Genomic DNA, 85,169 nt, shown 5'->3' with positions numbered 1-85,169 from the left:
TCGACGGCCGCTTCCCAGGAGCGGGCCAGCTCCTCCACGAGCGCGGCCAGGTGATGCTGGGAGATGCCGGTGAGCCAGGGGCGGGCCAGGACCGCACGACTGGCCTTGATCGCCACGGCGGGATCATGCCACAGCCGCTCATCCCTTGCCTCATCCGCTATCACGCACCAACTCGCTAGATTCGTCATAGGTGGCCTTGTTACACTTTGGCTCATGCGGATCGTGCTCGTCGACGATGAACCGGCGCTGTTGCGTTCTGTGGCCCGATCCCTGCGCTTCGAGGGATACACGGTGACCACCGTCGACGACGGGCCGGCGGCGCTTGACGCGATCGCCGCCTCGCGCCCCGACGCGGTCGTTCTGGATCTGATGCTCCCCACGCTGGGAGGGATCGAGGTCTGCCGTCGAATGCGTGCCGCGGGCGAGACGGTGCCGGTGCTCATGCTTACGGCCCGCGACGCCGTCACCGACCGCGTTGCGGGGCTCGACGCGGGCGCGGACGACTATCTGGCCAAGCCCTTCGCGTACGAGGAGTTGCTGGCGCGCCTGCGCGCACTGCTGCGTCGTACGACGTCCACGTCGTCCGAGGGGCTGTTGTCCGCTGGGCCGCTCGTGGTGGATCCGACCGGCTGGCGCGCCACCGCGAGCGGGGAGGACCTCACGCTGACCCGCCAGGAGTTCCTCCTCCTGGAGGTCCTGGCGCGACACCCGGGCCAGGTGCTCACGCGAAGCGCGCTCTACGACCACGTGTGGGACGGCGACCTCGACGAGTCGTCGAATTCGCTCGAAGTCTACGTCGGATACCTGCGCCGCAAGCTCGCCGCGGCGGATGCGGACGGGCTGATCCATACGGTGCGCGGCGTCGGATACACGCTTCGCGCCGAGAAGAACGTCACCCGATGAGCATGCGGACTCGGCTGACCGTGCTGGTCTCCGCCGCCGTGGCGCTCGCCGTGATCGCCGCGTCCCTCATCGCCTGGGCGATGATCCGCAGCTGGATGGTGGGCGAGATGGACGACTCGCTACTGGCGAGGGTGCCGGACGCGGGACGCATCGAGCGAGTGGCGGGACAGCTGCCGGAGAGCGCACCCGCCGCCAACCGTCTGTTCCACGTCAACGGCCTGATCCAGCGGGACCAGGTGGCGGTGCAGTTCGTGGGACCGGGCGGCGCCGTGGAGCATCAACTCGCGCCCCCCGCGTTCTCCGATGAGCTGAGCGCGCTCCCGGCAGGCGGAGTCTCCCTGCCGGTGCCACCCGCGGGCGAGCCCCGCCTCGACACCGTGACGATCGCGGGCGAGAACTACCGCGTGCTCTCGACGCGCGTCGGGGAGTCCGCGACCATCATGCGCCTCTTCCAGCCACTGTCGTCGCTCGAGCAGACTCTCACCGCCATCGGCTGGACGCTCGCCGCGACGGCGGCCGCGGGAGTCGCTCTCGCCGCGGGGGTCGGCTGGGTGGTGGCGGCAGCGGCCGTCCGCCCCGTCCACCGCCTCGTCGACGCCGCCGAAGGCGTCACCGCCACGGGCGATCTGAGTCGGCGTGTCCGGCTGCGGCGCCGAAAGCGCGCACGGCAGGGGAAGGACGAGCTGGACCGCCTGGGCGAGTCATTCAATTCGATGCTCCGCGCCCTGGAGTCCAGCCGCGCCCAGCAGCGCGAGCTGCTCGAGAACGCCAGCCACGAACTGCGCACGCCGCTGACCGTCCTGCGCAACGACTTCGGTCTGCTGGCTCGTCTGGAACGCGCCGATACCGGCATGGAAGACGAGCGACGACAGCTGATCGAGGACCTCGACACGCAGGTCGCCGCGCTCGCCGACGAGGTCGACATGATCGTCACCCTGGCCCGCGGCGACGCCGTGGAGGAACCGCGCCGGCTCACCTCACTCCTCGAGATCGTCGAACAGGCCGCAGGTCGCGTCCGACGCCTCGATCCCGCCGTCGCAGTGATCGTGGACGCGCAGCCGGCGACCGCTGTCGTCTATCCTGTGGCGCTCGAGCGCGCCGTCGCCAATCTCGCCCGCAACGCCGTGCAGGCGTGCGCGGGCGGGGGAACCGTCACCATCACGCTACGCACCACCGCGTCCGCCCACCGCATCGAGGTGCTCGATGACGGCCCGGGCGTCGATCCCGACGAGATCCCGCGGCTTTTCCAGCGCTTCTTCCGCGGGGCGCACGGGCGCACGAAACCCGGATCCGGTCTGGGGCTCGCGATCGTCGATCAGGTGGCCGCCCTGCACGGCGGGGAGGCGAGAGCCATGAACCGGCCAGGCGGCGGTGCCTGCTTCGTTCTCGAATGGCCGAGCGCTACGCATGCCGCCAGGGCGGCGGCGAGCGCCCGGGGCGCCTAGGTGCCCCCTTACTCGCCCCTTACCCGCCTAACCCGCCCCTTAGGTTCCTACTAAAACGGCATTATCTGCGCCGATCATCCTTGACGGGTCCACCCTCAGCGCGGCACACGCCGCCACATCGGAAGGGAACCCTTCACGGATGTACATCCTTCAGAACGCCGCACGGAACGTGTGGCGCAACCGGGGCAGGAACATGCTCCTCGGTGCGATGATGCTGGTGGTCATCGCCACCACGGTGATCGCCATGATGATCACCTCCACCTCGTCCGGGATCATCGAGGACTACAAGGGCCGCTTCGGCTCCGAGGTCACGTTCACACCCGACATCGAGATGCTCCGCGAGGATGCCTCGGCCGATGCGAGCAGCGGACCCATGCGGCTCGAGATGCCGACGATCGATGCCGAGCAGTACCTGGCCTTCGGTGATTCCGAGTACCTGAAGGCCGCCGACTACACGGCGTCGACGGGCATCGTCCCCACGGACCTGACCGTCGTCGACGAGGAGCTCGGCGGCGGAGGCGGCGGGATGCCCATGGGCGGCGGTCCCGGCCAGCAGGAGCAGGAGTCGGACGACGCGGTGTCGTACATGGCCCAGTTGAGGGGCGGGTCCTTCGAGGAGTTCGACGACGGATCCCGCGTTCTCGCGGACGGCGAGATGCCGGACGAGCTGAACGAGGTCATCGTCAGCTCCGAGCTCGCGGAACTCAACGATCTCGAGACCGGCGACACGTTCACCGCGACGGGCGCGCTGACGGATCCGGACGGCGGCGACCCGAAGGAGACCAGCTACGACGACCTGACGGTCGTGGGCGTCTACGATGACCTGACCGAGGAGTACGGCCAGACGCCCGTGCAGAACGCGTACGACAACACGCGCAACCAGGTCCTCACGAACGTCGACACCGTCCTGGAGAACTACGACTCCGCGTACGGAGGCGTCCAGGTCAGCGCGACCTATTACCTGACGTCGCCTGACGTGCTCGAGGAGTTCGAGGAGGAGGTGCGCGCCGAAGGGCTCCCGGAGGTCTTCGAGGTCACCACGGACGAGTCGGCGTACGAGACGATCGTGGCGCCCGTCGAGGGCCTGAAGTCCATCTCGACGACCTTCATGATCGTCGTCCTCGCACTGGGCGGCGTCATCATCGCCCTCCTGAGCTCGACGGCGATCCGCGAGCGCAAATACGAGATCGGCGTGCTGCGCGCCATGGGCATGAAGAAATCCCTCGTCTCCCTGGGCCTGTGGGTCGAGTCGCTGATCCTGACCGCGACCTGCCTCGTCGCCGGTCTCGCGCTCGGCGCCCTCGTCGCCCAGCCGGTCACGGACACGCTGCTCGCCGGACAGGTGGCGGCCGCGGAGACCGCGACGGAGGCCCCGGGGACGATGGGCGGCGGCATGGGCATGGGCGGCGGGGGCGGCGGCATGCCCATGGGCGGGGGCGGGGGCGGAGGCGCGGGCGCCTTCGGTCCCGCCGGCGGCGCCACCGACGCGGAGCCCCTCACCGAGCTCGCGGTCGGCCTGCCGCCCGCCGGAATCGGTCAGATCGCGCTCGTCGCCTTCCTGCTGGCGACTCTCGCCGGGGCCGTCGCGATCGCACGCATCACCAAGTACGAGCCCATGAAGATCCTGGCCGAGAGGAACTGACCATGACCACGACGGCACCCACCGAGACCGCGATGCTCGCACTGCGCGACGTCACCTACCGCTACCCCGGCACCCATCGCGACGTCCTGCGCGGTATCTCGGCGTCGTTCGCCTCGGGCGCCGTGCACACGATCGTCGGGAAGTCCGGGTCGGGCAAGTCCACGCTGCTGAGCCTCATCGCGGGACTCGACACCGCTGGGTCCGGAGAGGTCTCGTTCAACGGGACCTCGCTCGCCGCGACCGATCGGGACCGCTACCGCGCGAGGGACATCGGCGTCGTGTTCCAGGGGTTCAACCTCGTGACCAACGCGTCGGCGGTGCAGAACATCGTCCTGTCGATGAACATCTCGGGCAGTCCCGTGAAGGACAAGACGGAGCACGCGTACGCGCTGCTCGAGCGACTCGGCATCAGCCGCGAGGACGCCGCGCGGCCCGTCCTGAAACTCTCCGGCGGCCAGCAGCAGCGAGTCGGCATCGCAAGGGCGCTCTCCCACGATCCGGCCGTCATCATCGCCGACGAACCCACCGGCGCTCTCGACGAGAAGACGGAGGAGGAGATCCTGGGGATCTTCACGCACCTGGCACACGCGGAGAACCGCTGCGTGATCATCGTGACGCACTCGAAGCGCGTCACCCAGATCGCCGACGTCGTACTCGGTATCAAGAGCGGGAAGATCGGCGTCGTCAGGAGCGATCGATGACCCGCGCGGGCCGGGAGTCCCGGCTGCCGCGCATCGTGCTTTTCGTCCTCGGCGGGATCATGATCGGGCTCGGCTTGCTGTCCGTCGGCTACGGTGCCTGGGCTTGGGCGGAAAGTCGGGCGTACCTCGGCGACGTCACCGCGAGCGGTCAGACGATCGAGGCGTTCGACGCCGCGAACTTCGTGATGTCCAGCGCGGGACTGTTCCTCCTCATCGGCCTCCTCCTCATGGCGAACGGCGGTCTCTTCCTCGTCGCCGGACGCCTGCTCTCGCGGCCCGCGATCCCGCATTCGACGATGCCCGCCGAGCCGGCCCCCGCCCGGCCGGTGTCGCAGGAAAACGACCTGGACGACCTCCTCGACGACATCGAGACCTGATCGGCCGCATATCCGCTGTGCGTGTGGATGTCGGCTGGTCTGTGATCAGCTGGCAGGGTTGATGTCGACCGCTGCACTGGCCCGGACGTGACTCCCGAATCCGGTGACCCTGCCTTGGCAGAGGTGGGTGTCTTGGAATCGTCCTGTCCGTCCGGGCCCACCCCGCGCACCGCCGGTTCACCGAGTGGACCCGGGCCCGGCTCTGGGCCAAGCTGCACCGTCTGCTCCTGGACGAACTCGGTGCCCGCGACGAGGTGAACTGGCCGCAGTGCGCGCTCGACTCGGTCACCATGCGCGCCCTCACAGGGGGACCTGACGGGTCCCCATCCTGTCGACCGGAGCAAGAAGGGCGCGAAGACCCATGTGATCACCGGCCGGGCCGGTCTACGCCTGTCCGTGGCGATTTCCGGGGCCAACACCCACGACAGCCAGGCCCTCACGCCCTTGGTGCGCGGAATCCCTCCGATCCCGTCCCGCCGTCGCCGAGGCGGCGCAGGCCCGCCGACCTGCACGGCGACAAGGGATTACGACTACGACCACCTGCGCCGATGGCTCCGTGCACGCGGGATCATCCACCGCTTGGCCCGTAAGGGTGTGGAGTCCTCGCAGCGGTTGGTCCGGCACCGGTGACAGGTCGAGCGCACCATGGTCTGGCTGGCTGGATCTCGCCGCCTGCACCGCCGCTACGAGCGCAAGGCCGACCACTTCCAGGCCTTCGCCGGCATCGCCTGCACATTGATTTCCTACCGCAGACCGGCCAAATGAAATGAGCCCTAACGAGCTGGTGTTGCGTACGCGCCAGCGACGTCGGCGCCTGCCACCGCAGGGAACGCGTCTTCGTTACTGCCCACCCCGTGCGCCAGCGATGGTCACCGGGGTTCGTCCGACCCTCGGCGGCGTACGCGACAGAAGCGGCAAGTGCGAGTTGGCGATGTGCTCTGCCACCCGCCCCACACTCCCGCGTACGCGGGCACCCGTACTGCGCACACCAGCACCCGCAGGCGCAGCGGCAACCCGCTGCTGCCCACCCCCTTGGCCAGCGACGCCACCAAGGGAAGTCCGCGTCAGCGGGATTCACACGGGCGCCCCACACTGCCCTCCGCGGCCATCGGTACCCACACCGGCGGCCACACCACGAACCCGCGAACGCGGCAGCACCGTTCGCGTACGCATGGGGCGAGTACGAACCCGCCATCCAACGGTGGGAGGAGGTGCTCGGCAGAGCGGCACCACCGCCCACCGAAACCGGAACCCGGGGACAGCCCCGGCTGAGTGCCGCACTGGTCGAGTGGATGATGGGCCTGCCCGTGGGGTGGGTGACCGGTTCCGAGCTTGGGTTGCCGCGCAGCGCCCAGCTCCAGGCGCTCGGTAATGGCGTGGTGCCACAGCAAGCGTGTGCTGCCGTACGGCACCTGGGTGTCGGAGTCAGGGTTCGCGACGAAGGAGTCCGCTCTGGCCTGGGGACGTGGCCAGGAGACCGACATCCGCCGCAACACCTGGATCGATCCCTCCCAGGCCGAGGTCCGTTTCGGTGAATTCGCTGAGGAAGTCTTCGACGCCGCTCGGCTGGCGGGCAACACCCGGGCCAAGTACCGGTCCTACCTGGACCGCCACATCCTGCCCCAATGGGAGGGCTGGCCGCTGGGTGCGGTCTTCAACGACTACCTGGAGATCGAGAGGTGGGTGAAGGACCTGCACGAGGAGCTGACCGAGCCGTCCGTGGCGTCCGTGTTCGCCTACTTCTCCCGGCTGCTGGAGGTCGCGGTCAAGGCCCGCAAGATCCCCGCCAACCCTGCCAAGGGCGTGAGGGTGACCACCGGTGAGTACGAGGCCGAACGGCAGGTGGCCACCCCGGCCCAGTTCCTGAGGGCGGCGATGCGGCTGCACGAGTCCTTCGGCCACGCCGGGTTCGTGCTGGCGCTGATGAACGGCTACACCGGCGCTCGCTGGTCGGAACTGGTCGCCCTGAGGCCGCACGACTACGACGAGATCAACCGCGCCGTCCCGGTGCGCACACCGCTGCGTGAGGTGGCCGGGCATCTGGAGACGGCCAAGAGCCCCAAGACCCCGGCGGGCAAGCGGTGGATCCAGCTCCCGCCGTTCCTGGATGCCTTCTACACGGATCTGATCGAGGCCTGTGAGGAGGACTATCTCTTCAGTGGGCCCCAAGGTGGGCTGCTGCGCCGGGGGAACTTCCGGGCGCGGTTCTGGCGTCCGGCCTGGGACGGCGATCCCCGTAGCGGTGAGGCCCGGTGGCGGCGTCCGCTGTTGCCGCACTTCACGTTCAACGAGGGACGTCACACCCACCGCACGTGGCTGGCCGAGGACGAGATCCCCGAGGTGGCCCGTGCGGCTCGGTTGGGCCACACGGTGCCGGGGATGGCCCGGGTCTATGAGCACGTCACGCCGGAGATGAAGCGGCGTGTACTCGGCGTGCTCGAAGACCGGTGGCGGGGGAGTGTGACGGCTCTCACGGACCGGGAACGCGAGCGGCTCTTCACCGTGGTGCCGACCCTCGAAGAGCACTACCGTGGAAACAGCGAAAGCGGGCTCCCGGAGGAACCCGCTTCGAGGACGATCTCCCAGATATCTCCCAGTCTGGGCTGACCAGTCTTCACCTACATGTCAGATAAACCCTCTGGCCTGGGGTGATGCTGGTGGGCGATATAGGACTCGAACCTATGACCTCTACCGTGTCGAGGTAGCGCTCTAACCAACTGAGCTAATCGCCCTCATCGAGGGATGAGGTAAAGCATGCTGCGAGGCGGAGACGGGAATCGAACCCGTGTGCAGGGATTTGCAGTCCCTTGCCTCAACCACTCGGCCACTCCGCCGGAACGACATGGGGATCCGTCGAGTGACACCCATGCGGGCCTCTCCGAGCGGACGACGGGATTCGAACCCGCGACCCCCACCTTGGCAAGGTGATGCTCTACCAGCTGAGCTACGTCCGCGTGTGCGCCGGGGGAACCCCGGAGCCGGAACCACCCTGCCATCCGAGGACGGCTGGGTCGAACCGTTGCGAGCGGACGACGGGATTCGAACCCGCGACCCCCACCTTGGCAAGGTGATGCTCTACCAGCTGAGCTACGTCCGCGCGGCGATTTGGCTGTCCTCGGGGGCTTGCCCCGTCGGCGCCGTTCGCTGCGTTAAGAACTCTAGCGGATCCTCCGGCCAAGCGCGAAATCGAATCCATGGGGTACGGCTCCGCCCCGCCGTGGCAGGCCCTGCGGACGACCCGCCGGGGCGGCGGGAGTCACCTCTCCACTTGGGCGGGCGTGGAGGGCATGTCGGGTCGGGGAGGTGCTGAGAGGTACTGGCCGACCCGCTCGATCACCTTGTTCATCTCGTAGGCGATCAGGCCCACGTCGCTGTCCACGTCCGACATCAGCGCCATGCAGGCGCCCTCGCCGGCCGCGGCCACGAAGAGGAAGGCGTGGTCCATCTCGATGATGCTCTGGCGGATGTCGCCCGCCGAGAACTGCTTGCTCGCCCCGCCCGCGAGGCTGTGCAGCCCCGAGGCGATCGCGGACAGGTGCTCGGCGGCGGGGCGGTCCAGTTCGCTGGAGGTGGCCATGAGGAGGCCGTCAGTGGACAGGACGATGGCGTGCTGCGTGCCGGAGGCCCGGGTGAGGAGATCGTCCAGCAGCCAACTGAGCTCTCCGCGGGCGGTACTCGGTGAGGTCATGTCTCTCTTCGCTCTGTCCGTCGGTGGTGCGTGGGTGGGACACGCGCACTGCGGGCCGCCGCTGGCCGTCCTTGGGGGAAGGACCCGGCCAGCTGCCACCGGTCCCGCATAAGCGTTGCCCAGATGATAGTCATTCGTAACTTATCTGTCTGGTCGCCACGACGTGTTCCGGGTGGTGCGGCCGCGTGGCCGAAGCTCGTGACCAGTCGTGATGGCACGGCGCCTCGAACGTGCACATTGGGCCGGCGGCCGGTGCTGGTCACAGGACTTGCCAATCCGCGGGTATGGCGAGTAGTGGGCGAGCGGGCTCGGGAGGCGGGTGAAGTGGGAGGATCGTGAGGTCACCGGCCCGACCTGGGGCGCTTGAGAACTTGGGGGTTGGAAATGAGGGTGTGGATCGCGGGTGCCGGGTACGGCCGCGGCGCAGTCGTCGACGAGGGTGAGGCGCGCGTCCCCGTGGCCGACCACGGGATCACGGTGGGGGACGGGGTCTTCGAGACGGTGCGGGCCCAGGACGGCCGCCCGTTCGCCCTCACCCGCCACCTGAGGAGGCTGGCACGCTCCGCCGAGGGCCTGGGCATGGCCGAGCCCGACCTGGAGACGATCGCCGACGGAGTCGCGCGAGCCGTGGCCGCCAACCCCGAACTGCCCGACGCCAGGGTGCGCATCACCGTCACCGACGGCACGGGGCCGTTGGGATCGGACCGCTCCCCGGGTGATCAGACCGCCATCGTGGCCCTGGGGCCCTTCCCCGGGATCGCCCCGCACACCGATGTGGCGCTGGCCCCCTGGCCGCGCAACGAGTTCGGTGCCCTGGCCGGGCTCAAGACCACCTCCTACGCCGAGAACGTGCGGGCCCTGGCCCATGCCAAGCGGCGCGGCGCCAGCGAGGCGGTGTTCGGCAACGTGAGCGGCAACCTGTGCGAGGGCACGGGCAGCAACATCTTCGTGGTGCTGGACGGCAGGCTGGTCACCCCGCCGCTGTCGGCCGGACCGCTGGCGGGTATCACCCGTGAGCTCGTCCTGGAATGGTTCGGCGGCGAGGAGGAGGACGTCCCCATGGAACGCCTCCCCGAGATCACCGAGGCCTTCCTGACCTCCACCGGGCGCGATGTGCAGTCGATCCTGCGCATCGACGACCGTGAGGTTTCCAAGGAACCCGGCCCGGTCACGGCCAAGGCCATGGCGGTGTTCGCGGAGCGCTCCGCCGCCGACCTCGACCCCTGACCCGTACCGGGCACGGCTGAGGGGGCGGCGCTCGGTGCGCCGCCCCCTCAGCCGTGCTGCTCCGCCAGGCCCCGGAGGGGGTCGCGGGCTCAGGAGTGGAGGTGCTGCTGGATCTCCTCGTCGAGGTCCACGAACTGGCCTTCCTGACCTGCGGGCACGATCTCGTAGGTCCTGTGCAGGAACTCGGCCAGCGGGGCGACCTGGGTGTCGAACTCGGCCTGTCCGAAGGGGGAGGAGAGCGCGATGCTCACCCCGCGGTCGCCGTGGTCGTCCTTGGAGGGCCACACGCGGACGTCGCCCTCGCCGACCGGGCGCACGATGCCGACGGTGAGGAGTTCGCGAGCGAAGATCCACTCGACGGGGTTGTCCTCGCCGGTGTGGAAGGCGACCCGAATCGCGTAGGGGTCGTCAGAGCTGTAGTCGAGCTGAGCGACCAGCGGGACCGCTGTGCGTTCGGGAACCACGAGCCGCAGGCCCAGCTCGGCGGTGGCAGTGGTGTCGCTACTGTTCATGTTCGCCAAACCTTTTCTCGTCCGCCCTTGCTGTTGCGGCGCGGGTCGGTTGCCGCCTCACTGGCTCCAACGCGGCTTCCCGCGGAACATGACGTGAGTACGGAGGCTTTCTTGGTGGGAATGGGACCGGAGGTCTCGCCGCCCCCTCAGGGGTTCGGCGCGCCGCCGCGCGGCTCCACGATCCTTCGTCACTGTAATGACCAGGAGAAACCAAAGATTTCCCCATGTCGGGTGTCCCACGTCACGCGAAGGTAATGACGGGGCGCTGCTTGTCGGGTCTGTGGAGGTTGGAACTCCCTATCACTAGGGGGATCGCGGGCGGCGGCGGACACTCCCGCGAGCCCGCTGAAAGATAAGTGTGATCTCTGTCACGCCGCAGTGGATCCGCTGGGCGGGCCTGTGTGCGCCGACCACTCCCGAACATGCGCTAGAGTCTTTCTTGTCCGAACGACAGGGCGGACAGGGCAACAAGCTCAGGGCGATTAGCTCAGTTGGCTAGAGCGCGTCGTTCACACCGACGAGGTCACTGGTTCGAGTCCAGTATCGCCCACACCAAGGAAGGGTCGGATCCGTTTTACCCGGATCCGGCCCTTCTCTTTGTCCGCAGTCCGCAGTCCGCAGTCCGCAGTCCGCAGTCCGCGGACCGCGGGCGGGGCGGGCCCGTGTCCGTCCCGCCCGGAAACCGTCGCCCTGTCCGCCGCCTGCCTATTCGGCGGGTGGCGTGTCGGGCAGTGAGCGCTGCCGTCGTGCCGTCCTGCGCTTCCGGACACGCTGGAAGAAGTCGTTCTTGAGCCGCATCCCGTACTGCTCCGCACGGCGGAACCACATCTGGGCGGGCCGCACCAGTCGCTGGGCCCACCGGAACTCGGTGCTGGTGATGACCAGGCCGAGAATGACGGCGGCCACACCTGGGCCGGGGGCGACCATCATGACGAGCCCTGCCAGGATCACGATGGTGCCGATGGTCCCCACGAGGATGCGCCAGGGAAGGTGCAGAGCCGGGTGGGTGTGCATACGTCTGCGGAACAGGCGAAGCCTCGCTCGCAGTCGCCGCCACATGCGTACGCGGGCGTGACGACGGGGGGATGTCTCCGGGGCCGGCGGGCCGTTCGGTGGGCTCGGTGACATGCGCTCACAGTATTCGGTCGAAGCGAGTGGATGCATTCGGGTCGACTGGGACCGGTGGTCGGATGTCTGCTGATTGTTACCGATCCCGATGCCGGGATCAATGGTCTTTGGTAAGCCTGTGGACGACCCCGGAAAAGGTGCCGTTCTATGACAGAACGGGCCCTTACCTGAGCCTGTTCCCCATCCGTCGCCCTTCACGCGGGTGCGCCCGGAGGATCCGAATCCCGAGCCGAATCCTGTGCTCCCCGAGGCCGTGGTGTGGGTCCTGCGCCGTCGGGGCGCCGGGAGACCTGTGGACAACCGGGGCGGACTCATTCCGGAGCCGATAGCATCGAAGGCAGACGCCCGACCGCCCGTCCGGGGCGGCCGCCGTGCGTTCGACAGCAATCCACGTATTCCTAGGAGTCACCGTGTCCGCCGCGCCTGAGCTGCACATCACCCTCGCCGGAACCCCGCGTGTGGTGGCGGCCACCACGACGGCGGGGCAGGCACTGGAGGCCGACGGCAGGACCGTCATCGCGGCGCTGGTCAACGGTGAGCCGCGCGACCTCGCCCGTGAGCTGCACGACGGGGACGCCGTCGAGCCCGTCACCATCGACTCCGAGGAGGGCCGGGCGATCCTGCGCCACTCCACCGCGCACGTCCTCGCCCAGGCCGTCCAAGAGCTTTTCCCCGAGGCCAAACTGGGCATCGGCCCGCCCGTCGAGAACGGTTTCTACTACGACTTCGACGTCGCCGAGCCCTTCACCCCCGCCGATCTGAAGAGCATCGAGAAGAAGATGCAGCAGATCATCAAGCAGGGGCAGCGCTTCGACCGCCGCGTGGTCTCCGACGAGGACGCCCGCGCCGAGCTGGCCACCGAGCCCTACAAGCTGGAACTGATCGGCCTCAAGGGCGCTACCACCGAGGCCGCCGAGGGTGCGGGCGTGGAGGTCGGCTCCGGTGAGCTCACCGTCTACGACAACGTTCACCCGCGCACCGGCGAGCTGTGCTGGAAGGACCTGTGCCGCGGGCCGCACCTGCCCACCACCCGCGTCGTCCCGGCGTTCAAGCTCATGCGCACCGCCGCGGCCTACTGGAGGGGCAAGGAGACCAACCCGCAGCTACAGCGGATCTACGGCACCGCCTGGGAGAGCAAGGAGGCCCTCAAGGCCCACCTGACCTTCCTGGAGGAGGCCGAGAAGCGTGACCACCGCAAGCTCGGCGCCGAGCTCGACCTGTTCTCCATCCCGGACGAGATCGGCTCCGGCCTGGCGGTCTTCCACCCCAAGGGCGGCACCATCCGCCGGGTGATGGAGGACTACTCGCGCAGGCGGCACGAGGAGGGCGGGTACGAGTTCGTCTACACCCCGCACGCGACCAAGAGCACCCTGTTCGAGAAGTCCCAGCACCTGAGCTGGTACGCGGACGGCATGTACCCCCCCATGCAGCTCGACGGCGGCCAGGACTACTACCTCAAGCCGATGAACTGCCCGATGCACAACCTGATCTTCGACGCGCGCGGGCGCTCCTACCGTGAGCTGCCGCTGCGCCTGTTCGAGTTCGGCACCGTGTACCGGTACGAGAAGTCGGGCGTGGTGCACGGCCTGACCCGTGCCCGCGGCTTCACCCAGGACGACGCGCACATCTACTGCACCAAGGAGCAGATGGCCGAGGAGCTCGACTCGCTGCTGACCTTCGTGCTCGACCTGCTGCGCGACTACGGTCTGGACGACTTCTACCTGGAACTGTCCACCAAGGACCCGGAGAAGTACGTCGGCGGGGACGAGGTCTGGGAGGAGGCCACCGATACCCTGCGCCAAGCCGCCGAGAAACAGGGGCTGGAACTGGTCCTGGACCCGGGCGGCGCCGCGTTCTACGGTCCCAAGATCTCGGTGCAGGCCAAGGACGCCATCGGCCGCACCTGGCAGATGTCCACCATCCAGCTGGACTTCAACCTGCCCGAACTGTTCGACCTGCGGTACACCGCCGCCGACGGTTCGCGTCAGCGTCCGGTGATGATCCACCGAGCCCTGTTCGGTTCCATCGAGCGGTTCTTCGCCGTCCTGCTGGAGCACTACGCGGGCGCGTTCCCGGCCTGGCTGGCGCCCGTCCAGGCGATGGGCATCCCGATCGCCGACGAGCACGTGCCCTACCTCCAGGAGGTCGCCGCCAAGCTGCGCGCCGAGGGCGTCCGCGTCGAGGTGGACGCCAGCGACGACCGCATGCAGAAGAAGATCCGCAACGCCCAGAAGCAGAAGGTGCCCTTCATGCTGCTGGCCGGTGACGAGGACATCAGCAAGAACGCGGTGTCCTTCCGCTACCGGGACGGCTCGCAGAACAACGGTGTGCCGGTGGGCGACGCGGTGGCCGAGATCGTGGCCGCCGTCCGCGAGCGCCGCTAGGGCAGGAGTGCCTGCCCCTTCGGGGCTTCGCTTCGCTCAGGGGCTGAGTAGGCGTTCACCGGGCGGGCTCCGGGCACCCGGCCTCCCGCCATGGGGCGGGCCACAACGCGAAGGGAGCGCCCACCCGGGGGATCGGGTGGGCGCTCCGCCGTTCGGGCCGTATCAGTTCTTGTCGTCCTGTGCCGAGGGCTCGTCGTCGTCGCGGAACAGGTCCGCGCGGGAGATGCGCGCGGTCGCGTTGGGGTCCGAGGCGGTTTCCTCCTCGTCGTCGCGGAACAGGTCCGCACGCGAGATGCGGTGCGTCGAGTTGGGGTCACTCATGAGGGTGCTACTCCTTGTTGCTACGGGGCAAGCGGATCCTATCCACCCTTCGAGGGGAAACCGCACGTCCGGATGGTGCACGGCGCCGCTCAGCGGCCCGGGGCGCGCCGTTTCCAGACCTCGGCGGGGATCCGCTCCACGAAGTCGATCAGGTAGTCGGCGGCGGTCAGGGCACGGTCGGGGTCCAGCCGCATGGCCGCCCAGGTGAGGACGTAGTCCCCGCTGAAGCGCACGGGCAGGGACCGCGACCGCGGATCGGCCAGCAGCCATTCGGTGACCACACCGTCGAGCACGGCCTCGGCGAACGCGGGGTCGTTGCCGGACGTGTGGAAGGCGCTGTCGAAGGTGTCGTCGGAGGCGTCCCGGTCCCGCCTGCGCAGGATCTCCAGTTCCGCGTTGGGCTCGGGGGTGCGCACGGCCACGACCCGGTGGGCGTGCCGACCCCTGCCCGGGCCTCTGCCCGCCGTGTGCGTCTGCTCGAAGGCGATCACCGGGTACTGGCGGCGGCGTCCGGTGAGCACGTGCTGGGCGCGCGGGTGCGGGCCGGCGGTGGACCGGGGCAGGGTGGCCTCCCCCAGCGGACGCGGAACGTGGTCGGTGTAGGTCCATCCCCGGGCATGTGCCCAGCCGCGCAGTTCGGCCGCGCGCTCCTGGTGGAAGTGCGCGGCGACCACGACCGCGCCAGCCGACACGACCACGGTGACCAGCGCGATCACAGACAGGGCGCCTTCCATCCGGTGTCTCCTCCGGGCGGGGGATGTGGTTGACCGTGGGACCGCCAGGAGCCCACCGCGGGGTGGTCGGGTTCGGGAGATCGGGGACCCGTGGCGGTACGGGTCCATTCTGTGTCGGTTAAGGGGACTTGTCACCCCTCAGGGAGCCTTCTCCCCGTCTCCTGGGAAACACATATCCCCACACCATTGACGGCCCACCCGGACCGTGTATTCCGGGATCGACCGGATGAAAGCCCGCCCCGTCCCCAGAGCCGGAACGCCCTCTCCGGAAACGGTCACGCATGCGGAAGGAGAAGGGCACGCACAGTAGCCGATGCGGAGGCGGGGTGATCCCGTGTCCGGAACCGGCCACGCGGTGTCCGCCCGGGTGCAGCTCTCGTCGCCGGTTGAGTAGTCCTCGCCGTCGTCCCCCGTGCTGTGGCCGGAGGGTTCCCCGACCAGGCCTTCGCACGGTTGATCTTGTACTTGCGGCCGAGTCCGGCGCCGAGAGCGTCCCCAAGTACAAGATCAACGAGAGGAGGAGCCCACCCGTCACACCGGTAGCGGTTCCGACCGGCGCACTACGCTGGGAGGTCCAGTTCGCGGGCGATGAGCATCTTCTGCACCTCGCTGGTGCCCTCCCCGATCTCCAGGATCTTGGCGTCGCGGTAGAACCGGCCCACCGGGTAGTCGTTCATGAACCCGTAGCCGCCGAACACCTGTGTGGCGTCGCGCGAGTTGTCCATGGCGGCGTTCGACGCCACCAGCTTGGCGATCGCCGCCTCCTTCTTGAACGGCTCGCCCGCCAGCATCCGCGAGGCCGCGTCGTAGTACGCCAGGCGCGCGGTGTACACGCGCGACTCCATCTCGGCGATCTTGAACTGGATCGCCTGGTAGCTGCCGATGGAGTTGCCGAACGCGTGCCGCTCGTGGGCGTAGCGCACGCTCTCGTCCACGCATCCCTGCGCCAGCCCGACCGACAGCGCCGCGATCGCGATGCGGCCCTCGTCCAGGATCCGCAGGAACTGCGCGTACCCGCGCCCGCGCTCGCCGACCAGGTTGGCCTCGGGGACCCGGCAGTCCTCGAACACCAGCTCATTGGTGTCGGAGGCGTTCCAGCCCACCTTCGAGTACTTCTGGCCCACCGAGAAGCCCGGCGTGCCCGCGGGTACCAGGATCGAGGAGATCTCCGGGCGGCCGTCCTCGCGGCGGCCCGTCACGGCGGTGACGGTCACCAGCGTGGTGATGTCCGTGCCCGAGTTGGTGATGAACGACTTCGTCCCGTTGATCACCCATTCGCCGCCCTCCAGACGGGCCGTGGTCTTCGTGGCGCTCGCGTCGGAGCCGCCGTCCGGCTCGGTCAGCCCGAACGCGCCCAGCGCCTCGCCAGAGCACAGCCGGGGCAGGTGGGTCCGCTTCTGCTCCTCGGTACCGAAGCGGAAGATCGGCATCGCGCCCAGCGACACCCCAGCCTCCAGGGTGATGGCCACCGACGAGTCCACCCGGGCGAGCTCCTCCAGCGCCAGGCACAGCGCGAAGTAGTCACCGCCCATGCCCCCGTGTTCCTCGGGGAACGGCAGCCCGAACAGGCCCATCCGGCCCATCTTGGCGATGACCTCGTACGGGAAGGCCTCCCGTTCGTAGTAGTCGCCGATGACCGGGGCGACCTCGCTGCGCGCGAACTCCTCCACGGCGGCCCGTAGGTCGGCGTGCTCGGTCGAGAGTTGGTGACGGTTCATCGCTGGATCTCCTCGCTGGTGGCGGGGGCGGACGCGCCCTGGGTGTCGGCGGGTTCGTCCCGGACGGGTTCGACGGTGACCAGGACGGCGTCCATGGGTACGGACGCGCCGGGACGCACCGCCACGGTCGCGACGGTCCCGTCGACGGGTGAGGTGATGGAGTGCTCCATCTTCATGGCCTCGACGACGGTGAGCGGGGTTCCCGCCCTCACCCGCTGCCCCACCTCGACCGGGACTTCGAGCACCGTCCCGGGCATGGGGCTGCGGACCGTGCCGTCGGCGGCGGCCTCGTCGTCGCGCAGGGCGGCCGCGACGGGCTCCTCGTGCAGGGCCCACGCGGCACCGTCCGTGCCCAGCCACCGGTGCGCGGTGGCCGGGTCGTGGGCGCGCCTGTAGGTGCGGGTGCGGCCCGCGTAGGTGACGGTCAACCAGGCTCTGTCGGGGGAGCGGCGGACCCGGGCAGCGACGGGTTCCCCTCGTCGCCGCCCTCCACCGCCCTCGACCGACGCCTCCGGCGCGGCTTCCTCCACCCGCACCCAGTAGGTACCCCGTCCCACACGCCGTACGTGGACGACGGCGGAGTCGCGTCGGGACGCCCGCAGCCGCCACGGCGTCCACGCCCGTTCGCCCATCCGCCACCCGTCGGGGACGGCGAACCGGTCCGCGGTGGCGGGCCCCTCCAGGTCCAGCTGGTGGTCCAGGGCCGCAGCCGCGTACACGTCCTCGGGAAGGGTCTCGGGGGTGGGCTCGGGCGGGTCGGACTCGATCAGGTCGGTGCTCAGGTCACCGGCCACCACGCGCGGGTGGCGCAGCAGTCGGCGCAGGAACGCGGTGTTGGTGACGCAGCCGAGCAGCAGGTAGCCGGCCAGGGCGTGGTCCATCCGGTGCAGCGCCTTGGCACGGTCGGGGCCCCAGGTGATCACCTTGGCGAGCATCGGGTCGAACGCGGAGGTGATCTCGACGCCCACGTCGGTCCCCGAGTCCACCCGGACCTCTTGGCCGGAGGGCTCGACGAGGGACAGGACCGGTCCGCCCGTGGGCAGGAAGCCCCGGTCGGCGTCCTCGGCGTAGATCCGTGACTCCACGGCGTGCCCGTGCCAGGACACGTCCTCCTGGGCGAAGGGCAGGGACTCGCCCGCCGCCACCAGCACCTGGAGCTCGACCAGGTCGACGCCGCGCTCGCCGCGCACGGTCACGACCTTCTCGGTGACCGGGTGCTCCACCTGGAGGCGGGTGTTCATCTCCAGGAACGAGAAGGACAGCTCACCGTCGGAGTCCGCCTCGGCGATGAACTCCACCGTGCCCGCGCCCACGTACCCGCAGGAGCGGGCGGCGGCCACGGCGGCCTCGCCCATGGTGGCGCGCTGGGCGTGGGTGAGTAGCGGGGAGGGCGCCTCCTCCACCACCTTCTGGTGGCGGCGCTGGAGGCTGCACTCGCGTTCGCCCAGGTGGACGACGTTGCCGTGGCCGTCGGCCAGAACCTGTACCTCGATGTGGCGGGGCCTCTGCACGAGCCGCTCCACCAGCAGGGTGGAGTCGCCGAAGGCGGCCAGGGCCTCCCTGCGGGCGGCCACGGCGCCGGCGACGAGCTCGTCGGGGGAGTGCACTGCCCGCATGCCCTTGCCGCCGCCGCCGGAGGAGGGTTTGATGAGCAGTGGATAGCCGACCTCGGTGGCGGCGTCGAGCAGTGCGTCCTCGCCCAGGGGTTGGCCGGGCTTCTCGGTGAACCCGCCCAGGACGGGCACGCCCGCGGCGGCCACCGTGTCCTTGGCGCGGATCTTGTCGCCCATCGCCTCGATGGCCGAGGAGGGAGGGCCGATGAAGGTCAGCCCGGCGTCGGCGCAGGCCCGTGCGAAGTCGGCGTTCTCGGACAGGAAGCCGTAGCCGGGGTGCACCATGGTGGCGCCGCCGTCAAGGGCGGCGGCCACGATCGCGGCGGCGTCCAGGTAGCCCTCCACCCGCAGGGCGCGGTCGGCGGCCAGGGTATGCGGGGAGTCGGTGTCGGCGTCGGTGTGCACAGCCACCGAGCCGATCCCCATGTGGTTCAGGGTGCGGATGATCCGTAGAGCGATCTCGCCCCGGTTGGCGACGAGCACCGTCGCGGAGGCCAGTGGTCGTGACGTGGTGGTCAAGGGTTCCTCACATCCGGAAGACGCCGTAGCCCACCGGATCCAACGGTGCGTGGCGGGCGGCGGACAGGGCCATGGCGAGTACGTCGCGGGTGTCGGCGGGGTCGATCACGCCGTCGTCCCACAGGCGCGCGGTGGAGTAGTACGGGCTGCCCTGCTCCTCGTACTGGTCGCGGATGGGGGTCTTGAAGGCCTCCTCGTCCTCGGCGGACCACTCCTCGCCGCGTGCGGCGAGTTGGTCGCGGCGGACGGTGGAGAGTACCGAGGCGGCCTGCTCACCGCCCATCACCGAGATGCGGGCGCCCGGCCACATCCACAGGAAGCGGGGCGAGTAGGCCCGGCCGCACATGCTGTAGTTGCCCGCGCCGAAGGAGCCGCCGATGACCATGGTGAACTTGGGGACGCGGGCGCACGCCACCGCGGTGACCATCTTCGCGCCGTGCTTGGCGATGCCGCCCGCCTCGTACTCGCGCCCCACCATGAACCCGGAGATGTTCTGTAGGAACACCAGCGGCACGCCGCGCCGGTCGCACAGCTCGATGAAGTGGGCGCCCTTGAGCGCGGACTCGGCGAACAGGATGCCGTTGTTGGCGACGATGCCGACCGGGTGGCCGTGGATGTGCGCGAACCCGGTGACCAGCGTGGTGCCGTACTCGGCCTTGAACTCGGTGAACTCGCTGCCGTCCACGACGCGGCCGATGACCTCGCGTACGTCGTAGGGGGTGCGGGTGTCGGCTGGGACCACCCCGTACAGCTCTTCGGGGTCCAGCTCCGGAGGGCGGGGCTCGCGTACCTCCCAGGCGGGTGGCTCGGGCGGCCCCAGGGTGTCGGCGATGCGTCGGACGGTGGTCAGTGCGTGGGCGTCGTCGTCGGCCAGGTGGTCGGTGACCCCCGACACGCGCGAGTGCAGGTCGCCGCCGCCCAGGTCCTCGGCGGTGACGACCTCGCCGGTGGCGGCCTTCACCAGGGGCGGTCCGCCCAGGAAGACCGTGCCTTGCTCGCGGACGATGACCGCCTCGTCGCTCATCGCCGGGACGTAGGCGCCGCCCGCGGTGCACGATCCCAGCACCGCCGCGATCTGCGGGATGCCCAACTTGGACATGGTGGCCTGGTTGTAGAAGATCCGGCCGAAGTGCTCCCGGTCGGGGAACACGTCGTCCTGCATGGGTAGGAACGCGCCGCCGGAGTCGGCGAGGTAGACGCACGGCAGCCGGTTGTGCAGCGCCACCTCCTGGGCGCGCAGGTGCTTCTTGACGGTCATGGGGTAGTAGCTGCCGCCCTTGACCGTGGCGTCGTTGGCGACCACGACCATGGGGCGGCCCATGACATGGCCCACGCCCGCGATCATCCCGGCCCCGGGGGCGTCCTGGCCGTTTCGGCCGTAGAGCCCGTAGGCGGCCAGGGGGGAGATCTCCAGGAAGGGGGAGCCCGGGTCGAGGAGGAGGTCGACACGGTCGCGCGGCAGGAGTTTGCCGCGTTCGACGTGCCGTGCCCGGGTCTTCTCCGGGCCGCCCAGGGCCGCGGTGGCGATCCGCTCGCGCAGCTCCAGGGCGAGGGCGCGGTTCGCCGCGTCGTTGGCGGCGAACGCGGGCCCGGCGGTGTCCACCGCGGTGCCGAGCACAGGTGCCCTGCTCATGTCGTCCTCTCGTGGAGGGATGTTAATGCTTACTAACATCTGCGATGTTAGTAACTACTAACATGGGTGTCCAGGGCCCGGCTCGTCACCGGGGCGAACGAGGAGGGGTGGATGGCTGTCAGACCCACGGGGCGGCGCAGGACGGCGATCCTCGGCGCGGCGGCGGAGCTCTTCGCTGAGCGCGGCTACCGGGGGGTGTCCATCGACGACCTCGGGCGCGCCGTCGGCACCACCGGTCCCGCCCTGTACCGGCACTTCTCCGGCAAACAGGAACTGCTCGGCGAGGTGCTGGTGGACATCAGCGACCGGCTGGCGGGGCGGGGGCGGGAACTGGCCGCGCGGGCGGCGGGCGCCGAGGAGGCCCTGGACGCGCTGCTGCGCGGGCACATCGCCTTCGCGCTGGACGAGCCAGCCCTGATCACCGTGCACGACCGGGAGCTGGGCAACCTCACCGAAACCGACCGGCGCCGGGTGCGCCGTCTTCAGCGCGGCTACGTCGAGCAGTGGGTGGGTGTGCTCGCCGAACTGCGTCCGGGCGCCTCGCCCGCCGTTCTGCGGGCCGCCGTGCACGCCGCGTTCGGACTGCTCAACTCCACGCCGCACAGCCGGGGGGAACTGTCGCGCCAGCAGATGGCGCAGCTGCTGCTGGACATGGGACGGGCCGCCCTGACCGCGCCCGCCACGTTGCCGCGCTGAGCGGTGCGCGGTGTGCGGTGCGCGGCTCACCTTCGGACCCACCCCGCACACCGGCTCGCGTGCCTCCTACGGCAGGGTGTCGCTGGCTCCCTCCGCGGGGGTCACGGTGTCCACGGGGGCCTCCTGGACGGGACCGGTTTCCGACCCGTTGAGGCCGTGCCCCAGCAGGTCGCTGAGGACATGGCCGAGGATCCCCTCGTCGGTGGTGGTCTCGGCGAGGGCGGCGCCCGCGCCGAACGCGGTCAGCCCTCCGGCCAGCATGGTCACGGCAGCGATCCTGGTGAACGCGCGCATACGTGTTCACGACTCCCTTCGTGTCGCACTCCAGTACTTACTGTGATAATCCTGTTACAGAGAGGTACTTCATGTCCACGAACCTCCGCATACGGGAGTTTCGGAGCGGCCGTGGGCCGGATTCGCACAGGGACTCGTCAAGAGCGGGCAAAGTCCTCCAAACGTCGTGCATGGGAGCCAGCGGACAGCCCCGCGCTCCGTACATTGGCCGCGGCGGAGTGGGTAGTGCTGCGTCCAACGGCTACAGACGCACTGAAGGCGTCCCGCCCCACGACACGGAGAAGGAGCGCTGTACATATGTCTCGGCCTCGGATCGTGGTGGTCGGCGCGGGTTTTGGCGGTCTACACACCCTGCGCCACCTCGAACGCCGTATCCCGGCGAGTGCGGCGGACATCGCCCTCGTCGCGCCGCACGACTACATGCTCTACAGTCCACTGCTGCCCCAGGTGGCTTCGGGGCTGCTCACACCGCAGTCGGTGGCCATGTCCGTGCACCGGCTCACCAAGCAGACCAGGCTCATCCCCGGGCACGCCATCGGCGTGGACACACAGGACCGGGTGATCGTCGTACGGCGGCCCACCGGTGAACTCGCCCCGGTGCGCTACGACCGCCTGGTCATGGCTCCTGGCGGGGTCACCCGGGCCTTCGACATCCCGGGCCTGTCCGAGCACGCCTACGGCGCCAAGACCCTGGCCGAGGCGGTGCTCCTGCGCGACCACGTGCTCGCCCAGCTGGAGCTGGCCAACGACAGCCGTGACCCGGCCGAGCGCGAGGAGCGCTGCCGCTTCGTCGTCGTCGGCGGCAGCTACACCGGCGTGGAGACCGCGGCATCGCTCATGCGCCTGTGCGAGGAGGCGGCCAAGCGCTATCCGGATCTGCGCTCGGTGATCCGCTGGCACCTGGTCGACATCGCGCCCAAGGTGCTGCCCGAGCTCGGCGACCGCCTCGGTGGCAAGGCGCTCGACATGCTGCGCTCCATGGGCATCGAGGTCAAGCTGAAGGTCTCCGTGCGAGAGGTGACCGCAGACAAGGTGGTCCTCACCGACGGCCGCGCCCTGCCCAGCCGCACCCTCATCTGGACGGCGGGCGTCTCGCCCAGCCCGCTGATGGAGACCCTGGACAAGCCCACCCAGAAGGGCCGGCTGGAGGTGGACGCCGACCTGCGGGTGCCCGGACTCGACGACGTGTTCGCGATCGGCGACGCCGCGGCGGTGCCCAACCTCTCGCACGAGGAGAACGCCTACTGCCCGCCGACGGCCCAGTACGCCACACGCCAGGCGTCCACCGTCGCCGAGAACGTGGTCTCGTCCGTCCTGGGGCGCCCGTTGAAGGAATTCCGGCACAGGGACATGGGTCTGGTGGTGGACCTGAGCGGAAACGACGCGCTGGCGCGCGTCATGCAGATGGAACTGAGCGGGCTGCCCGCACTGGGTGTCACCCGCGGCTACCACATGCTGGCGGTGCCCTCCGGGACCGCGCGGGCGCGCATCCTGGCCAACTGGGGCATCCGGGCGTTCACCGGCGGCGACATCTCGCGCCTGGGGTTCGCCGACGGCGAGCGGCCGTCGTCGTTCGTGGCCAACGAGGCGGTCGACTACCTGGACGCGCAGACCACGCGCAGAGAGGGCTCGCGCCTGATGGACAACCTGCGCGAGCGTTACGGCGAGGACTGAGGGGCGTACCGGGCCAGTGGCGTGGGCGCCTCGCCGTGCACCGGTCGACCAGCCGCGGCGGTGGCTGGTCGACCGGTGCACGGCTGTGGAGGGCTCAGGAACGGACCATGCGGGCGATCGCGTCGGAGGCCTCGCGCACCTTCTCGTCCGCGTCGTCGCCGCCGTTGGCGACCGCGTTGGACACGCAGTGCTTGAGGTGCTCGTCGAGCATGGACAGCGCGAAGGACTGCAATGCCTTGTTCGCCGCCGAGGTCTGGGTCAGGATGTCGATGCAGTACTGGTCGGACTCGACCATCCGTTGCAGGCCGCGGATCTGTCCCTCGATACGGCGTAGCCGGTTGATGTGACTCTGCTTGTCGTTACTGTAACCGTGGGTCGCAGCCATGCTCCCGCTTCCGTGTCGTTCCTGCTCAGATGCCATTACCATACCCCCTTGCGGTATTCAACGACGGGGGGTGGGAGCGCATTCCGCCGGTGCGTGCCCTTCGGGTGCGCGTTTCACCGCCAATGTGGCGTCAACAGGAGTTTCCCAGACGAACGGGGGGCGGACACCGGTGCCGGGGCGTCGGTCGAGTCCGTACCCGGCCCCGGGCGTCCGTCACCTGTGGCAAACGACGGGTTTGAACTGGGTAAATCGCAGGGGCGGGGTCCTTGCCCAACCCCCGGGTCGAGCCCACCATGGCGGTATGAGTGACAGAGCCGAGAACGACATCATGGCCACCATCCGGGGTTTGATCGACGAGGAGCACGGCCTCCGCGCCACCCCCGAAGGGCTGGACCCGGACGAGCGTGCCCGCATGAAGAAGGTCGAGCAGGCGCTCGACCAGTGCTGGGACCTGCTCCGGCAGCGGCGGGCCCGCAGCGAGTTCGATCAGAACCCCGACGAGGCCGAGGTCCGGCCGGTCTCCGAAGTCGAGAACTACCGACAGTAGGCACCGAAAGGCGAAACCTCACGTGCTCCGCGAGCGTCAACACGTGTACACAGGCGCCGGGGCGGGAACCGCACGGCCCCGCCCCCACGGAGCACCGAAGGAAGTGCATGTTCGCCACACTCACCGGCCTGGGCCTGGCCTCCGCGGCGGGGCTCAACGCCTACATCCCCCTCCTGGCGGTCGGGCTGATCGCTCGTTTCACCGACCTGCTCCCGCTCGGCGAATCCTGGCAGTGGATCGAGCACCCCGTTACCCTCGTGACCCTCGCCGTTCTGTTGGCCGTGGAGTTCGCAGCGGACAAGACGCCCGCCCTCGACAGCGCCAACGACCTCCTGCAAACCGCCGTGCGCCCCACATCGGGCGGCATCGCCTTCGGTTCGGGCGCCTCCGCCGTGGAGATCACCGAGCTCACCGAGATCACCGGTGCGGCCTCCGGTGCGGCTGCGGGGGACGGGGGCTCCTGGGGCCCGGTCGCCGCCGGCGTGGTCATCGCCCTGGTGTTCCACCTGTGCAAAGCCACGGCCCGGCCGGTGGTCAACACCATGACCATCGGTTGCGCCGCCCCCGTCGTCTCCCTCCTGGAGGACGCGGTCAGCTTCGTCACCTCGCTGCTGGCCATCCTGCTGCCCGTCCTCGTCCTCGTGGTCTTCCCGCTCATGGTGTTGGCCGGTGCGTGGGCGGTCCGACGCAGGCGCCGTCTGGGCCGTGGACGGCGCGAACCCGGAGCGGAGCGGGCCAGGGGGGCGTGAACCCCGGCTGAAGTGGTGTAAAACGCATATCCGTACTCGGACGAGTGCCCGTAAAGTGCAGCCAATGGCTGAGAAGACTTTTGACCGAAACGACATCACCCACATCGTCTGGGACTGGAACGGCACCCTCCTGGACGACAACCACGCCAACCTCGCGGCGGTGAACGCCGTGTGCGAGCTGTTCGGTCGCGACCCCGTGGAGATGGACTACTGGCGCTCCGTCTTCCGGCGCCCCCTCATCCCCTGCTACGAGGAGCTCCTCGGCCGCGCCCTGGAGGACGGCGAGTGGAAGCGGGTCGAGCAGCTCTACGACAGCAGCTACCTGAAGTACCTGCCCTCCTGCGAGCTGACCGTGGGCGTTCCCGACGTGCTGCACGAGTGGGCCGGAAGCGGGGGGACACAGTCCCTGCTGTCCATGGCCTCGCACGACCACCTGGTGCCGCTCATCACCGAGCGCGGGCTGACCTCCCACTTCACCCGGGTGGACGGTCGCCAGTTCGAGACCGAGCAAGACTCCAAGGCGGAGCACTTGGTACGCCACCTCGAACAGCAGGGCATCGACCCGTCCCGGGCCGTGCTGGTCGGCGACATCGACGACGACGCCCGCGCCGCGCGCGAGGCCGGGGCCCACTCCATCCTGGTCGCCACCGGCCTGATGTCCCGCGACCGCCTGGAGGCGACCGGATCCCCCGTGGTCGACTCCGCGGTGGCGGCCGTGGCCGCGCTACGCGAGGCCTGACCGCCGGAGCACGGGAACAGGTCCGCCGCCACCGGCTGGAACCGGCGTCCGGTGGCGAAGAGATCCCCTCATCCGCCCTCTCCGAGGCCGCCGCGGTCGTCAATGGGGGCCTCCCACACCAGTGCGCCCGCCGCCGGGTGGTCCTTCCACAGCCGCGGCCGCCCTGCCGGTGACCTGCGCACTCGGTAGGAGCCCCGGCCCCAGTTAGCCCGAGGCCGGGGCACCGTCGCGTGCATGCGATGTTGTTAGATGGGCCTCACAGCAACACACAGCCGCGCAAATGGGAAGGCGGGCCAATGACGGAGAGCAGTGTGCCCCGTGTGCTCTGGCAGCCCGACGAGGAGAGGATCGCCTCCTCCAACATCGTCGCGTTCGCCAGGTGGGCCGCGGAGAACAAGGGGGCCCGGGCCTTCGGAGAGGGAGAGGCCACCTCCGCGTCCTTTGACTACGACTCCCTGTGGCGTTGGTCGGTCACCGACATCGACGGCTTCTGGGAATCGGTCTGGGAGTACTACGGCGTCCGCTCCGAGACGCCCTACGAGCGGGTCCTGGGCGAGCGGAACATGCCCGGCGCCGAGTGGTTCCCCGGCGCCACCCTCAACTACGTCCGACACGTCTTCGAGGGCCGCGACGACGACCGCGTCGCCATCCGGCATGCCACCGAGCTGCGCGGCCTGGGACAGTGGACCTGGGGCGAACTGCGTCGCCGTACCGCCGCCATCGCCGCCGGACTGCGTGAACTCGGTGTGGGCCCCGGCGACCGTGTCGTCGCCTACCTGCCCAACCTGCCCGAGACCGTCGCGGCGTTCTACGCCGCGGCCTCCCTCGGCGCGGTCTGGTCCTCCTGCTCCCCGGACTTCGGCGTGCGCAGCGTCATCGACCGCTTCGCGCAGATCGAGCCCAAGGTCCTCCTCGCCGTCGACGGCTACCGCTACGGCGGCAAGGACTTCGACCGCCGCCCGGTCGTGGAGGAGTTGCGCACGTCCCTGCCCACCGTCGAGCACACCGTCCTCCTCGACTACCTCCATCCCGGACAGCCGCTCGAGGGCACCCTTTCCTGGGACCGGCTGGAGGAGTCCGGCGCCGGAGCCGCACTGGAGTTCACCCCCGTCCCCTTCGACCACCCCCTGTGGGTGCTCTACTCCTCGGGCACTACCGGCCTGCCCAAGGCCATCGTCCAGGGACACGGCGGCATCCTCCTCGAACAGCTCAAGAACCTGCACCTGCACCTGGACGCCCAGGAGCACGACCGGGTCCTCTGGTACACCACCACCGGCTGGATGATGTGGAACTTCCTGGTCAGCGTCCTGCTGACCGAGGCCTCCATCGTCCTGTACGACGGCAGTCCCGCCCACCCGTTCAAGGGACGGTCTCCGGCCGCGGCACCCCCCTCTCCCGACCTGGGCGCCCTGTGGGACCTGGCCGCCGACGCCGAGGTCACCGTCTTCGGTACCAGCGCCGGATTCCTCTCCTCCTGCATGAAGGAGGGCGTCAGCCCCCGCCGGGGCCGGGACCTGTCCGGGCTCAGGGCCATCGGCTCCACCGGTTCCCCGCTCAGCCCCGAGGCCTTCACCTGGGTCTACGACGAGTTCGGCGAGGACCTCTGGCTGTTCTCCACCTCCGGCGGCACCGACGTGTGCAGCTGCCTGGTCGGCGGAACGCCCACCCTGCCGGTCCACGAGGGCGAGATCCAGTCCCGCGCCCTCGGGATGGCCGTCGCATCCTGGGACCCCGACGGAAGGGAACTCGTCAACGAGGTCGGCGAACTCGTCGTCACCCAGCCCGCCCCGTCCATGCCCCTCTTCCTCTGGGGCGACGACAGCGGCGAGCGCCTCCACGACAGCTACTTCTCCGTCTACCCGGGCGTCTGGCGCCACGGCGACTGGATCGAGATCACCGACCGCGGCACCGCCATCATCTACGGCCGCTCCGACTCCACCATCAACCGCGGTGGCGTGCGCATGGGCACCAGCGAGATCTACCGCGCCGTCCTCGCCCTCGACGAGGTCATCGACGCCCTCGTGGTGGACGTGCCCCAGCCCGACGGCTCCTCCAAGATCGAGCTGTTCACCGTCCTGCGTGAGGGAGCCGACCTTGAGGGCGACCTTCCCAAGGAGATCGCCCGCCGCATCCGCACCGACTGTTCCCCCCGCCACGTTCCCGACCGAGTCCGCGTCATCAGCGCCGTCCCCCGAACCCTGTCCGGCAAAGTCCTGGAGGTTCCGGTCAAGCGCGTCCTCATGGGGGAGAGCCCCGACAAGGTCGCCAGCCGTGACTCGCTGGCCAACCCCGAGGCGCTCGACTTCTTCAGCGACCTGACGGAGGAGTAGGGCCCGCGGCGCCCGGGTTGACGGCGGTGGCTCCCGTCCCCGGCAACCCGGGCGCCGCGTGCGGGGAGGCGGAACGTCCTGTCTCCTCTCGGCACGTGCTCGTGGCCGTCTCCGGCCATGCGGGGGAAGCCGTTCACTGTCCGCCGTGTGGTGCGGGGGCATAGCCTGGCGGTCGTGGCACAGAACCAGTCTGACGACACCTCCGCCGCGCCCGTGGGCGCGTCCTCTCCGAAGAACCGGATCGACGGCATCGACGCGGCGCGCGCCCTCGCGGTCCTCGGGATGTTCGTCGTCCACCTCGGTGTGGACTCGATGGGCTTCCTGTCTCCGGAGAACTACGCCTGGGACCTGCACAGCATCGTGCGGGGCAACTCCTCGGCGCTCTTCGCCCTTCTGGCGGGGGTCTCCCTGGCGATGATGACCGGACGCACCGCCCCGGTGGGCGGCGACCCGCTGCGCAGGGCGGGCGTGCGCATCCTCACCCGCGCGGCGCTCATCGGCGTGCTCGGCTTCCTGCTGGACATCATGGCGGTCCCGGTCGCCGTCATCCTCACCTACTACGCGGGCTTCTTCATCCTGGCGCTGCCGCTGGTCAAACTGCGTTCAGGCATGCTGTGGACCGTGGCGGGCGCCCTGGCGGTGGTCGGCCCGCCGGTCTCGTTCCTGCTGCGGGACGGCTTCTTCCCGCCCACCCCGCGCACGGGCGCGGTCACGTCCTTCACCGAGTTCTTCCTGACCGGCTACTACCCGGCGGTCACCTTCATGGTCTACGTGTTCGCCGGAATGGCGGTGGGACGCCTGGACCTGACCGCCACGGCGGTGCGGCTTCGCCTGCTGGCCACCGGCACCGTACTGCTGGTGTCCAGCTACGCGGGCTCCTGGCTGCTGCTGCACCCCATGGGCGGCCTGGACCGTCTGGTGGAGACGAGCGGTCCCGCCCTGACGGGCCTCTCCCCCGACACGGTCACCGACCCGGGGGTGTTGGAGGAGGTGCGCTACGCGGTGACCGACAAGATGGAGTCGATCTCCGGCCAGGTGCCCACCGACTCCTGGTGGTGGCTGGCGATCAGCACGCCCCACACCGGCACCACCTTCGAGATGGCCGAGGCGATCGGTCAGGGGCTCGTGGTGCTGGTGGTGTGCATGTTCCTGTGTGACCGCGTCCGCTTCCTCATGTATCCGCTGACCTCGGTCGGCCGGATGCCGTTGACCGTCTACGCCGGGCACATCCTGGCCCTGGCGGTGGTCATCTCCCTCTCCGGGGTCGAGTGGCGCCAGCCCTGGCTGCTGGAGCAGTTCGTCCTCGCCTCCCTGCTCTTCGCCACCCTGTGGCGGCTGGTCGTGGGCAGGGGCCCGGCCGAGATCGTCCTCGGTGAGGCGGCCAACGGCATGGTCTCCCTGATGGAGGAACGCGGAGCTGTTGACGGCGGCCGTCCCGGAGGTCCTCCCGAGGGCCCCTCCGGCGGCTCCGCCGACGGTCCTACCGGTGGTCGTCCCGGCGGGTGATGTTGGCCGAGGTGCGGTCGCGGTGGGCGAGGGTGTCGGTGGTGGTCCGGGAGTTCTGCCGCATGAGCCTTCGTGCGTCGTCGGCCGCCGACCGCGCCACCGACGGGCTGGCCACGGGGCGCTTGGACACCTCCGCGTCCTCGGGCAGGCCGATCTCCATCGGCAGGCCCGCTCTGCTGATCACCCGCAGTTGGGCGGCCTCCTGTGACTTGGAGGGCCGGATGTCGCCGTTGGGGGTCCGCCACGCCTTCATGCGGGCGCGCAGCCAGTCGGTGCCCAGGTAGTCCGGGCCGCTCGGCCACGGCACGCCGTCGGGCCGGTGGCCCAGGGCGTGCAGCACGTCGGCGACGGTCCACCCGGCTGAGAAGAACCGCGCGGTCTCACCCCGCAGTATCCGAAAGTCCACCCGGCGCAGCGAGGGGTCCTCACGTCGCAGGGCCTCGCAGGCGTTGTGTACGTCGCGCGGTGTGTGCCGGGGACGGTGCAGCGGATCGGCCTCGGGCTTGCGCAGCAGCGAGTCGTCCAAGGTCACGATCACCTCGCCCCGGCGGTTGTCCCAGATACTGACCTCCTCGCGCGCCCAGCCCTGGCCCTCGGCCAGGGCCGTGGCCATTCTCCGCAGGTCGACCTGGTCGTCGTCGCTACTGATCCGGAACTCCGCCATGGTGACAGGGTAGGCGCTCTCGCCCGGATCCCGTCGCGAGTCCCCTCACGTGTCCTGCTCAGGCCTCCGGGGCCAGGGGACGGACCATCACCAGCTGGGTGTCGCCCGAGCCGTCGACGAAGCGGTGCCCGGTGAAGGAGAAGCCGGCGGCCCGGTAGACGTGCGTCGCCGCGCGGTTGGCCTCGTTGACGCACAGCACCAGTTCCGTGGCGTGCGGCGCGATCTCGGAAGCCAGCCGGTCCAGCAGCGGGGCGGAGCACGCCGCCCGCCCGTAGCCCCTTCCCTGCCAGGCCGTGGTGACGTAGAAGGCGCGCAGCAGTACGGCGTGCGCGGGGTCGGCGACGAGGTCGCGCGTGTGTACGGCCCGGTCCAGGACGCCGAACCCGGCACAGGCGGCCCGGGCCTCTCCGGCGTCGGTGACGGGAGACCCGGCGGCGGCGATCGCGAAGGGTGTGCGAGCCGGGTCGGCGTCGGCGATGGGAAGAGTGGTCACCGGCAGGCTCACGTATCCGCGTTGGCCGGGCGGCAGGCGGTGCCGAAGCGCGGCCTCCCGCAGCAGGGCCGCCTCCGGAACGTCCCGGTCCAACCGCACCAGGCGCACCGCTTCCGTCCCGTCCGGCGCGGCTCCGCCACCGGTCGGCACGGCTCCGCTCCCGTCCACGCCCTCGCTCAGGTTCTCGCGGCGGTCGGCCTGTCCCGCTGTGCCCACTGGCAGCCTCATTCCTCTCGGTTCGCGCCAGTCTCGCACCTCGCCCCATCCGCCTCGGAGGAGTGGTCCGGTCTGGACCGGACACACCCACTCTGATGGGAGCGAAAGATCTTTCATGTCCGTTTTCGGGGTTTTTCATGCCCTGCTTGGACAAAAACACGAGAACCGGCCGTGGGCGGTCTTGGAGTCTCCTCCAACCTTGGGCGGCGCGGTCCGGACGGATGCTGACGTCCACTCCGCCCGGCGTTAGGGTGACTGCCTGACAGCCCGGGCCGGAGGCCGACACACCCCTCCACCGTGCTGACCAGGGGCCGTTTCCGCTGGCCACGGCGGACGGACCGACGAGCAATCCGATCGAGCTGTAGGTGCCCGTGCCCCACACCGCATTCGCGCCCGAGGCGACGACCAACCGCGAGCTCCGGGCCTTCCTGTACGGACTCCCGGGTGTGGACGAGGTCGGTGCGCGTGCCCGCGCCCAGGACCTGTCCACCCGGTCCGTCAAGACCACCGCCAAGGCCCAGGCCATCGACCTGGCCATCAGCATGGTGGACCTGACCACTCTGGAGGGTGCTGACACCCCCGGCAAGGTCAGGGCCCTGTCCGCCAAGGCGGCCAATCCCGACCCCGCCGACCGCACCGTGCCGCGCGTCGGCGCCGTGTGCGTCTACTCCGACATGGTCGCCACCGCCGTCGAGGCGTTGCGCGGTAGCGGGGTCGGTGTGGCCTCGGTGGCCACCGCCTTCCCCTCGGGTCGCGCGCCCATGGACGCCAAGCTCGCCGACACCCGTCGCGCGGTCGCTGACGGCGCCGACGAGATCGACATGGTCATCGACCGCGGTGCCTTCCTGTCCGGCGACTACCTCAAGGTCTTCGAGGAGATCGTCGCGGTCAAGGAGGCCTGCGGCACCGCCCACCTCAAGGTCATCCTGGAGACCGGCGAACTCGTCACCTACGACAACGTGCGCCGTGCCTCCCACCTGGCCATCCGGGCCGGGGCCGACTTCGTCAAGACCTCCACCGGCAAGGTGTCCCCGGCCGCGACCCCGCCGGTCACCCTGGTCATGCTGGAGGCGGTCCGCGACCACCACGCCGCCACCGGAAGGCGCGTGGGCGTCAAGCCCGCGGGCGGTATCCGCAACACCAAGGACGCCATCCGCAACCTGGTCCTGGTCAACGAGGTCGCCGGTCCCGACTGGCTGACCCCGGACCTGTTCAGGATCGGTGCCTCCAGCCTCCTCAACGACCTGCTGATGCAGCGCACCAGGCTGTCCACCGGCACCTATCCGGGCCCCGACTACTACACGCTGGACTGAGAGCCGTGATCTTCGAGTACGCGCCCGCACCGGAGTCCCGCTCCGTCGTCACCCTGCGCGAGAACTACGAGCTGTTCGTCGACGGCACCTTCACCCCGGCCGAGGGCGGCGAGTACCTCACCACGCTCAACCCGGCCGACGAGACCGAGCTCGCCCGGGTCGCCGTCGCCGGATCCGCCGACGTGGACCGGGCCGTCGCCGCCGCCCGCCGCGCTTACGACACCGTGTGGAGCCGGATGCCGGCCGCCGAGCGCGGCAAGTACCTGTTCCGCATCGCCCGCATTCTCCAGGAGCGTTCGCGCGAACTGGCCGTGCTGGAGTCGATGGACAACGGCAAGCCCATCAAGGAGACCCGCGACGTCGACCTGCCGCTGGTCGCCGCGCACTTCTTCTACTACGCCGGATGGGCCGACAAACTCGCCCACGCCGGGCTGGGCCCCGACCCGCGACCGCTGGGCGTGGCGGCCCAGGTCATCCCGTGGAACTTCCCGCTGCTCATGCTCGCGTGGAAGATAGCCCCGGCCCTGGCCACCGGTAACACCGTCGTGCTCAAGCCCGCCGAGACCACCCCTCTCACCGCGCTGGCCTTCGCCGAGATCTGCCAGGAGGCCGACCTGCCCCCGGGCGTGGTCAACATCCTCACCGGAGCGGGTGGGACCGGACGCGCCCTCGTGGAGCACTCGGGCACGGACAAGGTGGCCTTCACCGGCTCCACCGAGGTCGGCCGCCAGATCGCCCGCTCGGTGGCGGGCACCGACAAGCGCCTCACCCTGGAGCTGGGCGGCAAGGGCGCCAACATCGTCTACGACGACGCCGCGATCGACCAAGCGGTCGAGGGCATCGTCTCGGGCATCTTCTTCAACCAGGGACACGTGTGCTGCGCCGGTTCCCGGCTGCTGGTCCAGGAGTCGATCGCCGAGGAGCTGATGCCCCTGCTCAAGGCACGTATCTCCCGCCTGCGCCTGGGCGATCCGCTGGACAAGAACACCGACATCGGCGCGATCAACTCCGCCGCCCAGCTGGAGCGCATCCGCGAGCTCACCGACACCGGCGAGTCCGAGGGGGCCGAGCGCTGGTCGCCCGCCTGCGACCTGCCGAAGAGCGGCTACTGGTTCGCGCCCACCGTTCTGACCGGGGTCAGCCAGGCCCACCGGGTGGCCCGTGAGGAGATCTTCGGCCCCGTGCTCTCGGTGCTGACCTTCCGCACCCCCGAGGAGGCTGTGGCCAAGGCCAACAACTCCCCCTACGGGCTCTCCGCGGGCGTGTGGACCGAGAAGGGGTCGCGCATGCTGTGGACCGCCGAGCGCCTGCGCGCCGGTGTGATCTGGTCCAACACGTTCAACAAGCTCGACCCGACCAGCCCCTTCGGCGGCTACAAGGAGTCGGGATACGGCCGCGAGGGCGGGCGGCACGGATTGGAGGCCTACCTTGGCTGAACGGCGTAACACCAAAAGGGCCGCCAGGGGCGGGGCCAAGGAGGACAGGGGTGCCGAGCCCCCGGTCCCCGGCCGCCTGGCGGTCCGCAAGACCTACAAGCTCTACCTGGGCGGGGCCTTCCCCCGCTCCGAATCGGGCAGGAGCTACCCCGTGACCTCCGCCAGCGGCCAGCACCTGGCCAACGCCTCGCTCGCCTCCCGCAAGGACGCCCGCGACGCCGTGGTCGCCGCGCGCAAGGCCTTCGGCGGCTGGTCGGCGCGCACCGCCTACAACCGCGGCCAGATCCTGTACCGGGTCGCCGAGGTGCTGGAGGGCCGCCGTGAACAGTTCGCCGCCCAGGCCGTGGCCGCGCAGGACCTGCCCCGGGCCGAGGCCGACCGGGTGGTCTCGGCCGCCATCGACCGGTGGGTGTACTACGCGGGCTGGACCGACAAGGTCGCCCAGGTGCTCGGCGGCGCCAACCCCGTCTCGGGGCCCTACTACAACCATTCGGCGCCCGAGCCCACCGGCGTGGTCACGGTCCTCGCGCCCCAGAACGCGCCCCTGCTCGGGCTGAGCAGTGTGGTCGCCCCGGTGATCGCCACGGGCAACACCGCGGTCGTGGTCACCTCCGAGACCGCGCCGATGGCCGCGGTCGACCTGGCCGAGGTGCTCGCCACCTCCGACCTGCCCGGCGGCGTGGTCAACCTGCTCACCGGCCGAGTGCCGGAACTGGGCCCCCACCTGGCCGCGCACGCCGACGTCGACGCCCTGGACCTGACCGGGGCGGGGGAGCTGGCCGTGGAGTTCGAGAAGGCCGCGGCCACCACCCTCACCCGGGTGCTGCGCCCCGGCTCCGGCGCTGACGGTGGCGAGGAAGCCTGGTTCGGCCCCGATCCGGGCACCGCGCGCATGACACCTTTCCTGGAGACCAAGACGGTCTGGCACCCCGTGGGGATCTGAGCTCCGCAGGGTGAACGCCTGCTCAGCCCGAGGGGGTGCCGTTCAGGCGTCCGAACAAGGGGGGTCCGCGCCGTAGGCGTCCGTTGAGGGTGGTGGAGGGCGACGCAAGGGGGGTTCCGCGCCGTAGGCGTCCGTTGAGGGTGGTGGAGGGCGACGGGCGGGCAAAGCGGAGCGGAGCCCCAAAGACAGTACGAACGAACGGAGAGACCCGCTGTGACTCGCACACCCCAGGCCGCCGCTGAGGAAGCCGCCGCCGAACTGCGCTCGCGTACCGGTGTGGACGGCTACGACGTCGCCCTGGTCATGGGATCGGGGTGGGCGCCCGCGGCCGACCTGCTCGGCGAGTCCGGGCACGAGCTGGCCTCCGCGGACCTGCCCGGATTCGTGCCCCCGGCCGTGGAGGGCCACAGCGGCACCGTCCGCAGCATCAGTGACGGAAAACGCGACATGCTCGCCTTCCTGGGCCGCACCCATCTGTACGAGGGCCACGGTGCCGCCGCCGTCGTGCACGGCGTGCGCACCGCCGTGGCGGCCGGGGCCAGGACGATCGTGCTGACCAACGCCGCGGGCGGCATCAACCCCGCCTATCCCGTGGGCTCTCCGGTGCTCCTCGCCGACCACCTGAACATGACCGCGTGTTCTCCGTTGACCGGCGCGACCTTCGTCGACCTCACCGAGGCCTATGATCCCGGCCTGCGCGAGCTGGCCCGCTCGGTCGACCCCACCCTGCCCGAGGGCGTGTACGCGGCCATGCCCGGTCCGCACTTCGAGACCCCCGCCGAGATCCGCATGCTCAGCGCCATGGGCGCCGACCTGGTCGGCATGTCCACCGTGCTGGAGGCCATCGCGGCCCGCGCGGCGGGGGCCCGGGTGCTGGGCCTGTCCCTGGTCACCAACATCGCGGCCGGGCTCCAGGACGCCAACCTCGACCACGAGGACGTGCTGGCCACCGGCAGGGAGGCCGCGGGGACCGTCGGCCGGCTGCTCGCCGACATCGTCGCCAAGCTCGGACCGGCTCCCCGATGACCGCCGACACCGTCGCCCAGGCCAGGCAGTGGCTCGCCCAGGACCCCGACCCGGGCACCCGCGCTGAGTTGTCAGGGCTGGTGGAGCGCGCCGACCGGGGTGAGGCCGCCGCCCTGGCCGGCCTCGCCGACCGCTTCGGCGCGCGCCTGGAGTTCGGTACCGCCGGGCTGCGCGGCGCGCTCGGGGCGGGCCCCAACCGGATGAACCGCGTGGTGGTCATGCGGGCTGCGGCCGGGATAGCCGCCTGGCTCGGCGACGGCCCCGGGCACGTGGTGATCGGCTACGACGCCCGGCACCGGTCGGCGGACTTCGCACGCGACAGCGCCGCCGTCCTCGCCGGGGCCGGGCACCGGGTGTCCCTCCTGCCCGGCCCGCTGCCCACCCCCGTCCTGGCCTTCGCCGTCCGCGACCTGGGCGCCGACGCCGGGATCATGGTCACCGCCAGCCACAACCCGCCGCGGGACAACGGCTACAAGGTCTACGCCGGGGCCCGCAAGGCGGGCGGTGACGCCGACGCGGGTACGCAGATCGTCTCCCCTGCCGACGCCGAGATCTCCCTCGGGATCGAGGCCGCGGGTCCGGTCGGTGACCTGCCCCTCGGCGAGGGCTGGACGGTGCTGGGGGACGAGGTCGTGGACCGCTATCTGGAGGCGGTCACCGCCCTGGTCCCGGGCGAGGACCGGGACCTGGCCACCACCTACACCGCCATGCACGGTGTGGGCGGCCGGGTGCTGCTGGCGGCGATGGAGCGGGCCGGGTTCGCCCGCCCGTCCGTGGTCGCCGCCCAGTTCGATCCCGACCCCGACTTCCCGACCGTGGACTTTCCCAACCCGGAGGAGCCCGGTGCCATGGACATGGCGCTGGCCACCGGCGCCGCCGACGGCTCCGACCTGGTGCTCGCCAACGACCCCGACGCGGACAGGCTCGCGCTCGCGGTCCCCGGGCACGGGCTGCTCACCGGCAACGAGGTCGGCGGGCTGCTCGCCGAGTACGTGCTGGACCACACCACCGGGCCCGACCGGGTGGTGGCCACATCGATCGTCTCCTCCAGCCTGCTCGGCAAGATCGCCCGCGACCGGGGGGTGCGCTATGAGGAGACCCTCACCGGTTTCAAGTGGCTGGCGCGCGCGGGCGAGCCCGGGCAGCGGCGGGTCTTCGCCTTCGAGGAGGCACTGGGCTACTGCGTGGGCGGTGACGGCGGTCGTCCCGTCTCGGACAAGGACGGGATCAGTTCGGCCCTGGTGGCGTCGGCGCTCGCGGCCGGCGCCAGGCGCGACGGCCGGAGCCTGCTCGACCTGCTCGACGACCAGGCGCGCCGGTACGGACTCCACCTGAGCGACCAGTTGTCGGTGCGGGTGGAGGACCTCTCGGTGATCTCCGCGGCGATGCGGCGGTTGCGCGCCGAACCGCCCGCCGCGTTCGGGCCCCTGCCGGTGGCGGGGGTCGACGACTTCGCCGCCGGGCACGCGGGTCTGCCGCCGACTGATGCCCTGCGTTTCCGGTTGGAGGGTCAGGGACGTGTGACGCTGCGGCCCTCGGGGACAGAACCCAAGCTGAAGGCCTACGTCGAGGTGGTGCTGGACGTGGACGGCGACGTCGCGGCCACCCGCGCACTGGGCTCGGAACTACTCGCCGAGCTGATGGCCTCGGTCGCCGAGGCGGTCAGGGGTTGAAGGACTCGGGGCGCGTGCTCAGCGGAACGCGCCCTACTCGCCGTCGGCGGGTTCCACGACCGGTCGGTGTACGACCTCGTCGATGACGGTGAGCGTCTGGGTGGACGTCACACCGGGAAGCGACTGCAACCGGGACAGGATCAGGTCGCGCAGCTGGTTGGTGTTGGCGACACGGACGAGGAGGACTATGTCCGCCGAGCCCACGACGTACCAGCAGTACTCGATCTCCGGGTAGGAGGAGAGAATCTCCCGGTTGGCCCGCCAGTCGGGCTGGCTGCCCGAGATGAGGACGAGCGCGGTGACGCCGAGCCCCATCTTGGAGTGGTCGGTCACCACGGAGTAGCCACGGATGACGCCCTCGTCGGTGAGCCGCTTGATCCGGTTGTAGGCCGTCGCCCGGGACACGTTGGCCAGCGAGGCGATCTCGGTGATCCCGGTCCGCGCGTCCTTGGCGAGGGCGTTCAGGATCGTCTGGTCGGTCGTGTCCGGTCGCCGGCCGTTCCTGCGCTGGTCGCCCATGGCCATGTGCGTACTCCTCGTGTGCTCTTGTTTCAGGGTGGAGCCCCTTGGGGTCGTCATTGACCGGGGCTAACGAAGTACCAGGTAAACGTTGTTTCCGTCTATCGGAATCTCATTCGACGAGACCGGGTGAGTGCTGGTGTGCCGCCGGATGCGGAGCGGTCGGGGGCGGGGGAGCGGGGGATCTTCACGTGGGGTCCGATGCATGGGGGCGCGTCGGAGTGTCCGACTGTACCCATGGTTGACGCGATCGGCGGGTCGCTGGTTTCCCTAACTGGGGGGTAACTACACCACGGCGCCCGGAACGCGGCAGAAGTTCTCGCTGAAGAGGCCTTTCGGGGCTCATGTGTCGCGGATTCGCGGATTTTCGTCGACGGGATGTTCGGCTTCCCTCGGAGTGTGCGCGCTCAACGTCGAACACGCACCTGACGTAGTCAACCGCGGATGGTCCGTGAGTACGGGCACCGGTGGTGGCAGGTGGACGTGTGTCCCGGGAGGCGCCCCGAGGTTCATGAGGGTTGGTGGTGGTTCCAACGTGTATAGGGCCGTGTGTCGTTTTTGCTAGTCGCACGAGGCCAATCCTAGACATATGAGAACTTAACCGGCTACTACGTTCCCATATGTATCAACTATCTGCTTATATCTAGCGAAAGTGTCGAGTTTTCCGGAGAATCGGCGTACAGGACAGTAACCGCCCAGAGCCCGGCCCGTGCCACCACACGCGGCAGGGCCACGTTGGGAGCCGCTCGACATGCCAACCCACGAGTCAGCGGGCCGGGGAACCATCACCGTGGATCACCTGCCCCCCGACCTCACCCTTGCGCTCTACCGCGACATGAGGACCGCACGAGAGCTGGACACCGAGGCCATCGCCCTGCAACGCCAGGGCGTCTTCCCCGCCTACGTGTCCGTGCGCGGGCAGGAGGCCGCCCAGGTCGCCAGCGCCTCGGCACTGGACCCCGCGCGCGACTTCGTCTTCCCCACCTACCGCGAGATGGCGTCCGCCCTGGCCTACGGCGTGGAGATGGTCGGCTACATGGCCACCCACCGAGCCCTGTGGCACGGCGGCCTCTACGACGTCATGGCCTCCCGGTTCGGCGCCGTCAACGCCGTGGTCGGCGGCCCCGTTCCGCACGCCGTCGGATGGGCCGTGGGTGAGCGGCTGCGCGGCGACGACGGTGTGGCACTGGCCTACTTCGGCGACGGTGCCAGCTCCGAGGGCGACGTCCACGAGGCGATGAACTTCGCGGGGGTCTTCGGGGCACCCGTGGTCTTCTTCTGCCAGAACAACCAGTGGGCTCTGTCGGTCCCCAACGAGCACCAGGTCGCGGGCGGCTCCGTCCGTGCGCGGGCCGAGGGCTACGGCATGCCCGGCGTCCGGGTGGACGGCAACGACGCGGGCGCGGTCTACGAGGCCACCGCCGAAGCCGTCGCCCGGGCCCGCCGCGGCGAGGGGCCCACCGTCATCGAGGCGCTCACCTACCGCGTCGAGCCCCATTCCACCTCCGACGACCCCGGTCGCTACCGCGACGACGCCGAGGCCCAGCGCTGGCGCGACCGCGACCCCGTCACCCTGCTGCGCGAGGCCCTACTCGCCGCCGGACACGCTGACGAGGCCGGCCTCACCGAGGCCGACTCCCAGGCCGGGCGAGAGGCCGAGCGAGTACGCGACGGCGTGGCCACCGCTCCCGAGCCCGACGGATCGGAGCTGTTCACCCACGTCTTCCGGGAGACCACCGAGGAGCTGACCCGGCAGCGCCGCACCTGGCAGGAAGAGGTCGAGCTTTGACCGAGCTGATCGAACGCACCGACACCGACACCGCCGCCGACGCCCCCGTGGTCGGGCTGTCCATGCAGCAGGCCATCAACCGGGCCCTGCGCGACCTGCTCGTCGAGGACCCCGACGTGCTGCTCTTCGGCGAGGACGTCGGCGCCCTGGGCGGGGTCTTCCGCGTCACCGACGGGCTCCAGAGGGAGTTCGGCGACAAGCGCGTCTTCGACACCCCGCTCGCCGAGTCCGCGATCATGGGCATGGCGGTCGGCCTGGCCATGAACGGCTGGAGGCCCGTCCCCGAGCTTCAGTTCGACGGTTTCGCCTATCCCGCGATCGACCAGATCGTCAACCAGGTGGCGCGCATGAACTACCGCACCCGCGGCGCGGCCCCCATGCCGATCACCCTGCGGTTGCCCTCCTTCGGCGGCATCCAGGCGCCCGAGCACCACGGGGAGAGCCTGGAGACGCTCTTCGCGCACACCCCCGGTCTCAAGGTCGCGGCTCCCTCCGACCCCGGCGACGCCTACAGCCTGCTGCTACAGTCGGTGCGCTCCGACGACCCCGTCGTCTACATGGAGCCCAAATCCCGCTACTGGGATCGCAGGTCCGTCCAGCTGCGTGAACCCAGTGACCCCATCGGCACCAGCCGCATCGTGCGACCCGGTCGCCACGCCACCCTCATCGCATGGGGTGCCATGGTGCACCGCTGCATGCAGGTGGCCGAACTGGCCGCCGAGGACGGCGTGGACCTGGAGGTGCTGGACCTGCGCTGGCTCAAGCCCATCGACGCCGCCGGGCTGGCCGCCTCGGTCTCGCGGACCAAGCGCGCCGTGGTCGTGCACGAGGCGCCGCTGACCGCCGGGCTCGGCGCGGAGGTCTCCACCCTGGTCACGGAGAACTGCTTCCGGGACCTGGCGGCCCCCGTCCAGCGCGTCACCGGATTCGACGTGCCCTACCCCGCGGGTCCCCTGGAGCCGCAGTACCTGCCGACCATCGACCGCGTCCTGCTCGCGGTACAACGGACCCTGGAGTACTAGAGCGACCATGGCACAAGAGAACTTCACCTTCGCGCTCCCGGACCTGGGCGAGGGCCTGGTCGAGGCGACCGTCCTGGAGTGGCAGGTCGCCGTGGGCGACACGGTCGAGCGCAACGCACCCCTGGTGGAGGTGGAGACCACCAAGTCCGCGGTGGTCATCCCCTCGCCCAAGGCGGGCCGGATCGTCGAACTGCACGCCGAGGACGACCAGGCCGTGCCCGTGGGCGATCCCCTGGTGACCTTCGCGGTCGAGGTCGACGACGAGGCGCCCCAGGCGGGCATCGTGGGCAAGGTGCCCACGGAGGAGGCCCGGCCCGCCCGCAGGGTGCGGCTCAAGCCTCCGACGGACTGACGGTACCAGCGGGCCGCCGGGGTCCTTTCAGAGAAAACCACGGATATTGACGCCTGCCGGTGTCCAATGTTCGGATAAATCTCCGATTGTCCTTTGGCGGCCCGGACATATTTTCCAGAGATAGGGATGGGGAGTTCCATGTCCGCGAATCTCGTCGGCGACGTGACAATGCGATATACGGATGTGCGTCCGCAGGATCCCGAAGGCGGAGTTCCCGTGCTTCTGCTGCACGGTTTCGGTACCGACTTCGGTATGAATTGGCGTGCCGCCGGTTGGGAACAGGCGCTGGGAGCGGCCGGACTGCGGGTGATCGGGCCCGATCTGCGCGGCCACGGCGCCAGCGACAAACCGGCCGACAGCGCTTTCTACCTGCCCGAACACTTCGTCGCCGACCTTCTCGCGATGCTTGACGAGTTGGGTGTGGACAAGGTCGACGCGGTCGGTTACTCGATGGGCTCGCGCCTGGCCTGGGAACTGGCGCGGAGCGCGCCCGAACGTGTCGGACGTGTGGTTCTCGGCGGTTTCGGGCCAAAGAACGCCTTCGCCGGAACGGACCTGTCCGACCCCGGTTCGGGAGACACCCCCTTCGACCTCGTCTACCGCACGGTGACGGCCCTGCCCGGCAACGACGCCGCCGCTCTGGCCGCCTGCGCCCGCGGCCAGGCCGCGCGTCCCTTCGAAGCCGACCCCCCGCTCACCGGGGTCCCCCTGCTGACGGTGTCGGGGGCCAGGGACACGCTTGCCGAGGGCGCGGCCGAGCTCGCCGAGCGCTGTGGGGGCACCCATGTGGAGGTCCCCGGCCGTGACCACGCCAACGCCGTCTCCTCACGGGTCTTCAAGCAAGCCGTGTTGGACTTCCTCGCGGACTGAGGGGTCCGCCCCGCCGCCCGACGCGGCCAATCCGGTCTAGACCGGACGGTTCCCACGTGCTGATGTGACAACGTGTGACCGTGGTGAAGCCAGGCGTGGTAATGCCGTGTCGGCGCGGGGGAGGAGGGGCGGAGAACGCAATGTCGAAACGGAACAGACCGCTCCGAGTGCGTGCTTGGTGACTTCTGAGTAAGACCCCGTGTCGCTCCGCTCTCGCCTTCATAACAACTCCGTCCGTTGGTTCGATGTACTTTCGGCCACCGGATATCGTCCGGCTGCAGAACTCAGCTCGGTCGTGCGCGAATGCTGACCGCTGAGAGTGCGTAAGGGGAGTGAGAAGTGAAGCGCAGCAACGCAGTCAGGTTCGCCGCCGTCGCGGCGGCCGGTGTGCTCGCCCTCACCGCGTGTGACAACGCGGCGGAGGAAGGCGGCGACGGAGGCGGTGGCGAGGAGTCCGCCTCCGACCTGAAGGTCGGCCTGGCCTACGACGTCGGCGGTCGCGGTGACCGCTCCTTCAACGACTCGGCCTACCGCGGACTGGAGCGGGCAGCCGAGGAGCTCGGTGTCGAGACCACCGACTTCGAGCCCTCCGACGGCGAGGCCGACTCCGCCAAGGAACAGCGCCTGGCCACCATGGCCGGCGAGGGGTACGACGTCGTCATCGCCGTCGGCTTCGCCTACGCCGAGCCGCTCGAGACGGTCGCGTCCGAGTACCCGGACGTCCACTTCGCCATCGTGGACTCCGAGATCGAGGGCTTCGACAACGTCACCAGCCTGGTCTTCGCCGAGGAGCAGGCCTCCTTCCTGGCCGGTGCCGCCGCGGCGTTGACCACCGAGGACGACCACGTCGGCTTCGTCGGCGGTGTCGAGACCCCGCTGATCCACAAGTTCGAGGCCGGGTACGTCGCGGGTGCCGAGCACGTCACCGAGGACATCGACGTCGAGGTCGACTACCTCAGCCAGCCGCCGGACATGAGCGGCTTCAGCGACCCGGCCAAGGGCCGCGAGCTCGCCCAGGCCCAGTACGACCGCGGCGCGGACGTCATCTACCACGCCGCCGGTGCCTCGGGCAACGGCATCCTGGAGTCGGCCGAGGCCAACGACTTCACCTTCATCGGCGTCGACAGCGACCAGTACGAGAACGCGGAGGAGGACCAGAAGCCGTACGTGCTCACCTCCGCCATCAAGCAGGTGGACGTGGCCGTGTTCGACCTGATCAGCTCCGCGGCCGAGGGCGATGCCGAGGGCGGCATCCAGCGCTTCGAGCTCGCTGACGGCGGCGTGGACTACACCACGTCCAACGAAGAGGCGATCAGCCCGATCCAGGACCAGCTGGACGAGATCAAGCAGCAGATCATCGACGGCGAGATCGAGGTCCCGAGCGAGCCGTAGACCGTGTTTTTGGGACCTTCGCTTCGCCTTGGTCCGTGTTCGAACGCCCAAGGAGCGGGAACCTTCGGTGCCTACGGTGTGACGGCTCGTTCCTCGCAGTCTCACCTCCGGTACCTCCAGAACCCCGCGGGCGCCCGAACCGACTCCCAAGGCCCGGTCCAGAAAGACACCGCCGCCGCGGGCAGGATCCGTGGTGGCCGCATCCACGGGCGGTACCGGGCCGGGTGACCCCGGACCGGTACCGCCCCGGTTGCCGTTTCGCGACGGGGACGCCCGGCAGCGGCCGCAACCCGGCTCCTTCCGGCCGCGCCACGCCGCAAGTTCACGAGGAGACAGATGAGCAGCACGCCATCGGGCGGCGGGGCCTTGGCGCCCCCCGCCGTTGAGCTGCGCGGGATCACCAAGCGTTTTCCCGGGGTCGTGGCCAACCACGACATCGACATCACCGTGGCTCCCGGTACCGTGCACGCCATCGTCGGCGAGAACGGTGCGGGCAAGTCCACGCTGATGAAGACCCTGTACGGCATGCACCGGCCGGATGAGGGACACATCCATGTCAAAGGCCAGGAGGTGCGCTTCCACTCGCCCTCCGACGCCATCCGGAACGGCATCGGCATGGTGCACCAGCACTTCATGCTCGCCGACAACCTGACCGTGCTGGAGAACGTGGTCCTGGGCGCGGAGCGCCGATTCGGTATCGGCAACCGGGCCCGCGCACAGATCCGGGCCCTGTCCGACCAGTACGGGCTCGGGGTCGAGCCCGACCGCCTGATGGCTGACCTGGGCGTCGGCGAGCGCCAGCGCGTGGAGATCCTCAAGGTCCTGTACCGCGGTGCGCAGACCATCATCCTCGACGAGCCCACCGCCGTCCTGGTCCCGCAGGAGGTCGACGAGCTCTTCGACAACCTGCGCGAGCTCAAGCGCGAGGGCCTGACCGTCATCTTCATCTCCCACAAGCTGGACGAGGTGCTCTCGGTCGCCGACGAGATCACCGTGATCCGTCGCGGCACCACCGTGGCCACCGCGGACCCGGGCACCACCACCGCCCAGGAGCTGGCCACGCTGATGGTCGGTGGCGAACTGCCCGTACCGGAGCTGCGCGAGTCCACCGTCACCGACCACGCCGTGCTGTCCCTGGACGGGGTCACGGTCCACTCCCCGGACGGCCGCGCCGTCGTGGACGGGATCAGCGTGGACATCCACCGGGGCGAGATCGTCGGCATCGCCGGTGTGGAGGGCAACGGCCAGTCCGAGCTGATCGAGGCCATCATGGGCATGCGCCCGCTGGCCTCGGGACGCGTCCTCCTGGAGGAGTACGACATCACCGGCTGGTCCACGCTGCGGATCCGCGAGGCGGGCGTGGGCTACATCCCCGAGGACCGCCACCGGCACGGCGTGCTGCTGGACTCCCCGCTGTGGGAGAACCGCATCCTGGGCCATCAGACCAAGGAGCCCAGTGTGCGGGGCCCCTGGATCAACAAGGTCGGTGCGCGTGCCGACTCCGAGCGCATCGTCGCCGAGTACGACGTGCGCACCCCGAGCATCGACGTGATCGCCGACGCCCTGTCCGGCGGCAACCAGCAGAAGTTCATCATCGGCCGGGAGATGAGCGGATCCCCGCGCTTCCTGGTCGCGGCGCACCCCACCCGCGGTGTGGACGTGGGCGCCCAGGCCGCCATCTGGGAGCAGCTGCGCGACGCCCGTGCCGCCGGCCTGGCGGTACTGCTGGTCTCCGCCGACCTGGACGAGCTGATCGGTATGTCCGACACCCTGCACGTGATCCTGCGCGGCCGCCTGGTCGCCCAGGCCGACCCGACCACCGTCACGCCCGAACAGCTGGGCTCGGCCATGACCGGTGCCGGGCTGGACGGGGCCGACGAGAGTACGGAAGGTGAGGGCGGCACGCATGAGTAGGCTTCCCCGTCCCGACACGACCCTGCCCGCACCCGCGGCGCTGGGCATCTCCCTGGCTCTGGGAACACTGCTGACCGTCGCCCTAGACACGGCGCTGCTGTGGTGGGCCGCGCTGATCATCGGCGTCGTGGCGGCCTTCGCCGCCGTGGCCTGGACCGGCCCCCTGATATCCGGCGGTCGCCGGGCGGGCGCCGACGGTGCCCGCGAGGAGGGCACGGCCCTGCAAACCACCCTGGTCGTCCCGACGGCCCTGGTGCTGTCGGTGGTCACGGGCCTGGTGGCCGCCTGGTTCCTGGACCTGTCCCTGATCGAGCCGGTCGCCGCCGCCCTGGGCGCCCTGGTCGGCTCCGCCGCGGCGTTCCTACTCTTCCACCGGCTGTCGGCGATGCTCGCGCTGTCCTTCGCCGCGGTCCTGGCCGCCGGTGTCCTGGCCACCGCGGTCACCGCGGCCGTGCTGTACTTCAGCGGTATCCCGCCACTGGCCACGTTCGGGCGGATGGTCGAGTACGGCACCAGGCCCGACAGCCTGGTGCGCATCGTCAACGACGGCACCACCTACTACCTGGCCGCCGTGGCCGTGGCGATCGGCTTCAAGATGAAGCTGTTCAACATCGGTGTGGACGGCCAGTACCGGCTCGCCGCTCTGTTGGCCGCCGCGGTGGGCGGCTACGTCGTGCTGCCGCCGGTACTCAGCCAGATCGTCGTCGTCGCCACGGCCGTGGCCGTCGGCGGAGCGTGGGCCGGTATCGCCGGATACCTCAAGGTGGCCCGGGGCGTGTCCGAGGTGATCTCCACGATCATGCTCAACTCGATCGCCACCGGCATCACCGCCTACCTGCTGAGCACCGACCGCCTGGCGGTGGAGATCAGCACCAACAACATCGGGACCCCGCCCATGCCCGAATCCTCCTGGGTACCGGGTATTCCGGCGGGCTTCCTCGGTTCCGACCACGAGATCTTCGGTTTCGTGCTCCTGGCCGTCGCGGTCGGCGTCGGCTACTGGGTGATGCTCAACCGCACCCGCTTCGGCTTCGAACTGCGGGCCACCGGTGAGTCGCAGACGGCGGCCGAGGCCAGTGGTGTGAACGTCAAGAAGATGGTGTTCCTGTCCATGCTCTTCTCGGGCATGGTCGCCGGCCTGGTGGGCCTGCCCCAGCTTCTGGGCAGCTCCCACTACTACGCTCTGGACTTCCCGACCGGTATCGGCTTCATCGGCATCGCCATCGCCCTGCTGGGCCGCAACCACCCGGTGGGCATCGTCTTCGCCGCCCTGTTCTGGTCCTTCCTGAACCAGGCGGCGGGCATCCTGCCCTTCGACGGCATCCCGCAGGAGATCGCGGTCATCTCGCAGGCCACCATCGTGCTCACCGTCGTGGTGGTCTACGAGGTCGTGCACCGCTGGGGCCGCCGCTACCAGCAGCAGCAGATCGGCAAGCAGCTCGGCACCGCCGCCGAGACCAGCACACAAGACACGGAGACCGTGCCCTCGGCGCCCGAGGGCGGGTCCGCCGACGGCGAGGGCGGCGGTGCCCCCGACTCCGACGGCAAGCGCGGCGGGGAGGCACAGTGAGCCAGGAGATCAACGTGACGCGGCCGACGGGCAAGGCCCCGCCGCGACCCCGGGGATGGGCGCGCTGGCGCTTCCTCACCCTGTTCGGCGCGGTGCTGGTGTCCCTGGCGGGACTACGTACCATCACCGGCCACGACATGCTCACCGACGCGGGCACCATCAGCACCACCATCACCTTCGCGGTCCCCATCGGGCTGGCCGCTCTGGGCGGTCTGTGGGCCGAGCGGGCGGGCATCATCAACATCGGCCTGGAAGGCATGATGATCCTGGGCACCTGGTTCGGTGCCTACTTCGCCTGGTCCACGGACAACCCGTGGGTCGGCCTGCTGGCGGGCGTGCTCGCCGGTATGGCGGGCGGACTCCTGCACGCCGTGGCCACGGTGACCTTCGCGGTGGACCACATCGTCTCCGGTGTGGCGATCAACATCCTCATGCTCGGCGCGATGCGCTACTTGTCGATCCTGGTCTACTCCGACGTGCCCGGCGCGGGCGCGGCCCAGTCGCCGATGGCCCCGTCGTTCCCGGTGTGGAGCCTGCCCTTCGTCGCCGACGTGCTCGGGCCGGTCGCCGAGAGCGGGACCTTCCTGGTCAGCGACCTGGCGTCGCTGGTGGTGGGTCTGACCACGCGTATGTCGGCGCTGACGTTCGTCGCGATCATGATGATCCCGCTGACCTACCTGGTGCTGTGGCGGACCACCTTCGGCCTGCGGCTGCGCTCGGTGGGTGAGAACCCCGACGCCTCCGAGTCCCTCGGCGTGCCCGTGTACAGCCTCAAGTACGTCGCGGTGGTCGTCTCCGGCGGCCTGGCCGGTATGGGCGGTGTGTTCCTGGCCATCGTGGCCTCGCAGATCTACCAGGAGGGGCAGACCGGCGGCCGGGGCTATATCGGCCTGGCCGCGATGATCTTCGGAAACTGGCGTCCGGGCGGTCTCGCCATGGGTGCGAGCCTGTTCGGCTACACCGACGCGCTACAGGTGCGCGGCGGAGGCGCGGCCATCCACGCCCTGCTGCTGCTCCTGGCGGTGGCGCTGCTGGCCGTGGCCCTGTGGCAGGTGCGACGGGACCGCAAGGGCCTGGCCGCCGCCGGCGCGCTCGTCGCGGTCCTGCTGCTGGCGTGGTACTTCTCCACCGACTCGCTTCCGCGCGAGCTGGCCACCTACAGCCCGCACATCGCGACCCTGCTGGTGCTCTCACTGGCCTCGCAGAGGCTGCGTGCACCCGCCGGGATCGGAAAGCAGTGGAGGGCGAGCAGATCATGACCGACGGACCCCTGGACCCCGGGGCGGTGGACTGGGAGGCGTTGCGCGGTGCCGCACGCCGGGCCATGGCCCGGGCCTACGCGCCCTACTCCGACTATCCGGTGGGCGCGGCGGCGCTGGTCGACGACGGCCGGGTGGTCAGCGGATGCAACGTGGAGAACGCCTCCTACGGGCTGAGCCTGTGCGCCGAGTGCGGGCTGGTCAGTGCCCTGCACGCCTCGGGGGGCGGCCGTCTGACGGCGTTCAGCTGTGTGGACGGCCGCGGTGAGACCCTCATGCCGTGCGGGCGATGCCGACAACTTCTGTTCGAGCACGGTGGACCGCGCCTGCTGGTGGACACCCCCGAGGGGGTCCGGACCATGGACGAGGTCCTGCCGCAGGCCTTCGGCCCTGACCACCTCACATAACCAGTGTTTCTCCGGGGCTCCGCTTCGTCCGGCCGCCCCGCGGCGACCGGGCGGACGTGTTTCCCGCCAGGAAGGACATGACATGGACGTCATCGAGGTCATCCGAGCCAAGCGCGACGGGGGCGAGCTCAGCCCGGAGCAGATCGACTGGGTGATCGACGCCTACACCCGGGGCGAGGTGGCCGAGGAGCAGATGTCGGCGCTGGCCATGGCGATCTTCCTGCGCGGGATGAACCGGGCCGAGGCCAGCCGCTGGACCGAGGCGATGCTGGCCTCCGGAGAGCGTCTGGACTTCTCCGACCTGGACCGGCCCACCACCGACAAGCACTCAACGGGCGGGGTGGGTGACAAGCTCACCCTGCCCCTCACCCCGACCGTCGCGGCGTGCGGTGCGGCCGTACCGCAGCTGTCCGGGCGAGGGCTGGGCCACACCGGCGGCACCCTCGACAAGCTGGAGTCGATCACCGGGTGGCGTGCGTCGCTGTCCACCGGTGAGATGCGGCGGGTGCTGGACTCCACCGGCGGGGTGATCTGCGCGGCCGGGTCCGGGCTGGCACCGGCCGACCGGAAGCTGTACGCGCTGCGCGACGTCACCGGAACGGTCGAGTCCATCCCGCTGATCGCGGCCTCGATCATGAGCAAGAAGCTCGCCGAGGGCACCGGCGCACTGGTCCTGGACGTCAAGGTGGGGTCGGGCGCGTTCATGAAGGACACCGGATCGGCCCGCGAGCTGGCCCGCACGATGGTCGGTATCGGCAACGACCACGGGGTGCGCACGGTCGCGCTGCTCACCGACATGGCCACGCCGCTGGGTCGACGGGTCGGTAACGCGCTGGAGGTGGCCGAGTCGGTGGAGGTGCTCTCCGGCGGCGGTCCCGCGGACGTGGTGGAGCTGACCGTGGCGCTGGCCCGGGAGATGCTGGCCGCCGCCGGTCTCACCCCGGGGGAGAACGGGGTCAAGGACCCGGCTGAGGCACTGCGGGACGGAAGCGCGCTGGCGTCCTGGAAGCAGCTCGTTCGCGCCCAGGGCGGCGACCCGGACGCGCCGCTGCCGGTGGCCGCCGAGCGCCGGGTGGTGCTCGCCCCGGCCTCGGGCACGGTCACCCGGCTGGACGCCTACCAGGTGGGGCTGGCCGCATGGCGGCTGGGCGCGGGCCGGGCCCGCAAGGAGGACGCGGTGTCCTTCGGTGCCGGAGTGACCCTGCACGCCAAGCCGGGCGAGGAGGTCACGGCGGGAGAACCGCTGTTCACCCTGCACGCGGATGAGGAGGAGCGCTTCGACCGGGCCGCGCGGGCCCTGGAGGGCGCCTTCGACATCGAGTCCGGAGCCCGGCACCGGGCCCGGCCGCTGATCATCGACCGCATCTCCTGAGGAAGGCGGCGCCGAACACGGCGGGCCCCTTCCCGGTGACGACCGACGAGCTGGCGGGCCGCCGTCAGAACATGGGCTGTTGGATCTCGGTGCCGACCGGCAGCAGAACGTACGTCACGATCGCCAGGAGCACCAACAGCAGGCTCACTATCAGCGCCGCGGTGGACGCCCACCGTGCCCAGTGCCGGGTCCCGGTGCCGGTCAGGATGAGTGAGATCCCCGCGACCAGTGCCGTGATGGCGGCCGCCGCGCCGCTGATGACCAGCTGGGCGGAGATCTGCTCGACCTGGTCCGTGGGCACCTGCTGGTCGCCGATGAGCATCACGCTGGTGAAGATCTGGAGCAGCTGGCTCGAGAACACGGTCACGCCGAGCAGGACCAGCGAGGTCAGGGCGAAGGTCTCCGCTGAGAGGACGCCGCCTGGACGGGGCTCCACAGGAGCCTCCTCCTGCTCCTGGGGGACGTCCGCTTCGGTCACGGTCTCGTCCGGGGGCGCGAAGTGGGCCCCGGTCCCGGTGGCCGGTGCCTCGTCGGTGTCCCGGGCCGCGTCGGCGTCTCGGGTGTGGTCGGTCGGGTCGTTATTTTCCGGTGATGTGCTCACGCGGCCAACGTACCTGCCCGAACACAGGGAAAGGCCAAGGGAAACGCCTGCTCGGGTACTTGGCGAGGCAATGGCGGGCATGGGCCGCTCCCTCCGTCGACGGAAACCTCCCCCGGAGCCGGAACCACCGGGCGCGCCCGTCGGCTCAGGCGCCGGCCGGCAGGCTGACGAAGGCCAGGACGGAGACCACGACCAGCAGGGTGCCCACGATCACGGTCGCGGCGGCGCTCCAGCGGCTCCACGCGCGCGTGCCGTAGCCGCCCAGGAACAGGGAGAGCGCTCCGGCGAGCACGGCCAGGGCGCTCGACCCGCCCGCGACCACGATCTCGGTCGAGAACACGCCCGTGTCCCCAGCGAAGTTCTCCTGGGAGCCGCGGCCCACGGCGAACAGGCTGAAGAGCTGAAGCAGCCGGGTGTTCGTCACGGTGACCGCGAACAGCATCAGGGCGATGATGCTGAAAGTCTCGGCGGAGAACAGCCCGCCGGAGGGGTGGGTCGGGGTGCCCGCGAGGAAGGCGCCGCTGGCCTCGGTCTCCCGGAGCGTCCCGGTGTCCTCGGAGGCCGGGACGCTCTCGGCCGGCTCCTGCGGGGCGGTGCCGGCGCCGTCGGTGGGACTGGTGTCTTCTTGGGAGGTATCCACGGCGCCAAACTACCGCGCGCGTATCCCGATTCCCGAGGGGAGTAACACACGCTCCGTGGCCACTTTCGGCCATATCGTGATCACCCGCCTGTTCCGCAGAAAAACAAGCAGGTGCGCTTGTTTTATTGTGTGGTCGGTGCCACTCTCGTGTCCATGACTGCGACACCGGTGCCCCCGCTGTTGGTGGGAAACGCCTCCGGCTTCTACGGAGACCGCTTCGACGCCGTCCACGAGATGCTCACCGAAGGACCTCTGGACGTCCTCACCGGCGACTACCTGGCCGAGTTGACCATGGCCATCCTCGGCCGCGACCAGCTCAACGACCCCGGACGCGGCTACGCCCGTACCTTCCTGCGGCAGATGCGCGACAGTCTGGCGCTGATCATGGAGCGCCGGATCCGGGTGGTCACCAACGCGGGAGGCCTCAATCCGCGCGGGCTCGCCGACAAGCTCACCGAGCTCGCCGACGGGCTCGGCCTCGAACCCAGCATCGCCTGCGTCACCGGCGATGACCTCCTCGACCGGGCCGAGGAGCTCAACCTCGGTTCCCCGCTGACCGCCAACGCCTACCTCGGTGCCTTCGGTATCGCCGCGTGCCTGGACGCGGGCGCCGACATCGTGGTCACCGGACGTGTCACCGACGCCTCCCTGGCCGTGGGGCCCGCCGTCTCCCACTTCGGCTGGTCCTTCGACGACCTGGACGCCCTGGCCGGGGCCACCGCCGCAGGACACGTCATCGAGTGCGGAACCCAGGCCACCGGCGGCAACTACGCCATGGCCGCCGAACTCCCGAACCAGGGCCGTGGTCTGGACCGCCCCGGCTTCCCCGTCGCCGAGATCCATGGGGACGGCAGCGCGGTCATCACCAAGCACCCCGGCAGCGGCGGCGCCGTCACCACCGGGACCGTCACCGCCCAGCTCGTCTACGAGATCGCCGGACCCCGCTACCCCGGGCCCGACGTCACCACCCGCCTGGACACCGTCCGTCTCACGGAACAGGGACCCGACCGCGTCCTACTCAGTGGGACACGCGGCGAGGAGCCGCCCGCCGACCTCAAGGTGGGCCTGACCAGTCTCACCGGCTTCCGCAACGAGGCCGAGTTCCTCATCCCGGGCCTGGACGCCGAGGCCAAGGCCGCCCTGGCCGAACGCCAACTGCGCGCCGGGCTGGCCCCGCGCGAACCGCGGGAGCTGCACTTCACGTTCGTGCCCGCCGAGGACCCCCACGGCCCCACCCAGGACGCGGCCACCGCACGGCTGCGCGTGGTCGCCCGCGACCACGACCCCGCCGCCATCGGCCGCTCCTTCGGCGCGGCCGCCGTGGAACTGGCCCTGGGCAGCTACGCCGGGTTCCACCTCACCGCACCGCCGCGCGACGCCCGCCCCGACGGGGTCGCCGCCACCCACATCCTCGTGCCCGCCGCCGAGGTGGAGCACACCGCGATCCTTCCCGACGGCCGGCGGGTGACCATCGCCCCACCGCCCGGCACCCGGCCCCCGGCCGAGGCCCCCGAACCCCCGCTGCCCGGACCCCCGCCGGAGGGCCCCACCCGGTTGGCGCCGCTCGGTCTGGTGCTGGGCGCGCGCAGCGGCGACAAGGGAGCCGACGCCAACCTCGGAGTGTGGGCGGGCAGCGATCCGGCGTGGCGGTGGCTGGCCACCACCCTCACCGTCGACGTGCTGCGCGAGCTGCTCCCCGAGACCGCCGGCCTGGAGATCACCCGGTACCCGCTGCCCAACCTGCGCGCCGTCAACTTCTGGATCGCGGGCATGCTCGCCCCCGGCACCGCACGCCGTGAGGGGAGCGATCCGCAGGCCAAGGGGCTGGGGGAGTGGCTGCGAGCACGCAGGGCCGAGATCCCCGAGGCGCTGCTGTCGGAGGTGGAGCGGCCGTGAGCGTTCTGGGGACCCGGCTCGACACATCCTCGCCCGACTTCGCCCTGGCCCGCGAGGCCATGTCCGCCAAGCTCGCCGAGATCGACACCGAACACGCCAAGGCACTGTCCGGGGGCGGGCGGCGTTACGTGGAGCGCCACCGCTCCCGGGGCGGGCTGCTGGTCCGTGAGCGGATCGAACTGTTCCTGGACGAGGGCAGCCCCTTCCTGGAGCTGTCCCCGCTCGCCGCCTGGGGCAGCGACTTCCACGTCGGCGCGAGCGTCGTCACCGGCGTGGGCGTCGTCTCCGGGGTGGAGTGCGTGCTGGTGGCCAACGACCCCACGGTGCGAGGCGGATCCAGCAACCCGTGGACCCTGAAGAAGTCCGCGCGGGCCGCTGAGATCGCTGAACGCAACCACATGCCGCTGATCAGCCTGGTGGAGTCCGGCGGCGCCGACCTGCCCACCCAGAAGGAGATCTTCATCCCGGGCGGCCGCACCTTCCGCGACCTGACCCGCCTGTCCGCCGCCGGGATCCCCACCATCGCGCTGGTCTTCGGCAACTCCACGGCCGGAGGCGCCTACGTTCCCGGCATGAGTGACCACGTGGTCATGGTGCGCGAGCGCTCCAAGGTGTTCCTGGGCGGCCCGCCCCTGGTCAGGGCGGCCACTGGGGAGGAGAGCGACGACGAGTCGCTGGGCGGGGCCCGAATGCACGCCGAGACGTCCGGACTGGCCGACCACCTGGCCGAGGACGAGCACGACGCCCTCCGTATCGGAAGGAGGATCGTGGCCCGTCTCGGCCACCGCAAACAGGGCCGCCCCCCGAACACGTCGGTCCCCGAGCCCCTCCATCCGGCCGAGGACCTGCTCGGCGTCATGCCGCCCGACCTCAAGGTGCCCGTGGACCCGCGCGAGATCATCGCCCGCGTCGTGGACGGCTCGGAGTTCGACGAGTTCAAGCCCGCCTACGGCAGCGGACTGGTCACCGGCTGGGCGGACCTGCACGGCTACCCCGTCGGAGTCCTGGCCAACGACAACGGTGTGCTGTTCAGCGCCGAGGCGCAGAAAGCCGCCCAGTTCATCCAGCTCGCCAACCGCGCGGACACCCCGCTGGTGTTCCTGCACAACACCACCGGCTACATGGTCGGCCGCGAATACGAGCAGGGCGGCATCATCAAACACGGCTCGATGATGATCAACGCCGTCTCCAACAGCACGGTTCCGCACTTCTCGGTACTCGTGGGCGCCTCCTACGGCGCCGGCCACTACGGGATGTGCGGCCGGGCCTACGACCCCCGCTTCCTGTTCGCCTGGCCCAGCGCCCGCTCCGCCGTCATGGGGGCCAGACAGCTCGCCGAGGTTCTGTCCATCGTCGCCCGTCAGTCCGCGGCCAGGAAGGGCCAGCCCTATGACGAGGACCAGGACGCCGCCGTCCGGGAGATGGTCGAGAACCAGGTCGAGGCCGAGTCGCTGCCGCTGTTCCTGTCCGGACGGGTCTACGACGACGGCGTCATCGACCCGCGCGACACCCGTACCGTCCTGGGCCTGTGCCTGTCCTACGCCCACAACGCGCCCGTTCGGGGCACCGACCGCTTCGGCGTCTTCCGGATGTGAGGAAGAGGAGACCTTGAACGACGCGCCCTCCCACCAGCCCGCCGCCCACCGGCCCGTCACATCCCTCCTGGTCGCCAACCGGGGCGAGATCGCCCGCCGGATCCTGCGCACCTGCCGCTCCCTCGGCATCGCCACCGCCGCCGTCCACGCCCCCGGCGAGGAGAACGCCGCGCACGTGACCGAGGCCGACGCCGCCGTGCGCCTGCCCGTGCCCGAAGGACGCGGTCCCGTGGAGGCCTACCTCGATCCCGGAGCCGTGGTCGGGGCGGCCCTCGCCGCCGGTGCCGACGCCGTCCACCCCGGATACGGGTTCCTGTCCGAGGACCCCGGCCTCGCCCGTGCCGTCACCGCCGCCGGTCTCACCTGGATCGGACCCTCCGCCGAGGCCGTCGAAGGCATGGGCTCCAAGACCCGGGCCAAGCGGATCGCCCGTGACGCCGGGGTCCCCGTCGCCGAGGCCCTCGACCCAGGGGACGTGCTCCCCGAACACCTGCCCGTACTGGTCAAGGCCGTCTCCGGGGGTGGCGGGCGCGGCATGCGCGTGGTCCGCGACCTCGCCGACCTGCCCTCCGAGGCGGACGCCGCCCGCACAGAGGCGGCCTCCGCCTTCGGCGACCCGGCCGTGTTCTGCGAGGCCTACGTTCCACGAGGCCGTCACGTCGAGGTGCAGGTCCTGGCCGACGCCCACGGCACCGTCTGGGCACTGGGCGAGCGCGACTGCTCCGTCCAGCGCCGCCACCAGAAGGTCGTCGAGGAGACACCCGCCCCCGGCCTGCCCGACCACCTGCGCCAGCACCTGCACGAGGCCGCCCGCCGGATGGCACGGGCCATCGGCTACACCGGCGCCGGAACCGCCGAGTTCCTCGTGCCCGTCTTCGACGGATGCTTCGGCGACCCCGTCTTCCTGGAGATGAACACCCGCCTACAGGTCGAGCACCCCGTCACCGAGTGCGTCACCGGCCTGGACCTGGTCGAGTGGCAGATCCGGATCGCCGAGGGAGAGCCCCTGCCGGGAGACGGCCCGCCCGCGCCGCACGGCCACGCAGTCGAGGCCCGCCTGTACGCCGAGGACCCCCGCGAGGACTGGCGCCCCCGCACCGGTGTCCTGCACGCCTTCGACGTCCCCGCCGCCACAGTCCGGTTCGCACCCCTCCCCGCCCCCGGTGTGCGCCTGGACAGCGGAGTCGAGCCCGGCGACACCGTCGGCACCGACTTCGACCCCCTGCTCGCCAAGGTCGTCGCCTACGGGCACGACCGCCGCGACGCGGTCCGCCGCCTGGCCGCCGCCCTGGCCACCACGCGCGTCCACGGGGTGGGTACCAACCGCGACCTGCTCGTACGGGTACTGCGCGACCCGGCGTTCGGGGCGGCCCAGACCCGCCCCGAACAGCTGAGCACCGGCTACCTGGACACCGAGCGACGCGCCGACCTCACCCGGCCCCTGGCCGGCCCCGACACCGAACGCCTCGCCGCGCTGGCCGCCGCGCTGGCCGCGGCGGAGACCGCTCGCACCGGCGCCACCGTTCCCACCGGCATCCCCGCCAACTGGCGCAACCTGTCCTCCCAGCCGCACGTGCGCCGCCACACCGTCGCCGGAGGCGGCGAGGTCACCACCGCCTACCGCGCTCTTCGGGGCACCTACCTGCCCGAACAGCCCGGGGTCCGCGTGCTCTCGGCCGCGCCCGGCCTGGTGGTCCTGGAGGATCACGGCCTGCGCCGCGCCTTCTCCGTCCACCGCGGCGGTACCGACGTCCACGTCGACTCCCCTCTGGGAGCGGTCACCCTCACCCCCGTCGACCCCCTCCCCGAACCCGAGGCCGCGGTCGACCCCGGCGCCCTGCCCGCTCCCATGCCGGGCACCGTCACCGCCGTGGACGTCGCCGTGGGGGACCGGGTCGAGGAGGGCCAGACCCTGCTGCGTATGGAAGCGATGAAGATGGAGCACCGCGTCACCGCACCCGCCGTCGGTGCCGTCCGGGAGGTCCCGGTCGCGGCGGGCCAGAGGGTGCCCGCAGGGGCTCCCCTCGCCGTGCTCGACTACGAAGGGGCCCAACCGTGACCGGTGCCATGACCTTCAACGAACCCGCCGAGCGTGTCGAACTGCGCGCCGCCGTGTCCGCGTTCGCCGCCGGATACGGGCCCGGCTACTACCGCGCCAGGGCCAAGGAGGGCGCCTACCTCACCGACCTGTGGCGCGAGGCCGGAGAACTCGGCTACCTGGGCGTCAACATCCCCGAGGCGTACGGCGGCGGGGGCGGTGGCATCGGCGACCTGGCCGCCGTCCTGGAGGAGTTCGGCGCCGCCGGGTGCCCCACTCTGATGATGGTGGTCTCCCCGGCCATCTGCGGCACCGTCCTGTCCCGTTTCGGCACCCCCGGCCAGCGGCGGCGCTGGCTGCCCGGACTGGCCACGGGCGAGGCCGTCATGGCCTTCGCCATCACCGAGCCCGACGCCGGGTCCAACTCCCACCGCATCACCACCACCGCGCGCCGCGACGGCGACGGCTGGATCCTCAACGGCCGCAAGACCTTCATCTCCGGCGTGGACGTCGCCGACGCCGTCCTCGTCGTCGGCCGCGTGCAGGACGAGGACACCGGACGCCTGTCCGCCGCGCTGTTCGCGGTACCCACGGACACGCCCGGGTTCGAGGCCCGCCGGATCGAGATGGACCTGGTCAGCCCCGACCACCAGTTCCAGCTGTTCATGGACGACGTGCGCCTGCCCGCCGACGCCCTGGTCGGCGACCCCGAGGCCGGGCTCCTCCAGCTCTTCGCGGGGCTCAACCCCGAGCGCATCATGGCCGCGTCCCTGGCCTCCGGCAGCGCCCGTTACGCCCTGGACAGGGCCGTCGCCTACGCCGGTGAGCGGAAGGTGTGGCGCGACACCCCCATCGGCGCGCACCAGGGCCTGGCCCACCCGCTGGCACAGGTCAAGATCGAACTGGAACAGGCCCGTCTGATGACCCAGCACGCGGCGCTCCGCTACGATTCCGGCGACGACGCGGGAGCGGGGGAGGCGGCCAACATGGCCAAGTACGCCGCCGCCGAGGCGTGCGTGCGCACGGTCGACCAGGCTGTGCAGACCCTCGGGGGCAACGGCCTGGCCAGTGAATACGGTTTGGGATCGGCGATCGCCGCCGCCCGTCTGGCACGCATCGCTCCGGTGAGCCGGGAGATGGTGCTCAACTACGTGGCCCAGCAGTCCCTCGGCCTGCCCAAGTCGTACTGAGCGGAGAAACACCGCCGCGGGCGCCCGGCAGGGGCGTCCGCGGCGGTGTGGTGGGAGGAGATGACGTGGACACCGGGGCCGACCGCGAGCCGCGCCAGGAGCGCAGCCGGGCCACCCGTGCCCGGCTGCTGGAGGCCGCCGTGTCCTGCCTGGCCGAACACGGCACGGCCGGCGCCACCGTGGGCGCGGTCGCGCGGCGGGCCGGGGTGTCCCGGGGCGCCGCCCAGCACCACTTCCCGACACGTGAGGACCTGTTCCTGGCGGCCCTGCGGCACATGGTCGACAGCCGCGGAGAGGAGCTGCGGCGCGGCGCGGCGGCCGTTCCTGAGGGGCCCGGACGCACCGAGGCGGTCGTGCAGATGGTCGTGGACGCCTTCACCGGGGTGGACTTTCGGGCCGCCCTCCAACTGTGGTCGGCGGCTGCCAGTGATCCGGCCCTGCGCGACCGGATCATTCCCATGGAGGAGCGGATGGGTCGGGAGATCCACCGGTCCGCCGTGGCGCTGCTGGGCGTGGACGAGTCGGTGCCCGGGGTCCGGGAGACCGTGCAGGCCACCCTGGACCTGGCGCGTGGCCTGGGGCTGGCCAACCTGCTCACCGACGACGGGCCCCGAAGGCACCGGATCGTGCGCCAGTGGGCGCGCACGCTCGACGAGCAGATCCGGGACCGGACCGGCTGAAGCGGCTACCTCCGCGGTGCGGAGCGTGTTTATCATCGAAGCGGTGGGCCGCGGGCCCGCCGAAGGTGTCGTTTCGGGCTGAACAGGCGGTGTGAAGGTGAACGCGGATGCGGGCAGGGACCTCTCGGACCTGGCCAGGCGGGTACTGGACGCCTTCTCGGAGAGCGCCTCGCGCCGCAGGGACCGCGATGCCCTGATGGACAACGCCTTCGCCGCGCTCGTCGACCTGTACCGGGCGACCTCACCCGGCGAGCGGCGCTCCCCGGCCGGGCAGAACTTCAACGCCGACCTGACCAGGCTGCTGGTGAGCGGCAACAACCCCGACCGGCTCGGCCTGTACGTGGTCCGCAGCCAGACCGCGGCCGAGAACGGCCAACATGAGGGGTACCGGCCCGCCTGCTGGCGGCGGTCCATGCTGGAGCTGCTCGGCGAGGAGTTCGTACCCCTGTTGAACTTCCTGCGCCCGGGGGACCTGGAGACGATCCCGCGCATTGACGAGACCCTCGCCGAGGTGGCGGACAGCGCTCGGCCGATGGTCGGGGACGAGGTGCCCGCATGGGTGCCCGAGTCGCACTGGTGGTGGTGGGAACCCGCCCGCCGACGTGGCGAGGAGGTCCCGGAGGACTACGACAGCGGCCCCCTGGACGCCGTCGGGGACTGATTCCCGGTCCGGGCGGCGATGAGGTCCCGGTACCAGGAGAAGGAGTCCTTCGGGACGCGTGCCTGGGTGCCGTGGTCCACGTGTACCAGCCCGAAGCGCTGGTGGTAGCCCTCGGCCCACTCGAAGTTGTCGGTGAGCGTCCACACGAAGTACCCGCGCACGTCCGCGCCCCGCTCCCGGGCGGCCTCCAAGGCGGCGACGTGCCCCTCCAGGTAGGCGATCCGGTCGGGATCGGCGACCCGGCCGCCGGCGGAGACGGAGTCCGCGCAGGAACAGCCGTTCTCGGTGACGTACAGCGGTGGCAGCGCGTCGCCGTAGCGTTCGCGCAGCAGGTCGATCATCCGGCCGAGCCCCTCGGGCACCACCGGCCAGCCGAACGCCGTGACCGGCGCGTCGGGGACCTCACCGAAGCCGAACGGCAGGCCGGACCCCTCAGCGGGCGCGACGACCAGGGTCGGGTTGTAGTAGTTCACCCCGATTCCGTCCGCACTGCCCGCGATCAGGTTCAGGTCCCCCTCGCGCACTCCGGGCACCTCCCCGGTGGTGAACGCGGACAGGTCCGGATACGCGCCGGTCAGCACGGGATCGGTGAACAGCCGGTTGTGCAGGGCGTCGTAGGCCTCCGCGGCGTCGGAGTCGGCGCCGGTGGCGGTGCTGACGGGGGAGTAGTTGTTGGTGAGCAGAGCCTCCAGGCCGCGTGAGCGCAGTTCCCCGGCGGCCAGGCCGTGCGCGAGCAGCAGGTGGTGGGCCACCTCCAGCGCCCCGGGTACGTCCAGCGTCCGGCCGGGGGCGTGGACGCCGAACACGTGCCCGTAGGCCGTGTGCACCAGGGGCTCGTTGAGGGTGATCCACCGGCCCACCCGGTCGCCCAGGCGGTCGGCGGCGGCCGCCGCGTACCCGGCGAAGGCCTGGGCGGTGCCGCGCTCACTCCAGCCGCCCTCCTCCTCAAGTGACTGGGGCAGATCCCAGTGGAACAGGGTCGGCACCGGAGTGATGCCCCGCTCCAGCAGGGCGTCCACCAGGCGGTCGTAGAAGTCCAGCCCCGCCCCGTTCACCGCGCCGCGCCCGCTTGGCACCACCCGGGGCCAGGCGATCGAGAACCGGTAGGCGTTCACCCCCAGCCGGTCGAGCAGGTCCACGTCCTGCTCCCAGCGGTGGTAGTGGTCGCAGGCCACGGCGGGGCTGTGCCCGTCGCGCACCGTGTCCGGGCGCTCGGCGAAGACGTCCCACACCGACGGGGCGCGCCCGTCCTCGTCGAGGGCGCCCTCGACCTGGAAGGCGGCCGAGGCCACCCCCCACAGGAACGGTGACGACATGGGTGGTACCTACCTTTCATCGGGAGCGGGGAGGGCATCAGGCCACACCCCTGATCCGCCACACGAGAACGGCGCCGAGCAGGGTGAGCAGCCCGCACACGGTGTACAGCACCGGGTATCCGCCCAGGTGGACCACGATCGGCCCGGACAGCGCGGGGGCGATCACCTGTGGCCCGGCGCTGGCGATGTTGACGATCCCCAGGTCCTTGGCCCGCCCCTCGGCGGCCGGAAGCACCTGGGTGACCAGGGCGTTGTCCACAGACAGGAAGATGCCGAAGCCGACGCCCAGGACCACCGCGCACACCAGGACCATCGTCCACGTGGGGAAGGCGGCGACCAGGAACGCGGGTACGGCCGCCACCACACCCGCCAGGCACACCATGCCCCGGCGGCGGCCGATCCGGTCCGAGACCAGCCCGGCGAACACGGTCGTGGCCACCACGGCCGCCGTGTAGACGAGGATCAGCACCATCAGGCCGTCCGTCGCCGAGGCTCCGGGGAACAGCCTCTCGTAGCCCACCCCGTCGATCAGGAAGTAGAGCAGGTAGAGGGTGAACATGGCGTTGCCCGTCTGCATGAGGAAACGGGTCAGCCACGCCCAGGCGAAGTCGGGGTACCGGCGCGGGGACACCCACAGCCCGTGCGCGAACGCCCTCCACGACGGACACGCCTCGCGGGGCAGCGATGGGTCGGGGGCCAGCAGCGCGAACGGGAGCGCGCAGGCGATGGTCAGCACGCCGATCAGGGTGTAGCCGGGAGCGGTTCCGGTGACCACCACCGTCACCAGCAGCACGGCGACCACCACGCCCGCCGACTGGGGGATGCCGATCCACCCCGAGACCGCGCCGCGCTGGCGGACCGGCACGTGGTCGGGAACGGTGGCGAGCAGGGTCGCGTTCAGGCAGGACAGCGCGACCTGGACGGAGGACCACCCCAGCAGGACGCCGAGGACACCGTCCTGCCGACCGAGGACCACCAGCCCCAGGCCGCCCAGGACCGCTCCGGTCAGGACCCACGGGCGGCGGCGTCCGAACCGGCCGGTGGTGCGGTCCGACAGCGCCCCGGCCAGCGGGGTGGCCAGGGTGGCGCAGGCCGCGCCCACACCGGTCACCCAGGCCAGGGTGGTCTCCTTGGAACCCGGGGCGAGCAGGCCGATCTGCTCGGGCAACAGGACCTGGAGGGGGCCGAAGAAGGCCACCCACATGCCCAGGTTGGCCAAGCTGATCCCGGCCACCCACAGGCGGCGTACGGGGCGTGTGGGTTCGGCGAGCGCCGGGGGGACCTCGGCGCTGTGCCGTGGTGGTGGCCGGGAGGAGGGCGGTGGCGCCGGGGGTGTGCGCACGTGTGACCTGCCTAACATGAACTTGCTTCATGTTAGGCCGACCGCGCGGAGGGCGAAAGCCCCGCTGCGAAGGCGGTTCGCATGGCACGGCGCGTCGCCGGCGCCGGTCCGAGGCCGGTCCGGGGAAGGCTGGTCCGAGGTCCGCGCCCGGGTGGAGCCTGGCCTGTTCCGCCCTTGTGGTCAAGTTTGACCAGTGGGAGGCGGAGGGTCTCCCCTCCCAGTTAATCAAACTTGACTAATGGGAGGCGCGCGTGACCGGAACGGATACCGGGCGAGCGGACGGGGCCGCGGAGCGGCGACAGCCGGAGGCGGGCGTGACGCGGGCCAACGAGGTGACCGTGCCCGTGCTGCCGTGCGTCTCGGCCGAGGCCACCCTGGAGTTCTACCGGGCGCTCGGCTTCGAGGTCACCTACGAGCAGACCAGGCCCTACCTGTACCTGGCGCTGCGCTGGAGCGGTTTCGACCTGCACTACGGCCGCGCCCCGAAGGAGCCGGACCCCGGGCTGGAGAACAGCGGCGGCTGCCTGGTCATGGTCGACGCGGTCGCGCCCTACCACGCCGCCCTCACCCGGGCCATGCGCCGGGCCTACGGCAGGGTCCTGGCGAAGGGGCTGCCGCGCATCACGCGCCACCGCCCGGGTGCCAGCCGCTTCACGCTGATGGACCCGTCGGGCAACTCGATCATCTTCATCCGGCGCGACGAGCCCGAGAAGCTGGAGTACGGCGGCTCGAAGGAGCTCGAAGGACTCGCCCGTGCCCTGGACGGCGCACGGATCCTGCGCGACTTCAAGACCGACGACCTCGCCGCCTTCCGGAGGGTCCGCTCCGGTCTGCGCAGGCACGGCGACACCGCCTCCGCCGCCGACCGGGCACTGGCGCTGGCCATGCTGATCGAGCTCGCGATCTCCCTCGGAGAGGACGAGCACATCGAGGAGTGGCGGGAGCGGCTGGGCGGGACCGCCCTCACCGGGCAGGAGCTGCGCAGGGTCGGGGGCGAGCTGCGTAACGCCTCCGACCTGCGGCGCTGGCTCGGCGAGGGCGCCGGTCCGCCTCAGGCGGGGGAGTCCCCGTCCGGCCCCTTCTCCACGAGGACGCCCTCGTAGGGGTCGCCGTCCTCACCGGCGAAGGCGTAGGCACCGCCCTCGATCCGCCGGACCAGGCCACGCGTCCACGCCGCGTCCGACTCCGCCGAGTGCACCCACATGTCCATGATCTCGCCGATATGCCCCATCTGGCCGGGGCCGTCCTCGGGGGCGTAGTACCCGACCACGCTTCGGCGCCACCCCTCCAGCCCCTCGACCCGCCGCCTGAACAGTTCGAGCGCCTCCCGGCGGGGCAGGTCGACGATGAAGCCGAGCCCCGCCGAGAGCACGTCGATCCGCTCGTCGTACGAGGCCACCGCCTCGCGCAGCAGTGCGAAGTACTCCCGCGTGCCCTCCTCGGTGACCTCGTACTCCGTTCGGGGCGGCCCTCCGGCGGTGGACGGCGCGACCTCGTGGGCGTGCAGCAGCCCCTGCCTGGCCATCTGCTTCAACGCGTGGTAGATCGACCCCGGCTTGGCGTTGGACCACTCGTGCGCGCCCCAGAACTCCAGGTCGCTCCGTACCTGGTAGCCGTGGGCCCGCCCGTGCAGGCGGACGGCCCCCAGGACCAGCAGCCGGATGGCCGACATCCGCACCACCCCTCACGCGTGATCTCTGCTATTCAACTTTGACGAGGATATGTCCGCCCCGCGCGTGGGGCGGACCGGGACGGATCAGCCGTGCCCGGGGACCGGGTCGCCCTGGCGGGCGTGCTCGGCGCCCAGCGCGATCGGCGCGGCCAGCCACTCGTCGCGTAGCCCGAACGCGTTCACCAGCTGCACCGCGTAGGGCCGCAGGCCCCGGCACAGGTCGTTCACCGCCTGCGTGACCGCCTTGGCCCGGGAGGCCGAGAGCCGTTCGTGCTCCAGGAACCAGGCGCGGTCCTCCTCCACGACCGACAGTACGTACAGGTCGCACAGCCGGTTGAGCAGCTTGGCCGTCGAGGTGTCCCCACAGCGGTCGATCCCCGCCACGAACGCCTCCAGCACCACTCGGTCCATGTGCGCGCGACCCGCGTTGAGCACGTGGTCCTGGGCGCGGTTGAACACCTCGAAGGCGTCGTTGCCGTCCTTGCCGGACCTGCGCAGCCGTGCCGCCAGCCCTTCGACGATGTGCTTCTCGCGGTCCTCCAGCAACTCCAGCTGCCAGCCCCGGTTGTACAGGTCGGCCTCCTCGCCGCGTCCCGGGGCGGCCGCGACCAGCCGGTCGACCAGCGGGATCGCGGCGGTGCGCTCGATGACCGTCTCGAACACCTTGCCCGCCATGAACCGGGCCAGCCCCAACTGGTCCATGTCGCCGAACGAGTCCTGGAAGTTGGTCAGCAGGCTCTTGGTGAGCTGCTGCAACAGAACCGTGTTGTCGCCCTCGAACGTGGTGAAGATGTCGGCGTCGGCCCTGAGCTGCGGGATGCGGTTCTCCGACAGGTACCCGGCGCCTCCGCACGCCTCGCGACAGGTCTGGATGGTCCTGGTGGCGTGCCAGGTGGCCATGGCCTTGAGCCCGGCTGCCCGCGACTCCAGCTCGCGCTGGGCCCGGTTGTCGCGCTCGGAGCTCTGGGACAGCTCGTGCAGGCGGGTCACCAGCTCTTCCTGCGCGAAGTGCAGCGCGTAGGTCCGGGCCAGCGCGGGCAGCAGTTTGCGCTGGTGCGCCAGGTAGTCCAGGACACGCACCTCCCGATCGGGCTCTCCGCCGGTTCCGGGCCGCCCGAACTGGCGGCGGGTGTCGCCGTAGCGCACCGCGATGGTCAGCGCGGCCTTGGCGGCGCTGCCCGAGCCGCCCGCGACGCTGATCCGGCCGCGGATGAGCGTGCCGAGCATGGTGAAGAAGCGCCGGTTCTTGCTCTCGATGGGGCTGGAGTAGGTGCCGTCGGAGGCCACGTCCCCGTACCGGTTGAGCAGGTTGGTGCGCGGTACCCGCACGCGGTCGAACTCCAGACGGCCGTTGTCCACGCCGTTGAGCCCGGCCTTGGTACCGCAGTCCTCGATGCGCACACCCGGCATCGGCCCGCCCCGCCCGTCGCGGATCGGGACCATCAGGGCGTGCACGCCGTGCTCCCCGCCGTCAGCGTTGAGCTGGGCGAAGACCACCGCCATGCGGCCGTCGCGTGCGGCGTTGCCGATGTAGTCCTTGCGCGCGGACTCGTCGGGGGTGTGGACCACGAACTCCTCGGTGTCCGGGTCGTAGGTGGCCGTGGTGCGCAGGCTCTGCACGTCCGAGCCGTGGCCGGTCTCGGTCATCGCGAAGCAGCCGGGCAGGTCCAGCGACATCACGCCGGGAAGGTACTCGGTGTGGTGGCCCTCGGTGCCCAGGGCGCTGATAGCCCCGCCGAACAGGCCCCACTGCACACCCATCTTCACCATGAGGGACAGGTCGTTGACCAGCATCTCGAAGCCGACCACGGAGGCGCCGACGTCGTTGCGTCCGCCCACCGGCTCGGGGAAGCCGTAGGTGGGCAGGTCGGTCTTGGCCAGGGCCTTGAGCTGGGCGAGCGTACGGGCGCGGTGGTCCTCCACCGACAGCCCGTGGACGGGGGCGAACAGCTCCCCCTGGACGGCGTCGCGGGCCTGTTCGCGCACGTGGGCCCACCGTCCGTCGAGAAGGCCGCGTAGTTCGGCCTCGTCCACCCGCAGTGCCTGTTCGGTCATGTGCTCCCCCTGTAGGTCCTCGTTGACGCGGCCCCGCCCCCGTGCCTCTACCACCGCCGGACGGGGCAGAAACGGCGTGGAGGCGCCCGGGCCGCGGGTACGGGACCAACGGTAGGGGCAGGGGTGGGGACGGAACGGTTCCAGGCCGGACGGTTGAGCCGGCCGCGTCCGCGGTACTCCAGTCACCGGGTGCTCCGCGTGGACGGAGGGAGCGGGAGCGCCGCAGCCGGGGGAGAGGGAGAAGAGACCGTGGACCAGAGCGAGCCCGAGGAGCTGGACACCCGGACACGAGTGCTCCTGGCCGGATGGTTCTCGTTCGCGGACGGGGAGGCCACGGCGGGCGACGTCGGGGCGGTGGAGACGGTCTCGGCCGCGCTGCGGGGGGAGGGTATCGCCCACGACACCGTGTGGAGCCCCAATTTTCGCTCTGTCGGGCCGTCCTTCGGCGATGTGGACCCGGCCGCCTATACGCACCTGGTCTTCGTGTGCGGTCCGGTCAGCGGGCGTCAGGTCGAGGAGCTCCACCGGACCTTCGAGTCCTGTCAGCGGATCGCGGTCGGGGTGTCGGTGACCGACACCCGGTCCCCGGCCTTCCTCGGCTTCCACACCGTGCTGGCCCGCGACGGGGCGGGGGATGAACCGCGGCGCGACCTCGCCGCGGGCGCCCCCGCGCGCTTTCCGGTGCCGGTCGTGGGCGTGGCCACCGCGCCCGGCCAGAGCGAGTACCGGGGCCGGTCGGCCCACGCGGGGGTGCATCAGGCCCTGGAGGGGTGGCTCGTGGCCAAGGACTGCGCGCGCGTGCCCGTTGACACCCGGCTGGACACGGCCGACTGGCTGCACTGCGCCGCCCCGCACCAGTTCGACGCCCTGGTGCGCCGGATGGACCTGATGGTGACCACCCGCCTGCACGGACTGGTGCTGGCCCTGCGCAACGGGGTACCCGCCGTGGCGGTGGACCCCGTCGTGGGCGGCGCCAAGGTCGCGGCCCAGGGCAGGGTCTGGGACTGGCCGGTGGAGACGGTCCGCCACCCGGAGGAGACACCCGACCCCGGGCGCCTGGACCAGCTCTGGAAGTGGTGCCTGGACTCCGGCCGCCAGGCTGCCCGATCCCGGTCGGGCGATCTCGGCTCAACGCTGGTCGGCGCGTTGTCGGAGGCGCTGCGGGGCCATCTGTCCGGCCGCGGCCGCACCTGAGGGCGGACACCGGCGCCCACGGGCGGGTGGCGGGTCTCAGGCCAGGCCCGAAGCGGCCAGCTCCAGGATGCCGTCGTCGGTGTCGAGCAGCGCCGGGACGCCCAACGGGATGGTGAGCTGGGCAGCGCAGTGCCCGAACTCCAGACCCCACAGCACCGGCACCCCCAGCGGCTCCAGACGGTCGCGCATCAGCTCGGCGACCACCCCCGGGTCGGGCGGGCAGTCGGTCCACGTGCCCAGGGCCACGCCGGCCACCCCGTCCAGCCACCCCGTGCGCAACAGGTGGGTGAGCATCCGGTCGAGCCGGGCCACGTCCTCGCCGATGTCCTCCAGCAGCAGGATGCCCCCCGACGCCGACGGGCGGCTGTGCGGAGTGGCCAGGCCGTCGTTGAGCAGACTCAGGTTCCCGCCGAAGGTCACGCCCTCGGCCTGGCCCGGCACCAGCGCGTGCGCGCCCGGCGAGGACAGCAGGATCCGCCGCTCGGGGTGGAACAGCGTGGTGTGCAGCTCCTCCTGGGCCGTCGCGTCGCCCACGAAGTAGCGGGTGCCGACCACCGGCCCATGCACCGTGGCCACCCCGAGCTCCACCGCGAACGCCTCGTGCAGCGCGGTGATGTCACTGAACCCGATCAGTGCCTTGGGGGCGGCCCCGCGCATCGCGTCGAAGTCCAACAGGTCCAGTGTCCGGTGCGCCCCGTCGCCGCCGCGCACGCAGAACACCGCGTCCACGTCCGGATCACACCAGGCCGCCTGGAGGTCGGCGGCCCGCGTGGTGTCCGCCCCGGCCAGGTAGGGCAGCCGCAGGTGCCGCTCGCGCACGTGTGGGGCCAGTTCCACCTCCAGCCCCCAGCCGCGCAGCACTCCCACCGCCGCCTCCAGCGGCTCCGCCGGGACGGGGCTGCACGGGGCGACCAGCCGTACCCGGTCACCCTTCCGCAGCCGTGGCGGCCGGACCAGCTCGCGCACACCCCGTGGAGCCGGGGGCCGCGCCGCCGCGTCCACCACCTCGGTCATCGCCTCTCCCACGCTTCGACCTCCATGGTCATCCGTGTTCCCTGAACGGATCCCGCATCCACCGCTCGGCCCGTCGGGGCCCAGTTTTCCAGTCGACCGGGGACCGGGCCGCTCAGGCGCGCAGGAACGCGTCCAGAACACGTACGCCGGAGCGCAGCCCCTCCAGCGGTACCCGCTCGTCCACGCCGTGCAGCAGGTTCGTGTAGTCCAGCCCCTCGGGCTGCATCAGAGGGGAGAAGCCGTAGCACTCGATGCCGAGCCGGGTGAACACCTTGGCGTCCGTGCCCCCGGCCAGGCACACGGGCACCACGTGGGCATCGGGGTCGTGGGACAGCAGGGCCTCGCGCAGAGCCGCGAAGGCGGAGGAGTCCACGGGGGCGGTCACTGGTGGCGAACTGTGCGCGTACTCCCAGGTCACATGGTCACCGGTGAGCTCGTCCATGGTGGTGGCGAACTGCTCCTCACCATCGGGCAGCACCCGGCCGTCCACGCTCGCGGTGGCCTCTCCGGGCACCACGTTCACCTTGTACCCGGCCGAGAGCATGGTGGGCGTCGCGCCGTTGCGGGTGGTCGGGCCGATCAACGGCGCGGCCGTCCCCAGTTTCTCCATCAGGGCGGCCAACGCCTCGGCCGTGCTGGTGTCGCCGGGGACGCGCTCGACCTCCAGCGCGGCGGCGATCGCGTCGATAGAGGCCCGTGTGACGGGGGTCTGGTACAGCGGCCACTCGTGGCGGTCGATCCGGGCGATGGCCGCAGCCAGGGTACCGACCGCGTTGTCGGCCGGAGGCCGGGACCCGTGCCCGGCCGTGCCCCGGGAACGCAGGGTCAGCCAGGCGCTGCCGCGCTCGGCCGCGCCTATCGGGTACAGGCGCACCGGCTCACCGGAGGCGGTGCGGGCGTGGATGGTCTCCCCGCCGCCCTCGCCGATCGCGGTGGTGCAGCCCTCGAACAGGCCGGGGTGCTCGCGGACAAGGTAGTCGGCGCCGTAGGCGGCGCTGTCCTCCTCGTCGGCGACGAACGCCAGCACGATGTCCCGCCGGGGCCGCAGGCCGTGTCGGGCCCAGTAGCGCACGACGGCGGTGACCATGGCGATGGAGTTCTTCATGTCCACCGCCCCGCGCCCCCACAGGGACGGTGCGCCGGTGACGGGGCAGTCGGCGATCTCCCCGGCGAAGGGCGGCACCGTCCAGTCGGCCGCGTTGGCGGGCACCACGTCCAGGTGACCGTGCACCAGCAGCGCGGGCGCGGCGGGGTCGGCGCCGGGGACGCGCGCGACCACGTTCGCGCGCCGGGGAGCCGACTCCAGGATCTGGGGAGCCAGTCCGGCGTCGCTGAGCGCCTCGGCGGCGTACCCGGCGGCGGCGCGTTCGTCACCCTCTCCGCCTCCGCGGTTGGTGGAGTCGCGGCGGATGAGACCGCGAGCCAGGCGTACGGCGTCCTCCCCGGCCGCGGTGAGGCCGTCGGTTCGATTGGGGAAGGAGGTGGCGGTGTGGCCCACGTGCGCGGCCTCGCTCTCGGCTACAGGGTTTCAGGGACGGATGGGGAGCGTAGCGGCTGGTGGTGGTGCGGTGCTCCCCAGCACAGTTTTACCGCTTTTGACACGGGAGCGCTCCGACGTCCGGGGCCGGTGGCGGTCGCCACCGAGCGGTCGCCTCCACCCTGCCGGGCGCCGTGGTTCAGCCGTAGTCGGCTTCCATGGCGTTGGAGATGAGCGTGGTCACGGCCTTGAAGCAGCGGATCATCTCGTAGGCGTCCGGGGAGGTGTAGCGGACCCTGCGCACCCCGATACGGGTGACACCGGGGACGATGGCGGCGGCCTGGGCGAGCTGGGCGGAGTCGACCTCGACCTCCACGATCCTGGGACTCGGCTCGGCGGGGTCCAGGTGCCCGGCCAGCAGCATGGCGGCGCGGGCTCCGGCCCGGATGTCCCGCGCCGTACTGATCGGGGGACGGCAGCGGGCCGCGTACCGGCTGACGTGGTCCTTGACCGCGACCGTTCGCGCGAACGGGGCGTAGGAGGCGGCGTCCTCGCAGGCGCGGTCGTCCCCGGTCACCAGGATGACGGGAACACCGTACTCGGAGACCACGGCGGAGTTGAGGCGGCCTTCGCTGGCGGGTTCGCCGTCCAGCCACACGCCGGTCACCGCGTTGGGCAGGTAGGTGTGCGCGAGTACGCCCTCGTCCCCGGCGCCGCAGTGGTAGCCGAGGAACACCGCGCCGTCGCATTCGCCGGACTGGACGCCCTCGACCATGGACAGCTCCTTGTGCCGTCCGGTGATCATGGCGGCGTCGCCGTTCAGCTCCTCCAGCAGGAGGTTGCGCATGGTCGAGTGCGCCTCGTTGACCAGGACCTCGGTGGCACCGCCCTCGAACAGCCCCTCGATCGCGGCGTTGACGTCGCTGGTGAACATGGCCCGGCAGCGCTGCCACTGCTCGGTGCCGGGCTCGACGTCGGCGGGCCAGGTGACGCCCGTGGCGCCCTCCATGTCGGCGGAGATGAGGATCTTCACTCGCAAGACCCTATGCTCTGGCCCGCCGGTCATCCAGTGGCCGGGGCCGTCCTTCCCCGGCGGGTCGCCGGGATCCGGCGTGGTGAGGGCCGAAGCCCTCCCACGCGCCCCGCTCACGGAGTGGCGGGGTGCCGGCCACGCCGACGGAGACGAGGGCATCCGGTGAACACTCCCTAAGGCAGGGTGAGGATCTCCGCGCCGGATTCGGTGATGACCAGGGTGTGCTCGAACTGGGCGGTCCACTTGCGGTCGGCCGTCACGGCGGTCCAGCCGTCGTCCCACATGTCGTACTCCACGCTGCCGAGCGTGATCATCGGCTCGATCGTGAAGGTCATCCCCGGCACCATGACGGTGTCCGTACGGGGGTCGTCGTAGTGCGGAACCACCAGGCCCGAGTGGAACTCCAGTCCCACACCGTGGCCGGTGAAGTCGCGGACCACTCCGTATCCGAAGCGCTTGGCGTAGGACTCGATGACCCGGCCGATCACGTTGATCTGGCGGCCCGGACGGCACGCCTTGATCGCGCGCATGGTCGCCTCACGGGTCCGCTCGACCAGGAGGCGGTGCTCCTCGGTGACGTTCCCGGCCAGGAAGGTGGCGTTGGTGTCGCCGTGCGCGCCGTCCTTGTAGGCGGTGATGTCGATGTTGACGATGTCGCCGTCGGAGACCACCGTGTCGTCAGGGATGCCGTGGCAGATCACTTCGTTGAGCGAGGAGCACAGCGACTTCGGGTAACCCCTGTAGCCCAGCGGGCTGGGGTAGGCGCCGTGGTCGAGCAGGAACTCGTGGCCGACCCGGTCCAGCTCGTCCGTGGTCACCCCGGGCTCGATGTGCTTGCCGACCTCTTCCAGGGCCTGTGCCGCGATCCGCCCGGCCACCCGTATCCGCTCGATGGTCTCGGGGGTCTGCACGTCGCCGAGGACGCCCTCCTCGGGGTGCTTGCGACCGACATACTCCGGCCGGGCGATGTGGGAGGGAACCGAACGTGGTGGCGAGATTCGCCCAGGAACCAGCGGAGTAGTCATGAACACTGATTGTAGTTCGCGAGCGGGACCGCCGGGCCTGCGTGGGACCCTCCACGGGAGAGTGTGAGGAAGCACCTGGTCTGGGTAGGTCGCACGGAAGAACGCGTTCCCACCACGGGCAGGGCCCGGAAGGAAGGGAGTGAGGGTGAGCGAGGACATGGCGCAGGACGACAAGTGGTGGTACTGCCTCAAACACAAGCGGGTGGAGCACGGGCCGGGCTGCCCCAACAAGGTGCGCATGGGCCCCTATCCGGACGAGGCCACGGCCGCCAGCGCGCTGACCATCGCCGCCGAGCGCAACGAGGCGTGGGACCTCTCCGAGGAGGAGGAGGAACTGTGACCCGCCTTCCCCGGCGGCCCGGCTCCGGGCGGGCAGGGGCCCTGCCGGTGCCTCCTCAGCGCCGGTGCCTCTGACAGGATCGACGCATGACTGAACAGAGCACACCCGAAGGCGCGGACGTCGCCGAGATGACCGTCGCCGTCCTGGGCGGGACCGGTGACCAGGGGCGCGGTCTGGCCCGCAGGTTCGCCCTGGCCGGGCACACCGTGCACCTCGGCTCGCGCAGCGCCGAGCGCGCCGAGAAGGCCGCCCGGGACCTGGTGGAGGGCGAGTCCGCCCCGATCGACGTGCGCGGGCTGGACAACACCGCGGCCGCGGACGCGGGCGACATCGTCATCGTCGCCGTGCCCTGGGACGGGCACAAGGAGCTGCTGGAGGGCCTGGCCGAACCGCTGGCGGGCAAGATCGTCGTGGACTGCGTGAACCCGCTCGGGTTCGACAAGAAGGGCCCCTACGCACTCGACGTCGCCGAGGGCAGCGCCGCCCAGCAGGCCGCCGAGGTACTGCCGGACAGCCGCGTCACGGCCGCCTTCCACCACGTGTCCGCGGTGGTGCTGCTGGACCCGGAGGCGGAGGAGGTGGACCTGGACGTCCTGGTGCTGGGCGAGGACCGCGCGGCCACCGACGTGGTGCGCGCCCTGGCCGGACGCATCCCCGGTGTGCGCGGTGTCTTCGGCGGGCGTCTGCGCAACGCCCACCAGGTCGAGGCCCTGACCGCCAACCTCATCGCGGTCAACCGCCGTTACAAGACCCACGCGGGCATCCGGATCACCGGCCTGTAGCCGGTGTCCGTTCGCCGCGGGGCCGCGCGGCGGGAGTTCGCACGGCGCCGGTCCCGGCCCGGGACCGGCGCCGTGCGTGCGGGAGGCCGCGGTCAGCCGCAGTAGGCCGCGCGCTCCCCGTCCGTCATCCGTCTCGTGGACTGGGTGATGGTGCTGCCCTGGTCGTCGGCGGGCCCTTCGGCGGTGAAGGGGGCGTACCAGATGTAGTGGCCCCACTGGCGGTCGGAGAAGTGCAGTTCGTAGGTGCCGTGCACGCGCTGCATCCTGGGACCGTAGTACACGCGGGCCACCTCGCCCGGCTGGGCGGTGACCCGCGTCCGCTGGCTCTGGGTGTGGGACGAACTCCACTCGTGACCGTAGGAGAGGGTGAAGCTCTGCTTGAAGATCACACCGAACGTCGCCGTCATGGACAGGTTCACGCTGTTGGACTCGCCCGTGGTCTTGGACCACTCCACCATGGAGGCCTGTTCATGGTCGGTGCAGTTGTAGACGGGGGAGCCGACCGCCTCTGAGGTGTTCTGGAACAGCTCCGGCTCACCTGAGGGGTGGAACTCGCACAGGTCGGTGCTCTCGCCGCACCTCTCCAGCAGTTCCCTGACGGTCGGGGTGCCTTCGTGGTCGGCCGAGGCCGGTGCGGGGGACAGCACCAGGGCCGCAGCCAGGCCCGCCGCGGCGCCCGCTACGAGGGTTCTCATCGCTCTGCCTTTCGTGAGGTCGTGGATCACGGGCACGCGGCCCTCTCGGCGTCGGTCATCGGGCGTACGTTCTGCGTGATGACGTCGTCGGCGGAGTCGGGGACGGGCCCCTCGGCGGTGAAGGGGGCGTACCAGATGTAGTGGCCCCACCGGCGGTCGGAGAAGTGCAGTTCGTAGGTGCCGTGCACGCGCTGCATCTGGGGACGCCGCTCGACCCAGCCCACCTCGCCGGGGGCGGTGTTGACGAAGGTGGTCTGCGACTCGGTGTGCGACGTCGTCCAGGTGTGCTGGAAGGACTGCTCGTAGGACACGGAGAAGACCTTGCCGAACCCGGCCTCGGTGGTCAGGGCCAGGCCCACGCTGTTGCTCTGGGACGTGGTGTCGGACCACGACACGGCCATGTCCTGGCGTCCGGAGGTGCAGTTGAACACCTCGGAGCCGACGACGCGGCCCTCGGTGGAGAACAGTTCGCGCTCTCCACCGGGATGGAACACACAGGTGTCCGTGGCCGTGTCGCACAGCTCCAGCAGTTCGCGGACGGTGGGCGATCCCTCGTGGTCGGCGTACGCGGCGGCCGGGGGGCCCGCGATCGTGCCGGCCACGGCGACGGCGGCGGCGCAGAGCACGGCGTACGTGCGTTTCATGTCGGTTTTCCCTTCGAGCGGGGGCAGGGGAAAAGCGGGGTTCAGCCCAGGGTGGTGGAGACGGTGCGGTCGTTCATGTAGTCGCCGACGTATGGGGTGTTCTCGCGGTAGGGGCCGTCGCGGTCACCGGTGCCGTCCGCGTCCGAGTGCAGCCACAGGGCGCACCTGGCCCACGGCTGCGCCGAGCTGATGGTGTTCTGCCACTCGGACGGGAAGGTGAACCAGAAGTCGGTGCCGTCGTCTCCCTGGCACGTGTTGTCGCCGTAGACGGTGAAGGTCGCGCCGCCGTAGTTCTCGTGCTCGAAGTACGTGCCGATGATGACGTTGAAGTCGGCGGCCAGGAGGGAGGGGTGGGCGCCGTCCAGAGCCCGTTGCTGCTCCTCGAGGGTCCGGCCTGTCCGTTCCTCGGCGGCCGTGATCGCCTCGTCGAAGGTGGCGAAGCACTGTGTCCGCCCGTGACCGAGGTCGGCTATGCAGTGCTGCTCGGCGTCGGCCCGTGCCGGGGCGGAGGCGGCGGCCGTCGTCGCGACCGCGGCGACGGCGGTAGCGACGGCCATCGCGACGGCCCGCGGCCGTCCGTGCGGTGAAGTCATGCGTTCTCCGTGCTCGTCTGGGGGTAAGACATGACTTAATACATGTTAATTCAACGGTTTGCTGCTAATTGATTACTTTGTGTATATGACGCGCCCTGTGGTGGGGGTTTGCGGTCGAAAGAATTTTTCTGTCGAATCGTGGTGCTCGGGTGAAGGTTTCCTCCCCCATTAGCCCCATGATCGGTTGTTTACCGCCGCTGGAACTGTCGGTGCGGGAGGCGAGGCGCCGGTCTGCGATTTCGTGGCCCGGCGGCGCTGGATCCGGGGTCGCTCCGGCCCCCGGGGCCGTCGCGGGCGTGCGACGCGGAGGATCTCTCGTGTGTCGCCGGTCACGAACGTGCGTTTGGGTGCTCTCGGAGCTTCCCGGAATTTCACTCTGCGTGGCGGAGTCCGAAAGGGTGTCTGTGCGGGAAGCGCACTTTTCCTATCGAGTGGGCGGGGTATTAGGAGGCCTTTGGAATGGCACTCCGTTCCATTCTTCGCGGGCGGGGGTCCTTATGTGATGACCGCGTGCGGGTCGGGAATGAGGGCTTTCGCGTGAGCTCCCCGCGACGATCCGTCGCTATGGGTGGTGAGGGATCCCGGAACTGCGAGGCGGCCCCGCGCGCAGAGGCGGAGCCGCCGGTCCCTCCGGTACGGGGGTCAGGACACCCAGTCCTTCACCTTCCCGATCAGCGCGGCCGGGTCCTGGCCCATCGGGGTCACGTTGAGCTGGGTGACCCCGGCGTCGCGGAAGGCCTCCACCCGCTCGCGTACGTAGGACTCGGGGCCGACCATGTTGGTCAGTTCCACGAACTCCTCGGGCACGGCCGCCGCGGCCTCGTCCTTCTTCCCGTCCAGGTACAGGTCCTGGATCTTCTCCGCCGCCTCCTCGTAGCCGTAGCGGCGCGCGACCGTGTTGTAGAAGTTCTTGCCCTTGGCCCCCATGCCGCCGACGTACAGGGCGATCATCGGCCGAACGAAGTCGAGCAGCTTCTTGGTGTCCTCGCCCTCGCCGATGGCGAGCAGCCCACCAGCGGAGACCTCCAGCTCGCCCAGGGAGGGGTCCCGCTTGGCCCTGCCCTCGGCCAGCGCCTCACCCCACACCGTGTCGGCCTTCTCCGGAATGAACAGGTGCGGCAGCCAGCCGCTGGCGATCTCGGCGGTCATCGCCACGTTCTTGGTGCCCAGCGACGCCACGTAGATCGGGATGTCGGGGCGCGCGGGGTGGTTGATGATCTTGAGCGGCTTGCCCAGGCCGGTGCCCCGCTCCGGGGGCAGGGGCAGCTGGAAGACGGTGCCGTCATGGGTGAGGCGGTCCTCGCGTGCCCAGACCTTGCGGCAGATCTCGATGGTCTCCCGGGTGCGCGCGACCGGTTTGGCGTAGGGAACGCCGTGGAAGCCCTCGATGACCTGTGGTCCGCTGGCGCCCAGGCCGAGGATGGCGCGCCCGTCGGACAGGTCGTCCAGCCCGGCGGCGGTCATCGCGATGAGGGCGGGGGTTCGGCTGTACAGCGGCAGGATGGCCGAGCCGATCGCCACGGTCTCGGTGCGGGCCGCGATATAGCCCATCAGGGTGGGGCTGTCGAACCCGTAGGCCTCGGCGACCCACACGGTGTCCAGTCCGGCCTTTTCCAGTTCGACCACCTGGTCGACGGCGGCCTTGGGCTCGCCCGCGTACTGGAGCGGCATCGAAATGCGCATCTGTCCTCCCGGGAGGGCCGGCCCCCGGCCCCTTAGGCGCTGGATACGGTGTGACTCTACTCCCGAGTACGGTTCGGTTCGTTGTCCGGCTCACACCGTGGCGCCCGCACACGGGAAACCGCCGGCCGGGGCTGGCCCCGACCGGCGGTCCGCGCGGTCACCGCCGTCAGGCGACGGTCACGGTGGCCGTCAGCCGGTGTAGGAGTGGCGCTCCTCCGGGAACGCCCCGTTGACGACCTCGTCAGCGTAGGACGAAGCCGCCTCGCGCAGCGTCTCGTTCAGGTTGGCGTAGGTCTTGACGAACTTGGCCACACGCGGGCTCAGCCCGGCCATGTCCTGCCACACCAGCACCTGGGCGTCCGTGGACGGACCGGCGCCGATGCCCACGGTCGGGATGGACAGCTGCTCGGTCACCTGCGCGGCCAGTTCGGCGGGCACGCACTCCAGCACCACCGCGAACGCGCCCGCGCGCTCCATCTCCTTGGCGTCCTTGAGCAGCCCGGCGGCGGCCTCACCGCGTCCCTGCACCCGGTAGCCGCCCATGGTGTTCACCGACTGCGGGGTCAGGCCGAGATGCGCCATCACCGGCACACCCGCCGAGACCAGCAGCTCTACCTGGGGCGCCACCGTGTGGCCGCCCTCCAGCTTCACGGCCTGGGCCCGCCCCTCCTTCATGAACCGGGAGGCCGACTCCAGCGCCTGTTGGGGCGAGGCCTGGTAGGAGCCGAACGGCAGGTCCGCGACGACCAGCGCCCGCTGGGTGGCACGGGCCACGGCCGCGGTCAGCGGAACCAGTTCGTCCACCGTGACCGGAACGGTGGTGTCGTAGCCGTAGACGACGTTGGCCGCCGAGTCGCCGACCAGCAGGACCGGGATACCGGCCTCGTCGAAGACCCGCGCGGTGAGCGCGTCGTAGGCGGTCAGCATCGGCCAGCGCTCGCCGCGCTCCTTGGCGGCGGCCAGGTCGCGGACCGTGACGCGCCGGTTGGTGACCCCGCCGTACAGGGCGGCAGGGGTCTTACCTGTGGTGCTCATGATGTGTGTTCCTCCGTTGTCTCGAAGCACCTCGGGGGTGTCTCCGGACGTGTGGACGAATGGTGTCGTCGCGCTCGCGCGCGGGGCGGCCCGGGCCGCGGGCGGTCTCCGAAGGGGGACCGAACGTGTGCGGGAGCGGAGCCCGGCGCCGGGCGGCGGAGGGCCCGCCACCGCACGCAAGAATCATCGCATGCCTCCGCCCGTACCGCTTCCTTCGGGATGCAACCGGATTGCGCCACCGGATGTTTCCGGGTAGCTCTGGGAACACAGAGCCAGGGGGAACCGTCGCACCGTCCGCGCCACCGGGAACGCACCGACGGCGCCGTCGTGGGTACGGACCGGTCCTCCGTGTGTGTGACTCGGCGGCGGAGGTGGTTGGTGGACGCGCAGACGGCTTATCGGCGCAGGTGGGGCGGGCTCGCGGTGCTGGTCATCTGCTTGCTGGTGATCGTCGCCGACAACACGATCCTCAACGTGGCGCTGCGGGTGCTGTCCGACCCCGAGATGGGTCTGGGAGCCAGCCAGTCGCAGCTGGCCTGGGCGATCAACTCCTACACGCTGGTCTTCGCCGGACTGCTGTTCACCTTCGGCGTGCTCGGTGACCGGTGGGGACGCCGCCGCCTGCTCATGCTGGGACTGACGGTGTTCGGCACGGCCTCGGCGCTGTCGGCCTACTCACAGAGCCCCGAACAGCTCGTCTGTGCCCGCGCGGTGATGGGGTTCGGCGCTTCGATGGTGATGCCGCAGACCCTGTCGATCATCACGAACGTGTTCCCGTCCGAGCAGCGCGCACGCGCCATCGGGATCTGGGCGGGCTCGGTCGGGATGGCGATGGCCATCGGCCCATGGGCGGGCGGCCTGCTGCTGGAGAACTTCTGGTGGGGCTCGATCTTCCTCATCAACGTGCCCTTCGTGGTGCTGGGCCTGGTGCTGATGTTCTTCCTGATCCCGGACTCGCGGGACGAGAACCCGGGGAGGCCGGACGTGCTGGGCGTGCTGCTGTCCGTTCCGGGCCTGGTACTGCTCATCTACGGCATCATCACCGCGGGCGAGAGGGCCTCCCTGGCGGACTGGGACGTGTTCGGCGCCCTGGCCGGCGGCGTGGTCGTGCTCGCGCTCTTCCTGGTGCACGAGTCGCGTACCCCGGCCCCCTCCCTGGACGTGCGCTTCTTCCGCGACCCGAGGTTCAGCGTCTCCATCGCCATCGTCATGGTGCTGTTCTTCAGCATGGCCGGGATCATCTTCTTCCTGAGCTTCTACTGGCAGAGTGTGCGGGAGTTCTCCCCGTTCGTGGCGGGGCTGCTGGTGCTGCCCGCCGCCCTGGGGCAGATGATCATGGCGCCGCTGAGCCCGACGCTCGTGCGCTGGGCGGGACCGCGCGTGGTCGCCGCCGCCGGTGTGCTGGGCGTGTGTTCGTGCTTCGTGTTCTTCACCCAGTTGAGGGTGGACACGCCGCTGCCGCTCATCATCGGGATCTTCTTCCTCCAGGCCAGTGCGATGGCGGTGGTCCTGACCCCCGCCACCAACGCGATCATGTCGTCGGTGCCGCCCGGCAAGGCCGGTGCCGCCTCCGCCGTACAGAACACGGTCCGCCAAGTGGGGACGGCGATGGGCGTCGCGGTCCTGGGCGCGGTCATCTCCTTCCGGTACCGGGCCGGGATCACCCCGACCCTGGAGAGGGCGGCCGGGGGAGAGGGCACTGGTGGGCTGGGCCCGGGCGAGCTTCGCTCGGCGGGTGAGTCGATCGAGGCGACCCTGGCCGTCGCCCGCCGGATGGGGGAGGAGGGCCGGCCTCTGGTGGCCCCCGCCAAGGAGGCGTTCCTGTCCGGTCTGCACGCGGCGGCGACAGTGTCCCTGTGCTTCGGGCTGATCGGGCTGGTCGTGGTCCTCATCTGGATGCCGCGCGAGGCCGGGGGCCACCGCTCCGGGGACGGCTCCGGCGGGCGCGGTCCGACGGAAGGACGGTTCCGGCGGCTCACGTGATCCGGACGGGGAGGGGAGGTTCGCTTCGCCGACCGCGGCGGGCGCGGTGACCGGCCACCGGAGCCGGTCGCCTACGTTGTGTCCATGCGTCTGACCGCTTTCACCGATGTCTCACTGCGGCTGGTCATGCGGCTCGCGGTCGCCGAGGAGGGCGAGCTCCTCACCACCAGGGCCGCCGCCGAGATGCTCTCCGTGCCCTACACGCACATGGCCAAGGCCGTGGCCCGGTTGTCCGACATGGGGCTGGTGGAGACCCGGCGCGGCCGCAACGGCGGCCTGCGGCTGTCCGAGGGGGGAAGGCGGGCGTCGGTCGGGTCGATCGTGCGTGAGCTGGAGGGCGGGGAGGACCTCGCCGGGTGTGAGGACGATCCGCCCTGCCCGCTCCGCGTCGCCTGCCGGCTGCGCGGTGCTCTGCGCGAGGCGCGCGAGGCCTTCTACTCCTCGCTCGACGGCGTCACCGTGGAGTCCTTGGTGGCACCGCCCGCCCGGGACGCCCTGGCCCTGCTGCGCCCGAGGTAGAGGCGGCCGGGAGCACCGCTTCCACCTGCGGCTTCGACGGATAACGGACCCCGGACAGGGGGCTCCTGTGGGCGGATTTAATATGCATTTCAGATGACAATTTTTCTCCAGGACAGCCTTCCCGCGAAGGAGGACGCATGCTCTCGCCCGAGTCCGCCGCCACGATCCGGGCCACGATCCCCGTTGTGGCCCAAGCCCTGGACTCCATCACCGCCCGGTTCTACGACACGATGCTCGGCGAACGCCCCGAGCTCCTCGACGGCGTGTTCAACCGGGGCAACCAGGCCTCCGGCGAGCAGCGCAGGGCCCTGGCCGGATCGATCGCCGCCTTCGCCACCCTCCTCGTCGAGCACCCCGACGAGCGGCCCGACGCCCTTCTGTCCCGCATCGCCCACAAGCACGTCTCCCTCGGCGTCACCGAGGACCAGTACGTGATCGTGCACAAGTACCTCTTCGACGCCATCTCCCGCACCCTCGGGGACGCGGCCGCGCCCGGCGTCGTCCGCGCCTGGGACGAGGTCTACTGGCTCATGGCGGGGGCCCTCATCGCGCTGGAGGCCCGCCTGTACGCCGAGCGCGGGCACACCGGCCGCGACGTCTGGAGCCCCTGGCGGGTCGTCGACCGCCGCGTGCAGACCCCCGACACCGTCTCCCTCACCCTCGAACCCGAGGACGGCGCCGAGGTACCCGACTTCCGGCCGGGCCAGTACGTCAGCGTCCGCGTGCGTATGCCGGACGGTGTCCACCAGGCCCGCCAGTACTCCCTGACCGGCGGGGAGGGCAGGCGCCGCCGCGTCACCGTCAAGCGCCTGCGCGCCGGGACGGCCCCCGCGGGCGAGGTCTCCACTCTGTTGCACGACACCGCCGTCCCCGGCCACACCATCATGGTCTCCCTCCCGGCGGGCGACGTGACCCTGGCCGAGGGCGATCACCCCGTCGTGATGGCCTCGGCCGGGATCGGCTGCACACCGATGGTCGCCATGCTCAACCGGCTCGTCGAGCAGGGCAGTGAACGCGAGGTCCTCGTACTGCACGCCGACCGCAGCCCGCGGGACCACGCCCACCGGGACGAGGTCAGCGCCCTGGTCGGGACGCTTCCCAACGCGACCTCGCGGGTCTGGTACGAGACCGGCGGCGACGACGGCCGGGGGCGGATGGACCTGAGCGTGGTGGAGGTTCCCAAGGGAGCCGATGCCTACCTGTGCGGACCGCTGCCGTTCATGCGCGACGTGCGAGCCCAGCTGCTCGGGGCCGGTGTGCCCGCCGGCCTCGTCCGCTACGAGGTGTTCGGTCCCGACCTGTGGCTGAGCACCGACTGAGCGGCGTTCGTCCGTGTCCGTGCGGCCGGACCGCGCGGCCTCGGCACTGGAGCGACTGCTAGGTTCGGCCGCGTGAACGACGGCGTGTACGTAGGCAGTGCGGGCAAGGACGCGGCGCTGGACCGGGGGTGGCTTCTCGGGCACTTCAAGGACCCCGGCGATCCCCGCCACAGCGAGGCCGTGGAGATCAAATGGGGCGTCCACCCGCGTGGGGACGAGAGGACGCAGTGGGTGAGGGGCGAGCACCGAACAGCTCTCCTGGTACTCATCAGCGGTCGCTTCCGAGTCGAACTCCCCGACCGCGACGTCGTCCTGGAGCAGCAGGGCGACTACGTCGTGTGGGGCCGCGGAACCGGCCACTCCTGGGTCGCGGAGGAGGAGTCGGTGGTGTTGACGGTCCGGTGGCCGTCCGTGCCCGGCTACGCGGTGACAGAGGACCGCCGGGTGAGCAGGCCCAAGCGCCGCTCAGCCTGACGGTCCACGGCGCGGGAGGCGCCTCCAGGGCCCGTCCCGGCGCGCCTTTCCCGGTGCCGACCGGTCGTCCACAGGCGTCAGCGGGACGGCCGGGAAAGTCGTAAGCTCAGAAAACACCACCCGTCCGTCCACCCTTCGGGAGCACTCCACCCATGGCCGACTCCTTCGCCCATCTGCACGTCCACACCGAGTACTCCATGCTCGACGGTGCCGCGAAGCTGAAGCCCCTGTACAAGGAGGCGTCGAGGCTGGGCATGCCCGCGGTCGCCATGACCGACCACGGCAACATGTTCGGGGCGTACGAGTTCTACCAGCAGTCCAAGGGGACCGGCGTCAAGCCGATCATCGGCATCGAGGCCTATGTCGCACCCGAGTCGCGGTTCCACAAGAAGCGGGTCTTCTGGGGGCGGTCCGGCGGGTCCGACGACGCCTCGGCCGAGGGCGGCAAGAACATCTCCGGTGGCGGACGCTACCTGCACATGACGATGCTGGCCGAGAACGAGACCGGTCTGCGCAACCTCTTCAGGATGTCGTCGCTGGCGTCCATGGAGGGCTACTACATGAAGCCCCGCATGGACCTGGACCTGATGGCCGAGCACAGCGAGGGCGTCATCGTCTCCACCGGATGCCCTTCGGGCGGTGTGCAGACACGGTTGCGGCTGGGCCAGGAGAAGGAGGCCATCGAGTACGCGGGCAAGCTCCAGGACATCTTCGGCCGCGACAACGTCTTCCTGGAACTGATGGACCACGGTGTGCCCATCGAGAAGGAGGTCCGCGACGGCCTGCTCCGGGTCGGCCGCGAGCTGAACATCCCGCCGCTGGTCACCAACGACTCCCACTACGTCTACGAGAGCCAGGCCTCCGCGCACGACGCCCTGCTGGCGGTGGGCGTGGGCAAGAACCTGGACGACCCCACCCGGTTCCGGTTCAACGGCTCGGGCTACTACCTCAAGAGCGCGGACGAGATGCGCGGCCTCCTCAACTTCGACGAGTGGCAGCAGGGGTGCAGGAACACCCTGCTCGTCGCCGAGCGCATCGACCCGGGGGCCTACGACAACGTCTTCGCCCACCGCGACCTGATGCCCGTCTACCCGGTGCCGGAGGGGGAGACCCAGGCCTCGTGGCTGGCGAAGGAGATCGAGCGGCTGCTCCCGACGCGCTACCCGGACGGGGCCGGTGACGACGTCCGCGGGCGAGTCGAGTTCGAGCTGGGCATCATCAACGAGATGGGCTTTCCCGCCTACTTCCTGGTGGTCGCCGACATCTGCCAGTACGCGCGCAAGGCGGGCATCGCGCTGGGTCCGGGCCGCGGTTCGGCGGCCGGATCGATGGTCGCCTACGTGCTGGGCATCACCGACCTGGACCCCTTGGACCACGGCCTGCTGTTCGAGCGGTTCCTCAACCCCGAGCGCGTCACCATGCCCGACGTCGACCTGGACTTCGACGAGCGTCGGCGCGGGGAGATGATCGAGTACGTCACGAGGCTCTACGGCGACGAGCGCGTCGCGCAGATCCTCACCTTCGGCACCATCAAGGCCAAGGCCGCGGTCAAGGACTCCGCCCGCATCCTCGGCATGCCCTACTCGGTGGGCGACCAGATCACCAAGGCCTTCCCCGCGGCGGTGGGCGGCAAGGAGATCCCGCTCGAGGCGGTGTCCAACTCCGAGCACGAGCGCTACGGCGAGACCACGGAGCTGCGCAGCCTCGCCGAGCAGGACCCCCAGGTCGACAAGGTCATGGAGACCGCGCGCGGTATCGAGGGCCTGACCCGCGGCACCGGCGTGCACGCCGCGGGCGTCATCCTGTCCAAGGAACCCCTGCTCGACGTCATCCCGCTGCACAAGCGCGACACCGACGGCGCCATCATCACCGGCTTTCCCTACCCTCAGTGCGAGGACATGGGACTGCTCAAGATGGACTTCCTGGGCCTGCGCAACCTGACGATCATGGACGACGCGGTCAACAGCATCAAGGAGTCCGAGGGGATCGACATCGATCTGGGGAAGCTGCCCCTGGACGACAAGAAGACCTACCAGCTGCTCTCGCGCGGCGACACCCTGGGCGTGTTCCAGCTGGACGGCGGCGCCATGCGCAACCTGCTCAAGCGGATGGAGCCCAAGAAGTTCGGTGACATCGCGGCCGTGCTGTCGCTGTACCGGCCCGGTCCGATGGCCGCCAACGCGCACAACGACTACGCCGACCGCTCGAACGGCCGCCAGGAGATCACCCCGATCCACCCGGAGCTCAGGGAGGCTCTGGATCCGATCCTGGGGGAGACCTTCCACCTGCTCGTCTACCAGGAGCAGATCATGGCCATCGCCCAGCAGCTGGCCGGGTACACGCTGGGCGGCGCGGACCTGATGCGCCGCGCCATGGGCAAGAAGAAGATAGAGGCCCTGGAGGAGGAGGAGGCCAAGTTCTTCCCCGGCGCCATGGAGCGCGGCTTCTCCAAGGAGGCCGTCCAGGCCCTGTGGGACGTCATGCTCCCCTTCGCCGGGTACGCGTTCAACAAGTCGCACGCCGCCGGGTACGCGCTGGTCTCCTACTGGACCGCCTACCTCAAGGCCAATCACCCCGCCGCGTACATGGCCGCTCTGTTGACCTCGGTCAGCGACGACAAGGACAAGATGGCGGTCTACCTGGCCGAGTGCCGCACACAGGGCATCAAGGTGCTCCCGCCCGACGTCAACGATTCGGGTCTGCGCTTCACCCCGGTCGGCCAGGACATCCGCTTCGGCATGGGCGCGGTCCGCAACGTCGGCGCCAACGTGGTCAACTCGATCATCAAGACCCGCACGGAGAAGGGCAGGTACACCTCCTTCACCGACTTCCTGTCCAAGATCGAACTGGCGGCCTGCAACAAGCGCGTCATCGAGTCGCTGGTCAAGGCGGGGGCCTTCGACTCCCTCGGCCAGCCGCGCCGCGAGCTGTACCGCCACCACGAGACGGCGGTCGAGGGCATGATCAGTGCCAAGAAGCAGGAGGCGCACGGCCAGTTCGACCTGTTCGGCGGAGGGGAGGAGGACGACTCCCCCCCGGTCGGCCTCAGCATCAACTGGGGTGACGAGGAGTGGGACCGCAAGACCAAGCTGGCCTTCGAACGGGAGATGCTGGGCCTGTACGTGTCCAGCCACCCGCTGGCCGGTGCCGAGCGCGTGCTGGCGCGCTCGCGCGACACCTCCATCGCGCAGGTCGTCGCCGGTGAGATGGCCCGCGAGCGCGGTGAGGTGCGCATCGCCGGGCTGATCTCCAAGGTGGACAAGCGCACCAACAAGGCGGGCAACCAGTGGGCGATCGCCACGGTGGAGGACCTGGACGCCTCGATGGAGGTGCTGTTCTTCCCCAAGACCTACCCGCTGTACGTGGAGGCCCTGCTGGAGGACACCGCGGTCACCGTCAAGGGCCGGTTGAACGACCGGGACGGCACGTGGTCGATGTTCGCCTCCGAGATGTCGATCCTGGACATCTCGCACGTCACCGAGGGCGAGCCGCCGGTGCTGCTGACCGTGGACGAGAAGCGCCTGACCCCCGAGCTGGTCGGCGACCTGCGCCAGGTGCTGGCCACGCACAAGGGGGAGACCCCGGTGCGGATCCGGGTGGACAACCCGGCTCGGTCCAGGATCTACGCCGTGGACCGCTACTCGGTGCGGATCTCCCCGGAGTTCAACGGTGAGGTGAAGAGCCTGCTGGGAGCCTACGCGGTCGACTACTGACCCACCCCTCCCCGGTCCCCGGGCGCCCTGCGAAGGGGCGCTCGGGGACCTTTTTCATGCCCGGAGCTTGCCCCTGAGAAATTAAAGATATATCTTTGACCTATCAGAACATAGTATGACAGTCGGACTGTATCGCTTATTATGAAGGAGAGCACCATGAGCGCCATGGCACTTCCCGGCCCCTGGTCCTGGAGCGCGCGCGGCCCGGGCCGTGCACGCCGTCCCTGGGGCCGGCGTTCCGACGATGTCCGAGGCGGGCACCCCG

75 protein-coding genes and 5 tRNA genes (1 of these 80 cut by a window edge) are annotated in these 85,169 nt (G+C 70.5%); 48 read left to right on the top strand and 32 right to left on the bottom strand.

Annotation, left to right across the window (positions count from 1 at the left end; genetic code table 11):
• Positions 1–213: 213 nt before the first annotated feature.
• The 7 genes from AC0T5L_RS19890 to AC0T5L_RS19860 all read left to right on the top strand — a co-directional run bounded on the left by AC0T5L_RS19890 (position 214) and on the right by AC0T5L_RS19860 (position 7,675).
• Entirely contained in the window at positions 214–903 is a 690-nt protein-coding gene (locus tag AC0T5L_RS19890) for a response regulator transcription factor (RefSeq protein WP_476166952.1), read from the top strand.
• Complete coding sequence (locus AC0T5L_RS19885) at positions 900–2,348, top strand: sensor histidine kinase (protein WP_476166951.1); 1,449 nt, start codon at positions 900–902, stop codon at positions 2,346–2,348. Before AC0T5L_RS19890 ends, AC0T5L_RS19885 begins: the two co-directional genes overlap by 4 nt.
• Positions 2,349–2,487: 139 nt before the next feature.
• A complete protein-coding gene (locus AC0T5L_RS19880; RefSeq protein WP_476166950.1) occupies positions 2,488–3,990 on the top strand; it encodes an ABC transporter permease in 1,503 nt (500 codons plus the stop codon).
• Positions 3,991–3,992: 2 nt separating this feature from the next.
• Entirely contained in the window at positions 3,993–4,691 is a 699-nt protein-coding gene (locus AC0T5L_RS19875; RefSeq protein ID WP_476166949.1) for an ABC transporter ATP-binding protein, read from the top strand.
• Entirely contained in the window at positions 4,688–5,068 is a 381-nt protein-coding gene (locus AC0T5L_RS19870) for a hypothetical protein (RefSeq protein ID WP_476166948.1), read from the top strand. The genes AC0T5L_RS19875 and AC0T5L_RS19870 overlap by 4 nt, the downstream gene beginning before the upstream one ends.
• Positions 5,069–5,431: 363 nt before the next feature.
• Positions 5,432–5,698 carry a transposase gene (locus AC0T5L_RS19865; protein ID WP_476166947.1) on the top strand — a complete coding sequence of 89 codons (267 nt, stop codon included), beginning with the start codon at positions 5,432–5,434 and terminating at the stop codon, positions 5,696–5,698.
• Between the two features lie 741 nt (positions 5,699–6,439).
• Positions 6,440–7,675 carry a tyrosine-type recombinase/integrase gene (locus AC0T5L_RS19860; protein WP_476166946.1) on the top strand — a complete coding sequence of 412 codons (1,236 nt, stop codon included), beginning with the start codon at positions 6,440–6,442 and terminating at the stop codon, positions 7,673–7,675.
• A gap of 48 nt (positions 7,676–7,723) precedes the next feature.
• Here AC0T5L_RS19860 and AC0T5L_RS19855 read toward each other — a convergent pair.
• The 5 genes from AC0T5L_RS19855 to AC0T5L_RS19835 form a co-directional block, all read right to left on the bottom strand.
• Positions 7,724–7,800, bottom strand: a tRNA-Val gene (locus AC0T5L_RS19855).
• A gap of 30 nt (positions 7,801–7,830) precedes the next feature.
• Positions 7,831–7,902 (bottom strand) — tRNA-Cys (locus AC0T5L_RS19850).
• A gap of 47 nt (positions 7,903–7,949) precedes the next feature.
• A tRNA-Gly gene (locus tag AC0T5L_RS19845) sits at positions 7,950–8,022 on the bottom strand.
• A gap of 70 nt (positions 8,023–8,092) precedes the next feature.
• Positions 8,093–8,165 (bottom strand) — tRNA-Gly (locus tag AC0T5L_RS19840).
• Positions 8,166–8,324: 159 nt separating this feature from the next.
• Positions 8,325–8,756: a roadblock/LC7 domain-containing protein gene (locus tag AC0T5L_RS19835; RefSeq protein ID WP_476166945.1), complete on the bottom strand. Its 432-nt coding sequence runs from the start codon at positions 8,754–8,756 to the stop codon at positions 8,325–8,327.
• 384 nt (positions 8,757–9,140) lie between these two features.
• Between AC0T5L_RS19835 and AC0T5L_RS19830 the strand changes: the two genes are divergently transcribed.
• Entirely contained in the window at positions 9,141–9,983 is an 843-nt protein-coding gene (locus tag AC0T5L_RS19830) for an aminotransferase class IV (protein ID WP_476166944.1), read from the top strand.
• A gap of 89 nt (positions 9,984–10,072) precedes the next feature.
• On the opposite strand, the gene AC0T5L_RS19825 is transcribed toward AC0T5L_RS19830, so the two are convergent.
• Complete coding sequence (locus AC0T5L_RS19825) at positions 10,073–10,495, bottom strand: SsgA family sporulation/cell division regulator (RefSeq protein ID WP_476166943.1); 423 nt, start codon at positions 10,493–10,495, stop codon at positions 10,073–10,075.
• A gap of 476 nt (positions 10,496–10,971) precedes the next feature.
• Here AC0T5L_RS19825 and AC0T5L_RS19820 point away from each other — a divergent pair.
• Positions 10,972–11,045 (top strand) — tRNA-Val (locus AC0T5L_RS19820).
• Between the two features lie 155 nt (positions 11,046–11,200).
• Here the strand turns inward: AC0T5L_RS19820 and AC0T5L_RS19815 are convergent.
• Positions 11,201–11,509 carry a PGPGW domain-containing protein gene (locus AC0T5L_RS19815; protein WP_476166942.1) on the bottom strand — a complete coding sequence of 103 codons (309 nt, stop codon included), beginning with the start codon at positions 11,507–11,509 and terminating at the stop codon, positions 11,201–11,203.
• 524 nt (positions 11,510–12,033) lie between these two features.
• Between AC0T5L_RS19815 and thrS the strand changes: the two genes are divergently transcribed.
• Positions 12,034–14,007 (top strand): threonine--tRNA ligase, encoded by a 1,974-nt coding sequence (gene thrS, locus AC0T5L_RS19810; RefSeq protein ID WP_476166941.1) that lies wholly within the window; start codon positions 12,034–12,036, stop codon positions 14,005–14,007.
• A gap of 162 nt (positions 14,008–14,169) precedes the next feature.
• Here thrS and AC0T5L_RS19805 read toward each other — a convergent pair whose 3' ends face one another.
• From AC0T5L_RS19805 to AC0T5L_RS19785, 5 genes are all read right to left on the bottom strand, one after another.
• On the bottom strand, positions 14,170–14,328 hold the full coding sequence (locus AC0T5L_RS19805) for a hypothetical protein (protein ID WP_476166940.1): 159 nt from the start codon (positions 14,326–14,328) through the stop codon (positions 14,170–14,172).
• Between the two features lie 89 nt (positions 14,329–14,417).
• A complete protein-coding gene (locus AC0T5L_RS19800) occupies positions 14,418–15,062 on the bottom strand; it encodes a hypothetical protein (RefSeq protein WP_476166939.1) in 645 nt (214 codons plus the stop codon).
• 560 nt (positions 15,063–15,622) lie between these two features.
• A complete protein-coding gene (locus tag AC0T5L_RS19795) occupies positions 15,623–16,780 on the bottom strand; it encodes an acyl-CoA dehydrogenase family protein (RefSeq protein WP_476166938.1) in 1,158 nt (385 codons plus the stop codon).
• Positions 16,777–18,912 carry an acetyl/propionyl/methylcrotonyl-CoA carboxylase subunit alpha gene (locus tag AC0T5L_RS19790; protein WP_476166937.1) on the bottom strand — a complete coding sequence of 712 codons (2,136 nt, stop codon included), beginning with the start codon at positions 18,910–18,912 and terminating at the stop codon, positions 16,777–16,779. The genes AC0T5L_RS19795 and AC0T5L_RS19790 overlap by 4 nt, the downstream gene beginning before the upstream one ends.
• Positions 18,913–18,919: 7 nt before the next feature.
• Positions 18,920–20,530, bottom strand: coding sequence for a carboxyl transferase domain-containing protein (locus AC0T5L_RS19785; RefSeq protein ID WP_476166958.1), 1,611 nt, complete (start codon positions 20,528–20,530; stop codon positions 18,920–18,922).
• A gap of 126 nt (positions 20,531–20,656) precedes the next feature.
• On the opposite strand from AC0T5L_RS19785, the gene AC0T5L_RS19780 reads away from it, so the two are divergent.
• Positions 20,657–21,241 carry an SACE_7040 family transcriptional regulator gene (locus tag AC0T5L_RS19780; protein WP_476166936.1) on the top strand — a complete coding sequence of 195 codons (585 nt, stop codon included), beginning with the start codon at positions 20,657–20,659 and terminating at the stop codon, positions 21,239–21,241.
• Positions 21,242–21,307: 66 nt separating this feature from the next.
• On the opposite strand, the gene AC0T5L_RS19775 is transcribed toward AC0T5L_RS19780, so the two are convergent.
• On the bottom strand, positions 21,308–21,535 hold the full coding sequence (locus tag AC0T5L_RS19775) for a hypothetical protein (RefSeq protein ID WP_476166935.1): 228 nt from the start codon (positions 21,533–21,535) through the stop codon (positions 21,308–21,310).
• A 297-nt stretch (positions 21,536–21,832) separates the two neighbouring features.
• On the opposite strand from AC0T5L_RS19775, the gene AC0T5L_RS19770 reads away from it, so the two are divergent.
• Positions 21,833–23,209, top strand: coding sequence for an NAD(P)/FAD-dependent oxidoreductase (locus AC0T5L_RS19770; protein WP_476166934.1), 1,377 nt, complete (start codon positions 21,833–21,835; stop codon positions 23,207–23,209).
• 94 nt (positions 23,210–23,303) lie between these two features.
• Here AC0T5L_RS19770 and AC0T5L_RS19765 read toward each other — a convergent pair whose 3' ends face one another.
• Positions 23,304–23,594: a metal-sensitive transcriptional regulator gene (locus AC0T5L_RS19765; protein ID WP_476166933.1), complete on the bottom strand. Its 291-nt coding sequence runs from the start codon at positions 23,592–23,594 to the stop codon at positions 23,304–23,306.
• A 301-nt stretch (positions 23,595–23,895) separates the two neighbouring features.
• On the opposite strand from AC0T5L_RS19765, the gene AC0T5L_RS19760 reads away from it, so the two are divergent.
• The 5 genes from AC0T5L_RS19760 (at position 23,896) to AC0T5L_RS19740 (ending at position 29,465) form a co-directional block, all read left to right on the top strand.
• Positions 23,896–24,141, top strand: coding sequence for a DUF2630 family protein (locus AC0T5L_RS19760; protein WP_476166932.1), 246 nt, complete (start codon positions 23,896–23,898; stop codon positions 24,139–24,141).
• A 107-nt stretch (positions 24,142–24,248) separates the two neighbouring features.
• Entirely contained in the window at positions 24,249–24,890 is a 642-nt protein-coding gene (locus AC0T5L_RS19755; protein ID WP_476166931.1) for a DUF4126 domain-containing protein, read from the top strand.
• A gap of 64 nt (positions 24,891–24,954) precedes the next feature.
• The gene (locus tag AC0T5L_RS19750) at positions 24,955–25,629 is read left to right on the top strand and encodes an HAD family hydrolase (RefSeq protein ID WP_476166930.1); all 675 of its coding nucleotides are present in this window, start codon (positions 24,955–24,957) and stop codon (positions 25,627–25,629) included.
• Between the two features lie 296 nt (positions 25,630–25,925).
• A complete protein-coding gene (locus AC0T5L_RS19745; RefSeq protein ID WP_476166929.1) occupies positions 25,926–27,959 on the top strand; it encodes an acetoacetate--CoA ligase in 2,034 nt (677 codons plus the stop codon).
• 174 nt (positions 27,960–28,133) lie between these two features.
• Positions 28,134–29,465 (top strand): heparan-alpha-glucosaminide N-acetyltransferase domain-containing protein, encoded by a 1,332-nt coding sequence (locus AC0T5L_RS19740; protein ID WP_476166928.1) that lies wholly within the window; start codon positions 28,134–28,136, stop codon positions 29,463–29,465.
• Here the strand turns inward: AC0T5L_RS19740 and AC0T5L_RS19735 are convergent.
• The gene (locus AC0T5L_RS19735) at positions 29,440–30,129 is read right to left on the bottom strand and encodes a hypothetical protein (RefSeq protein ID WP_476166927.1); all 690 of its coding nucleotides are present in this window, start codon (positions 30,127–30,129) and stop codon (positions 29,440–29,442) included. The two genes, AC0T5L_RS19740 and AC0T5L_RS19735, sit on opposite strands and share 26 nt — an antisense overlap.
• A 58-nt stretch (positions 30,130–30,187) precedes the next feature.
• Positions 30,188–30,772, bottom strand: a complete 585-nt coding sequence (locus AC0T5L_RS19730; RefSeq protein ID WP_476166957.1) for a GNAT family N-acetyltransferase — start codon at positions 30,770–30,772, stop codon at positions 30,188–30,190.
• A gap of 431 nt (positions 30,773–31,203) precedes the next feature.
• Between AC0T5L_RS19730 and deoC the strand changes: the two genes are divergently transcribed.
• The 5 genes from deoC (at position 31,204) to AC0T5L_RS19705 (ending at position 37,229) form a co-directional block, all read left to right on the top strand.
• Positions 31,204–32,151, top strand: coding sequence for a deoxyribose-phosphate aldolase (gene deoC, locus AC0T5L_RS19725; RefSeq protein ID WP_476166926.1), 948 nt, complete (start codon positions 31,204–31,206; stop codon positions 32,149–32,151).
• A gap of 5 nt (positions 32,152–32,156) precedes the next feature.
• Positions 32,157–33,587: an aldehyde dehydrogenase family protein gene (locus tag AC0T5L_RS19720; protein ID WP_476166925.1), complete on the top strand. Its 1,431-nt coding sequence runs from the start codon at positions 32,157–32,159 to the stop codon at positions 33,585–33,587.
• Positions 33,580–34,530 (top strand): aldehyde dehydrogenase family protein, encoded by a 951-nt coding sequence (locus tag AC0T5L_RS19715; protein WP_476166924.1) that lies wholly within the window; start codon positions 33,580–33,582, stop codon positions 34,528–34,530. Before AC0T5L_RS19720 ends, AC0T5L_RS19715 begins: the two co-directional genes overlap by 8 nt.
• Before the next feature lie 213 nt (positions 34,531–34,743).
• Entirely contained in the window at positions 34,744–35,556 is an 813-nt protein-coding gene (locus tag AC0T5L_RS19710) for a purine-nucleoside phosphorylase (protein ID WP_476166923.1), read from the top strand.
• Positions 35,553–37,229 carry a phospho-sugar mutase gene (locus AC0T5L_RS19705; protein WP_476166922.1) on the top strand — a complete coding sequence of 559 codons (1,677 nt, stop codon included), beginning with the start codon at positions 35,553–35,555 and terminating at the stop codon, positions 37,227–37,229. The genes AC0T5L_RS19710 and AC0T5L_RS19705 overlap by 4 nt, the downstream gene beginning before the upstream one ends.
• A gap of 33 nt (positions 37,230–37,262) precedes the next feature.
• Here AC0T5L_RS19705 and AC0T5L_RS19700 read toward each other — a convergent pair whose 3' ends face one another.
• The gene (locus tag AC0T5L_RS19700) at positions 37,263–37,754 is read right to left on the bottom strand and encodes an Lrp/AsnC family transcriptional regulator (RefSeq protein ID WP_476166921.1); all 492 of its coding nucleotides are present in this window, start codon (positions 37,752–37,754) and stop codon (positions 37,263–37,265) included.
• 745 nt (positions 37,755–38,499) lie between these two features.
• On the opposite strand from AC0T5L_RS19700, the gene AC0T5L_RS19695 reads away from it, so the two are divergent.
• The 10 genes from AC0T5L_RS19695 (at position 38,500) to AC0T5L_RS19650 (ending at position 49,695) form a co-directional block, all read left to right on the top strand.
• Positions 38,500–39,537: a thiamine pyrophosphate-dependent dehydrogenase E1 component subunit alpha gene (locus AC0T5L_RS19695; protein WP_476166920.1), complete on the top strand. Its 1,038-nt coding sequence runs from the start codon at positions 38,500–38,502 to the stop codon at positions 39,535–39,537.
• Complete coding sequence (locus tag AC0T5L_RS19690; RefSeq protein ID WP_476166919.1) at positions 39,534–40,559, top strand: alpha-ketoacid dehydrogenase subunit beta; 1,026 nt, start codon at positions 39,534–39,536, stop codon at positions 40,557–40,559. The genes AC0T5L_RS19695 and AC0T5L_RS19690 overlap by 4 nt, the downstream gene beginning before the upstream one ends.
• A gap of 7 nt (positions 40,560–40,566) precedes the next feature.
• Positions 40,567–40,911: a biotin/lipoyl-containing protein gene (locus AC0T5L_RS19685; protein ID WP_476166918.1), complete on the top strand. Its 345-nt coding sequence runs from the start codon at positions 40,567–40,569 to the stop codon at positions 40,909–40,911.
• Positions 40,912–41,049: 138 nt separating this feature from the next.
• Positions 41,050–41,781: an alpha/beta fold hydrolase gene (locus AC0T5L_RS19680; RefSeq protein ID WP_476166917.1), complete on the top strand. Its 732-nt coding sequence runs from the start codon at positions 41,050–41,052 to the stop codon at positions 41,779–41,781.
• Positions 41,782–42,120: 339 nt separating this feature from the next.
• Entirely contained in the window at positions 42,121–43,173 is a 1,053-nt protein-coding gene (locus tag AC0T5L_RS19675) for a BMP family lipoprotein (RefSeq protein WP_476166916.1), read from the top strand.
• A 336-nt stretch (positions 43,174–43,509) separates the two neighbouring features.
• Positions 43,510–45,087 (top strand): ABC transporter ATP-binding protein, encoded by a 1,578-nt coding sequence (locus AC0T5L_RS19670; protein WP_476166915.1) that lies wholly within the window; start codon positions 43,510–43,512, stop codon positions 45,085–45,087.
• The gene (locus AC0T5L_RS19665) at positions 45,080–46,657 is read left to right on the top strand and encodes an ABC transporter permease (RefSeq protein ID WP_476166914.1); all 1,578 of its coding nucleotides are present in this window, start codon (positions 45,080–45,082) and stop codon (positions 46,655–46,657) included. The genes AC0T5L_RS19670 and AC0T5L_RS19665 overlap by 8 nt, the downstream gene beginning before the upstream one ends.
• Entirely contained in the window at positions 46,654–47,916 is a 1,263-nt protein-coding gene (locus AC0T5L_RS19660) for an ABC transporter permease (protein ID WP_476166913.1), read from the top strand. The genes AC0T5L_RS19665 and AC0T5L_RS19660 overlap by 4 nt, the downstream gene beginning before the upstream one ends.
• Positions 47,895–48,323, top strand: coding sequence for a cytidine deaminase (locus AC0T5L_RS19655; RefSeq protein WP_476166912.1), 429 nt, complete (start codon positions 47,895–47,897; stop codon positions 48,321–48,323). Before AC0T5L_RS19660 ends, AC0T5L_RS19655 begins: the two co-directional genes overlap by 22 nt.
• Positions 48,324–48,405: 82 nt before the next feature.
• The gene (locus tag AC0T5L_RS19650) at positions 48,406–49,695 is read left to right on the top strand and encodes a thymidine phosphorylase (RefSeq protein ID WP_476166911.1); all 1,290 of its coding nucleotides are present in this window, start codon (positions 48,406–48,408) and stop codon (positions 49,693–49,695) included.
• Positions 49,696–49,759: 64 nt separating this feature from the next.
• Here the strand turns inward: AC0T5L_RS19650 and AC0T5L_RS19645 are convergent, their stop codons facing one another.
• Together AC0T5L_RS19645 and AC0T5L_RS19640 are read right to left on the bottom strand one after the other, a co-directional pair.
• Positions 49,760–50,296, bottom strand: coding sequence for a hypothetical protein (locus tag AC0T5L_RS19645; protein WP_476166910.1), 537 nt, complete (start codon positions 50,294–50,296; stop codon positions 49,760–49,762).
• Positions 50,297–50,441: 145 nt separating this feature from the next.
• Positions 50,442–50,936, bottom strand: a complete 495-nt coding sequence (locus AC0T5L_RS19640) for a hypothetical protein (RefSeq protein ID WP_476166909.1) — start codon at positions 50,934–50,936, stop codon at positions 50,442–50,444.
• Positions 50,937–51,065: 129 nt separating this feature from the next.
• Here AC0T5L_RS19640 and AC0T5L_RS19635 point away from each other — a divergent pair, with 129 nt between their 5' ends.
• From AC0T5L_RS19635 to AC0T5L_RS19610, 6 genes are all read left to right on the top strand, one after another.
• Entirely contained in the window at positions 51,066–52,832 is a 1,767-nt protein-coding gene (locus tag AC0T5L_RS19635) for an acyclic terpene utilization AtuA family protein (RefSeq protein ID WP_476166908.1), read from the top strand.
• Positions 52,829–54,427 carry an acyl-CoA carboxylase subunit beta gene (locus AC0T5L_RS19630; protein WP_476166907.1) on the top strand — a complete coding sequence of 533 codons (1,599 nt, stop codon included), beginning with the start codon at positions 52,829–52,831 and terminating at the stop codon, positions 54,425–54,427. The genes AC0T5L_RS19635 and AC0T5L_RS19630 overlap by 4 nt, the downstream gene beginning before the upstream one ends.
• Positions 54,428–54,440: 13 nt before the next feature.
• Entirely contained in the window at positions 54,441–56,486 is a 2,046-nt protein-coding gene (locus AC0T5L_RS19625) for an ATP-binding protein (protein WP_476166906.1), read from the top strand.
• Entirely contained in the window at positions 56,483–57,655 is a 1,173-nt protein-coding gene (locus AC0T5L_RS19620) for an acyl-CoA dehydrogenase family protein (protein WP_476166905.1), read from the top strand. The genes AC0T5L_RS19625 and AC0T5L_RS19620 overlap by 4 nt, the downstream gene beginning before the upstream one ends.
• 65 nt (positions 57,656–57,720) lie before the next feature.
• Positions 57,721–58,335 carry a TetR/AcrR family transcriptional regulator gene (locus AC0T5L_RS19615; protein WP_476166904.1) on the top strand — a complete coding sequence of 205 codons (615 nt, stop codon included), beginning with the start codon at positions 57,721–57,723 and terminating at the stop codon, positions 58,333–58,335.
• Between the two features lie 91 nt (positions 58,336–58,426).
• Positions 58,427–58,996: a hypothetical protein gene (locus AC0T5L_RS19610; RefSeq protein WP_476166903.1), complete on the top strand. Its 570-nt coding sequence runs from the start codon at positions 58,427–58,429 to the stop codon at positions 58,994–58,996.
• Here AC0T5L_RS19610 and AC0T5L_RS19605 read toward each other — a convergent pair.
• Positions 58,960–60,312: a GH1 family beta-glucosidase gene (locus AC0T5L_RS19605; protein WP_476166902.1), complete on the bottom strand. Its 1,353-nt coding sequence runs from the start codon at positions 60,310–60,312 to the stop codon at positions 58,960–58,962. The genes AC0T5L_RS19610 and AC0T5L_RS19605 overlap by 37 nt on opposite strands.
• A 37-nt stretch (positions 60,313–60,349) precedes the next feature.
• Positions 60,350–61,654 (bottom strand): MFS transporter, encoded by a 1,305-nt coding sequence (locus AC0T5L_RS19600; RefSeq protein WP_476166901.1) that lies wholly within the window; start codon positions 61,652–61,654, stop codon positions 60,350–60,352.
• Positions 61,655–61,905: 251 nt separating this feature from the next.
• Here AC0T5L_RS19600 and AC0T5L_RS19595 point away from each other — a divergent pair, with 251 nt between their 5' ends.
• On the top strand, positions 61,906–62,757 hold the full coding sequence (locus AC0T5L_RS19595) for a VOC family protein (RefSeq protein WP_476166900.1): 852 nt from the start codon (positions 61,906–61,908) through the stop codon (positions 62,755–62,757).
• On the opposite strand, the gene AC0T5L_RS19590 is transcribed toward AC0T5L_RS19595, so the two are convergent.
• Both AC0T5L_RS19590 and AC0T5L_RS19585 read right to left on the bottom strand, forming a co-directional pair.
• Positions 62,706–63,326 (bottom strand): PadR family transcriptional regulator, encoded by a 621-nt coding sequence (locus AC0T5L_RS19590; RefSeq protein WP_476166899.1) that lies wholly within the window; start codon positions 63,324–63,326, stop codon positions 62,706–62,708. The two genes, AC0T5L_RS19595 and AC0T5L_RS19590, sit on opposite strands and share 52 nt — an antisense overlap.
• Positions 63,327–63,410: 84 nt before the next feature.
• Positions 63,411–65,381, bottom strand: coding sequence for an acyl-CoA dehydrogenase family protein (locus AC0T5L_RS19585; RefSeq protein ID WP_476166898.1), 1,971 nt, complete (start codon positions 65,379–65,381; stop codon positions 63,411–63,413).
• A gap of 249 nt (positions 65,382–65,630) precedes the next feature.
• On the opposite strand from AC0T5L_RS19585, the gene AC0T5L_RS19580 reads away from it, so the two are divergent.
• Positions 65,631–66,575 (top strand): polysaccharide pyruvyl transferase family protein, encoded by a 945-nt coding sequence (locus AC0T5L_RS19580; protein ID WP_476166897.1) that lies wholly within the window; start codon positions 65,631–65,633, stop codon positions 66,573–66,575.
• Between the two features lie 36 nt (positions 66,576–66,611).
• Here AC0T5L_RS19580 and AC0T5L_RS19575 read toward each other — a convergent pair whose 3' ends face one another.
• From AC0T5L_RS19575 to map, 4 genes are all read right to left on the bottom strand, one after another.
• Positions 66,612–67,589 carry a S66 peptidase family protein gene (locus AC0T5L_RS19575; RefSeq protein WP_476166956.1) on the bottom strand — a complete coding sequence of 326 codons (978 nt, stop codon included), beginning with the start codon at positions 67,587–67,589 and terminating at the stop codon, positions 66,612–66,614.
• Between the two features lie 112 nt (positions 67,590–67,701).
• On the bottom strand, positions 67,702–69,087 hold the full coding sequence (locus AC0T5L_RS19570) for a M20/M25/M40 family metallo-hydrolase (protein ID WP_476166896.1): 1,386 nt from the start codon (positions 69,085–69,087) through the stop codon (positions 67,702–67,704).
• Positions 69,088–69,265: 178 nt separating this feature from the next.
• The gene (locus tag AC0T5L_RS19565) at positions 69,266–70,099 is read right to left on the bottom strand and encodes a M55 family metallopeptidase (protein ID WP_476166955.1); all 834 of its coding nucleotides are present in this window, start codon (positions 70,097–70,099) and stop codon (positions 69,266–69,268) included.
• Between the two features lie 173 nt (positions 70,100–70,272).
• A complete protein-coding gene (map, locus tag AC0T5L_RS19560) occupies positions 70,273–71,124 on the bottom strand; it encodes a type I methionyl aminopeptidase (RefSeq protein ID WP_476166895.1) in 852 nt (283 codons plus the stop codon).
• A gap of 145 nt (positions 71,125–71,269) precedes the next feature.
• Here map and AC0T5L_RS19555 point away from each other — a divergent pair, with 145 nt between their 5' ends.
• Positions 71,270–71,464 (top strand): hypothetical protein, encoded by a 195-nt coding sequence (locus tag AC0T5L_RS19555; protein WP_476166894.1) that lies wholly within the window; start codon positions 71,270–71,272, stop codon positions 71,462–71,464.
• A gap of 86 nt (positions 71,465–71,550) precedes the next feature.
• Entirely contained in the window at positions 71,551–72,246 is a 696-nt protein-coding gene (gene npdG, locus AC0T5L_RS19550) for an NADPH-dependent F420 reductase (protein ID WP_476166893.1), read from the top strand.
• A gap of 92 nt (positions 72,247–72,338) precedes the next feature.
• Here the strand turns inward: npdG and AC0T5L_RS19545 are convergent, their stop codons facing one another.
• The 5 genes from AC0T5L_RS19545 to panB form a co-directional block, all read right to left on the bottom strand.
• A complete protein-coding gene (locus AC0T5L_RS19545; protein ID WP_476166892.1) occupies positions 72,339–72,941 on the bottom strand; it encodes a hypothetical protein in 603 nt (200 codons plus the stop codon).
• A gap of 26 nt (positions 72,942–72,967) precedes the next feature.
• On the bottom strand, positions 72,968–73,585 hold the full coding sequence (locus AC0T5L_RS19540; RefSeq protein WP_476166891.1) for a hypothetical protein: 618 nt from the start codon (positions 73,583–73,585) through the stop codon (positions 72,968–72,970).
• 41 nt (positions 73,586–73,626) lie between these two features.
• Complete coding sequence (locus AC0T5L_RS19535; RefSeq protein ID WP_476166890.1) at positions 73,627–74,178, bottom strand: hypothetical protein; 552 nt, start codon at positions 74,176–74,178, stop codon at positions 73,627–73,629.
• 642 nt (positions 74,179–74,820) lie between these two features.
• Complete coding sequence (locus tag AC0T5L_RS19530) at positions 74,821–75,861, bottom strand: LLM class F420-dependent oxidoreductase (RefSeq protein WP_476166889.1); 1,041 nt, start codon at positions 75,859–75,861, stop codon at positions 74,821–74,823.
• A 189-nt stretch (positions 75,862–76,050) separates the two neighbouring features.
• Positions 76,051–76,896: a 3-methyl-2-oxobutanoate hydroxymethyltransferase gene (panB, locus tag AC0T5L_RS19525; RefSeq protein ID WP_476166888.1), complete on the bottom strand. Its 846-nt coding sequence runs from the start codon at positions 76,894–76,896 to the stop codon at positions 76,051–76,053.
• Between the two features lie 378 nt (positions 76,897–77,274).
• Between panB and AC0T5L_RS19520 the strand changes: the two genes are divergently transcribed.
• From AC0T5L_RS19520 to AC0T5L_RS19495, 6 genes are all read left to right on the top strand, one after another.
• Positions 77,275–78,879 (top strand): MFS transporter, encoded by a 1,605-nt coding sequence (locus AC0T5L_RS19520; protein ID WP_476166887.1) that lies wholly within the window; start codon positions 77,275–77,277, stop codon positions 78,877–78,879.
• Between the two features lie 84 nt (positions 78,880–78,963).
• Positions 78,964–79,398 carry an RrF2 family transcriptional regulator gene (locus AC0T5L_RS19515; protein WP_476166886.1) on the top strand — a complete coding sequence of 145 codons (435 nt, stop codon included), beginning with the start codon at positions 78,964–78,966 and terminating at the stop codon, positions 79,396–79,398.
• A gap of 137 nt (positions 79,399–79,535) precedes the next feature.
• Positions 79,536–80,717, top strand: a complete 1,182-nt coding sequence (locus AC0T5L_RS19510; RefSeq protein WP_476166885.1) for an NO-inducible flavohemoprotein — start codon at positions 79,536–79,538, stop codon at positions 80,715–80,717.
• A 72-nt stretch (positions 80,718–80,789) separates the two neighbouring features.
• The gene (locus tag AC0T5L_RS19505; protein WP_476166884.1) at positions 80,790–81,191 is read left to right on the top strand and encodes a cupin domain-containing protein; all 402 of its coding nucleotides are present in this window, start codon (positions 80,790–80,792) and stop codon (positions 81,189–81,191) included.
• Between the two features lie 152 nt (positions 81,192–81,343).
• The gene (dnaE, locus tag AC0T5L_RS19500) at positions 81,344–84,904 is read left to right on the top strand and encodes a DNA polymerase III subunit alpha (RefSeq protein WP_476166883.1); all 3,561 of its coding nucleotides are present in this window, start codon (positions 81,344–81,346) and stop codon (positions 84,902–84,904) included.
• A 156-nt stretch (positions 84,905–85,060) separates the two neighbouring features.
• Positions 85,061–85,169, top strand: partial view of a PadR family transcriptional regulator gene (locus AC0T5L_RS19495; protein ID WP_476166882.1) — the beginning only. 683 nt of this gene lie beyond the right edge of the window; 109 of the gene's 792 nt are visible here — the first part of the coding sequence; the start codon lies at positions 85,061–85,063; its stop codon lies off the right edge, out of view.

The sequence above is a fragment of the Nocardiopsis sp. TRM 82005 genome, assembly GCF_056312425.1.
The sequence above is the reverse complement of the archived record's forward strand: the minus strand, read 5'-3'. Positions and strand labels throughout refer to the sequence as shown.

Coding starts and splice junctions, on each gene's coding strand:
- AC0T5L_RS19795 (WP_476166938.1), bottom strand. CDS start 16,780: ATGAACCGTCACCAACTCTCGACCGAGCACGCCGACCTACGGGCCGCC.
- AC0T5L_RS19590 (WP_476166899.1), bottom strand. CDS start 63,326: ATGTCGGCCATCCGGCTGCTGGTCCTGGGGGCCGTCCGCCTGCACGGG.
- AC0T5L_RS19575 (WP_476166956.1), bottom strand. CDS start 67,589: ATGACCGAGGTGGTGGACGCGGCGGCGCGGCCCCCGGCTCCACGGGGT.
- AC0T5L_RS19880 (WP_476166950.1), top strand. CDS start 2,488: ATGTACATCCTTCAGAACGCCGCACGGAACGTGTGGCGCAACCGGGGC.
- AC0T5L_RS19540 (WP_476166891.1), bottom strand. CDS start 73,585: ATGAAACGCACGTACGCCGTGCTCTGCGCCGCCGCCGTCGCCGTGGCC.
- AC0T5L_RS19885 (WP_476166951.1), top strand. CDS start 900: ATGAGCATGCGGACTCGGCTGACCGTGCTGGTCTCCGCCGCCGTGGCG.
- AC0T5L_RS19770 (WP_476166934.1), top strand. CDS start 21,833: ATGTCTCGGCCTCGGATCGTGGTGGTCGGCGCGGGTTTTGGCGGTCTA.
- AC0T5L_RS19860 (WP_476166946.1), top strand. CDS start 6,440: ATGGCGTGGTGCCACAGCAAGCGTGTGCTGCCGTACGGCACCTGGGTG.
- AC0T5L_RS19825 (WP_476166943.1), bottom strand. CDS start 10,495: ATGAACAGTAGCGACACCACTGCCACCGCCGAGCTGGGCCTGCGGCTC.
- AC0T5L_RS19870 (WP_476166948.1), top strand. CDS start 4,688: ATGACCCGCGCGGGCCGGGAGTCCCGGCTGCCGCGCATCGTGCTTTTC.
- AC0T5L_RS19585 (WP_476166898.1), bottom strand. CDS start 65,381: ATGACCGAACAGGCACTGCGGGTGGACGAGGCCGAACTACGCGGCCTT.
- AC0T5L_RS19815 (WP_476166942.1), bottom strand. CDS start 11,509: ATGCACACCCACCCGGCTCTGCACCTTCCCTGGCGCATCCTCGTGGGG.
- AC0T5L_RS19670 (WP_476166915.1), top strand. CDS start 43,510: ATGAGCAGCACGCCATCGGGCGGCGGGGCCTTGGCGCCCCCCGCCGTT.
- AC0T5L_RS19760 (WP_476166932.1), top strand. CDS start 23,896: ATGAGTGACAGAGCCGAGAACGACATCATGGCCACCATCCGGGGTTTG.
- AC0T5L_RS19665 (WP_476166914.1), top strand. CDS start 45,080: ATGAGTAGGCTTCCCCGTCCCGACACGACCCTGCCCGCACCCGCGGCG.
- AC0T5L_RS19745 (WP_476166929.1), top strand. CDS start 25,926: ATGACGGAGAGCAGTGTGCCCCGTGTGCTCTGGCAGCCCGACGAGGAG.
- AC0T5L_RS19545 (WP_476166892.1), bottom strand. CDS start 72,941: ATGAGAACCCTCGTAGCGGGCGCCGCGGCGGGCCTGGCTGCGGCCCTG.
- npdG (WP_476166893.1), top strand. CDS start 71,551: ATGACTGAACAGAGCACACCCGAAGGCGCGGACGTCGCCGAGATGACC.
- AC0T5L_RS19650 (WP_476166911.1), top strand. CDS start 48,406: ATGGACGTCATCGAGGTCATCCGAGCCAAGCGCGACGGGGGCGAGCTC.
- AC0T5L_RS19700 (WP_476166921.1), bottom strand. CDS start 37,754: ATGGCCATGGGCGACCAGCGCAGGAACGGCCGGCGACCGGACACGACC.
- AC0T5L_RS19705 (WP_476166922.1), top strand. CDS start 35,553: ATGACCGCCGACACCGTCGCCCAGGCCAGGCAGTGGCTCGCCCAGGAC.
- AC0T5L_RS19535 (WP_476166890.1), bottom strand. CDS start 74,178: ATGACTTCACCGCACGGACGGCCGCGGGCCGTCGCGATGGCCGTCGCT.
- AC0T5L_RS19735 (WP_476166927.1), bottom strand. CDS start 30,129: ATGGCGGAGTTCCGGATCAGTAGCGACGACGACCAGGTCGACCTGCGG.
- AC0T5L_RS19835 (WP_476166945.1), bottom strand. CDS start 8,756: ATGACCTCACCGAGTACCGCCCGCGGAGAGCTCAGTTGGCTGCTGGAC.
- AC0T5L_RS19875 (WP_476166949.1), top strand. CDS start 3,993: ATGACCACGACGGCACCCACCGAGACCGCGATGCTCGCACTGCGCGAC.
- AC0T5L_RS19830 (WP_476166944.1), top strand. CDS start 9,141: ATGAGGGTGTGGATCGCGGGTGCCGGGTACGGCCGCGGCGCAGTCGTC.
- map (WP_476166895.1), bottom strand. CDS start 71,124: ATGACTACTCCGCTGGTTCCTGGGCGAATCTCGCCACCACGTTCGGTT.
- AC0T5L_RS19780 (WP_476166936.1), top strand. CDS start 20,657: ATGGCTGTCAGACCCACGGGGCGGCGCAGGACGGCGATCCTCGGCGCG.
- AC0T5L_RS19765 (WP_476166933.1), bottom strand. CDS start 23,594: ATGGCTGCGACCCACGGTTACAGTAACGACAAGCAGAGTCACATCAAC.
- AC0T5L_RS19510 (WP_476166885.1), top strand. CDS start 79,536: ATGCTCTCGCCCGAGTCCGCCGCCACGATCCGGGCCACGATCCCCGTT.
- dnaE (WP_476166883.1), top strand. CDS start 81,344: ATGGCCGACTCCTTCGCCCATCTGCACGTCCACACCGAGTACTCCATG.
- panB (WP_476166888.1), bottom strand. CDS start 76,896: ATGAGCACCACAGGTAAGACCCCTGCCGCCCTGTACGGCGGGGTCACC.
- AC0T5L_RS19750 (WP_476166930.1), top strand. CDS start 24,955: ATGGCTGAGAAGACTTTTGACCGAAACGACATCACCCACATCGTCTGG.
- AC0T5L_RS19775 (WP_476166935.1), bottom strand. CDS start 21,535: ATGCGCGCGTTCACCAGGATCGCTGCCGTGACCATGCTGGCCGGAGGG.
- AC0T5L_RS19685 (WP_476166918.1), top strand. CDS start 40,567: ATGGCACAAGAGAACTTCACCTTCGCGCTCCCGGACCTGGGCGAGGGC.
- AC0T5L_RS19890 (WP_476166952.1), top strand. CDS start 214: ATGCGGATCGTGCTCGTCGACGATGAACCGGCGCTGTTGCGTTCTGTG.
- AC0T5L_RS19515 (WP_476166886.1), top strand. CDS start 78,964: ATGCGTCTGACCGCTTTCACCGATGTCTCACTGCGGCTGGTCATGCGG.
- AC0T5L_RS19805 (WP_476166940.1), bottom strand. CDS start 14,328: ATGAGTGACCCCAACTCGACGCACCGCATCTCGCGTGCGGACCTGTTC.
- AC0T5L_RS19605 (WP_476166902.1), bottom strand. CDS start 60,312: ATGTCGTCACCGTTCCTGTGGGGGGTGGCCTCGGCCGCCTTCCAGGTC.
- AC0T5L_RS19680 (WP_476166917.1), top strand. CDS start 41,050: ATGTCCGCGAATCTCGTCGGCGACGTGACAATGCGATATACGGATGTG.
- AC0T5L_RS19530 (WP_476166889.1), bottom strand. CDS start 75,861: ATGCGCATTTCGATGCCGCTCCAGTACGCGGGCGAGCCCAAGGCCGCC.
- AC0T5L_RS19800 (WP_476166939.1), bottom strand. CDS start 15,062: ATGGAAGGCGCCCTGTCTGTGATCGCGCTGGTCACCGTGGTCGTGTCG.
- AC0T5L_RS19695 (WP_476166920.1), top strand. CDS start 38,500: ATGCCAACCCACGAGTCAGCGGGCCGGGGAACCATCACCGTGGATCAC.
- AC0T5L_RS19755 (WP_476166931.1), top strand. CDS start 24,249: ATGTTCGCCACACTCACCGGCCTGGGCCTGGCCTCCGCGGCGGGGCTC.